The sequence below is a fragment of the Pseudomonas sp. GD03903 genome (assembly GCF_029840045.1).
GTDB classification, from domain to species: Bacteria; Pseudomonadota; Gammaproteobacteria; order Pseudomonadales; family Pseudomonadaceae; genus Pseudomonas; species Pseudomonas pseudonitroreducens.
Window position 1 is genome coordinate 111,441 of sequence record NZ_JAOCBT010000002.1, and the last position, 110,057, is coordinate 221,497.

The following is a 110,057-nucleotide window of genomic DNA, read 5'->3' on the forward strand; positions in this document are numbered from 1 at the left end:
CCGCGCGCGATCAATCCGGCCATCTGTGGGTAAGTCACCGCCGACTGGCCCAGTGGGCGGCCCCGGTGGCGGTCGCTGACCCGATGCTTCTCGCTGCGGCGGCTGTCCTGGCTGCTGGGCAGGATGAAGCGCTGGCGGGGGTTGAACTCGTGGCGGAAGCTCATGCACATCAGCGCATTCAGTTCGGCGTTCGGCGACAGGGCCAGCAGGTGGCCCAGGCCGATCAGGTCCAGGTGCGCCTCGGCGTGCTGCGAAGCCGGGTTGCCGAAGTAGGTGGGCAGGTTGTCCATCCGTGCCGCGCGAGTGTTCTCCCAGCTCGAATCGGTGAGCAATACCTCCACGCCGGCGTTCTGCAGGCCGGCGCCGATGGCGCGCGCCACCGGGTTGGCGCCGATGATCAGGAAGCCGGTGGGCACCGGCTCGGCGACTTTCAGCAGGCGCGCCAGCGGTCTCGCGGTGGCGCTCTGCAGGATCACCGTGCCGATGATCACCAGGAAGGTCAGCGGCACCAGCACGCCGGCCTGGGCGTGGCCGGCTTCCTGCAGGCGGATGGCGAAGATCGCCGAGACTGCCGCGGCGACGATTCCCCGGGGAGCAATCCAGCTCAGCAGTGCCCGTTCGCGCCAGTTGAGCGTGGAGCCGGCGGTGGCAATCATGACGTTCAGCGGTCGTGCGACGAACTGGATCAGCACCAGCACCAGCAGGGCTATCGGCCCCAGGCCGAGCAGGGCCGGCAGGTCCAGGCGCGCGGCGAGCAGTACGAACAGGCCGGAGATCAACAGGACGCTGAGGTTCTCCTTGAAGTGCAGGATGTGCCGCACGTCGACGCCCTGCATGTTGGCCATGCGCAGGCCCATCACGGTGACGGCGAGCAGCCCTGATTCGGACATCACGGTGTTCGACAGGACGAACACGCCGAGGACGACCGAGAGTGACGCCAGGTTGTGCAGGTAGTCCGGCAGCCAGTGGCGCCGCAGCGCGACGCCCAGCGCCTGTCCGCCGAACAGGCCGAAGAGGATGCCGCAGCCGATCACGCTGATGAAGGTCAGCAGGCTGTCCGTCCACCCGGAGCCTGCGTCGCTGGCGGCGATGAAGGTGTAGACCACCACGGCGAGAATGGCGCCGATGGGGTCGATGACGATGCCTTCCCAGCGCAGGATGTTGGCGATGGTGGCATTGGGGCGCACCACGCGCAGCATGGGCACTATCACCGTGGGGCCGGTGACCAGGGTGAGGGTGCCGAAGAGCAGCGCCATCTCCCAGGTGAAGTCCAGCAGGTAGTGGGTGGCCAGGGCAATCACGCCCCAGGTGACCAGGGCGCCGATGGTCACCATGCGGCGTACCACGGTGCCGATTTCCTTCCACTCGTCCAGGTGCAGCGTCAGGCTGCCCTCGAACAGCACCAGGGCTACCGCGAGGGATACCACGGGGAACAACAGCGGGCCGAACAGCGCTTCCGGCGACAGCACATGCAGGACCGGGCCCACCAGGATGCCGCTCAGCAGCAGGAAGAGAATCGCCGGCAGGCGCAGGCGCCAGGCCAGCCACTGGCTGAGGAGGGCAGCGATGCCGATACCGGCGAAGGCGTAATAGGTGCTGTGTTCGTCCATGGACCGTCCGGGGAAGTGGCAGGAGTGGTGAGGGGGATGCTGTCTATGAAAGACTACCGCCGCTGCTTTTTCCTTTTTCATGGCGCGAAATGACCCCGATTCCCCATCCCCTGATCGATCGTTTTCTGGATGCCCTGTGGCTGGAGAAAGGCCTCTCCGACAATACCCGCAGCGCCTATGGCAGCGACCTGGCCCTGTTCAATGGCTGGCTCGACAAGCGTGGGGTGCAGCTGGAGGCGGCGGGTCGCGACGTGATCCTCGATCATCTGGCCTGGCGCCTGGGCGAGGGCTACAAGGCGCGCTCCACGGCACGCTTTCTGTCGGGCGTGCGTGGCTTCTACCGCTATTGCCTGCGCGAGGGCCTGATCGGCGAAGACCCGACGCTGCTGGTGGACCTGCCGCAACTGGGCAAGCCGCTGCCCAAGTCGCTGTCCGAAGCGGATGTGGAAGCGCTGCTGGCGGCGCCGGAGACCGATGATCCGCTTGGGCTGCGCGATCGCACCATGCTGGAGGTGCTGTATGCCTGCGGCCTGCGGGTCAGTGAACTGGTCGGCCTGACCCTGGAGCAGGTGAATCTGCGCCAGGGCGTGGTGCGTGTGCTCGGCAAGGGCAGCAAGGAGCGTCTGGTGCCGCTTGGCGAGGAGGCGATCCGCTGGATCGAGCGCTACGTGCGCGAGGCGCGCGGTGATCTGCTGGCTGGCCGGCCGAGCGACGTACTGTTCCCCAGCCTGCGTGGCGAGCAGATGACCCGGCAGACCTTCTGGCACCGCATCAAGCTGCACGCGAAGGTCGCCGGCATCGGCAAAAGCCTGTCGCCGCACACCTTGCGCCACGCCTTTGCCACCCATCTGCTCAATCACGGCGCCGACCTGCGCGTGGTACAGATGCTGCTGGGGCATAGCGATCTGTCGACCACGCAGATCTACACGCATATTGCCCGTGCACGTCTGCAGGACCTGCATGCGCAGCATCATCCACGCGGGTGAGTGGGGGCTCTGGCAACGCATGCGTTGCCCCACGAACGACCGGCCATGGATGGCCGGGCCGGTGCTGAACTTGAGCAGATGGTCTCGACAGGGATGTCTACACCTTGTTCGATCTTTGCGAGCAGGACCTTAATCACCGCGCCCGCCGACGATTCTGCCTGGGGCCGCGGTGCCTGGCGGGTTCGCGAGCCGGGCCTGGACGACGAGGCATCAAGCGCTTCGCGAGCAAGCTCGCTCCTACAGAAAAGCAACGGAAGCAGGAAAATTCCTGGAAGCTTCCGGCTACAGCCTTTGGCTCGGTCTTGCCGGCCCGGTGTGATAGTCTTCGCCGACTGACATCAGGAGTTTTCCATGCGTTTGTCTCGACTTCTGGCTGGTATGGCTATCGGCCTCGCCAGCACTCTCGCCCTGGCCGCCGAACCGGACCAGGCGATCCGCACCACCCTGCAGTCCCTGCAGCCTGACCTGCCCATCGAGAACATCTCCAAGGGGCCCCTGGACGGTATCTACCAGGTGCAGCTCAAGGGCGGCCGTATCCTTTACGCCAGCGCCGACGGCCAGTTCGTCGTGCAGGGCAACATCTACCAGGTGAAGGACGGCAAGCCGACCAACCTGACCGAGAAAGCCGAAAGCGCCGGCGTGGCCAAGACCATCAATGCCATCGCCGCCAAGGACATGGTGGTGTTCCCGGCCAAGGGCGAGACCAAGGCGCACATCACCGTCTTCACCGACACTACCTGCCCGTACTGCCAGAAACTGCACGCCGAAGTGCCTGAGCTGCAGAAGCGTGGCATCGAAGTGCGCTACCTGGCCTTCCCGCGCCAGGGCCCGAACTCGCCGGGCGACGCGCAGCTGCAGGCTGTCTGGTGCTCCAAGGACCGCCAGGCGGCGATGAGCGACATGTTCCACGAGAAGGAAGTGAAGGCCGCCAAGTGCGAAAACCCGGTGGACGCGCAGTTCGCCCTGGGCCAGATGGTCGGTGTGCAGGGCACCCCGGCGATCATCCTCGCCGACGGGACCATGCTGCCGGGCTACCAGCCGGCCGGCCAGATCGCCAAGCTGGCGCTGGAAGCCAAGTAAGCCGCGGCTTGCGCTCTGATTGACTAATGCGGAACCGCTTCGTAATGTTCGGTTCCTTTTGACTAGGGAACAGGCAGCCCGCCTGTTCTGACATGGTGCCTGCCCCCATGCCCGCCTCGTTGCGGGCATCGGCGTCTCAGGCGCCCCGATGCTGTAATCATGGGGAGTTTCAGCGTGAAACCGGTGAAAGTGGGAATCTGTGGGTTGGGGACCGTCGGTGGCGGTACCTTCAATGTACTCAAACGCAACGCCGAGGAGATTGCCCGCCGTGCCGGGCGTGGTATCGAGGTTGCGCAGATTGCCGCCCGTCGCCCCAATCCGAAGTGTGAAACCGGCAGTACCCCCATTACTGCCGACATCTTCGACGTGGCGAACAACCCGGAAATCGACGTGGTCATCGAGCTGATCGGTGGCTACACCCTGGCCCACGAGCTGGTGCTCAAGGCTATCGAGAACGGCAAGCACGTGGTCACCGCGAACAAGGCGCTGATCGCCGTGCACGGCAACGAAATCTTCGCCAAGGCTCGCGAGAAGGGCGTCATCGTCGCCTTCGAAGCCGCCGTGGCCGGCGGTATCCCGGTGATCAAGGCGATCCGCGAGGGCCTGGCCGCCAACCGCATCAACTGGCTGGCCGGCATCATCAACGGCACCGGCAACTTCATTCTCACCGAAATGCGTGAGAAGGGCCGCGCCTTCGCCGATGTGCTGAAGGAAGCCCAGGCGCTGGGCTATGCCGAAGCCGACCCGACCTTCGACGTGGAAGGCATCGACGCCGCGCACAAGCTGACCATCCTGGCGTCCATCGCCTTCGGTATCCCGCTGCAGTTCGACAAGGCCTACACCGAGGGCATCACTCAGCTGACCACCGCTGATGTGAACTACGCCGAGGCGCTGGGCTACCGCATCAAGCACCTGGGCGTCGCCCGCCGTACCGACAAGGGTATCGAGCTGCGCGTGCACCCGACCCTGATCCCGGCCGACCGCCTGATCGCCAATGTGAATGGCGTGATGAACGCGGTCATGGTCAACGGCGACGCCGCTGGCTCCACGCTGTTCTACGGCGCCGGTGCCGGCATGGAGCCCACCGCTTCCTCGGTGGTCGCCGATCTGGTGGACGTGGTTCGCGCCATGACCGCCGACCCGGAGAACCGCGTGCCGCACTTGGCCTTCCAGCCGGACTCGCTCTCCGACCACCCGATCCTGCCGATTGACGCCTGCGAAAGCGCCTACTACCTGCGCATCCAGGCCAAGGACCATCCGGGCGTACTGGCCCAGGTGGCGACCATCCTCTCCGAGCGCGGCATCAACATCGAATCGATCATGCAGATGGAAGTCGAAGAGCATGACGGTCTGGTGCCGATGATCCTGGTTACCCACCGCGTGCTCGAGTCCCGCATCATCGAAGCCATCACCGCGCTGGAAGCGCTGGATGACGTCGTCGGCAATGTCGTACGCATCCGCGTCGAGCAACTGAATTAATCGGGCTGCGGGTGACAGGCGGCAGGCGGCAGGCGGAAAAGCCTGAAGCCTGAAACCTGAAGCCTGGAGCCAAAACCGAAGGTTTTGAACATGCGTTACATCAGTACCCGCGGCCAGGCGCCCGCGCTGAACTTCGAAGACGTGCTGCTGGCTGGCCTGGCCAGCGACGGCGGCCTCTACGTACCGGAAAACCTGCCACGCTTCACCGTCGAGGAGATCGCCTCCTGGGCCGGCCTGCCGTACCACGAGTTGGCCTTCCGCGTGATGCGCCCGTTCGTTGCCGGCAGTATTTCCGATGCCGACTTCAAGAAGATTCTCGAAGAGACCTACGGTGTCTTCGCCCACAACGCCGTGGCGCCGCTGCGCCAGCTCAACGGCAACGAGTGGGTGCTGGAGCTGTTCCACGGCCCGACCCTGGCCTTCAAGGACTTCGCCCTGCAACTGCTCGGCCGCCTGCTCGACCACGTGCTGACCAAGCGCGGCGAGCGCGTGGTGATCATGGGCGCCACCTCTGGCGACACCGGCTCGGCCGCCATCGAAGGCTGCAAGGCCTGCGAGAACGTCGACATCTTCATCATGCACCCGCACAACCGTGTGTCCGAGGTGCAGCGCCGGCAGATGACCACCATCCTCGGCGAGAACATCCACAACATCGCCATCGACGGCAACTTCGACGACTGCCAGGAAATGGTCAAGGCCAGCTTCGCCGACCAGGGCTTCCTCAAAGGCACTCGCCTGGTGGCGGTGAACTCGATCAACTGGGCGCGGATCATGGCCCAGATCGTCTACTACTTCCACGCTGCCCTGCAGCTCGGTGCGCCGGCCCGTTCCGTGGCCTTCTCGGTGCCCACCGGCAACTTCGGCGACATCTTCGCCGGCTACCTGGCGCGCAACATGGGCCTGCCGATCAGCCAGCTGATTGTCGCGACCAACCGCAACGACATCCTGCATCGCTTCATGTCCGGCAACCGCTACGACAAGGACACCCTGCACGCGTCGCTGTCGCCGTCCATGGACATCATGGTGTCGTCCAACTTCGAGCGCCTGCTGTTCGACCTGCACGGTCGCAACGGCAAGGCCGTCGCCGAGCTGATGGACAACTTCAAGGCCACCGGCAAGCTGGCCGTCGAGGATGACCGCTGGACCGAAGCGCGCCGCCTGTTCGATTCGCTGGCGGTAAGCGACGAGGAAACCTGCGAGACGATCGCCCAGGTCTACGCCGAGTCCGGCGAACTGCTGGACCCGCATACCGCCATCGGCGTACGTGCAGCCCGCGAATGCCGTCGCAGCCTGGCGGTGCCCATGGTTACCCTGGGCACTGCGCATCCGGTCAAGTTCCCGGAAGCCGTGGAGAAGGCCGGTATCGAGGCTGTTCCGGCACTGCCGGCGCACCTGGCCGATCTGTTCCAGCGTGAAGAGCGTTGCACCGTGCTGGCGAACGAACTGGCCAAGGTCCAGGCCTTCGTCAGCGCCCACGGCAACCGCGGCAAGCCGCTTTAAGCCGGGGTTCGCTGTCAGGAAAAGCCCGCCCCATGGCGGGCTTTTTCATGCCTGTGATACAGGTTGGTGAAACATGTGGTCATGACCAACGGTACTGAAACCCACGAACTTTATCGCCGAACGTGCTGTCTTCTTCCTGTGTTTTTTCATTTCGCAACAAGGAGATACGACATGGACCGGCTAAGCGCCCTGCTGACCGAGACCTTCGCTCCCTACGCTCCCTCCCTGGGCCCGGCACGCCCCGACGGCGGCCGTATCCTGACCCTTACCAACGACGATGGAGATGTAGTACTGCGGCGTGTCATCGAAGGCCAGCATCTGGCCGACCATGAGCAGAGTGCGGAGGCGGTGCAGACCATCCGCCGCGACCTGCTGATCTCCGAAGGTCGCATGGAGGACGATGTGGTTTCCCAGTTGCGCCAACGCGCGCAGGTGCTGAGCTACGGCACTTGAGCGCGCTGTGATGAAAACGCCGCCCACTGGGCGGCGTTTTCGTTTCTGCCCCTCAAAGCTTGCCCTCAGAGCTTGCCCAGGTACTTCAGACGCGAGCGGATGCCGCCGGTCGAGCGGCCGTGTTCCTGGGCAATCGCGGCGATGGTTTCGCCCGCTTCGAAGCGTTGCAGCAGCCGTTGTTCTTCTTCTGCCTGCCAGGGTTTGCCGGCCTGCTGTGGATGGAGGCGGGGCTTGGCCGCTGACGCTTCCAGCGCGCGGATGGCGTGGAACAGCGCGCGGATCACCGCTGGCGCCTGGCAGGCATCGTCTGCCGCCAAGGGCGCATCGTGGCGCGGGTCGATGCCGTTGGCCAGCATGCGCAGCAGCACGAGGGAGTCGGCGAGGTGGTCGGCGTTCGTGGCGGCGCTCCTGATTCTTGTCCGTCGATGCTTGGCGAGCGCATGTGCGCTGTCTGTCGGCAGAGTCGGGAGAGAATGGAGAAACGGCGGAGGAGGGCGGGGAAGCTGTAGGAGCGAGCTTGCTCGCGAACAGATTTTTCGCCAGCTCAATCGTTGTGCTGGTTCGCGAGCAAGCTCGCTCCTACAGGGATCATTCCGGCAGCCATGAAAAACGGCCCCGAAGGGCCGTTTTCGTTGCAGCGCAGAGGATCAGCCGCCGAGGTACGCGTCGCGCACCTTGGGGTTCACCAGCAGGTTGGCGCCGGTGTCCTGCATGACGATGCGACCGTTCTCCAGCACATAGCCGCGGTCGGCGAGCTTGAGCGCCTGGTTGGCGTTCTGCTCGACGAGGAAGACGGTGACGCCTTCCTGACGCAGCTGTTCGACGATGTCGAAGATCTGCTGGATGATGATCGGCGCCAGGCCCAGCGACGGCTCGTCGAGCAGCAGCAGCTTGGGCTTGCTCATCAGCGCACGGCCGATGGCGAGCATCTGCTGTTCGCCGCCGGACATGGTGCCGCCGCGCTGGTTGAAACGCTCCTTCAGGCGCGGGAACAGCGCCAGGACCTTGTCCATCTGCTCCTGGTAATCGCCCTTGCTGGTGAAGAATCCGCCCATGGCGAGGTTCTCCTCCACGGTCAGGCGGGCGAACACGCGACGGCCTTCCGGCACGACGGCGATGCTCTTGCGCATGATCACCGAGGATTCCTTGCCGACCAGCTCTTCACCCATGTAGGTGATGCTGCCCGAGGAGGCGCGCGGCGAGCCGCACAGGGTCATCAGCAGGGTCGACTTGCCGGCGCCGTTGGCACCGATCAGGGTGACGATCTCGCCCTGCTGGACTTCCATGCTGACGTCGTGCAGCGCCTGGATCTTGCCGTAGAAGGTGGAAACCTTGTCGAACTTCAGCATGACTCAGGACTCCCCCAGATAGGCTTTGATCACATCCGGGTTGCCGCGGATTTCCTCCGGGGTGCCGTCCGCCAGGGGAGTGCCCTGGTTGATCACGTAGATATGGTCGGAAATGCTCATCACCAGCTTCATGTCGTGCTCGATGAGCAGGACGGTGACGCCGTGCTCGGAGCGCAACATGGCGATCAGCGCCTTGAGGTCCTCGGTTTCCCGCGGGTTCAGGCCGGCCGCCGGCTCGTCCAGCATCAGCAGCTGCGGACGGGTCATCATGCAGCGGGCGATTTCCAGGCGGCGCTGCTGGCCGTAGGCGAGGGTGCCCGCCGGGCGGTTGGCGATGTCCTTGAGGTTGACGATTTCCAGCCAGTGCGAGGCGTAGTCCAGGGCCTCGGCTTCCGCGCGACGGAAGGCCGGGGTCTTGAGCAGGCCGGCGAGGAAGTTGGTGTTGATGTGCCGGTGTTGCGCCACCAGCAGGTTCTCCACCGCGGTCATCTCCTTGAACAGGCGCACGTTCTGGAAGGTCCGCACCACGCCCTTGTGGGCGATCTTGTGGCCCGGCAGGCCCTGGATGGGCTCGCCGCGCAGCAGGATCTCGCCGCCAGTGGGGGCGTAGAAGCCGGTCAGGCAGTTGAACACGGTGGTCTTGCCGGCGCCGTTGGGGCCGATCATCGAGATCACCTGTTTTTCCTGGACCTTCAGGGCCACGTTGTTGACGGCCAGCAGCCCGCCGAAGCGCATGGTGAGGCCGGATACTTCAAGAATCGGTCGGCTCATTTGCGCAACTCCAGGTGCGGGCGCTGCATGGGCAGAAGGCCCTGCGGACGCCAGATCATCATCAGCACCATGAGGGCGCCGAACATCAGCATGCGGTACTCGCTGAACTCACGCATCAGTTCGGGCAGCAGGATCATCACCACGGCGGCCAGGATGACGCCGAGCTGGGAACCCATGCCACCCAGCACCACGATGGCGAGGATGATGGCCGATTCGATGAAGGTGAACGACTCCGGGGTGACCAGGCCCTGGCGCGCGGCGAAGAAGCTGCCGGCGAACCCGGCGAAGCAGGCGCCGAGGGTAAAGGCGGAGAGCTTGATCAGCGTCGGGTTCAGGCCCAGTGCGCGGCAGGCGATCTCGTCTTCGCGCAGGGCTTCCCAGGCGCGGCCCAGGGGCATGCGCAGCAGGCGGTTGATGACGAACAGCACCAGCAGTACCAGCAGCAGTGCGACCAGGTAGAGGAACACGACCTTGTAGTTCGAGTTGTAGGCGATGCCGAAGAACTCGTGGAAGGTCTGCATCCCCTCGGGGGCGCGGCGCTCGAAGGTCAGGCCGAACAGGGTCGGCTTGTCGATGTTGCTGATGCCATTGGGGCCGCCGGTCAGCTCGGTCATGTTGCGCAGCAGGATGCGGATGATCTCGCCGAAGCCCAGGGTCACGATCGCCAGGTAGTCCCCGCGCAATCTCAACACCGGGAAGCCGAGGATGAAGCCGAAGAACGCGGCCATCAGGCCGGCGATCGGCAGGCACACCCAGAAGCCCAGGCCGTAGTAGTGCGACAGCAGCGCGTAGCTGTAGGCGCCCACGGCATAGAAGCCGACGTAGCCGAGGTCGAGCAGGCCGGCCAGGCCCACCACGATGTTCAGGCCCAGGCCCAGCAGCACGTAGATCAGGATCAGGGTGGCGATGTCCACCGCGCCGCGCGAGCCGAAGAACGGCCAGGCGAGGGCGACGAGTATCAGCACCATGATGATCTTGCGTTGCACGGAGGCGTGGGTCAGGCGTTCGGCCAGGCGGGTATGCGGATGCGACAGGGCTTGCTTCACGCTGCCGCCGAAGGCGAAGCGATCGCGCACCAGTTGCCAGACGAACATCAGCACGGCGCAGGCAGCGATGGTCCACAACCGGGTGGGGCTGACGTTCTCCAGTTGCAGGCCGATGCCGATCACGCTGAGCTTCAGGCCCAGCACCGGATAGGCCACGGCCATCACCAGCAGGGCGCTGAAGAAGGCGGTCTTGAGTTTCTGGCTCATACTTTTTCCACCTCCGGGCGACCGAGCAGGCCTGTGGGGCGGAAGAGCAGGACGAGCACCAGCAGGGTGAACGCCACCACGTCCTTGTACTGGTCACCGAACACGTCGGCGCCAAAGGCTTCGGCCACGCCCAGCACCAGGCCGCCGAGCATGGCGCCCGGGATGCTGCCGATGCCGCCCAGCACCGCGGCGGTGAACGCCTTGATGCCGGCGAGGAAGCCGATGTGCGGGTTGATCACGCCATACTGCAGGCCCAGCAACACCGCGGCGACGGCGGCCAGGGTGGCACCGATGACGAAGGTCAGGGCGATGATGTTGTTGGTGTTGATGCCCAGCAGGTTGGCCATCTTCAGATCCTCCGCGCAGGCGCGGCAGGCGCGGCCCAGGCGGGAGCGGGAAATGAACATGGACAGGCCGTACATGGTCAGCAGGGTGACGATGAAGATCAGCACCTGCATGTACGAAATGGTCACGCCGGTCATCTCGTCCGCGCCGATGATGAAGTTGCCCGGCAGCAGGTTGGGGATTGCCTTGTCCTTGGAATCCTGGGCGAGCAAGACCTCGTTCTGCAGGAAGATCGACATGCCGATCGCGGAGATCAGCGGAATCAGCCGGTTGCTTCCACGCAGGGGCCGATAGGCGATCCGTTCGATGCTGTAGCCGTAGGCGCTGGTGACGATGATCGCCGCGGCGAAGGTGCAGATGATAACGACAGGGAGACTCACGATCCCCATCATGGCCAGCCCCGTGATCACGATGAAGGCTACGTACGAGCCAATCATGTACACCTCGCCGTGGGCGAAGTTGATCATGCCGATGATGCCGTAGACCATGGTGTAGCCGATGGCGATCAGGGCATAGGTGCTGCCGACGGTGAGGCCGTTGATCAGCTGTTGCAGGTAGTGATAGAGCTCAGGCATTACCTAACTCCTCGGGCGTCGCGTGAAGCGGCGCTTGTGGCGCGACGGACCCCCGGAATACTCGGATAAACAAAGCCCACTGCGTGGGCAGTGGGCTTTGTGTGGAGGCGGGTGGCTTACTTGGCTTCGGTCTTGGTGCCGTCCTTGTGCCACTGATAGACCACGAAGTTGAAGTTCTTCAGGTCGCCCTTCTCGTCGAAGGCCAGGTCACCGGTCGGAGTCGCGAAGGTGTTGGAGCGCAGAGCGGCGGCTACCTTGTCGGTGTCCTCGCTGCCGGCTTTCTTGATGCCTTCGGCGATGACCTGCACCGCGGCGTAGGCCGGGAACACGAACGGACCGCTCGGGTCTTCGTTCTTGGCCTTGAAGGCGTCAACCAGAGCCTGGTTCTTCGGATCCTGGTCGAAGGACTTCGGCAGGGTCACGTACAGGCCTTCGGAAGCCGGGCCGGCGATGGCGGAGATCTCTTTGTTACCCACGCCTTCCGGGCCCATGAAGCCGACTTTCAGGCCTTTCTCGGAAGCCTGGCGCAGGATCAGGCCCAGCTCCGGGTGGTAGCCGCCGTAGTAGACGAAGTCGACCTTGGCCTGCTTGAGCTTGGCAATCATCGCGGAGAAGTCCTTGTCGCCGGCGTTGATGCCTTCGAACAGGGCGACCTTGATGCCAGCGTCTTCCAGGGTCTTCTTCACGGCAGTGGCGATGCCTTCGCCGTACTGCTGCTTGTCGTGGATCACGGCCACGGTCTTGGGCTTGATGTGCTCGGCGATGAACTTGCCGGCGGTCGGGCCCTGCAGGCTGTCCAGACCGATGGTACGGAAGATCAGCTTGTAGCCGCGGGAAGTGATGTCCGGGCTGGTGGAGGCGGCGGTGATCATCAGCACGCCTTCGTCTTCGTAGATGTCCGAAGCCGGTTGAGTGGAGCTGGAGCACAGGTGGCCAACGACGAACTTGACGCCATCGTTGACGATCTTGTTGGCAACGGCCACGGCTTGTTTCGGATCGCAAGCGTCGTCGTAGACCACGCCTTCGAGTTGCTTGCCATCAACGCCGCCAGCCTTGTTGATCTGCTCAATGGCCATCTTCGCGCCAATGAACTGCATCTCCCCATACTGGGCGACTGCGCCGGTCACCGGGCCGGCCAGAGCGATCTTGATGGTGTCCGCGGCCATGGAGAAGCTGGCAACGCCGGCCAGGGCCATGGCGGTGAACAGCTGGGAAAGACGCTGAGTACCCTTTTTCATAGTGCTCCACTCTTCTTGTGTTTTCGTTTTTGTAGTCCTGGTGGCCGAGGGGCTACCGGACCGGGATTGCCCCGGACAGGCCCACCGGCAACTGTACCGGTACAGTGTAGAGTGCCGCCTGTCCCGTTGAAAAGCGGGGGGCGGCTGGCCATCTGTGGGCATGTCGCAAGATTGAAACAAACGTACAGAAAAACGGCGCCTTCAGACTTCTCCCCGCAGGTTTTCCGTCACCATGGAAAACGCCGTCCGAACCTTGCCTGGCGCGGTCCCGGCGCTATCATGGCGCCGTTCGTTTACCAGGTGAGATCCATGACAGAAGAAGCTAGCACCCTCTATGCCAAGTTGCTTGGCGAAACCGCGAAGATTTCCTGGCAGGAGCTCGCGCCCTTTTTCGCCCGCGGCAACCTGCTCAAGGTCGCGGGTTCTGCCGATCTGGTGGAGGTCGCGATGGGCGTGGCCGAGGACGACAAGGCGAAGGTTGCCGCCTGGCTGGCCAGTGGTGACCTGAGCAAGGTCGACGAGAAGCTGGCGCAGGATTTTCTCGACCGTGATCCGGAACTCTGGGCGGTGGTGATCGCGCCCTGGGTGCTGGTACAAGAAAGAGTTCGAAAAGAATCCGTGCACTGACGCAGGGCGATTTCCAATTCGCAAAGGCCGGCTAGACTGTCGGGATTCCATAGAAGGAGATTCGCCATGTTCGAACCGGGCCATCTGCATCTCCAGTCCCTGCCGGGGCTGGGGCAGCAGGAGATCGACGCTCACATCAACTATGAAGTGCGCAAGGATGCGGAGAAGGGCACCCTCGTCCACTTCATCATGAAAGGTGAGATCGACGGCAATGCCTTCACCGAAGAATGGGATATGCCCAAGGAACAGGCCTTCAATTTCGCCAGCGATGCCACCCGCATCGCGCAGAAGCATGGCCTGCATCCGCGATTCGGCTCGATGGTGCGCAACCACAAGGAATACGACGCGATGTTCGAAGACATCCGTCAGAAGCTCGGCACCCAGCCTGGCGATCCGATCGACCTGGACAAGGTGATCCACGGCGACTCGTGACCGACGTACTCGATAAAAAGCCCGGCCTGTGTGCCGGGCTTTTTATTGCGTGCAGTTCAGCCCCGCCAGGCGACGGCGGTTTTCCCGCAGGAGCGAGCTTGCTCGCGAACGGATTCACCAACTGCTCCTGCGCTGGGGCAGTTCGCGAGCAAGCTCGCTCCTACAAGGTTACTGGCTCACCCAGCGCTGCCGTGCCCAGGCGCTCAGGCTGTCGACACAGAGCACCAGGAGCAGCATGGCGATGATCACCGTTGCCGCCTGGGCCTGCTGGAACAGGCTGAGGCTGAAATACAGCATCTGCCCCAGGCCCCCCGCGCCGACGAAGCCGAGCACGCTGGCCATGCGGATGTTGTTCTCCCAGCGGTAGAGCATGTACGCCACCAGCTGTGGCCAGACGGCCGGGAGGGTGCCGTAGCTGAAAGCCGCGATGCGCCCGCCACCAGCCAGGCGTATCGCCTCCGCCGGGGCGCTCGGCGTATTTTCCAGCGCCTCGGCGAACAGCCGGCCGAGCACGCCACCGGTGTGCAGCGCCAGGGCGAGCGTGCCGGCGTTCGGGCCCAGGCCCGCGGCCAGCACCATCAGTGCGCCCCAGACCAACTCCGGTACCGCGCGCAGGGCGTTGAGCAGTAGCCGCGACAGGCTCTGCGCGATGCGCCCGAAGCGCCCGGCCGCCGGCAGCGCGAGAAGCATGCCCAGCACTGCTGCGAGCAAGGTGCCAATGGCCGACATGGCCAGGGTTTCCAGGGCACCGCGCCCGACTGCCGCGACATGCGTTGCGCTCAGGTCCGGCGAGAGGAAGTCGCGCCCGTAATCGAGCATCTGGCCCAGGCCGCGCGCGTCGAACAGGCCGCCGCTGTCCATCTCCAGGTAAGCGAAGGACGAGCCGATGGCGAGCAGGATCAGCAGCAACCAGCCCAGGCTGCGCAGCAGGCTGCTCATTCGAGCCTCCCGCGGAGGAAGCGGCTGAGCAGATCGGCGCCCAGCACCAGGACCAGGAAGGTCAGCAGGATGCTCGCCACTTCACCACCGGCGAACATGCGCAGCGACAGGTCGATCTGCTGGCCGAGGCCTCCGGCGCCGACGAAGCCCATCACCACCGAGGCGCGGATCGCGCATTCCCAGCGGTAGACGGTGTAGGAGATCAGTTCCGATGCCGCCGAAGGCAGCACGCCGTAGGCGAAGGCCTGCAAGCGCGAGCCGCCGGCCAGCAGCAGGGCGCGGGTCGGGCGTGGGTCCACCGACTCGAAGATTTCCGCGTAGACCTTGCCGAGCATGCCGCCATAGGTGATCGCGATGGCCAGCACGCCGGCGGTGGGGCCCAGGCCCACGGCGCGGACGAACAGCAGCGCCCAGACGATCTCCGGCACGCTGCGCAGCACAATCAGCAGGCCGCGCACCGGCCAGCGCAGCGCTCGCGCCCACCAGGCCGGCAGGCCGCCGCGGGGCAGGGCGGAGATCGACAACGCGCGGGTCGCCAGCAGGGCGGCGGGGAAGGCGATCAACCAGGCCAGGGCCATGCCGGCGGTGGCGATGGCGAGGGTTTCCAGGGTCGCGCGGCCGAGCAGGGCGAGGAACTCTTCGTCATGGGCCGGTGGCCAGAAACCGCCGAGGAAGTTGGCCATGGTCCGTGCGTTGTCGCCGCTGAACAGGCCGGCGATATCCAGCTCGGATAACTGCAGGCCGGGCCATAGCAGCAGGAGCGCGAGCAGGGTGAGCAGCAGGCGCGGCAGCGCCGCCGGGTCGCGGGGCGGGCTCTTTGAGAGCGCTTGGTTCAGCATCGCGGAATCTGCACCACCACCGGTTTGCCCACCGGCGAGGAAGCATCCTGCTGGCCAAGCTGCTCGTTGGCGTAGAGGGCGCGCAGGTCTTCGGCAGTGACGCTCCCCGCCGCCTTGTCGAAGGCAATGCGGCCATCGCGCACGCCGACGATGCGCGGGAAGTGCTCCAGCGCCAGGTCCACGGCATGCAGGCTGGCGAGCAAGGTCACGCCACGATTCTGCGCCTCGCGGGTCAGTACGCCGAGGGTGTGGCTGGCGAGTACCGGGTCCATGGCCGAGACGGGTTCGTCTGCGAGCAGCACTTCGGCTTGCTGGTACAGCGCACGGGCGATGCCGACCCGTTGCAGTTGGCCACCGGACAGCTGGTCGCAGCGCTCGAAGAGCTTGTCGCCCAGGTCCAGGCGTTGCAGCTCGCTGCGGGCGCCGGCACTGTCGAGGGGGTAGAGCAGGCTCGCCAGGCTTTTCCACAGCGGCCACTGGCCGAGTCTCCCGGCGAGCACCGCGGTGACTACGCGCTGGCGCGGTGGCAGCGGGGGAGCCTGATGCACCAGGGCAACGCGCGAGCGCAGGCGCTGGCGTGCGGAACCACTCAGGGCCCAGGGTTGGAGGCCGAGCAGGTCGTAGTTGCCGGAAGCGGGTTTCAGTGCGGTGGCGAGGATGCGCAGCAGGGTGGTCTTGCCGGCGCCCGAAGGGCCGATGATCGCCACCCGTTCACCGGTTTCGACGCTGAGGTCGATACCGGCGAGCGAGCGCTGGCCGTTGGCGTGGATGTGCTCCACGCCGGTCAGTTTCAGGGTCACTTCAGCAGGCCGGCGGCGCGCGCCGATTCCTCGATGCCCTTGTAGTTGTCAGGCTGGGTCTCGATGAAGCGGCTGGCCGCCTGCAGGTCGAGGATTTCCTTGTCGCGCGGCTTGCTCGGGTCGAGAGCGAGGAAGGCCTTCTTGATCTTCTCGGCCAGGGCCGGATCGAGGTTGCCGCGCACGGTCCAGTTGTAGTCGTAGTAGGTCGGGGTGGTGGCGAAGACCTTCACCTTGTTGGTGTCGACCTTGCCGCTATCCACCAGCTTCTGCCAGACCGAGGCGTTCAGCACGCCAGCATCGACCTTGCCGGCCTGGACCCAGGCCACGGTGGCGTCGTGGGCGCCGGAGTAGGCCACGCGGGAGAAGAACTGCTCGGGCACCACGCCGTCCTTCTGCATGAAGTAGCGCGGCATCAGGCTGCCGGAGGTGGACGATACCGAGCCGAAGGCGAAGGTCTTGCCCTTGAGATCCTGGATCGATTTCACGTTCGGGTCGGCGGTGATGAATTTGCTGGTGAACTGCTGGTCCTGCTCGCGCTGTACCAGCGGAATCGCATTGCCAGTCTTCAGGCGCGCCTGGACGAAGGTGAAGCCGCCCAGCCAGGCCATGTCGAGGCGATCGGAGGCGAGTGCCTCGACCACGCCGGCATAGTCGGACACCGGGATGAACTTCACCGGCATGCCCAGTTGCTCTTCGAGGTACGCGCCCAGCGGCTTGAACTTGCGCAGCAGCTCGGTCGGGGCCTCGTCGGGAATGGCGGAGACCTTGAGTTCCTTCGGTGTATCGGCGTGGGCGAAAACAGCGGACAGGGACAGAGCGAAACCGGCGGCGAGCGCCAGGGTGCGTTTGAGCATGGGGAGAGTTCTCCGGGTCAATGGCGGAAAAAACTCCGGGAGTATAGTGGCGGCGCGCCTGTTTGGCTGCCTTCGACTTCACCACGCCGGGTTCGGCAGGGAGGTGATGGTGCCTGCTAGAATGCCGCTCCCCGTACTTTCCCGCCCTTGTACCGGAGATCGTCCATGTCGTCCGCCAGCCCCTCCCTTGCCTTCGCCGGCCTCGGCCTGATGGGTGTGCCCATGTCCCGCCGCCTGCTCGCCGCGGGTTTTCCGCTGGCCGTGTGGAACCGTTCTGCCGGCAAGCGCGAGCTGCTTGCCGGTGAAGGCGCACAGGCGGTGGAGACGCCCGCGCAGCTGTGCGCCCAGGCCGAGGTGGTGATGCTCTGCCTGGCCGATACCGCTGCCGTGCGTGATGTGGTGTTCGGCGCTGGCGGCATCGTCGAAAACGCCCGCGCCGGCCAGGTGCTGGTGGATTTCTCCAGCCTGGAACCAGCCGCCACCCGCGAGATGGCCGCCGAGCTGGAAGCGCGTACCGGCATGCGCTGGGTCGATGCGCCAGTTTCCGGCGGTACGCCGGGCGCCGAGGCTGGCACCCTGGCGATCATGGCCGGTGGCCGCGTCGAGGACATCGAGCGTGTGCGGCCGATCCTCGCCCATCTGGGCCAGCGCCTGACGCGCATGGGGGATGTGGGTGCGGGGCAGGTGACCAAGGTGTGCAACCAGATGATCGTCGCCTGCAACGCCCTGGTGATCGCCGAAGTAGTGGCGCTGGCGGAGAAATCCGGCGTCGATGCCAGCCTGATCGCTTCCGCCCTGGCCGGCGGTTTCGCCGACTCCAAGCCCTTGCAGATCCTGGCTCCGCAGATGGCGCAGAGCCAGTTCGAGCCGGTGAAGTGGCACGTGCGCACGCTGCTCAAGGACCTGGACACTGCCGTGAAGCTTTCCCGCGAGGAAGGCTCGGCCACGCCCATGAGCGGCCTTGCCGCGCAACTGATGCGCCTGCACGGCAGCCAGGGCAATCTTGAACGCGACCCGGCTACCCTGGTCGAGCAATACCGTCTTTCGAAGGAATTCCCCGCATGAAACTCTGCGCCAACCTGTCCCTGCTGTTCACCGAAGTCCCGCTGCTGCAGCGTATCGACGCCGCCGCCAAGGCCGGTTTCGAGGGCGTGGAGATCCAGTTCCCCTACGACGTCCCCGCGCAGGAGCTGAAGGCCGCGCTGGACCAGGCCGGCATGCCGCTGGTGCTGATCAACCTGCCGGCCGGGGACCTGATGCAGGGCGGGCCGGGAATTGCTGCCGTGCCCGAGCGTGCGGCGGAGTTCGAGGCGGCGCTGGCCAAGGCGCTGGACTATGCGCGCATCGCCAGGCCGCAGCACGTCAACGTGCTGGCTGGCCGGCTGGTCGAGGGGCAGGAGCGCGAGGTCGCTCTGCAGACGCTGGCCGAGCGCCTGCGCAGCACCTGCGATGCCTTCGCCGGCACGGGCACCGACGTGCTGATGGAAGCCATCAACTGCCATGACATGAAGGATTTCCTGCTCAACACCCCGGAGCACCTGCAGGACATGCTCGAGCGCGTGGCACGGGAAAACCTGCGCGCGCAACTCGACCTCTACCACATGGCACGCATGGGCCTGGAGCTGGTGGATTGCATCTATGCGCTGATGGGGCAGATCGGCCACGTGCAGTTTGCCGACTACCCCGAGCGCGGCGAACCGGGCTCGGGCGAGATGGAGTTCGAGGTGCCGCTGCAGGTACTCGACGATGTCGGCTACGACGGCTGGCTGGGCGCCGAGTACCGTCCCACCGGCACCACCGCCGACTCCCTGCGCTGGTTGCCACGCTGGCGCGCGGGCAAGTTCGACTTCTGATGCGGCGCCGGGCCTCAGGCCTGACTGCGCAGTAGCGCCGAATCGCTGTCCTCACGGTACGCCTCGAGGAACTCCACCAGCGCGCTGAGGGGCAGGGGGCGGCTGAACAAATAGCCCTGGGCCAGCTCGCAATGGTTGTCGCGCAGGAACGCCAGCTGCTGCGCATGTTCCACGCCTTCGGCGATCACCTTCAGGTGCAGCTTCTGCGCCATGGCGATGATCGCCTGGGCGATTTCGCTGTCGCGGCGTGATTGCGGCACGTCGCGGATGAAGGAGCGGTCCACCTTCAGTGCATCCAGCGGCAGCTGGCGCAGGTAGGACAATGACGAGTAGCCGGTGCCGAAATCGTCGATGGACAGGCTTACGCCGAGGTCGCGCAGGCGGTTGAGCAGCGGGATGGCCTGGCTGATGTTGGACATCACGGCGTTCTCGGTGACTTCCATTTCCAGGTAGTGCGCGGCGAGGCCCGTGTCCTCGAGGGTCTGCTGGACTTCATCGACCAGCCCTTCGCGGCCCAGGTTGCTGGCGCAGCAGTTCACTGCCACCCGCAGATCCGTGTAGCCCAGATCGTGCAGGCGGCGCAGGTCCTGGCAGGCGCGGCGCATCACCCAGGCATCCAGTGCGCCGATCAGGCCGTTGGCGGTCGCCAGGCCAATGAACCGATCCGGCGCCAGCAGGCCGTGGGTCGGGTGTTTCCAGCGCACCAGGGCTTCGAGCTGCTCCACTTCGCCGTGGCCGATGCGCAGGATCGGCTGGTAATAGAGCACCAGCTCGTCATCCCACAACGCCTTGCGCAGTTCCTCTTCCAGCTGCAGTTCCTGGGTTGCCTTGGTCTTCAGGTGCGGGCTGAAGAAGTGGGTGGCGTTGCGGCCGTTGCCCTTGGACTGGTACAGCGCCAGGTCGGCATGCTTGAGCAGCTCTTCGGGTTGCTCACCGTCGTTGGGGAACAGGCTGATGCCCACGCTCATGGTCATCACCAGGTTGCGCCCGGCGGTGCTGATCGGCTCCTTCATGCGCTGCATCAGACGCTGCGCGAGAATGCGCGCCTCATGGTCCTCACCCAGATCGGCGAGGATGCAGAATTCGTCGCCGCCAAAGCGTGCCAGCAGATCGGTGCTGCGCAGCGCGCTGCGGATTCGCTCGGAGACGATGCACAGCAACTCGTCGCCGGCGGCATGGCCGAGGGAGTCGTTGACCCGTTTGAAGTGATCCAGGTCCAGCAGGATCACCGCCATGCCCTGGCCCTTCTGGCGGTTGCGTTGCAGGCGGGCCTCGAACTCGTCGTTGAGGGCGTTGCGGTTATGCAGGCCGGTGAGGCCATCGAAGCGCGCCAGTTTCTGCAGCGAGGCGTTGGCGTTGTCCAGCTGGTTGAGCAGGGCATTGACTCGGCTCAGCTCGCTTTCCTTGCTTTCCAGGCTGTCCTCGATCCACGCCGCCCAGAGCCCGGCCAGCACCACCGCCAGCGCCAGCAGGCCGACCATCAGGCCAAGCTGGATGGCGTTGTTGCGCCCCAGGTCCGCCACCGGCGCTACCCAACTGGGCAGGGTCAGGGTCAGGGCGGCCATGCCGGTGAAGTGCATGCTGGAAATGGCACCGCCCAACAGCAGGCTTGCGAGAATCTGGTAGACCCACTGGCGCCGGGCCGGCTGGCGATTGAGTACCGGCGCCAGTACCAGTGCGACGAAGGCCACCAGCACCGCCATCAGTACCGAGAGGGCTACCAGCAGCGGGTCATAGTGCTGCATCGGCGGCGCCTCGATGGCAGCCATGCCGGTATAGTGCATGCCGGCGATGCTGGCGCCGATGCAGCAGGCGGCGAGCAGGTATTGCATCGGGCTCAGCCCGGCGTGGGCGAGCAGGCGCATGGCAATGATGCAGATGGCGATGGCAATGAGCAGCGAGAGCAGCGTCAGGCCACCGGAGAAGTGCAACGGTACCGACGAATGGAAGGCCAGCATGGCGACGAAGTGCATCGACCAGATGCCGCTGCCCAGGCAGATGCCGCCGACCCACTGCCAGCGATGAGCATGTTGCGGCGCGCGGACCATCCGTGCGGTGATGTTCAGGGCGACGAAGCTGGCGACGCAGGCGATGAGGATGGCCAGCAGGACCAGCCCGGGGTTGTGGGAACACTCCAGCAGCACAGCATCGGGTAAGGCGTCCTTCTGCCAGTCCATGGGCGGGATGCTCCGGATGTCGGGGGAGGTAGTGGGCGAATTGATATCACTTTGATGTGAGTCTAGGAAGTCGCCCGTGGCTCGCAAGGTCGCGACGGCCTTTCCGACAAACTGATTAACACCAAACGATGTACGGTAGTGCCATCTGTCCAGGCGATCGCAGATCCGACCACTGGCCGAAAGCTTGTAGCCAACTTGACACTTTTTTGACTAACTGCCCGCTAGAGTTGCGCCGCCGGCCGGCAGGGTCGGCCATCCCAATTCCTATCCGACTATCGATGTAAGGAGTGCGCTCGATGTCCGAGGGCAAGCGCCGCCTCTTCCCCCAGGTCAGCTCCACACGGCTGGTCCTGCTGTTCTCGCTGGCACTGGTGCTGTTCTACAACTTCGCCACCTGGCGGGCGTTGAACAGTCTGGTTCCCATGGAAGGCCTCTGGGGCGTGGCGTTCTTCGCGTCTTTCGCTTTCTTCCTCTGGGCAGCCTTCACCCTGCTGCTGACGCTGGTGTCCTTCCGTCCGCTGCTCAAGCCGGTGCTTACCCTGGTGGCGCTGGTCTCGGCGGCAGCGGCGTATTTCATGAACTCCTACGGTGTCGTGATCGATACCGTGATGGTGCAGAACGTCATCGAGACCAACCCCGGCGAGGCCACTGCGTTGTTCAGCGCGCGCATGGTCGGCTACCTGCTGGTGCTGGGCGTCCTGCCGGCAGCGATCATCTGGCTGACGCCGGTAAGCTATCGACCGTTCTTCCGCGGCCTGCTGAACAAGGTGCTGGTGATCCTCGGCTGCCTGGTGGTGGTCGCCGTCTGCGTGGGAGCCTTCTACTCCACCTACGCCCCGGTGTTCCGCCAGGAAGAGAAGCTGACCCACTTCATCAACCCGACCAACTACATCTATGCGGTGAGCAAGTTCACCAAGCAGCGCCTGGGCATCAAGGAAAAACTGGTGGTGCAGCCGATCGGCGAGGACGCGGTGATGCCGCGCAAGGTGAGCGCCGACGGTCGCAAGTCGCTGATGATCTTCGTGGTGGGTGAAACTGCCCGGGCGGATCACTTCTCCCTCAACGGATACGCCCGCGATACCAACCCGGAACTGAAGAAGCTGGACATCATCAACTTCACCAATGTCAGTTCCTGCGGCACTTCCACGGCGGTATCGGTGCCCTGCATGTTCTCCAAGTTCCCCCGCGAGGACTACAGCGACAAGAAGGGCAAGACCAACCAGGGGCTGCTCGACATCCTCCAGCGCGTCGGCGTTTCGGTGCTCTGGCTGGACAACAACAGCGACTGCAAGGGCACCTGCCTGCGCGTGCCCAACCGCGACATTCCCAAGACCCAGCCCGGTCCCTTCTGTGACGGCAAGAACTGCCTGGATGAGGCTCTGCTGCAGGACTTGCAGGCCTATATCGACGGTCTGAAGGACAACGCCATCATCGTCCTGCATGCCGATGGCAGCCATGGTCCGGAATACTACGACCGCTATCCCAAGACCCTGGAGCGCTTCACTCCGGTGTGCCGCACCAACCAGCTGGGCAGCTGCAGCAGTGAGGAGCTGGTGAACGTCTACGACAACACCATTCTCTACACCGACTTCTTCCTGTCCAAGGTGGTGGAACTGCTCAAGCACAACGAAGAGCGCTTCGACACCTCGATGCTCTACGTCTCCGACCATGGCGAGTCGCTGGGTGAGAACGGCGTGTATCTGCACGCCGCGCCCTATGCCATCGCACCGCAAGCGCAGACCCACGTGCCCATGGTGATGTGGTTCGGCAATGGCGCATTGGGTGGCATGGGTGTCGATCGTGGCTGCCTGGAGAAAAAAGCCGGTGGCACCGAGCTGAGCCACGACAACCTGTTCCACTCGGTACTCGGTCTGTACGGCGTGCATACCAGCCTGTACCAGCCGGACCTGGACATCTTCCACTCATGCAAGCGCGACATGACTGCCGCCCAGTGAGCCGGCGATGACCTGAACCACGGCCATGAAAAAGGCCCTGCGGCTTTCGCCGCAGGGCCTTTTGTCTTTGTGCAGCTTGTTACTTCTCGCGGACCAGCAGCACCGGGCGGTTGCTGACGCGCAGCAGGCCCTCAGCGACGCTGCCCAGCATCAGGCGGCGTACACCACGGCGACCGTGGGTGCCCATGACGATGATGTCGGCCTTGGAGGCTTCGGCCTCGATTTCGATGCGCTCGGCGATTTCCTCGCTGGCGCGTTCCTGGCAGACCCGCTCGAAACTGGACTTCACCGGGTATTCGGCAATCTTCTCCTTCGCCTTGCCGAGAATGTCATCGGCGGCCTTCAGCGCGGCTTCGCGCAGCGGTTCCGGGTTGTAGTACACGGCGTAGTCGGGCAGATGCCGCAGGGGGCTGTCGACGATGGTGACGACACGCAGCTCGCCGCCGCTGAGTTGGGCCAGCTTGGCCGCTTCGACCAGGGCACGGTCGGAAACCGGGCTGCCGTCCACCGCTACCAGAATGCGCTCGTACATGATGTGTTCCTCAATGAGTGGCTTGGTAAGAAAACTCTATCCCCCCGAGGGCGAGATTCCCTTGCGCAGCGTCAATGGTAGACGGTGTGCCCGAACGTGCCGGGAATAGAGCGGCGTAACGCGGTGTTTCAGTCTCACGGAGCGTAGGAGCGGACTTCGTCCGCGATCGTGTCATCCACGCGCCTGTCTTGCCCACGGAGCCGCCGATTCGACATCGCGGACGGAGTTCGCTCCTATGAGATACCTCTGCGCTTGGGCCGTCCCTCACCCTGGCCCTCTCCCAAGGGGAGAGGGGACCGTTCGGTGCAGGATGAATCTTGGGTGTCAGCCGGTACGGATTGCGCCCTCTCCCCCGGGAGGGGGCTGGGGTGAGGGGAAAGCATCGGCACGGGCTTCCCGAGAAAGACAGTTGCTCCCACACAGGCTGGCATGGACAGGTGCCCATGAAAAAAGCCGCCACCGGTTGCCCGGTGGCGGCTTCTTCATTTCGGGTGCGGGGTCAGCCGGCAACCAGCACGCGGATCGCCTCCAGGCGCAGCGAGGCTTTGTCCAGCATCGCCAGGCTGTCATCGCGCTGCTTGCGCAGGGCGTCCAGCTCGCTGTCACGCACACTGGGGTTGACGGCCTTGAGCGCGGTCAGGCGCGCCAGCTCTTCGTCCAGGGTCGCTTTCAGCTGCTGGCGAGCGGCTTCCACGCGTTCAGCATGGCGCGGGGTGATCTTGGTCTCGGCCACGGCGAACTGCTTGGCCAGCACATCGCGCTGGGCCTGCACGAACTTGTTGGCGCTGGCGCGCGGCACGCTTTCCAGCTGGTCGTTCAGGGTGTCGAAGGACACGCGCGAGGACAGGTCGTTGCCGTTGGCGTCCATCAGGCAGCGCAGCGCCACTGGCGGCAGGAAGCGGCCGAGCTGCAGCTTGCGCGGTGCCACGGCCTCGCTGACGAACAGCAGTTCCAGCAGCACGGTGCCGGGCTTGAGTGCCTTGTTCTTGATCAGCGCCACCGAGGTATTGCCCAGCGAGCCGGACAGCACCAGGTCCATGCCGCCCTGCACCATGGGGTGTTCCCAGGTGAGGAACTGCATGTCTTCGCGGGCCAGGGCCTGGGCGCGGTCGTAGGTGACGGTCACGCCTTCGTCGTCGCCCAGCGGGAAGCTGGCGTCGAGCATCTTCTCGCTCGGGCGCAGGATCAGCGCGTTCTCGGAATGGTCCTCGCTGTCGATGCCGTAGGTGTCGAACAGGCGCTCCATGTAGATCGGCAGGGCGAACTGGTCGTCCTGTTCCTCGATCTCTGCTACCAGCGCCTCGCCTTCGCCGGCGCCGCCGGAGTTGAGCTCCAGCAGGCGGTCGCGGCCGTTGTGCATCTCGGCTTCCAGCGCTTCGCGGGCAGCGGTGCCTTCGGCCAGCAGGGCCGCGAAGGCGTCATCGTCGCCGCCGTCCAGCAGTTCCACCAGGCGCGGGCCGAAGCGGTGCTGCAGGGCATTGCCGGTGGGGCAGGTGTTGAGGAAGGCATTCAGCGCCTGGTGGTACCACTGGAACAGACGTTCCTGCGGGCTGTTCTCCAGGTGCGGCACGTGGATCTGGATGGTGTGCTTCTGGCCGATCCGGTCCAGGCGGCCGATGCGCTGTTCCAGCTGGTCCGGGTGGGCCGGCAGGTCGAACAGCACCAGGTGGTGGGCGAACTGGAAGTTGCGGCCTTCGCTGCCGATTTCCGAGCAGACCAGCACCTGGGCGCCGAACTCTTCATCGGCGAAGTAGGCGGCGGCGCGGTCGCGTTCGAGGATGCTCATGCCTTCGTGGAACACGGTGGCCGGGATGCCGGACTTCAGGCGCAGGGCGTCGCCCAGGTCCATCGCGGTTTCGGCGTGGGCGCAGATCACCAGCACCTTGTACTGCTTGAGCATCTTCAGGGTGTCGATCAGCCACTCGACGCGCGGGTCGAAGCGCCACCAGCGGTTGTTCTCGTCGCCATCCTCGGCCTGGGCCTGGAAGCTGACTTCCGGGTAGAGGTCCGGGTGCTCGCCCAGCGGCAGCTCCATGTACTCGATGGGGTTGGCCAGCACATAGGGATGCAGTTGGCGTTCCGGGAAGCCCTGCACCGCAGCGCGGGTGTTGCGGAACAGCACGCGGCCGGTGCCGTGGCGGTCGAGCAGCTCGCGCACCAGACGTGCACGGGACTCTTCGTTGCCACCCTCGACGCTGGCCAGCAGCTCGTCGCCTTCGCTGCCGAGGAAACCGTGGATGGCCTGGCGCGCGGCAGGGGAGAGAGTGCCCTGGTCGACCAGTTCCTGCACCGCCTCGGCAACCGGGCGGTACTGGCTACTTTCGCTGCGGAAGGCTTCGAGGTCGTGGAAACGGTCCGGGTCGAGCAGGCGCAGGCGCGCGAAGTGGCTGTCCAGGCCGAGCTGTTCCGGGGTCGCGGTGAGCAGCAGCACGCCGGGGATGACCTGGGAAAGCTGTTCCACCAGCTGGTATTCCGCGCTGGCCTGCTCCGGGTGCCACACCAGGTGGTGCGCCTCGTCGACCACCAGCAGGTCCCACTCGGCAGCGAACAGGGCGTCCTGGGCCTTTTCATCCTCGCGCAGCCACTCCAGGGCCACCAGGGCCAGTTGGGTGTCTTCGAAGGGGTTGCTGGCATCGCTCTCGACGAAGCGCTCGCGATCGAACAATGCGACTTCCAGGTTGAAGCGCCGGCGCATTTCCACCAGCCACTGGTGCTGCAGGTTTTCCGGCACCAGGATCAGCACGCGGCTGGCGCGGCCGGAGAGCAGTTGGCGATGAATCACCAGGCCCGCTTCGATGGTCTTGCCCAGGCCCACTTCGTCGGCCAGCAGGACGCGCGGCGCCATGCGGTCGGCGACTTCGCGGGCGATGTGCAACTGGTGCGCGATGGGTTGCGCGCGGGCGCCGCCCAGGCCCCAGAGCGAGGACTGCAGCAGGCGGGTGCGGTGTTCCAGGGTGTGGTAGCGCAGGCCGAACCAGGACATCGGGTCGATCTGCCCGGCGAACAGGCGGTCGCTGGCCAGGCGGAACTGGATGAAGTTCGACAGCTGGGTTTCCGGGACGGTGTGCTGCTCGTTCTGCGCAGTGAGGCCGTGGTAGATCAGCAGGCCGTCGATCTCGTCCACTTCGCGGACGGTCATCTTCCAGCCTTCGAAATGGGTGATCTCGTCGCCCGGGGCGAAACGCACGCGGGTCAGCGGCGCATTGCGCTCGGCGTACTGGCGGGTATCACCGGTGGCGGGATAGAGCACTGTGAGCATGCGGCCGTCCAGCGCCAGGATGGTCCCCAGCCCGAGTTCCGCTTCACTGTCGCTGATCCAGCGTTGACCGGGTTGATACTGCGCCATGGACACCTCCCAAAAAAGCCGGCTATGGTACCGGAACGCGCAGCGTTCAGCGATGGCCGTCGGCGCCTCCGGTCGTCCGAAATTATCGGCGGGGCCTGTGGCCGAGGCGCACTCATCGCAAATCGTGGAAAGTGTAGCGAGGCGCGCTCAAGTCTGTCGCCGCTGCGCCGATAGCCTGACCAGAGGACTTCCCACAGCGCTTCCTGCAGGGGCTGATGCCCCGGACCCAGCATCATGCTGCCGCCCATTCCGCATAGTCTGGCACCTGTCACTGCGCAGCAGGACGTGCCCAAGCCGCGACCGGATGTCACCCCGGTGACACCGCCTGCGCCCAGCGCAGGCAATGCTGGCGTTGAGCTGGAGCGCCGCCCGGACGAAGAGGCCCTGCGCGAGGAGTACCAGCGCCGGCGCAAGCGCCGCCAGCTTGCCGATGGCACGCCGGAGGGCGAAGCGCTGGAAGAACTGGAGGAAGTGGAGGAGCTGGGCGCGGATGTGCAGGCTGCCCAGCGCAAAGGGCTGTGGATCGATGTCGAGGTCTGACCGCGCAGCAGCGTAGACTGACCGCACCGCTGGTTCCTGCGAGCTTTCCATGCTTTTCGACGACGCCCCGATCCTGCTTGCCGATGCCGAGTTGCGCCTGATTCCCGACTGGTGCCCACCATTACGTGCGGCTCGCTGGCTGGAGCAATTGCTCGCCGAGACGCCCTGGGAGCAGCCACAGGTGCACCTGCACGGCCGCGATTATCCGGTGCCGCGCCTGGTCAACTGGTACGGCGACGCCGAGGCTTTCTATACATACTCCGGGCTGACCCACGCACCATTACCCTGGACGCCGCTGCTGGCGCAGATTCGTGCCGCCGTGGAAGAGGCGGCCGGCCAGCGCTTCAACGGCGTGCTGCTCAACTACTACCGCGACGGCCAGGACTCCATGGGCTGGCACAGCGACGACGAGCCCGAGCTCGGGCGCAACCCGCTGGTTGCCTCGCTGAACCTGGGCGGTACGCGTCGCTTCGACCTGCGGCGCAAGGGGAGAAACACAATCGAACATTCCATTGAGCTGCCCGGTGGATCGCTGCTGGTCATGTCCGGCGCGACACAGCATTATTGGCAGCATCAGGTCGCCAAGACGCGCCGTCCGGTTGCGCCGCGCCTGAATCTGACTTTCCGCCTGGTGCATGCCCTGCCATGAGCAACGACGACAAGCTGATCGACTTCACCGCCGAGCGCGACAAGCGCATCCACGACGTGCACGAAAAGCGTCTGCAGGACGTGCGCAAGGCCTTCGAGCAGGCGTTGCCTCTGGGCAAGCCGCGCAAGAAAGGCAAGAGCAAGCCCAAGAAACGCTGATTTACCCCCTCCCAGGGCCGCAAGGCCCCGCTCTGCGCGGCTTCCCGCCGCACCCGATCGCCGTCGAAACTTGACCTGCGTCAGTGCTCCGGCCCTCCTCGGAAAGCGCCTTGTCGACCATTGATCCAGGTCAATTTGCCCCGCCCGGCCGCCGGTAATCTGCACACATCCCCAGACGATGTGAGGCAACAGGAGGCCAGCATCATGTTCATCGACGAAGTGGTTCTAGCAGGCATCCTTACCGTCGGACTGATGGTTGTTTTCTTCGGTGGGGTCGGAATTTTCATCTGGAAGGACAGCCACAAGAAGAGCTGATCCTTACAGATACACAGAGCACGCAAGGCACTTCGGGCGACTTAGGTCGCCCGTTTTTTTTGCCTCGACGAAAGTGGGGATGACATATTGTTAGCTTGCTAATAATATTATGAGCAACGATTCCGTCATTCCCTTTGCCGACTATCGTTAAGCGATAGACCCGGACCCTTTCGAGAGACCGCGTGCGACCTACGCTACAGGCATTCCTCGCGCCGGATACGCTGGCGCTGAAATTCGCGATCAAGACCCTGCTTGCCGGCGGCCTGGCGCTCTGGTGCGCCTTCCGCTTCGACCTGGAGCAGCCACAGTGGGCGTTGATGACCGTGTTCATCGTGTCCCAGCCGTTGTCGGGCATGGTGGTAGCCAAGGGCATCTTCAGGCTGATCGGCACGGTGGTCGGCACCATCATGTCGGTGGTGATGATTGCGCTGTTTGCCCAGACACCCTGGCTGTTCCTGCTGGCCATCTCGCTTTGGCTCGGCCTCTGCACGGCGGCCTCGACGACCCTGCGCAATCATGTCTCCTACGCCTTCGTGCTGTCCGGCTACACCGTGGCGATCATCGGCCTGCCGGCGATCAGCCATCCGCTGGACGTTTTCGATCAGGCCGTGGCGCGCAGTACGGAAATCTGCCTGGGGATTCTCTGCGCTTCGGCGGTCAGCGCCATCCTCTGGCCGCGGCGCGTCGAGGCCAACCTGGACAAGCAGGCCCACGCTACCTGGCTCACCGGCATGCAGGCCGCGCGCAGCGAGATCGATGCCGATGCGCGGCAGATCAAGGGCCTGCTGCAGGCGCTGGGCAAGATCGTCGAGGTCGATGTGCAACGCGACCACGCCTGGTTCGAGGGGTACCGTGGGCGGATGCGTTCGCGCGCGCTGCGGATTCTTTCCCGCGATCTGCTCAGCCTGCTGCGCACCGCGCGCGGCGTGGCTCGTCAACGCAGCGTGCTGGATGCCGAAGACCGGGCGCGCCTGCAACCCTGGTTCGAGGAGCTGCGCGCCACCCTGGAGGACCCCCAGGTCGACGCCATGCGCTCGTTGCAGGAGCGCCTGCAGGAGGCCGGCCTGGATGAAAACTACTCCAACGACCTGCGTTACTGCCTGACTCGCTGCTCCTTGCTGCTGCTCAAGGCGCTGAGCTCGGAGCAGACCATGCGTGCGGTTGCCGACGGGCGGGTGGACGATGTCGCCACTGGCACCCTGTCCTGGCACCGCGACTGGCTCATGGCGCTGTTCTATGGTCTGCGCAGTGCATTGGCGCTGCTGGGCATGTCGGCTTTCTGGATGGCTACTGCCTGGCCGGCGGCTACCGGCGGCATGCTGCTGGCGGCGGTGATCTGCAGCCTGTTCGCCAACCGCGACAATGCCGTCACCATCGGCCTGGGATTCCTGCGCGGGATTCTCTATGCGATTCCGGCGGCAGCCGTCGTCAGCCAGTGGCTGCTGCCGCAGTGGAACGGCTTCCCGTTGCTCTGCCTGGCGCTGGGCGTGCCGCTGTTCTTCGCCCTGCTGGGCATGGCCACGCCGGCGCTGGCGGGCACGGCGACGTCCTTCTCGATCCATTTCATCACCCTGGTGGCGCCGAGCAATGTGATGAAGTACGACCTGGCCAACCTGCTCAATTCCGCCCAGGGCATCGTCATCGGCGTAGGCTTCGCGGTTCTGGTGTTCCGTCTGCTCACGCTACCTGCAGATTGGCTCAACCGCCGGCTGATCCAGGCCACCTGCGAAGACCTCGGGCGCCTGACCCGGCGGCCGTTGGCCGAAGCCGAGAGCTGGTTTGGCGGGCGCATGGCCGACCGCCTGATCCGCCTGGCGCGGCACTACACCCTGTTGCCCAGGGAGGAGCAGCGGCGCTGGCAGGACGGCCTGTTCGCCCTTGACCTGGGCAACGAACTGATCCACCTGCGTGCCTGCCTCAACGGTGCGCATGGCCAGTTGCGCAAGCGTCGCGACCAGTTCCTCGGCGCCCTGGGCAGCGTGCTGGAAAAGGGCCCTGGGGCAGGGCGCGAGCAGCGTCTGGAAAGCCTGTGTCCGGCCCTGGACGAAGCCCTCACGCACGATCTGCAGGGCGACAACGAACCCAACCGTCTGGCCCGCGCCGCGCTGGCGCAGTTGCGCCATACCTGGCGCCAGTGGTGCCGTCTGGAGGACGTCAATGGGACTGCATGAGTACGGCTGGGGCGGGGTGTTCCTGAGCCCGCTGTTCATCTACGCGGTGCTTGCCCTGGGCCTGACGGTCGTGTTGCGCCTGCTGCTGCAGGCCACCCCCTTCGGGCGCTGGATCTGGCACGAGGCGCTGTTCGACTGTGCGCTGTTCGTACTGATTCTCTGCGCCATCACCTGGGCGCTCAGTACTGCGCCTTGAGAGGAGAAGCTGTATGCGCGGATACCTTCGCGTAACTGTCACCATCATTCTGGTCATCGCTGCCGTGCTCGCCGGTACCTGGCTGTGGCGCTACTACATGCTCTCGCCGTGGACCCGCGATGCGCGGGTGCGCGCCGATGTAGTGGTGATTGCTCCTGATGTGTCCGGCTGGGTCACCGACCTCGCCGTACAGGACAACCAGCAGGTCAAGGCCGGTGACCTGATCATGCGCATCGATCACGAGCGCTACGCGGCGAACCTGGAACAGGCCAAGGCCCTGTCTGAAACCCGGCACCAGCAGTACCTGCTGCGCCTGAGTGAGGCCTCGCGGCGCAGCAAGCTGGGTATTGCCGCCATCAGTGCCGAGGACAAGGAAACCTCACAGATCAACGCCGCCATCGCCAAGAGCGAATACGACGAGGCGCAGGCCCAGGTGCGCCTGGCGCAACTGAACCTGACACGCAGCGAGATGCGTGCCCCGCGTGACGGGCAGATCACCAATCTGCGCCTGGCGCAGGGCAACTATGTGCAGGCCGGTCAGGCGATGATGGCCCTGGTGGACCAGAAGTCGTTCTACGTCACCGCCTACTTCGAGGAAACCAAGCTGCCCGGCATCCGCGTCGGCCAGCCGGCCCAGGTGGTGCTGATGAGCGGCAACATTGCCATCGACGGCACTGTGGAGAGCGTCAGCAGCGGCATCACCGACCGCAACGCGATCCCCGACAGCCAACTGCTGGCCAATGTCGAGCCCACCTTCAACTGGGTGCGCCTGGCGCAGCGCATCCCGGTGCGTATTCATCTCGACAAGGTGCCCGAGGGCGTGCACCTGAGCGCCGGGATGACCGCCAGCGTCACCGTGAAGGAGCGCTGAGCCCCTCCACCTGCGGTTCACGCCCGAACCGGCAGGATAGCGCTGCGCACAGCACCGACGCGGCTACCAGGCTGACGCCGACCCAGGGCGTCCAGGCGATGCCGGCCAGGCTGATCACTGCACCTCCCAGCGCCGCGCCGAGGGCCACCCCCAGGTGCATCGCCGAGGTGTTCAGCGCCACTCCGGCGCTGCCGCTGGCCGGATCGCTGGCCAGCAGGTAGCTCTGCACCGCTGGCGAAATCATCCAGCTGATGGTGCTCCAGACCATCAGTGCACCAAGCAGCAGCCAGGGGTGGCCGAGGCTCAGTGGGATCGCCAGCATCGCCAGGCCGAACAGCACGGGGACCACCAGCAGCGTGCGGCGGTGCCCGAGGTGGTCGCTCAGCCAACCGCCCAGATAGCCGCCACCGATGGCCGCCAGGCCGATCAGCAGCAACGTGAGCGCGATACCCTGGCTGTCGGTGATCCCGGCGATCTGCTGAAACCACGGCGTGATGTAGGCGAACAGCGTGAAGTGCCCGCCCAGCAGCAGGATCGACACCAGTTGCGCCAGGTTCAGCGCTGGGCTGCGCAACTGGCGCTTGTAAGCTGCAGCGTTGGCCGGGCTCTCCAGGCGGCACCGGGGCAGGGCGAGGCGCAGCAGAACGGCCAGCGGCAGCGAGTAGAGGGCGATGGCGGCGAAGATCCAGCGCCAGCCGAACCAGTCGTTGACCAGTACGCCAGCCGGAACACCGAACACCAGCGAGCCGCTGATGCCCATGAAGATCAGGCCGATGGCCCGCCCGCGTTGAGCCGGCGGCGCCAGTTCCACCGCCAGCAGGCTGGCCTGCATGATCAGCAGCCCGCAGCAGGCGGCCATGCCGATGCGCATCAACAACAGCGTGGCGTAGCCGGGGCTAAGTGCGGCACCGGCATTGAACGCGGCGAACACCAGCAGGGTAATGACCAGCAGCCGCCGGCAATCGGCGCCGCGGGTAAGCCAGCCGAGCACAGGCGCGGCGATGGCGAAACTCAGGGAGAACAGGCTGGTGAGCTGGCCGGCGAGGCTGAGGGAAACCTGCAGGTCAGCGGCGAGCGAAGGCAGGATGCCGGTGAGGATGGCCTCGGCGAGGCCCGCGGCGAAGGTGCAGAGGGACAGCAATAGCAGTCGAAGGTCCATGGCGGCTCCGATTCCCGGTGAGGGGTTTCGGGCACGAAGCCTTCGGTTATCCCGGATGAATGTGAAGTGACGGGGGCAGGGTAGTTGAGCGGGAAACTGTATACAAGTTTCCGGGGCCGGCTGGCCGGCCCCGGAATCTGCGTCAGCCGACGGTGATCGGCGGCAGCGCGGGCAGTTCGATATTCAGTTTCTCGGTGGGCGCCAGCACTTCAGCCTCGCCTTTCACCACGGCCTTGCCGTCCTGGTTGAGTACCACGGTGCCGATGCGCACGCGGTTCTTCGGCAGCTTCTCCAGCACCTCCAGTTCTACCGTCAGCTCGTCACCGAGCTTCACCGGGCGGGTGAAACTCAGGTTCTGGCCGAGGTAGATGGTGCCCGGGCCGGGCAGGGTGGTGGCGATTGCCGCGCTGATCAGCGCGCCGGTGAGCATGCCGTGGGCGATGCGTTCCTTGAACTGGGTGGTGGCGGCGTACTCGGCGTCCAGGTGCACCGGGTTACGGTCGCCGGAGACCTCGGCGAACAGCTGGATGTCGCGCTCGGTGACGCTGCGCTGGAAGTTGGCCTTCTGACCGACTTCGAGTTCTTCATAGGGGATGTTTTGCACGGCAGTCATAGGGGCTCCTCAGTTTTCTCGACCTGCGGGACGGGGCAGTGCGCCGCCAGCCAGTCGATCAGGTTGCGGGTGACCTCGTCGCGGTTGCTCTCGTTGAACAACTCGTGACGGGCGTCGGGATAAATCTTCAGTTGGACGTCACGAACCCCGGCGCGGGTCATCGCCTGGGCGAGATCGCGCAGGCGCTTGCCCTGGCTCACCGGGTCGCGCTCGCCGCCGATCACCAGCACCGGCAGGTCGCTGCGAATGTTCGCGAGGTGTTCGGTCGGCGTGATATCGGCCAGGCCACCGAGCAGGTCCAGCCACAACTGGTTGCTGCAACGGAAGCCGCACAGCGGGTCGGCGACGTACTTGTCGACTTCGACGGGATCGCGGCTAAGCCAGTCGAAGGCGGTGCGATTGGGTTTGAAGGCCTTGTTGAACGAGCCGAAGGACAGGAAGTCGATCAGCGCGCTGTGCCCCAGCGGGCCCTGGCGCCAGTGTTCGAAGCGGGCGATGGCACGAGCGCTTTTGTAAAGTGCCACCGGCTGGTAGTTGGAGCCGGAGAGCACGGCGGCCTGCACGCTGGCGCTGTGCTGCATCAGGTAGGCAGTGCCGATGTAGCTGCCCATGCTGTGGCCGAGCAGAATGATCGGCAGGTCCGGGTGTTCCTCGCGCACATGCTGGTTGAGCGTGTGCAGGTCGCCGATCACCTTGCCCCAGCCGCCGCGGTCGGCGTAATGGCCCAGCTCGCCGTTCTCGGCGGTGCGGCCGTGGCCGCGCTGGTCGATGGCGTAGAGGTGGTAGCCGGCGGCGTTCAGTGCCAGCCCCAGGCGCTCGTAGCGGCCGGCGTGCTCGGCCATGCCGTGGGACAGCATCAGGGCTCCGCGGGACCGGCCTTCCGGCGCCCAGTGGCGGGTGTAGAGCGGTGTCTCGTCGCTGGCGGCAAGCCAGTAGGCGGCGTAGGGCATGGGGTCCATCCTGCTTCTTGTTCGTCGATTCTTATTGGAATGGGGGCCATGGAAGGGGCCGGACGGGGCGATTCTGCCACGCCGGGACATCTTCTGTATGGATTGCTGTTGGCGCCCGGTCGTCGCCCTGCAAGGCTTGCCGCAGGCGGCCGTGGGCTCTATCCCGGGCTATGCCGGGATGGTGGAGCAAGATTCACGCAGTCTATGACGCCGCCTGGAGTCTTTGCGATGACCAAAGGAACTGTTAGCTTCCGTCGAATGACCGCAATGACGGTTCGGTTTCGCTCAGGTATGAGGACAAGAATAAATGCAACCTGATTTCTGGAACGACAAACGCCCGGCCGGCGTGCCCAGCGACATTGACCTGACCGCCTACAAATCGGTGGTGGAAGTCTTCGAGCGCTCCTGCAAGAAATTCGCCGACCGTCCGGCCTTCAGCAACATGGGCGTAACCCTGACCTACGCCGAGCTGGACCGCCTGTCTGCCGCTTTCGGCGCCTACCTGCAGAAGCACACCGACCTCAAGCCCGGCGACCGTATCGCCGTGCAGATGCCGAACATCCTGCAATACCCCATCGCCGTGTTCGGCGCCCTGCGCGCCGGGCTGATCGTGGTCAACACCAACCCGCTCTACACCGCCCGCGAAATGCGCCACCAGTTCAAGGATTCCGGTGCCCGCGCGCTGGTCTACGTGAACCTGTTCGGCAAGCTGGTGCAGGAAGTGCTGCCCGATACCGGCATCGAATACCTGATCGAAGCGCAGATGGGTGACCTGCAGCCCGCGCTCAAGGGCCTGCTGGTCAACACCGTGGTCAAGCACGTGAAGAAGATGGTGCCGGAGTACAACCTGCCCCAGGCCGTCTCCTTCAAGTCGGCCTTGCGCCAGGGGCGCGGGCATGGCCTGCAGCCGGTCAAGGTCGGCCTGGAAGACATTGCAGTCCTGCAGTACACCGGCGGTACCACCGGCGTGGCCAAGGGCGCCATGCTCACCCACGGCAACCTGGTGGCGAACATGCAGCAGGTGCATGCCTGCCTGCAGCAGCACGGCCCGGACGGCAAGCCGCTGATGCAGGTCGGCAACGAGGTGATGATCGCGCCGCTGCCGCTGTACCACATCTATGCCTTCACTGCGAACTGCATGTGCATGATGGTCAACGGCAACCACAACGTACTGATCAGCAACCCGCGCGATATCCCCGGCTTTATCAAGGAGCTGAAGAAGTGGCGCTTCTCCGCGCTGCTGGGCCTGAACACCCTGTTCGTCGCCCTGATGGACCGCCCCGAATTCAAGGAGCTGGACTTCTCCAACCTGAAGGTCACCAACTCCGGCGGCACCGCGCTGGTCACCGCCACCGCCGAGCGCTGGAAAGCCATGACCGGTTGCACCGTGGTCGAAGGCTACGGCCTCACCGAGACTTCTCCGGTGGTCAGCACCAACCCCTACGGCGACCAGGCGCGACTGGGAACGGTCGGCATTCCGGTGCCGGGCACCGCGCTGAAAGTCATCGACGACGACGGCAATGACGTCGGCCTGGGCGAGCGTGGCGAGCTGTGCGTGAAGGGCCCGCAGGTGATGAAGGGGTACTGGCAGCGCGAAGAAGCCACCGCCGAGGTGCTGGACGCCGAAGGCTGGCTGCGCACCGGCGATATCGCGGTGATCGATCCGGATGGCTTCACCCGCATCGTCGACCGCAAGAAAGACCTGATCATCGTTTCCGGCTTCAATGTCTACCCCAACGAGATCGAGGACGTGGTCATGGCGCACCCGAAAGTCGCCAACTGCGCGGCTGTCGGCGTGCCGGACGAGAAATCCGGCGAAGCGGTGAAACTCTTCGTGGTGGCCCGCGAAGGCGGCGTGACCGTTGAAGAGCTCAAGGCCTACTGCAAGGAAAACTTCACCGGCTACAAGGTGCCCAAGCACATCGTGCTCAAGGACGCCCTGCCGATGACCCCGGTGGGCAAGATTCTGCGCCGGGAGCTGCGCGAAACCGCCTGAGGCAAGCGGGAATGAAAAAGGGGGCTGATCCAGGATCAGCCCCCTTTTTTATTGATTGCGAGTTGTCGGCCAGGGCTATTCAACCACCGCAGCCGCCACAGCAACCTTCCTTCTTGCGCAGGATCTCGTAGAGATCGTCCTTGAGTTGCAGCTTCTGCTTCTTCAGTGTCTCGATGGTGTCGTGCGATGCGGGGGTGATGCCGGCTTCCATGTTCTTGATCTCCTGGTCGAGATCGTTGTGGCTGTGGAAGAGCTTGGCAAAATGCGGGTCCTCGGCTTTCAGGCGAGTAATCTTTTCACGGTATTCAGGAAACATGAGGGTTCTCCAGGAGAGTGCAAAAGTACTCTGCGCGATCCGAACCCTAGAGGTGTTGAGGCAGATCATTTCCGGACGGTGATTTCCCCGGTACCGGGCAGGTGAAAACCTCATCGACCTGCAACGACGACGAAGGTCTTTGCTCTGCCTCGAAGGACAGGAACCCGACTCGGGAACGACACGAAAGCGCCGGATCGAACTCTGACGATTTGCCCCTCGTGACAGGGTTGGCCTGATGACCTGTCCCCGTTCTTTTTTCCGGTTTCATTTCCCTGAAATCCACTTTGTCGGACAATCCAACAAGGCTTCGAGCCTTCTGGGACGGGCTTTTCCGACGAGTGGATGGCTAGTGACCGGAAAGCCTGTCTCCGGTCATTTTTCTTACGGGCGAGGCTGTGTTTGGTGCTGGTCGGTGTTTCTCAAAGCTGATAATCTCGGCCCGCTTTTCGCTCCCCGAGCCATAGGGGAGAGCGACACAAACACAACAAAGAACCGCGAATGCGGTAAAGATGAGCTGTTGCTTAGGAGTGGGCTTCCATGACCGACAATTTCTGGAAGGACAAATACCCAGTGGGGATCGCTGCCGAGATCAACGCTGACCAGTACCCGAACATCCTCGCGGTACTTAAAGAATCCTGCCAACGTTTTGCAGACAAGCCTGCCTTCAGCAACCTGGGCAAGACCCTGACCTACGGCGAGATGTACAAGCTCTCCGGGGACTTCGCCGCCTACCTGCAGCAACATACCGATCTCAAGCCCGGCGACCGTATCGCCGTGCAACTGCCCAACGTGCTCCAGTACCCGGTCGTGGTCTTCGGCGCCATGCGTGCCGGCCTGGTCGTGGTCAACACCAACCCGCTGTACACCGCGCGGGAAATGGAGCACCAGTTCAACGACTCCGGCGCCAAGGCGCTGGTGTGCCTGGCGAACATGGCGCACCTGGCCGAGGAAGTGCTGCCCAAGACCGGCATCCGCAACGTCATCGTCACCGAAGTGGGTGACATGCTGCCGCCGCTCAAGCGCTTCATCGTCAATTTCGTGGTCCGCAACATCAAGAAGATGGTGCCGGCCTACAACATCCCCAACGCGCAGAAGCTCACCGACGTCCTGGCCAAGGGCCGTGGCAAAACGGTGAAGGAAGTTTCGCCGCACAACGACGACGTTGCCGTGCTGCAGTACACCGGCGGCACCACCGGGGTGGCCAAGGGTGCGATGCTGACCCACCGCAACCTGGTCGCCAACATGCTGCAGTGCAAGGCGCTGATGGGCGCCAACCTCAATGAAGGTTGTGAAATCCTCATCACCCCGCTGCCGCTGTACCACATCTACGCCTTCACCTTCCATTGCATGGCGATGATGCTCACCGGCAACCACAACATCCTGGTGACCAACCCGCGCGACCTGGCCAGCATGGTCAAGGAACTCTCGCAGTGGAAGTTCACCGGCTTCGTCGGTCTGAACACCCTGTTTGTCGGCCTGTGCAACAACGAAGGCTTCCGCAAGCTGGACTTCTCCGCCCTGAAGCTGACTCTCTCCGGCGGCATGGCCCTGCAGCAGGCGAGTGCCGAACGCTGGAAGGACGTCACTGGCTGCGCCATCTGCGAAGGCTACGGCATGACCGAAACCAGCCCGGTGGTATCGGTAAACCCGTTCCAGAACATCCAGATCGGCACTATCGGCATCCCGGTTCCGTCGACCCTGTGCAAGGTCATCAGCGATGATGGCGAAGACCTGCCGCTGGGCGAGCGTGGCGAACTGTGCGTCAAGGGCCCGCAGGTGATGAAGGGCTACTGGCAGCGCCAGGAAGCCACCGACGAGATCCTCGACAAGGACGGCTGGCTGCGTACCGGCGACATCGCGATCATCCAGGAAGACGGCTACATGCGTATCGTCGACCGCAAGAAGGACATGATCCTGGTGTCGGGCTTCAACGTGTACCCCAACGAGCTGGAAGACGTGCTCGCCACCCTGCCGGGCGTGCTGCAGTGCGCCGCCATCGGCATTCCGGACGAGAAGTCCGGCGAGGCGATCAAGGTCTTCGTGGTGTCCAAGCCGGGCGTTACCCTGACCAAGGAGCAAGTCATGCAGCACATGCACGACAACCTCACTGGCTACAAGCGTCCCAAGTCCGTGGAGTTCCGCGACAGCCTGCCGACCACCAACGTCGGCAAGATCCTGCGCCGTGAATTGCGCGACGAAGAGCTCAAGAAGATCAGGGCCTGAGCCGATATACAAGAAACCCGCCGCAAGGCGGGTTTTTTGATGCGCGCAAGGATGCGGCGCCCCCTCCCTGCCTGAGGTATCCGCCTTGAACACTGTCCTTCGTCTGCGCGCCAAGGTCCTGCTCCTGGCCATCGCTCCGATCCTGATCCTGACCGTCCTGCTGTGCGCCATCGCCACGGTCGCCCTGAGCCAACTCTCTACGCAGCAGGAAGCGCAGATTCGCGAGAACCTCACCCAGGACCGCGAAGCGCAGCTGAAGAACTTCGTCGACGTCGCCCTGGCGGCTGTCGGCCCGGCCTACCAGGCTGCCGCTGACGGCGATGCACAGGCGCGCGCGCAGGGCATTGCGATCCTCAAACGGCTCGAATACGGCAAGGGCGGCTACTTCTGGGGGTACGACACCCGCTCCATCCGCGTCTTCCAGGGCACCAGCGACGAGCGCCTGGGCGAAGACTTCAGCGCTTACCGCGATCCCAATGGCGTCTACGCCATCCGCGAACTGGTGGCGGCGGGGCAGAGCGGCCAGCACTACGTGCGCTACAGCTTCACCCTGCCGGGCGGCAATGCCATCGTGCCGAAGATCGGCTACGCGCATTACCTGCCCAAGTGGAACCTGGTGTTCGGTACCTCGCTCAACCTTGACGACGTCGAGCGTGAAGTGAAGCAGGCCGGAGCCGCCTTCGACGCCAAGATCGACAACCTGCTGCTGCTCATGGGCGGCGCCGCGCTGGCTCTGCTGGTGGTGATCGGCCTGCTCGCCGGGCTGTTCAGCCGCACCATCGTCCAGCCCATCGTCCAGGTGCGCGACAACCTCGACGACATGGCCGCCGGCGACGGCAATCTGACCCATCGCCTGAACCTGGGCCGCCATGACGAACTGGGCGAGCTGGCCGGCTCGTTCAACCGTTTCGTCGAGAAGATCCATGTACTGGTGCAGCAGGTCGCCGGCACCACGAACCAGCTGTCGGGTCTGGTGGGTGACGTGGCCCAGCAGGCGCAGCGCTCCGAGCGCGCGATGGGCGGCCAGCGCCACGAGACCGATCAGGTTGCCACCGCCATCAACGAGATGACCGCGGCTGCCCAGGAAGTCGCGCGCAGCGCGCAACAGGCCGCCGATGCGGCGCAGCAGACTGACCGCGAGGGCCAGGCCGCCAAGCGCGAAGTGGACCTGTGTGTCTCGCAGATCAACGACCTGGCCGGCGAGGTGCGCAGCAGCAGCGATTCCCTCGACACCCTGCGCCAGGACGTGCAGGGCATCGTCGGTGTGCTTGAAGTGATCCGCTCCATCGCCGAGCAGACCAATCTGCTGGCGCTCAACGCCGCCATCGAAGCGGCTCGTGCCGGCGAGGCCGGGCGTGGTTTTGCCGTGGTCGCCGATGAAGTCCGCGCCCTGGCCAGCCGCACCCAGCAGAGCACTGGGGAAATCCAGCAGATGATCGATCGCCTGCGCGGCACCACCGAAGGCTCGGTGAGCGCCATGCAACGCGCCAGCGACATGGCCGAGCGCACCCGTGGCCAGGCCAACCAGGCCGGCCAGTCGCTGGACGCCATCGCCCAGCTGATCGGGACCATCAACTCGATGAACGCGCAGATTGCCAGCGCCGCCGAGGAGCAGACCGCCGTGGCCGAGGAGATCAACCGCAGCGTGCACCAGATCGCTGGCGGCGTGGAGAGCGTGGCGGACGATGCAGCCAAGGGCGCGCGTACCGCGACCGAGCTGAATGGTGTGGGCGAGCGCCTGCGCCAGCTCGTGGGGCAGTTCCGCATCTGAGCAGCGCTGCGCGCTCGCAGCGACGCAGTGGTTTCCAATCGCAAGCCCCCATGGATGGGCGCTTGTGCCCCGTTGCTTGTGCCAAGCCGGTAGCGCAATCAGTGGCAGCCCGAGCAACCGGCTGCCTGGTCGATCGCAAGCCTGCGTCCGTCAGGGAACCTCCACCGGCGCCTCCGCGCTGGGGGATAGTCGCCATTCCCCGCGCTACTTTCGGAAATCACCGATATCTCCATGACACCGCCGCTCGTAGCCTCGGTCGGCGTTCCCACTGTCACGGAGTTCTAGCGCCATGCACCTCATCTGGACAATCTGTATCGGCTTTGTTGCGGGCCTTGTTGCGCGGTGGTTGACGCCCGGGAGCAACTCCCTGGGCTTCTTCATCACCGCAGCCCTGGGGATTGCCGGCGCGCTGCTGGCGACCTACGCCGGCCAGGCCTTGCACTTCTACGAATCTGGCGAGTCCGCAGGCTTCATTGGCGCCGTTGTCGGCGCGATCATCCTGCTCGCCCTCTACCACGTGTTGTTCGCTAAAAAGAACTGAGGGAAGTCACCATGAGTTTGATGGATTCGCTGTTGCAGCAAGTGGTTGGTGCCGTGGGTAACAACCTGGAGGAGCATCTTGAAAAGGCTCCGGCCGGCGCGCTGGGCCAAAGCATCACCGCGATGTTCCACTCTGAGCAGACGCCGCCCTTCGCCAATACGGTGGGGCAGTTGTTCGGCCAGTCCAGCGATGTGCAGCGCGCGGGCATGTTGAACCAGTTGCTGGCCGTCGCCGGCCCGGCATTGCTCACGCAGATGATGAGTGGCGGGTTGGGCAAGGTACTGCAGCCAGGCACCACGCAACTGACGCCGGAACAGGCCAGCCAACTGAGCACTGCGGACGTGGAAACCATGGCCGCCCAGGCAGAGAAGGCCAACCCCGGCGTGGTCGAGAGTATCGGCCACTTCTATGCCCAGCATCCCACGCTGATCAAGACACTGGGCGGCGCCGCCCTGGCTATCGCCCTGGCCAAGCTGCGCGAGCACCAGCAGGCCTGAGTCGAAGCGGGGCGCAACACCCCGCCAATCCGGGTCGCCAAGCAATCGGCGTGGCGGCCCTTGCCGGTCCTCTGCGACAATCCACGGATTGTCGCCACGACAGCCCATTTTTCGGGACCGGCCTCGCTCGCGTAGCGCCGCTCCCCGCGTATACGCCAGCGAAGCCGATGACCCCAGATACCACGCCGACCCCCGAACAACTCCTGCAGCGCATGGATCACGCGATGATCCGCGACCGCCATCGCCTGCGCCGGCAGCTCCATGAACTGCGCAAGCACCCCGATGAAGCCAAGCTTGCCCAGTGGGCCGAGCGCTTCCAGGCCTCATGCGCGAAGGTCGAGGCGCGCCGCGCGAGCATCCCGAAGATTCGCTACGACGACAGCCTGCCGATCGCTGCCAAGCGCGATGAGATCAAGGCTGCGCTGGAAAAGAGCCAGGTCGTGGTGATTGCCGGCGAGACCGGCTCGGGCAAGACCACCCAGCTGCCGAAGATCTGCCTGGAACTGGGCCGTGGCACCCACGGCCTGATCGGCCACACCCAGCCGCGCCGGCTGGCCGCGCGCAGTGTGGCGACCCGCGTCGCCGAGGAAATCGGCACGCCGCTGGGGTCGCTGGTCGGCTATCAGGTGCGCTTCGAGGACCAGAGTGACGAGAGCACGCTGATCAAGCTGATGACCGACGGCATCCTGCTGGCCGAGACCCAGCACGACCGCTACCTGGAACGCTACGACACGATCATCGTCGACGAAGCCCACGAACGCAGCCTGAACATCGACTTCCTGCTCGGCTTCCTCAAGACGCTGCTGCCGCGTCGGCCTGACCTGAAGCTGATCATCACCTCGGCGACCATCGACCTGGAGCGTTTCTCCAAACACTTCGGTGATGCGCCTATTGTCGAAGTCTCCGGTCGTACCTACCCGGTGGAAACCTGGTACCGCCCGCTGGCGGCGGAAGTGGACGAGGACGGCGAGGCGCTGTTCGACGATCTCTCCGTGGACCAGGGCATCCTCCGCGCGTTGGACGAGATCGCCGCCCACGAACGGGAGATCGGCAAGCGCCCTGGCGACGTGCTGGTGTTCCTCCCCGGCGAGCGCGAAATTCGCGACGCCGCCGATATGCTGCGCAAGGCCAACCTGCGCCATACCGAAGTGTTGCCGCTGTACGCGCGCCTGACGCCGGCCGAGCAGCAGAAGATTTTCGCGCCCATGCCGGGGCGCAAGATCGTGCTCGCCACCAACGTCGCCGAGACCTCGCTGACCGTGCCGGGCATCCGTTACGTGATCGACAGCGGCACCGCGCGTATCAGCCGCTACAGCTACCGCGCCAAGGTTCAGCGCCTGCCCATCGAGGCCGTCTCGCAGGCCAGTGCCAACCAGCGCAAAGGCCGCTGCGGGCGGGTCGAACCAGGCATCTGCGTGCGCCTGTACAGCGAGGAAGACTTCAACGGCCGCCCGGCCTTCACCGATCCGGAAATCCTGCGCACCAACCTGGCGGCAGTGATTCTGCAGATGCTCCATCTGCGCCTGGGCGACATCGAGGCCTTCCCCTTCATCGAGCCGCCGGATGGCAAGGCGATCAACGACGGCTTCACTCTGCTGCAGGAGCTCTCGGCAGTGAACCGCGAGGGCCAGTTGACGCCGCTGGGCCGCCAGCTCGCTCGTCTGCCCATCGACCCGCGCCTGGGCCGCATGCTGCTGGAAGCCGCGCAACTGGGCAGCCTGCCGGAAGTCCTCACCGTGGCCAGCGCGCTGTCGGTGCAGGACCCGCGCGAGCGGCCGATGGATCGCCAGCAGGCCGCCGACCAGGCCCATGCGCAGTGGAAGGACCCGGACTCGGACTTCGCCGCGCTGATCAACCTCTGGCGCGGCTTCGAGGAACAGCGCCAGGCGCTGGGCTCCAACCCGCTGCGCAACTGGTGCCGGAAGAATTTTCTGAATTACCTGCGGCTGCGCGAGTGGCGCGATGCACACCGCCAACTGACGTTGATCTGCAAGGAATTGCAGTTGCCCTTCACGAAGCCAGAGGCTTCTCGTAGGAGCGAGCTTGCTCGCGAACAGCCCAACACTGCGAAACCCCAGAGCAATAAAGGCCCTCAGCCCGCCGTCGATAAAGGCGCGAAACCGGTTCGCGAGCAAGCTCGCTCCAACAAAAGCGGCGAGCCTGACGCGAAGCAACGCGACATCGACTACGCCGCCGTGCACAAGGCGATCCTCTCCGGCCTGCTCAGCCAGATCGGCCAGAAGGCGGAGGAGGGGGACTACCTCGGCGCGCGCCAGCGGCGCTTCTGGATCCACCCCTCCAGCGTGATCGGCCGGAAGAAGCCGCAGTGGATCATGGCGGCCGAGCTGGTGGAGACCACCAAGCTGTTCGCCCGCATGGTCGCGAAGATCGAGCCGGACTGGCTGGAACCGCTGGCCGGGCACCTGGTGAAGAAGAACTACCTGGAACCGCACTGGGAGAAACGCCGCGGCCAGGTGGTGGCCTACGAGCAGGTCACTCTTTACGGTCTGATCATCATTGGCCGCCGCGCCGTGCACTACGGCCCGATCGATGCGCCGGTGTCCCGCGAGATGTTCATCCGCGAGGCGCTGGTGCGTGGCGAGATCAACAGCCGCGCCAAGTGCCTGTCGGCCAACCGCCAGTTGCTGGAGAAGCTCGACGAGCTGGAAGCCAAGGCGCGCCGGCGCGACATTCTTGCTGACGAGGAAACCCTGTTCGCCTACTACGACGAACGCCTGCCGGCGGATATCTATCAGTCCGCCAGCTTCGAGAAGTGGTACGAGCGCGAGCACAAGGCAAAACCGGACCTGCTGATCATGCGCGAGGAAGATGTCCTCGCCCGCGATGCCAGCGAAGTCACTGCCGGTCTTTACCCGGATCGCCTGCAACTGGGTGAGTTGCAGTTACCGCTCACCTACCATTTCGAGCCGGGCCACGTGCGTGACGGCGTGACCCTGCGCGTGCCGGCGCCGCTGTTGCCGCAACTGCCCGCCGAGCGCCTGGAGTGGCTGGTGCCGGGCCTGCTGGAAGCCAAATGCATCGAGCTGGTGCGCAGCCTGCCCAAGGCCATCCGCAAGAACTTCGTGCCGGTGCCGGACTTCGTCCGCGCGGCGCTGGGCAAGATGGTCTTCGCCGAGGGCGCACTGCCCGAATCCCTTGGCCGCGAGCTGCAGCGCATGACCGGCAGCCGTGTGCCGGAAGAGGCCTGGGCGGAAGCCGAGACCCAGGTGGAAAGCCACCTGCGGATGAACATCGAAGTGGTCGACGCGCGCGGCAAGTTCCTCGGCGAAGGTCGCGATCTGGCGGAGCTTACCGCGCGCTTCGCCGAGGCCAGCCAGGCTGCGCTGGCGATCCCGCAGGCGGACAAACCGCAGAAGCCGGTAGAGGCCAAGGGTTTCGCCGGAGTGGCGGAAAAGGTCCAGCAAAAGGTTGCCGGGCTGTCGATGACGGTCTATCCGGCGCTGGTGGAAGAGGCCGGCGTGGTCAAGGAAAACCGCTTCCCGACCCAGGCCGAGGCCGACTACCAGCACCGCCGCGCCCTGCAACGACTGCTATTGCAACAGCTGGCCGAGCCGGCCAGGTTCCTGCGCAGCAAGTTGCCGGGGCAGACCGACATGGGGCTGCTGTATCGCGAGATGGGGCGCGTCGAGGCGTTGGTCGAGGACATTCTGCTGGCCAGCCTGGACAGCGCCATTCTCGACGGTGAAAGCAGCCTGCCGCGCGATGGCGCCGGGCTCGCGTCCCTGGCCGAGAAAAAACGCGGTGCCTGGACCGAGCACGCCGAACGCATCGCCCGCCTGACCCTGGAAATCCTCAAGCTGTGGCACGGCCTGCAGAAGCGCTTCAAGGGCAAGGTCGACCTCGCCGTGACGGTGCCGTTGAACGACGTGAAGGGGCAGTTGGCCAATCTGGTCTACCCCGGTTTCGTGCGCGACACGCCAGCGGAGTGGCTGAAGGAAATCCCGCGTTACCTCAAGGCCGTGGAACAGCGCCTGGACAAGGTGGCCGGCCAGGTCCAGCGCGACCGCGTGTGGAGCGGCGAAATGGCCGGCTACTGGGCACAGTACTCGGCGCGCCTGGCCAAGCACGCCCAGGAAGGCAAGCGTGACCCCGAACTGGTGCTCTATCGCTGGATGCTGGAGGAGTACCGCGTGTCGCTGTTCGCCCAGCAACTGGGGACCAAGCTGCCAGTGTCGGACAAGCGCCTGTCTAAGCAGTGGAGCCAGGTCGAGGCCTGACGCTGAGGCTTTTTGTAGGAGCGAGCTTGCTCGCGAAGCGTTTCCCGGCAGTTCTGAAGCCGGGCGGGTTCGCGAGCAAGCTCGCTCCTACAGGGAGTGAACCGTCAATCCCGTTTCGGGATGTTCAGCCCGCGCTGCACTGCCGGCCGCGCGAGGAAGCGTTCCAGCACGCGCTTGACGTTGTGGAAGTTGTCGAAGCCCACCAGTTCACCCGCCTCGTAGAAGCCGATCAGGTTGCGAATCCACGGGAAGGTGGCGATGTCGGCGATGGTGTAGCGTTCGCCCATGATCCAGTCGCGGCCTTCCAGGCGCTGGTCGAGCACGGCCAGCAGGCGCTTGGCTTCGTCGACGTAGCGCTGCAGCGGGCGTTTGTCCTCGTAGTCCTTGCCGGCAAATTTGTTGAAGAAGCCGATCTGGCCGAACATCGGGCCGATCCCGCCCATCTGGAACATCAGCCACTGCAGCGTCTCATAGCGGCCGCTGGCGCCGGGGGCGAGCAGCGAGTCGGTCTTGTCGGCGAGGTAGACCAGGATCGCGCCGGACTCGAACAGCGCCAGCGGCTGGCCGTCCGGCCCGTTGGGGTCGAGGATCGCCGGAATCTTGTTATTCGGGTTCAGCGAGAGGAATTCCGGGCTCATCTGGTCGTTGCGCTCGAAGCTGACCAGGTGCGGCTCGTAGGGCAGGCCGAGCTCTTCCAGCATGATCGACACCTTCACGCCGTTGGGCGTGGGCAGCGAATACAGCTGCAGGCGGTCAGGGTGTTCGGCGGGCCATTTGCGGGTGATGGGGAACGCGGAAAGGTCTGACATGCATACTCCGGTCAGGTCACTGGGGAAAGCAACGGAAGGCCTCAGGATAGACCTCCGGAAGCGGTCGGTCATGACCCGCGCGCGACAAAAAGGTAAGGTGCGGCCCCATAGTCACCGGAGAAGGAACCCACCATGAGCCTGCACGGCACCTACGATCCGCAGAACATCTTCGCCCAGATCATTCGCGGCGACGCTCCCTGCTACAAGCTGTACGAAGACGACGACGTGCTCGCCTTCCTCGACCTGTTCCCGCAGTCCTACGGCCATGCCCTGGTGATTCCGAAGAATTCTCCGGCGCGCAATATCCTCGAAGTCGACCCCGACGCCTTGGCCAAGGTGATGCGCGTGGTGCAGCGCCTGACCGGCGTGATCGTCGACGAACTCAATCCCGATGGTGTGCAGGTCGCCCAGTTCAACGGTGCGCCGGCCGGGCAGACGGTGTTCCACATCCACGTGCACATCGTCCCGCGCTATGCCGGCGAGGGCCTGGGGATTCACGCGGCGAACAAGGCCGAGGCGGGGGAGCTGGAGAAGTTGCAGGCGCGCCTCGTTGCCCGTCTGAACGGCTGAGACGCGCCCTGGCGGTCGGGGCTTACTCGACCGCCGGCTTGATATCGAAACCGGTGCGGTTGTCGCTGACGATACGGAAGGCGTTGCTGCCGCCCGGCTCCAGCGGCACCAGCAGTTCGCGGCGCAACATGGCCTTGCTGCACAGGCCGTCGCCGTCCTTGTCGCCAATGATGCCGACCACGTGCTTGCCGGCCGGCACGTGGAAGCTGGCTGCCTCGCCCTTGCCGATGCGCGCAGCTATCTCGTGATCGATGGTGAGGGCGACGTAGCAGCCGCCGCCGATGTAGCCGACATCCCGGGTGACGTCGACCTTGACGCTGTCCTTGCCCGGTTGCTGATAGGCCAGCAGGCGGTCGGTGGGGACAGGTTGGACATCATCGCTCTGGTACGACGCACAGCCGGAAAGCGCGAGCAGGGACAGGACGGCAAGGATCGAACGCATAGACTTCCTCCATGGACACTGCAGCCTAGGCTAGCCCATCCGGGCGGATTCCGTCGGCTTGCCTACGCGCTGTAGGAAATTGGAGTAGTCTTCAGCACATGTGATTTGGGCTGGAGTGCCCGAGTGCCGCCATTGAGGCCGACCCGCCGGGCGGTCGAGCCAAGGAGCAGGGCCGATGCACCGCAACAGCGATCCCGACCACCTGTTCGAGCCCAGCGCCGGACCGACCGGCCTGGAAGAGGCTGATCATCGCCTGTTGATGCGGCTGATCTTCGGTTGCACCGGGGCGACCCTGGGGGTGTTCTCGATTCTGCAGTGCTTCGCCGGTAATTACTGGCTGGCCGGCGCCGAGCTGATCACCTGTGGCCTGTTGCTGTGGGCCGCACAGCGGCTCAAGCGGGTGACGCGCCTGGTCCCCTGGATCATTGCCTATCTGCTGCCGACGTTCTGCTTCATCCTCTACATCATCGTCATGCCCAATGCTTCGGCGTCGGCTTTCGTCTGGGTCTACCTGATGCCGGTGATGGCCTACCTGCTGCTGGGCAAGTGGCGCGGCTTCCTGCTCGCCGTGCCGTTCATGCTGGTCGCCACGCTGATGTACCTGCATGCCAACCCCCTGAGCCTGGATGCCGCGGGGCTGATCGACATCGGCAACGGCATCTTTTGCGGGGTGCTGGTGATTGCCTTCATGCATGTCTACGAGGAGCGCCGCGCCGCCGCCTACAAACAGCTGCGGCATCTGGCGCTGACCGATGCGCTGACTGGCGTGGCCAGTCGTGAGAGTTTTCAGCGTACGTTGCGGCGCTGCATTCAGGAGTCGGCGCGGTACGAGACGCGCCTGGTGCTGGTGGTGCTGGATGTCGACCACTTCAAGAACATCAACGACCAGTGGGGCCACGATGCCGGCGACAAGGCCCTGCAGCACCTGTGCAATCGCCTGCGCCACCGCCTGCGCGCCACCGACCTGATCGGCCGGCTGGGCGGCGAGGAGTTCGGCCTGCTGCTGCCCTTCACCGACCGCTTCGACGCCAAGCCGCTGGTGGAATCCCTGCGCCGCGATATCGACGAAGCGCCGCTGATCTATCACGGGGAGCGTATTCAGATTTCCGCTACCTTCGGCCTCGCCGAGTGGCCGGGCGACGGCCTGGATGCCGACGAACTCTACCGTTGCACCGACCGCCGCCTGTATCGCGGCAAGGCCGAGGGGCGCAATCGCCTGGTCTACAGCGACCCGGCCTGAGCGCGCTTCGCCGCCAGCGGCTCGGCAATTCGCGCATAGGCGCTGCGCAACTGCCGCGCCATCTTCCGTTCCACCCATTCGTAGCTCAGCCAGGACAGCAGCAGGATCGCCGGCACGCTGATGCCCAGTGTCTGGTACGGCGTCAGGCCCAGCCGTTCATGCAGCCAGTAGGCTGCCAGCCAGAGCACGATCACGTGCAGCAGGTACACCGAATAGGACCAGTCGCCGAGCGCGTGCAGCACCCGGCTGCGCTCGAACAGCGGCTCCAGGGCCACGCAGGCGGCCAGCAGCACCGCGGCGGGAAGGCCCCAGGTCAACAGGCGCCAGGGGTGGTCGGCAGGGAACAGCGCGATGGTCGTCACCGCCAGGGCGGCCAACAGCAGGGCCAGCGGCCTGGGCAGGTTCAGCCAACCGCGCCGATACAACGCGGCAAGGCCAAGGCCGAGGAGGAATTCGAAGATGATCGGGTTGCGGTAGAAGTTGCTGATCCAGGGCTCGCGCGCCAGGACCTGCGCCACCACCAGCACCAGCGCGGTCACCAGCCAGGCACGCCAGCGTTCAGCGACCAGGAAGGAGAGAGCGAACAGGGCGTAGAAGAGCATCTCGAAGTTCAGCGTCCAGCCTACCGGCAGCACCGGGTACTTGCCGAATCCGCCGGGGTTTTCGCTGGGGATGAACAGCAGCGAGAGCAGCAGCGACTTGCCACCGACGCCGTAGACCGGCATCACGTCGGCGAAGGCGTAGATGATCAATGCGGTGATCGCCGTATACAGCCAGTAAGCCGGGGCGACGCGGGCCAGGCGCTGGACCAGGAAGGTCAGCGGCGACAACGGTCGGCCGGCGCTGGAAAGGTGGATCACGAAGCCACTGAGGACGAAGAAGATGTCGACGCCGACCTGGCCACGGGTAGAGAGCAATCTGCCGCCGAGGCTGTCGGCGCGGAAGTCAAAGAACACCTGCATGAAGTGATGGAAGACCACCAGCCAGGCGGCCAGTGCCCGTAAAGCCTGAAGCGAAACCAGCATGGGGCGGCGTGCCCTCCGTCTGTGGATAAAAACAAAGGGGCGCGACAATGCGCGCCCCTTTCCTCGACAGTGCGGTTTCGCCGATCGTTCACCGGGCCTGCTGGACGGTCGCCGCCGACAGTGCCGGCCCACGCTCCAGGCGCAGGCAGATCAGCGCTGTGGCGATGGCCGCGAGCGGCAGCAGCGCGCCCACCCAGGGCAGCGCAGCGAGGCCGGGGCCGTGGTCGATGGTCATGCCGCCGAGCCAGGCGCCCAGGGCGTTGCCCAGGTTGAACGCGGCGATATTGAAGCTGGCCGCGACGCTCTGGCCGGCGCCGTGGGCCTTCTCCAGCACCCACATCTGCAGTGGCGGCACGGTGGCGAAACCGGCAGCGCCGAGCAACGCGATGAAGATGACCACGGCGACCTGGTTCTGCAGCGCGAAGCTCATCAGCCCCATGACCCCTGCCAGTGCGACCAGGCTGCCGAGCAGGGCCGGGACCAGCCTGCGGTCGGCCAGCTTGCCGCCGAGCAGGTTGCCCAGCACCAGGCCGCCGCCGAACACCAGCAGAACCGGTGACACCGCGCTCTCGGAGAAACCGGCAAGGCGAGTCAGCAGCGGCGATACGTAACTGAACACGGTGAACACACCGCCGAAGCCGAGCACGGTGGTCAGCAGGCCGAGTAGTACGGCAGGGCGTTTCAGCACGCGGAAGTCATCGCGCAGGTTACCGGCCGCCGGCGGAGCGCTGTGACGCGGCAGATAGATCGCCAGGATCGCCAGGGCCAGCACACCGATGCCGGTCACCACCCAGAAGGCCGCACGCCAGCCGTACAGCTGGCCGAGCCAGGTACCCAGCGGCACGCCGAGGATGGTGGCGACGGTGAGGCCGGTGAACATCAGGGCGATGGCCGAGGCCCGGCGCTCGGCGGGCACCAGGCTGGTGGCGACCACCGAGCCGACGCCGAAGAAGGTGCCATGGGCGAAGGAGGTCAGCACCCGCGCGGCCATCAGCGTGGCGTAGTCAGGCGCCAGAGCACAGGCCAGGTTGCCGAGGGTGAAGATCACCATCAGCCCCAGCAGTGTGCGGCGTTGCGGCCAGCGCGCGGTAAGGGCGGTGAGCAGCGGCGCGCCGAGCACTACGCCCAGTGCGTAGCCGGAGATCAGCAGGCCGGCGGCGGAGATCGACACGCCGAAGTCATGACCGACCTCCAGCAGCAATCCCATGATCACGAATTCGGTAACGCCGATGCCAAAGGCACCGGCGGTCAAGGCATACAAGGCAATGGGCACGATGGCTCTCCCAGGCTGATTTGCATAAGGAGTGAAGAATGGGCGCCACCTTATCCCCGTGCAGATTGTTGATATAGACTGCCTTTGAGCAAATCACCTGTGAATTGAATTCAATATGGCCCGGCCCGACGTCAACCGCTTCGGCGAAATGGAAGTGTTCATCCGCGTGGTGGAAACTGGCGGCTTCACTGCTGCCGCGCAGCAATGCGCAATGACGCCGTCCGCTGTGAGCAAGCTGGTGGCGCGCCTGGAGGATCGTCTCGGCGCACGGCTGTTCAACCGCTCCACCCGGCGTCAGCAGCTCACGGCCGAGGGGGCGGCCTTCTATGAACGGAGCCTGCGTATCCTCGCCGACCTGGACGAGGCCGAGCGCGAAGCTTCGGCCAGCGCGGAGCCGCAGGGGAGGGTGCGGATCAGCTGCAACCTGCCGGTCGGCAGGCAGTTCCTTATCCCGGCGCTGCCGCTGTTCTTCGAGCGCTTTCCCGGTGTCAGCCTCGACCTGCAACTGACCGATGAGGTGGTGGACCTGCTGGAGGTACGCGCGGACGTCGCCATCCGCAGCGGGCCGCTGCGCGATTCGCGGCTGGTGGCGCGCTCACTGGGTGAGTCCGGGCACAAGATCGTTGCCGCCCCCGAGTATCTGGCGCGGCACGGTACGCCGCAGCACCCCCGCGAGCTGGGCGAATACAACTGCGTCGGCTTCAGCTACCGGCGGGTCGAGCCGGACTGGCCATTCCTCGGCAAGCCGGCGGATGCCCCCGAGCCCAGCGGCAACCTGCTGGCCAGTGACGGCGACAGCGTGCGCCACCTGGCGCTGGCCGGGTTGGGGCTGGCAAGGCTGGCGGAGTTCCAGGTGCGCGAGGATATCGCCGCCGGACGGCTGGTGGCGGTGCTGGAAGAGTTCAATCCCGGCGACCGAAAACCGATGCACGCGCTCTATCTGGGCAAGCCGGGGCACCTGCCGGCGCGAGTGCGCGCGGTGCTCGACTTCCTCGCCGAGCAGGTGCGCATCGACTGACTCAGGCGGCTTCGAGCAGTGCCAGGGTGTCGGCCGCGCCCATCATCTTCGCCGCGGCCAGAGCGGTCAGGCCGCTGGCGTCGCGGGCCTCGCGGTCGGCGCCATGTTCCAGCAGGCAGCGGACGATCTCCGGGCGGTTGAACATTGCCGCCATCATCAGTGCGGTCTTTCCATCGGGGGAGGCGCCTTCCACCTGGGCGCCGTGGCTGAGCAGCAGGCGGACCATCTCCAGGTCGCCCTTGAAGGCGGCACCGGCCAGGGGCGTCTGCCCGGCGTTGTTGCGCAGGTCCGGGTCGGCGCCATGCTCGAGCAGCACGGCCACGGTGTCGTGGTGCCCGTAGTAGCTGGCCAGCATCAGCAGACTGTCGCCCTTGTGATTGCGCAGATTGGCCGGCAGGCCCTGGCCGAGCAGTTCCGTCAGGCGCTGGGTGTCACCCTGGCGGGCAAGATCAATGACCTGATTGGCAAATTCCAGGGTCTGTTCGTCCATTTCCGGGCGGTTTGCGGCACTCATCCTGAAGTCTCCTTGGCAAAGTCGGGAATGCACTGAAGGATAAGGAATCGCGCGCCTGGGCGCGCCAACACTGAACCTATGGTGCCGGTGAAAAATTTCAATCCGTTGCTTCAGGACAGGCGCGGCGTGATTTACGTCCGTAATCTTGCGTAATTGCCGCCCTCGCACGGCGGCTTTTCGGCGAAAATTGCAGCATAATCGGCGGTCAGTGGTTGCACCTGTGGTGACACCGCGAACCGCCGGGCGGCCAGAGGTGCCGCTCGTCGCAGGGGATGGCACACTGCCCGGTTGCAGGGATTGCCATCCCAGAGCCTTCGCGCAGGGCGCGAAAGGCCGAGAAATTTCAGTGCCGGCCAGTGTGCGGGCACCTTGATGCCTAACCCAGCCGCCCGGCCCGGCGGCTTTGAGAATTGAAGAGGATTGACCGTGCATAAAGTCGTGATCAGCGGAACCGGCCTGTATACCCCGCCGTTCAGCATCTCCAACGATGAACTGGTGGAATCCTTCAACAGCTACGTCCGCAGCTACAACGACCAGCACGCTGACGCTATCGCCAAGGGCGAAGTGGAAGCTCTCTCCGAGTCCAGTTCGGCATTCATCGAGAAGGCTTCCGGGATCAAGAGCCGCTTCGTGGTGAACAAGGAAGGCATCCTCGACCCGCAGCGCATGGCTCCGCGCATTCCCGAGCGTTCCAACGAAGACTGGGGCATCCTCTGCGAAATGGCTGCCGCCGCTGCCAAACAGGCCCTGGAGCGCGCCGGCCGCAAGCCCGAGGACATCGACGGGGTAATCGTCGCCTGCTCCAACCTGCAGCGCGCCTACCCGGCGGTTGCCATCGAAGTGCAGGCTGCCCTTGGCATCCAGGGCTTCGGCTATGACATGAACGTCGCCTGTTCCTCGGCCACCTTCGGTATCCAGGCGGCGGTGAACAGCGTGCAGCTGGGTCAGGCCCGCGCGATCCTGATGGTCAACCCGGAAATCTGCACTGGCCACCTGAACTTCCGCGACCGCGACAGTCACTTCATCTTCGGCGACGCGGCCACCGCCGTGGTCATCGAGCGCGCCGACCAGGCCACCAGCAAGCACCAGTTCGACGTGGTCAGCACCAAGCTGCTGACGCAGTTCTCCAACAACATCCGCAACAACTTTGGCTTCCTCAACCGCGCCGCGGAAGAGGGCATCGGCACTCGCGACAAGCTGTTCGTGCAGGAAGGCCGCAAGGTGTTCAAGGACGTCTGCCCGATGGTGGCCGAGCTGATTGGCGAGCACCTGGCGCAGAACGACATCCCGGTCAGCGACGTGAAGCGCTTCTGGCTGCACCAGGCCAACCTGAACATGAACCTGCTGATCACCCGCAAGCTGATCGGCCGCGACGCCGAGCCACACGAGGCGCCGGTGATCCTCGACACCTATGCCAACACCAGCTCGGCCGGTTCGGTGATTGCCTTCCACAAATACCAGGACGACCTGCCCGCCGGTTCCATCGGCGTGCTGAGTTCCTTCGGCGCCGGCTATTCCATCGGCAGCGTGATCCTGCGCAAGCGCTGATCGTGCAGAGCGACGACAGCGAGCTGTTGTCGCGCCTGCTGGCCGGTGACCAGCAGGCCTTCCGCACCCTGGTAGCCACCTACCAGGGTGCGATGCGTGCCGTGGCCATCGCCATCGTCGGCAGCGTCCATGCCGACGAAGTGGTGCAGGACGCCTGGCTCGCCGCCGTGCGTAATCTCGATGGTTTCCAGGGCCGCTCCAGCCTCAAGACCTGGCTGCTGACCATCACCGCCAATACCGCCAAATCCCGCCTGCGCAAGGTCCGTCGTGATGTGTCGCTAGACGATCTGCCAGCACCTCATGGCAGCATCGACGATTCCCGTTTTGCCGCCGACGGCCACTGGAACACTGCGCCCCTGGCCTGGCACGAGGACTCGCCCGAGGCGCTGCTGGCTGAGGACGAACTCCGAGAATGCCTGGAGAAGACCCTGCTCAGCCTCTCCGAACTGCAGCGCAGCGTGCTGCTGTTGCGCGAGCGCCAGGGATTGGAGTTGGAGGAGATCTGTAATCTGCTGGAGGTTTCGCTCTCCAATGCCAGGGTGCTGCTGCACCGTGCACGGCTGAAGGTGTTCGCCACCGTGGAGCACTTCGAGGAGACCGGGGAATGCTGACCTGCAAGGAACTGGTAGCGCGCTCCAGCGACCTGCTGGACGAACAACTGGGCTGGCGCGAGAAGCTCGCGTTGCGCCGGCATCTGCTGTTGTGCCGCAACTGTCGACGCTATCTGCGGCAGATGCGCCTGACCCAGGCGACCCTGCGCCTGCTGCCAGAGCCGCCTCGCCCGGACGCGGAGCGCCTGGCTGACCATCTCGCCGAACTGCGCCGGGACAGCGCGCGCCGCTGATCGTTAGCTCACTCCTACGCTGGCGATTGGCGCAGGAGCAGCTGTCTTTCTCGGGAAGCCCGTGCCGATGCTTTCCCCTCACCCCAGCCCTCTCCCGGGGGAGAGGGAGCAGTCCGTGCCGGCTGGCCCCCAAGATTCATCCTGCACCGAACGGTCCCCTCTCCCCTTGGGAGAGGGCTAGGGTGAGGGCCGACCCGAGCGCAGAACTTTCACGTAGGAGCGGACTCTGTCCGCGATGGTCTCTGGCGTAATGCGGGCCTATCGCGGACGGAGTCCGCTCCTACGCCAGGTTTCAGACCTGCGCTGGAATCTGCGCCCGCCATGCATCCAATCCGCCCGACAGTGCCCACGTACGCGGGTGTCCGAACGCCTGCAGCCGCTCCGCCAGCATGGCCGCGGAAAGTTCGTGGGGGCAGGCGCAGTAGATCACCACGTCCTTGTCCTCCAGGCTGCCGCGCAGCTCGTCCAGCGCCCCGTCCAGGCTGAAGGCGATGGAGCCGGGAATCGCCTCGTCATCGAACTGCGCGCGCACGTCGAGAATTAGCGGCGGCTCGCCAGCGTCCAGGCGTGCCCGCAGCTCGTCGACGCTGATGCGCGGGATACGCGCGGTGCGTTTGAGCAGGCTGAAGCGCTGCCAGAGCTTCCAGGCGATGAACAGCGTGAAGGCGCCCAGTAATGCCGACACGCCGACGCTGGCGTACTCGGTGAGCCAGCCCAGCACACGGTCCACGGCATCGCTGAAGATGCTCCCGAGCATCAGCGCCGAGCCGGCCCAGAGCGCTGCACCGGCACAGTCGTAGGCGAGGAAGCGTGGCAGCGGCGTGCGGGTCATGCCGGCCATGGTGGTGGTCAGCGCGCTGGCGCCGGGGAGGAAGCGCGAGATCAGCAGCGCGCGCGGGCCGATGCGCAGGTAAAGGCTCTGGCTCTGGCGGATGCAGCTGTCCGGCGACAGCGAGACTTTGCACACGCTGCGCAGCATGAAGCCACCGTAGCGTCGGCCGGCACAGAACCAGATCAGGTCGGCGATCAGGCAAGCCAATACCGCTACGGCAAGCGCCTGCCCCAGCGGCACGCCGCTGCCTTGCAGAGCAAGAGCGCCGGCGACGATCAGCGCCGGGTAGGCGGGAATCGGCAGGCCGAGCTGTTCGAGCAGCACATTGAAGAACAGCAGGGTAAGGCCGTGCTGCTGGATCAGGGGTTGCAGTTCGTGCATGGGAAAGCCTGAGCGGGGAAGGTCTTTCAGGAGAAAGTGAAAGCATACCGGTAAAGCGGACTTCAGAAAGTGCCTGCAAGCCTACTGGCGCGCGGCTTAGCACCTTTATGCCATAAAGAAATCAAAAGTTCCTTTGTAATAAAAGTTTTATCTACGAGCAACCGATCTGAAATAACCCCTCGCCAAGATTCCCAGCAACACAAACGGGGGCCGCCAGAACGGCCTGTGCGAGTCCTTGGGGGGCGCGCAGCAGCCAGGCACTCGGCGTGTTCAACGCAAATACCATTAAGGGGAATCTTCGATGATCCGTAAGCACTTCGCCGGTTACGCCGCCACTGCCCTGGCACTGGCCGTTTCCGCCCAGGCTTTCGCAGGCACAGTCACCACCGATGGCGCCGATATCGTTATCAAGACCAAAGGCGGTCTTGAAGTCGGCACCACCGACAAGGAATTCAGCTTCAAGCTCGGTGGCCGTCTGCAAGCGGATTACAGCCGCTTCGATGGTTTCTACACCAAGAACGGCAACAACGGTGACGGCGCCTACTTCCGCCGCGCCTACCTGGAACTGGGCGGCACTGTCTACAAAGACTGGAAATACCAGATCAACTACGACATGTCCCACAACTCCGGTAACGCTGACAACGGTTACTTCGACGAAGCTTCCTTCAGCTACACCGGCTTCGCCCCGGTTACCCTGAAGTTCGGCCGCTTCGATCCGGACTTCGGTCTGGAAAAAGCCACCAGCTCCAAGTGGGTGACCGCTACCGAGCGTACCACCGCCTACGAACTGGCTGACTGGATCAACACCCACCAGGACGGCATGGGTGCCCAGGTTGGCGGCGTCGTCGCCAACATGGCTTACCTGGACGCCGGCATCTACGCCAAGGATGCTGACGACACTGACGGCGACAGCGTCAAGCAGTTCAACTTCCGTGGCGTGTTCGCTCCGATGAACACCGACGGCAACGTCCTGCACATCGGTGTGGACTACGCCTACCGTGACCTGGATGACACCGCCTTCGACTCCCGCATCCGTCCGCGTCTGGGCATGCGTGGTATCGCCACCAACGGCGGTAACGACGCTGGCGACAACGGCAACCGTGCCACCTTCGGCGGCGCCACCCTGAGCCCGGCCGGTTCCTACAAGGACGACTCCACCTGGGGTGCTGAATTCGCCTACGCCATCGGCCCGTTCTCCGCTCAGGCCGAATACCTGAAGCGCAAGCTGAAGGCTGATGCCGACGCCTACGAAGACATCAAGGCTGATGGCTACTACGGCCAGCTGGCCTACACCATCACCGGTGAGTCCCGCGTGTACAAGCTCGATGGCGCCAAGTTCGACACCATCAAGCCGGCCAACAAGGAAATCGGTGCCTGGGAAGTCTTCTACCGTTACGACCACATCAAGGTTGATGACCCGAACGTGGTCGTGGCGACTGCCACCCGCGACGTGGGCGACACCAAGGCCAGCACCAACACCATCGGTGTGAACTGGTACGCCAACGAAGCCGTGAAGGTCTCTCTGGACTATGTTCACGTCAGCACCGACGGCATCCGCAATGCCAACGGCGACGACGATGGCAACGGTGTCGTGACCCGTCTGCAGTACGTGTTCTAAGAACTACAGCACTACCGTTTGACTCCTTTGTGTGAACCCCCGCCTCGGCGGGGGTTTTTTTATGGGAGTCGGAAAATTGCTTGCCTATGAACGCCGGGCTGTTGCGGGTGTAGGAGCGGATTTATCCGCGATCGGGTGAGCCCGGCACGGCGGCCAGCCATCGCGGACGGAGTCCGCTCCTACGCACAGGTCGGTTCAGCGGAGCAAGGGCCCCGCCGGGCGCCGGCGGAATTCGAACTCGAGCAACTCATCGAACGGATTGCCCATTTCCAGTCGTGTCCAGCCCAGCTTGATGAGGAAAGCCAGCGCGCCCAGGTTGTCCGGCCTGACGCTGGCACGCCACAGGGGGCTGCTCTGCAGTTCCGGCCGGCCCATGACCAGCGCCATTACTGCGCGGCCTATGCCTGAGCCACGCAACTGCGGGCGTACAGCCAAGTCGGTGACGAAATAATACGGATGCGCCGGGCTGGGCAGGCAAATCCCCACCACCGCGACCAGCAGAGCGCCACGCAGAATGCTGTACTGAGCCGTTTCCGGATTGTTCAGCACCTGCTCCAGCCAGTAACGATCCATCGGGCCCAGCTGCGCGTAGAGCACTGGATCGTCGAACCAGCTTTCGTACGGCGGGATGTCCTCTGCCTGGAAAGGGCGAATCTGCATGCGGGCGCTCTCCGGTGCAGCCTTGGAAGGTTTCACCCTCTCACCTGCTGGGCGATTGCGTCAATCGACCCTGAGCGCTCGCGTCATTGAGGCCGCGCGCAGCCAGCACCTACCCTGCGGGCACTCAACCCACCGGGAGTCGATCATGCTGCGCAATCACTTCGAGACCGAACACAACCTGTTCCGCGATGCATTCCGTTCCTTCCTCGACAAGGAAGTGGTGCCCCACCAGGAAGAATGGGAAGAGGCCGGCGTGGTCGACCGCAGCGTCTGGCGCAAGGCTGGGGAGATGGGCTTCCTGCTGCCCTGGGCGGAGGAGGAGTACGGCGGCACCGCTCTGAAGGATTTCCGCTACGAACAGATCATGTGTGAGGAACTGGCCGCCATCAACGAACCGGGCTTCATGATCCCGTTGCACTCGGCGCTGTGCGGTCCGTACATCGCCGAATACGGCAACGCCGAGCAGAAGGCTCGCTGGCTGCCGGGCATCATCCGTGGCGAGAGCATCCTGGCGGTGGCAATGACCGAGCCGTCGGCCGGCTCCGACCTCGCCGGCATGCGCACCACGGCGGTGGACAAGGGCGATCACTACGTCCTCAACGGCTCCAAGGTATTCATTTCCAACGGGCTGCTGGCGGACCTGGTGATAGTCGCGGCCAAGACCGACCCGGCGAACAAGCACGCCATGGGCCTGTTCGTGGTCGAGCGCGGCATGCAGGGTTTCGAGCGCGGACGCAACCTGAAGAAGCTGGGCATGAAGAGCCAGGACACTGCCGAGCTGTTCTTCAACGAGGTGAAAGTGCCGAAGGAAAACCTGCTCGGTGATGCCAAGGGCGGCTTCTTCTACCTGATGAACATGCTGGCGCAGGAACGCCTGACCAATGCCTGCGGCGCGGTGGCCGGCGCTGAGGCGGCGCTGAACACCACCATCGACTACGTGAAGGAGCGCAAGGCTTTCGATCGCCCCGTGGCGCACTTCCAGAACACCCGCTTCAAGCTCGCCGAGATGCGCACGCAGATCGACGTGGCGCAGGTCTTCACCGACCGCTGCGTGATGGACCACAACCAGAAGAAGCTCACCCCCGAAGTGGCCGCCGAGGCCAAGCTGTTCACCACCGAGCTGCTCTGCAAGGTGGTCGATGAAGGCGTGCAACTGCACGGTGGCTGGGGTTACATGTGGGAGTATCCGATCTGCAAGATGTACGCGAACGCGCGCATCCAGCGCATCTTCGCCGGTACTTCGGAGATCATGAAAGAGATCATCAGCCGCGGCATGAAGCTCTGAGGCGCGGCGCCTACGCATCGATTGAGCGAAACAGGAGTGCCCATGAACGGCCCGCTCGCCTCCCTGAAGATCCTCGACTTCTCCACCCTGCTGCCGGGACCGTTCGCCTCGTTGCTGCTGGCCGACATGGGCGCCCAGGTGCTGCGCGTGGAGTCGCCCACGCGCATGGACCTGGTGCGCGTGCTGCCGCCGCACGTCGACGGCACCTCGGCCAGCCACGCCTACCTCAACCGCAACAAGCGCTGCATCGCGCTGGACCTCAAGCAGGCCGAGGCGGTGGAAGTGGTGAAGCAACTGGTGCAGGAATACGACATCGTGCTGGAGCAGTTCCGCCCCGGCGTGATGGACAAGCTGGGTGTCGGCTACGAGGCGCTCAAGGCGATCAACCCGAAGCTGATCTATGTGTCGATCACCGGCTACGGCCAGACCGGGCCGTTCCGCGACCGCGCCGGGCATGACATCAACTACCTGGCCCTGGCCGGCGTTGCCAGCTACACCGGCCGTCGCGAAAGCGGCCCACTGCCCCTGGGCGTGCAACTGGCAGATATTGGCGGAGGCTCGCTGCATGGCGTCATGGGGCTGCTGGCGGCAGTCATTCATCGCCAGCAGACCGGGGAGGGGCAGCAGGTCGACGTGAGCATGACCGACTGCGCCTTCAGCCTGCACGGCATGGCCGGCGCGGGGTATCTCGCCGCCGGTGTGGAACCGCAGATGGAAGGCCTCGCGCTGAACGGCGGCAGCTTCTACGACTACTACCGTACCCGCGATGGGCGCTGGTTCTCGGTGGGCAGCCTGGAGCCGCAGTTCATGCAGCAGTTCTGCGCCGCCATTGGCAGGCCGGAGTTGGCAGCGCGTGGGCTGTCATCCAAGCCGGAGGACCAGCAAGCGCTCAAGCGCGAGATCGCCATCGAGTTCGAGAAACACGATTTTCATGAGTGGCAGGAGCGTTTCGCTGCGCTGGATGCCTGCGTCGAGCCGATGTTGTCCATGGCCGAAGCGGTGGAGCACCCGCATTTGCGCGAGCGCGGCGTGGTCACGCAAGTGCCCAACGGCAAGGGGGACACGCAGCAGCAGGCAGCGTGCCCGATTCGCTTCTCCGCCGGCCTGCCGGAGCCGCGTCATGTTGGCGCTGCACTGGGCGCGCACACGGCAGAGGTGATGGCGGAGCTGGGCTACTCGGCCGAGCAGGTCAGCGCGTTGAGGGCGGCGAAGGTGATCGCCTGAGTTGCCTCACTCGCGGCGGGTTTCGCCGGTGAATACCAGGGTCGCACGGCAGCGCCGGCAATAGTAACGGCGGCCCTGGGCGACCAGGTTGTGGCGCTGGGACGAGAAGGGGAATTCATTGCCTTCGCCGCAGTGACAGCGATACAGGTAGCGGGTGGCGCGGCGGCGCTTGATCTCGTAGGTGTGGCAGCGGTCCGGCGGCAAGCCGTAGATGCCGCGCATGATCAGTTGCCACTCCTCGCCGTGCGGGCGAATGCGCGGACCGAACATCTGATGGGCGATCAGGTGCGCCACTTCATGGGCCACGGTCTGCTGCAGGAAGTGTTCGTGGTTTTCCCGGTACAACTGCGGATTGAAACGCAGCAGGTTTTCATCCAGATGGGCGACGCCGGCCTTCTGGCCGCGTAGCCGGAAGCTCACTTCCGGGCGGGGAAAGCGCCGCTGGAAGAAGGCTTCGGCCTGCTGATAGCAGGCTTCGACGCGAGCGTTGAGCTGTTCAGGCATACAGTGGTTCTCCGACGGGGCAAGATTATGCCGCAGTCGGGGCACGGGTGGAGGATTTCTCGCGGCCGCTCGTCCGGGGTGCAGGTTCAGGCAAGTTGGGGCGAGTTTCAGGCAAGTGCCACTTTCTGCAGGAGCGAGCTTGCTCGCGAACCTCGCCAGGAGGTGAAACCGACGGCTCGCTCTCGCGAGGAACCAAAAAGAAACCGGGCCACAAGGGCCCGGTTTCTTTTGCAGAGGGTGAAATCAGGTGTATTCCGGGCCGACGCCGCTGCCCCAGAGGATGACCGACAGGGCCATCATCGCCACCAGCACCACCAGCCCTACCGCCAGCACGGAGCTGGAGAACAGGAAACCTTCATCCTTGGGAATGTTCATGAAGGTCGGGATGCCGACATAGAGCAGGTAGACCGTGTAGCAGATCGCGGCAGTGCCGATGATCATGCCCAGCCACAGATGCGGATACAGCGCCGCCAGGCCGCCGATGAACAGCGGAGTCGCGGTGTACGCAGCAAAGACGATGCATTGGGTCAGCGATGGCGACGCGTCGTACGTACGAGCCATCCAGTGGATGAAGGCGCCCATGACGGCGACGCCGGCGAGCATGGCGATATAGGTCATGATGGTCAGCTGGATGGCGCTGGCGGCCGTCAGCTTGACCGGTCCTGCATTGCCCAATACCCAGCCGACCTGCGTAGTGCCGATGTAGGCGGAAATGACCGGGATGGCAGCGAGGATCAGGACGTGGGTGAGGTACATGTGGCTGATGGATTCTTCCTCGCCACGGATGTCCTGCCATTCCTGATCGGGATGGGTGAAGAGCCCCCACACATGATGGATCATGTCAGCATTCTCCTCTTCTTATAGAAGGCCGCCCCCCAGCCAGGCGCCTGATTCGCGTAGCCAGCGACATCCGGTGCCCGGCCGACCTATGCGACCTTAAGTCGCAGTATAGGAATGGCTGGATGCCACGTCGTCCGTGGGTTTAGAGCAAATGGAAGTTTCACGGGCGGCTGTAATAGCGCTCCAGAATTTCCATCGCCTTGTTGATCGACTGCAGGCGGGTGGTGCTGCCACCCCTGTCGGGATGGTGCTGGCTGACCAGTTGGCGGTAGCGCAGCTTGATCAATGCGTAGTCCACCGGCCCTTCCTCCAGCTCGAAAAGCGCCAGCGCTGCCGCCTTTTCCTCGTTGCCCTGCATGCGCGTCCAGAAGCTTTCCAGCAGCTTCTCCACGTCGCGCTCGGAGGTTTCCTTCAGATGCTTTTCATCGAGATAGTAGGCGCGCAGGGCGTCCTGCTCACCGAGCGCCTGCACACCACTCATATAAGGAGAGAGGCGAATCTGCAGCGGACCGATCTCCAGGTGCGCCGTATTCTCCTCCCAAAGCCGGTCGCGCAGACGGTACAAGGCGTTGAATACCAGGAAGTGGGTACGGAACAGCACCAGCTTGTCGGTCAGCGGCAGGTTGGGCACATGGGTGGAATGCCGCGCCTTCAACTGCTGGATCAGCTGGAATTCGGAAATTCCTTCAGGCGCTTCCTGCAGCAGTTGCAGGAGCTGGCCCATCAGGTCGTGGGAAGGATCGAGATCGGCGGTCATGCTGCCAGATTAGCAGTAGCCCGATAGAGGGGCTGGGGTACGCGTCGCTTTGCGCGTAAAATGACCGGCTTTTCGTCTTGCCCTTCGGATCCCAGAGCACCATGGCCAGCACCCTTTCGGTCAACCAGAACAAACTGCAGAAGCGCCTGCGCCGCCAGGTTGGCGAGGCGGTCACCGACTTCAACATGATCGAGGACGGCGACAAGGTCATGGTCTGCCTGTCCGGCGGCAAGGACAGCTACACCCTGCTGGACATCCTGCTGTACCTGCAGAAGGTGGCGCCGATTCAGTTCGAGATCGTTGCAGTCAACATGGACCAGAAGCAGCCGGGCTTCCCCGAGCATGTGCTGCCGGCCTACCTGGAGTCCATTGGCGTGCAGTACCACATCATCGAGAAGGACACCTACTCGGTGGTGAAGGAGAAGATCCCGGAGGGCAAGACCACCTGCTCTCTGTGCTCGCGCCTGCGCCGCGGCACCCTCTACACCTACGCCGACGAGATTGGCGCGACCAAGATGGCGCTGGGACACCACCGCGACGACATCCTCGAGACCTTCTTCCTTAATATGTTCTACGGCGGGACCCTCAAGGCCATGCCACCCAAGTTGCTTTCCGACGACGGCCGCAACGTGGTGATCCGCCCGCTGGCGTACTGCAACGAGAAGGACATCGAGGCCTACTCGGTGCTCAAGGAGTTTCCGATCATCCCTTGCAACCTCTGCGGCTCGCAGGAAAACCTGCAGCGCCAGGTGGTCAAGGAAATGCTGCTGGACTGGGAGCGCAAGTCGCCGGGGCGCACCGAGATCATGTTCCGCGCGCTGCAGAACGTAGTGCCCTCGCAACTGGCGGACCGCAATCTGTTCGACTTCAACAGCCTGCGCATCGACGAGACTGCGACCCCGCGCTTCCTCGACGTGATGAACCTCTGATCCGCGTAAAGAAACAATCTCGCAAGGACGTCCGATGCGCGACTACCAGTGGTTGCATGAGTACTGCCTGAATCGCTTCGGCTCCATCGAAGCCCTGGAAGCCCGCCTGCCCCAGGCGAAGTCGCCGGCAGAGCTGGAGCAGGTTGGCGATGATCGATACCTGTCGCTGATCAGCCTGCGCATCTTCCGCGCGGGCCTCAAGCACAGTCTGGTGGACGCCAAGTGGCCGGCTTTCGAGGAGGTCTTTTTCGGCTTTGATCCGGAGAAGGTGGTGCTCATGGGCGGCGAACGCCTGGAAAACCTGATGCAGGACGCTCGGTTGATCCGTCACCTGGGTAAGCTCATGAGCGTGCCGCGCAATGCCCAGTTCGTTCTGGATGTCGCTCGCGAATATGGCAGTTTCGGCAAGTTGCTGGCGGGCTGGCCGTGCGGCGATATCGTTGGCCTGTGGAAGTTGCTGGCCAAGCGCGGCAGCCAGTTGGGCGGAATGTCAGCGCCGCGTTTCCTGCGTATGGCTGGCAAGGATACGTTCGTGCTCGGTGATGACGTGGTCGCCGCGCTCAAGGCTCAGGAAATCGTCGACAAGGCCCCCACCAGCCAGAAAGACCTGGCCTTGGTGCAGGCTGCTTTCAACCAATGGCAGGAACAAAGCGGTCGTCCGCTGTGCCAGATTTCCATGATGCTGGCGTTCACGGTCAACCACTGACAAGCGGCTTTGCCGCGGGGGAAGGCGCATGGATACGGCGATCGAGCGCACTGGTTTGGCGCTGTCTCGTGCAGAACGCATCCTGGTGATCACCGGTGCCGGTCTCTCCGCTGATTCCGGGATGCCGACCTATCGCGGCCTGGGCGGCCTGTACAATGGCCGCACGGAGGAAGGTCTGCCCATCGAGGTGGCGATCTCCGGCCCGATGCTGCAGAAGGATCCGGCACTGTGCTGGAAGTACCTGGCGGAACTGGGCAAGGCCTGCCTGAATGCGCAACCCAATGCCGGCCACGACGCCATTGCCGAGCTGCAACGGCGTAAGCCGGAGTGCTGGGTGCTGACGCAGAACATCGATGGCTTCCATCGGCGCGCCGGTTCGCCGCCGGAGCGGCTGATCGAGATCCATGGCGAGCTGGCACCGCTGTATTGCCAGTCGTGCGGGCTTGAAAGTACCGAGCTGGCCGGGCATCTGGAAGGTCCGTTGCCGCCGAAGTGCTCGCGCTGTGCCGGGGTATTGCGACCGCCGGTGGTGCTGTTCGAGGAGATGCTGCCGGAGGAGGCGATCGACACGCTCTACGCGCAACTGCGCAAGGGATTCGATGCCGTTCTGCTGGTGGGGACCACTGCGAGCTTCCCCTATATCATCGAGCCGGTGCTGCGCACGCGGGATGCGGGGGGCTTCACTGCCGAGGTGAATCCGGGGCTGACGGACCTGAGTTCGGTGGTCGGAGAAAGAATGGTGGGTCGAGCCTTAGACATTATGCCGCGCCTGCTGAGTCACATTCCTCGATAAAAAACTTGCATTAGCCCCATTGAGCGGGCAAATTAGCCCGCTAATAAATGGAGCTAATGAGACACGGTCGTGCCCATGCTTAAACGCTTAGCACCCCTCGTGCCCATGAGTTTCGTTCTGCTGCTGGCAGCTTGCGCCAGCCATTCGCCGGAATCGCAGCCGAACCAGGTCGCTTCAGTGCCTGCCACTCGAGCAGCGTTCCAGGTAAATCAGCACAACATAGCGCTGGTGAATGAGTCGCAGGACGAGGGGGCCAAAAACGATAACGGCAGTTCGACTGCCCATGTATCCGACATTCTGGACCGCGCGTTCTCGCTGATCGGCACTCCGTACCGCTTTGGCGGAAAATCGGAGCGGACCGGTTTCGATTGCAGCGGTTTCGTGGGCTACCTGTTCCGCGAAGAGGCGGGCATCAGCCTGCCGCGCTCCACGCGTGAGATGATCAATCTGGACGTCCCGCTGGTCTCGAAAGAAGACCTGCAGCCGGGCGACCTGATCTTCTTCAACAACCGTGGTCGCGGTCGGGTCAGCCATGCCGGCATCTATATCGGTGACGGCCAGTTCATCCACTCCGCCAGCCGTCGTGGCGGTGGTGTACGGGTGGACAGCCTGGACGAGAGCTACTGGCGCCTGAGCTACATGGAAGCCAAGCGCGTGCTCGAACCTGGCTACGAGTCGAAGACGGCGACGCGTTAAACTTAAAGTTTTACTTTAAGTATTGCGCTCAAGTCACTGTTGGTACAAAGTGATGGCACTCCTTGACGGGATGCCATCACATGCTCGTTCTTCAGCGCATCATCTTTCTTGCTGTTCTCGCCTCGCTGGCCGCCTGCGCCAGTCGCACCCCGCCGTCGCCGCCGCCCGTGGTGAACGCGCCCGCCGCTCCCGTCTACAACTCCCAGGCTGCTGACGATATCCTGATCCGTGCCATTGGCCTGGTCGGTACGCCCTATCGCTGGGGCGGCAATACGCCTGATGGCGGGTTCGATTGCAGCGGCCTGATCGGCTACGTCTACCGCGACGCCACCGGCCTGATGTTGCCGCGCTCCACTCGCGAGATGATTTCCATGCGCGCGCCCACTGTCGGCCGGGAGTCCCTGCAGAGCGGAGACCTGGTGTTCTTCGCTACCAGCGGTGGACGTGGTGTCAGTCATGCGGGTATCTATGTAGGGGAAGGGCGCTTCGTTCACGCGCCCAGAACGGGCGGTACCGTGCGCCTGGACAGCCTCGACAGCGCCTATTGGCAGAAAGCCTTCCTAGAGGCCAAGCGCGTCCTCGCCGTGCAGAGTCTCGCCCTCCACCCCTGATCCTCGGGAGGGCTCATGACTACCCGTACGCTGAATCTCGACGACGCGCTCTATCAGTACCTGATTGACGTTTCCCTGCGTGATTCTCCGGTCAAGGCACGGTTGCGCGCCGAAACCGCCAGTTTGCCCATGTCCCGCTGGCAGGTTGCTCCAGAGCAGGGGCAGTTCCTTGCGCTACTGGTCAAGCTGATGGGCGCGAAACATATCCTCGAAATCGGCACCTTTACTGGCTACAGCGCCTTGTGCATGGCAGAGGCTTTGCCTGAGGGTGGCCACATCCTCTGCTGCGACCTGGCAGGCGAATACAACGACATCGCTCGCAGCTACTGGCACGATGCCGGTGTCGACTCGCGTATCGAACTGCGCCTCGGGCCAGCCCTGGCCACGCTGGAAGGCCTGGTGGCTGGCGACCAGCAGGGCAGCTTCGACCTGGTATTCATCGATGCCGACAAGGCCAACTACCCCACGTATCTGGAGCACGCCCTGGCCTTGCTGCGCGAGGGCGGCCTGGTTGTCTTCGACAACGTGCTGTGGGGTGGGCGGGTATTGGAGGTGGACTCTCAGAGCGCGGACACACGGGCGATCCAGCAGCTCAACCTCGCGCTGAAGCGTGATGAGCGGGTGGATTATTCGCTGGTGCCGATTGGCGACGGAATGAGTCTCTGCCGCAAGCGCTAGGGCCTTGGGGGCAGAAGCCTCGCCGGGAGGCGAGGCTGTTCCGCGTCAGATATTGAGCTTGTTGAAGATCGCTGCCGGCAGGTGCCGGATGACCCACATGATCAACTGCCACTTGCGTGGCGTGTACAGCGTGGCAACGCCCTTGGCCACTGCCTGAACGATATCGCTGGCGACGTCTTCCACGGGGGCCAGGCGTGCGCCTTCTCCTTTGAGGTGTGCCGTCATGGGGGTGTCGGTGGGGCCGGGCTTGACCAGCAGCACCTTGACGTCGCTGCCGGCAAATCGATGCTGCAGGCCTTCTGCGTAGCGAGTGACCAGGCCTTTGGCAGCACCATAGACATAGTTCGACTTGCGCCCGCGGTCACCAGCTACCGAGCCGATAATGACCAGCGAGCCGCGCTTGCTGCGCTCCATCTGCGCGGCAAAGGCTTCCGCAAACAGTACGGGGGAAATGCCGTTGATCTCCAGGGCCTCCTGGGCGTGCGAAAGATCACGCTGGCAGGACTCCTGCTCGGGGAGCGAGCCGTGGGCAATCAGCACGATATCGGCGGGGCCGTTGGCCAGCAGCTCATCGACCTGTTGCTGGATGGACTGCGGGTTGATGAAGTCGGCGGTAGCGCAGCGGATTTCGCCATTCGGGCTGCGAACCTTGAGATCGGTGGCGATGCGCTCCAGTTTCGACAGGTCGCGGCCGACCAGAGTCATGTCGACATCCTGTCCCTGTGCCCAGAGGCGGGCGCAGTGCTCGGCGATGGCGGAGGTTGCTCCGATGATGATGATGCGTTTCCTGTTCACTTCAGCTTCCTAGCAAGCGGCGGGACAGACCGGAGCTGATGCCCGGGTCGCGGTAAGACAAGAATTCGTTCAGCAGGGGGTAACCGGACTCGAAGAGGTCGCGCGGCATACGTGCGTCCTTGGCAGGATACAGGCGCCCGTCTGCTTCGCGGACGATAGCGTCAAGCCGCTCGAGCAGGCGCAGGGTTCTTTCGCCTCGATTCGGGAAGTCGAGAGCCAGCGTCACACCGGGCTGTGGAAAGCCGAGCATGCCCAGCGAACTGCGGGATCCGAAGGTCTTGAGCACGGCGAGGAAGGAGCCTTCGCCCGAGGACGAGATTGCGTCCAGCATGGCCTGCACGGCGTCCTGCCCCACGTTCCGTGGCACGACACTCTGGTACTGGTAGAAGCCGCGCGGACCGTACATGCGATTCCAGTCCAGCACATTGTCCAGCGGATAGGAGAACGGCTCGTAATGGGCAATATGCCTGCCCGTCTTGCGCTGATTGAGGTGGTAATAGGCGGCGTTGAAGGGGCGCAGAGACAGGCTGTTGACCAGTGAAATCGGCGGAACCAGCGGCATGCTCAGCTTGCGCCCGCGCGGTGACTGCTGTGGGCCGCTTGCCGCCGGATTGGCGCGCATGAAGATGCCGCGGCTGCCGCCTTTCGACAGGCAGTCGATCCAGGAGACTGTCTGTTCCCACTCGGCTTCGGAGCCGTCGGCGAGGGCGAAGAATTCCGTCAGGTTGCCGTAGGGAAGGGTTTCGGTGTCAAGCCAGGGACCAGCCACTCGGCGCAGTTGCAGTTCCGCCTCGACGATGACTCCGGTCAGCCCGAGCCCGCCTACTGTTGCACGGAACCAGTCTGGTTCAGACTGGGGGCCGCAGTTGATGACCGAGCCATCGGTCCGCAGCAGTTGGATGCGCTGTACGTGGTCGCCGAAGGAGCCTTGCACGTGGTGGTTCTTGCCGTGTACGTCGTTGGCGATCGCACCGCCGACGGTAACCAGTTGGGTACCCGGGGTCACGGGCAGCATCCAGCCACGAGGGACCAGCAGTCGCTGAATGTCGCGCAGCAGGACTCCCGCTTCGCACGTCAGGCGGCCGCTCTCTTCATCGAAGTGAATCAGGTGGTCCATGCCGGTCGTCAGCCAGAGTGTGCCGCCGGGATTGAGGCAGCTATCGCCGTAGCTCCTGCCCATGCCGTGGGCGAGCCCCGGTTGCTTGCTGTTCTCTATTGCATCGGCGGCTTGGCTTGGCGAGGTGATCAATACGACATCATGCAGTGGCGCATCCAGGCGGCCCCAGGCGTTAACGGGTCTCATGCGGCCTCCATGCGGAATACATAGCGCTTGTCCAGGTGGTACTTGGTGATGTAGCCAATGGCGAGGCCGATGACTCCCCCTAGGTAGCGCATGCCGTCCGATTGGAACAGGTGTTGGAAAGTGAACTCGAATCCCCAGAAAATCACGGTCGTCGCCAAGCCCATGACGGTGTACAGCAAAAAGGTCTGTCCGTCGTGCACAGCATTGCGGGCGCGAAAACGAAAGATGTAGCGCTTGTCAAGGACGTACTTGACAACCAGGCCTATGGCGGTGCCAACCATGACGGAAATCAGCAAGGCGTAAGGTCCGGAGTAGCAGCGGAGGGTGAAATCCTGAGAGCCGATGTTTGCTACAGTGGCGATTAATGCAAGAATTGCGTAAACGAATGCCAGCTTCATCAATAAATTGTCTAATAGCAACGTGGTTAGGGAAAGGATTGCATGCAGGAGTTAGCTGTGAATCGTACTGCGCTGGGGCAGGTACGAGGCTTGGTCAAATTGATGCGCCCCAAGCAGTGGGTCAAAAACGGTTTTGTTCTCGCACCGCTCGTGTTCTCGGGGGAGTTTCTCAGCTCTTCGGCTATTAGTCACGCGCTCTTCGCTGTCCTGCTCTTCTGCATTGCGTCTTCGGCCACCTATGTCATCAACGACATGCATGACATCGAACGCGACCGCCTGCATCCGGTAAAATCGAAGTCCAGGCCTTTGGCTGCTGGCACCGTGACCCTGCCTGCCGCCTTCGCTTTGCTTGCCTGTCTGTATGCATGCCTGGTCTGGGGCTGGTTCCTAGCGCCGAAAGTGGTGATGGTTATTGTCGCCTACATGTTTTTGAATTTGGCGTATACCTTCGTTTTAAAGCATCAACCCGTCATCGATATTTTTACTATTGCGATAGGTTTTGTCCTGCGAGTGTATGCAGGTGCCATGGCGCTCAGTGTGCCTGTTTCGTCTTGGATGTTTGTAACCACGCTGTGTCTGGCCCTTTATCTCGCGGCTGTTAAACGCCGCCAGGAACTGAGTAAAAGTGGTGCTGGCGCCCGTAAGGTATTGGAAAAGTATTCCATTTCACTGGTGGACAGGTATGCGGAGATTTCTGCAACCGGTGCGTTGGTTTTCTACAGCATGTTTGTCATGTCCGCCAAGCCGGATTTGGTAATTACTGTGCCGTTGGTGCTCTTTGGGTTGTTCCGCTATTGGTTTGTGGTTGAAACGCTGGATGGGGGCGAGTCTCCCACTGACGCCCTGCTTGCTGATTGGCAGTTACTTCTGACTGTGTTGGTTTGGGGTGGTGTTTGTATGTGGGCGCTCTGGCCGGTGGTGGCATGATGGAAAAATTTAGTTACTTAATTGCCCCGTTTCTGGCTTGGCTTGTGGCGGGTTCGTTGAAGTTTCTGATTAATAGTATCAGGGCCGGGAAGCTGGCATTTGGCTTGATCGGATATGGCGGATTGCCTAGTAATCATAGCGCAATTGTTAGTAGCACGGCTGCACTAGTTGCCCTGAAGGTTGGTATCGATTCGCCGGCATTTGGAGTAGCGCTGACGCTCGCGTTTATTGTGCTTTTAGATGCGAATAGCTTGCGGCAGCAAGTAGGGAAGCACGCTGTAGCGCTGAATCGCTTAACTTCTGGTCAGGGAACATTTCCAGCTCTCAGAGAGCGCATGGGGCATACTAAATTTGAGATGCTTGCGGGGGTCTTGGTTGGGGTGTTGGTTGCGCTCTTAGTCGACGGGATGGTTTGATCGCGAAGAGGTGTTTCGCTTCTTCGAGGGTTAATTAATGTGGATGTGGAAGTGGGCAGTGTGATTGCTCGAGAATATGCTGGGGAAGATAATGGGAAATTATATCCAGGGAGAGGTTTTCTCTCAGGAGAAAGGGCGGTCGATGCACGGGGTTGTGTCACTGGCTGGGTTTTTTGCGGCGTTTTTCTTGATCTCGGCTTTTACTCTGTTTGCTTGGCAGCGCGCTGGGGTTAATACGGTAACGGGGGACGAGCCTCACTACCTACTAATGGCCAATGGGATAGTTAAGTATCGGACTTTCGAACAGACTTCCGCTTATAGGGAGGAGTTCAAAACCAGATCTATATATCAATATGGTTTGGCCCCCCAAGACGCCGAGCCAGACGGGACAAATACGCATGCATTGCCTGGAGTGCACGGGCTATACAACGTACATGGCATCGGTTTGCCGTTACTGCTGGCGGGGCCTTTCGCTGCCGGTGGTGTATTGGGAGCCAAACTGTTCTTGCTTCTCATCACCTCGATGCTGGTTATTATGCTATGGAGGTACTCTGGTCTTATAGGTCTGAGTGAGCGCAAGTCGTTGCTTATTGTTGCTCCGATAGTTTTCTCTGTTCCTTTTATTCCTGCAGCAGCACAGGTATATCCGGAGCTCACCGCTAGCGCAATTTTGGTGGCCGGTTTTGTCTGGCTGATCGGTGTGCGAGAAAAACAGCCCGGATACAGTGATTTCTGGATTTCGGGGTTGTTGGCCTTTCTACCTTGGCTGCAAATAAAGTTTTCTGTTGCGAGTTTCGTTGTTATTGTCGCAGTAATATGTAGGTTTTGGGCTGGTCGGGCTAATTTTACAAGAATTCTTGCAATTGTAATCTTGCCGGCAATTTCTTGCTGTCTTCTCGGTCTCTATAATTACTATGCATTTGGGAAAATCAGCGGCCCATATCAGGATGGGGCGATCGAGTTCAGTAAAACTTCCTTGATGGTCTTCCTGGGGTTGCACCTCGACCAGAATCAAGGCTTCCTATTTCTCAATCCTATATTGTTTTTTGGTTTGGTAGGGTTGGGGGCGTTTTATCGCTTCGATAAATATGCCTTTTGGGTGTGGTTAATTGTATATCTCTCTATTATGGTCCCGAATGCCTTGCATCCAAATTGGTACGGAGGGGGGAGTTTTTCGGGGCGCTTTGGTTGGGCTGGCACTGCGTTGTTCGCACTTCCTACGATGTTCGCGCTTTCAAAGTTCTATGAGTCAGGGAAGTATAGGTATTTCACTGTTCTCGCAGTCGTATTTCTTATTCAACTCTATTTTTTCAAGAAATACGCGGTGAAAGGGGTTTCTTTGTATAATAAAGGAGCCGAAACATGGTCGAGTTCATATTCAATATTTTACGGGCGGCTGTATGATTATCTACCAATGCTCTACAATAGTAAGTGGGCATATAGTTATGTGCAGAATTATACTTGGTTGACTCTTTCTGTTTTACTGGTCTTGCTAGGGTTTATTGGCAAGAAAATTTCCAGGGGAGCTGTGTTTGCTGCTGTTTTGCTCGCGGTTTTTGCGGTTTTTGCTGGCCATGTCTGGTCTAGGCCGGGAAATAATAGTATCGAGTTTTCCGCCAGCTCTTTGCCAGGAAAGGTTGGACAGTTCGAGCAAGGTAAAAGAATTGCAGTTGCAGGTCGGGATTCCGAGGGTTTCCTGACTTATGGTCCTTACTTTGCATTAAGTAAAGGAAGTTATAAGGTCGAGATTAATTATAGCGGCTCTGTCTCGAGTGATGTTGAGTTGGGCTGGGCCGACGTCTTCAACGCCAGTCGCAGCGAACGCCTTCAGGCACACGTTATAAATGGCACATCTGAACTTGCTGGAAAAATCGTGCTTGCCTTTGAAGTGAAGAAGAGAGATCCCGAGCTATTTGAGTTCCGTAGTTTCTGGAACGGACAGCACGATTTATCAGTCTCCTCCATCCGTTTGGAAGAAACAGACTGACTGCTCTTTTAGTGGCAGAGTTGAAAAATGGCGTGCATATGCACGCCATTTCCCCTTTTGTTCAAGCAGTTTCCACAAGAATTAGCTCACTGTCTTCCAGTGCAGTGACCTTTACCACCGCCTCGTCGGCAATGGCAGCACCGTCACGGGCGAGCAGCTCGACACCGTTGACCTCGACCTTGCCAGTTGCCGGCACCAGGTAGGCGCGGCGGCCGTTGCCCAGTTCGTACTCGGCAGTCTGGCCGGCTTTCAGGGTGGCGGCGACCAGGCGACCGTCGGCGCGAATGCGCAAGGCGTCGGTGTCGTTCTCATAGCCGCTGGCCAGGGTGACGAAGCGCCCGGCGCGGTCGCCCTTCGGGAAGGGTTTGGCGCCCCAGGACGGCGTGCCGCCGCGTACCGAGGGGATGATCCAGATCTGGAAGATCTTGGTGACATCCTTCTCCAGGTTGTACTCGGAGTGCACGATGCCCGAGCCTGCGCTCATTACCTGTACATCTCCCGCTTCGGTGCGGCCCTTGTTGCCCAGGCTGTCCTGGTGGGTGATCGCGCCCTGGCGGACGTAGGTGATGATTTCCATCTCGCGATGCGGATGGGGCGGGAAGCCGGTGCCGGCAGCGATTTCGTCATCGTTCCAGACGCGGAGGTTGCCCCAGTCCATGCGCTCGGCGTCGTAGTACTCGGCGAATGAGAAGTGGTGCTTGGCGTTGAGCCAGCCGTGGTTGGCGCCGCCGAGTTGCTGGAAGGGTCTGCGTTCGATCATGACTTAGTCCTCGTGGGGCGCGGCTGGTCGGTGGGCCAGTCCGCGCGGTTCATGGGACTATCTTCTCTCGCAGATGATCGATAAAAAAGCGCAAATATCGGCAGATATTGATCGATTAATTCGATTCTATTCGGCGGCGCGCTTGTCGCCCTGATCGAGGAACTTGCTGAGGAACTGGCGGGTGCGCTCTTCCTTCGGGTGGGCAAACAGCGCCTTGGCATCGCCCTGTTCGACGATCACGCCCTTGTCGATGAAGATCGCCCGGTTGGCGACATCGCGGGCGAAGCTCATTTCGTGGGTGACGATGACCATGGTGCGCTTTTCCTGGGCCAGGCCGCGGATGGTCGCCAGGACCTCGCCGACCAGCTCCGGGTCCAGCGCCGAGGTGGGTTCATCGAAGAGGATCACGTCCGGCTGCATGGCCAGGGCGCGGGCAATGGCGACGCGCTGTTGCTGGCCGCCGGAAAGGCGCTTCGGGTAGGCGTCCTCCTTGCCGGCCAGGCCGACCTTCGCCAGCAACTGGCGAGCGCGCTCGATGGCCTGGGCACGCGGTTCCTTCTTCACGATGATCGGGCCTTCCACCACGTTCTCCAGCGCAGTGCGGTGGGGGAACAGGTTGAAGTTCTGGAAGACGAAGCCCACGTGCTGGCGCAACTTGCGGATCAGGCCTTGCTGGCCGCTGAGCGGCCGCGAGGCGTCGATGAGGATGTCGCCGACCTGGATGGTTCCGCCGTTGGGCACTTCCAGCAGGTTGAGGCAACGCAGCAGAGTGGTCTTGCCGGAACCGCTGGGGCCGATGATCGCGACCACTTCGCCGGGCTGGACGGTCAGGTCGATGCCCTTGAGCACTTCCTGGCCGCGAAACTGCTTGGTCAGCTGGCGGACTTCGATCATGCGTCTTGCTCCCGGTCGTGGCGGTTGACCCGGTCTTCCAGGCGGTTCTGCAGGTGCGACAGGATGCTCGCGAGGATCCAGTAGATCAGTGCGGCGGCGAGGTACATGGTGAAGACCTCGAAGGTGCGCGCGGTGATCAACTGGGCCTGGCGGAACAGTTCCGGTACCTGGATGGTAGCGGCCAGGGCGGTGTCCTTGACCAGCGAAATGAAGCTGTTGCCCAGCGGCGGCAGGGCGGTGCGTGCGGCTTGCGGCAGGATCACCCGGCGCAGGGTTTCGGCGCGGGTCATGCCGATGCTGGCGGCGGCCTCCCACTGGCCCTTGTCGATGGAGCCGATGGCGGCGCGGAGGATTTCGCAGACGTAAGCGGCCATGTTCAGCGAGAAACCGATCAGCGCCGCCGGTAGCGGGTCGAGTTCGATGCCGGCCTGGGGCAGGCCGTAATAGATCATGAATAGCTGGACCAGCAGGGGCGTGCCACGGAAAAACGACACGTAGATGCGCGCCAGCCAGCGTACCGGGGTGAATCCGTACAGGCGCATCAGCGCCAGTACGAATCCGAGCAGTAGTCCGAAGAACATGCCGCCCACGCTGAGGACTACCGTGAAGATTGCGCCCTTCAACAGGAAGGGCGCGGAATCCAGCGCAAGCTGCAGGCTTTCTTCGATCATTGGGTGACGTCAGCCTGGAACCATTTCTCCGAGAGTTTCTTCAGCGTGCCGTCGGCACGGAATTTCTCGATGGCCTTGTTCAGCGCTGCGAGCAATTCGGGGTTGCCCTTGCGCAGGGCGATGCCGGCTTCCTGGCGAGCGAAGGGCGCACCGGTCAGGGCCATGGCGCCCTTGGTCTTGTTGACCATGTCGAAGGCGGCCAGGCGGTCGACCAGAATCACGTCGATGCGGCCGCTGCGCAGGTCCTGGAACTTGGTCGGGTCATCTTCGTAGGTGCGCACGTCGGCTTGCGGCACATGTTCGCGCAGCCATTGTTCGTAGTTGGTGCCCAGGCCCACGCCGACTTTCACACCGGCCAGCTTTTCCGGGGTGTCGTACTTGCTTTCCTCACCCTTGCGCACCAGCGCCTGGATGCCGGATACCGTGTACGGCTCGGAGAAGTCGTACTTCTTCTTGCGCTCCTCGGAGATGGTCACCTGGTTGATCACCAGGTCCAGTCGCTTGGACTCCAGCGCGGCAAGAATGCCGTCCCACTTGGTTGGCTGCAGCTTGGCGGTAGCGCCCAGCTCCTTGGCGATCAGTTCGGAGAAGTCCACCTCGAAACCGGCCAGCTTGCCGTTTTCGTCCTGGAAGCTGAAGGGTGGGTAGGTGCCTTCCAGGCCAACGCGGACCTGGCCTTTTTCCTTGATCTGGGCGAGCAGGTCGTCGGCGGCCTGGGCCTGGCCGAAGAGGCCGGCGCCGAGGGTGAGGGTCAGGCTGGCAAGGAGGAAATGACGTCGCAGTGCGGAGAAGGTCATGGTGGTCCCCGTTTTTGGTGTTTTAAGCAGGTTAGTCAACGCGTGGCGACTATATGGTCAGAATCGTTATGCAATAAAATAATAAAAAATTACATGCCTTGTTCTTTTGGTTCTTTTGTCAGGTCGCCGGATGATAGGCAAACAGTGCCGGCGCGCCGCCGGTATGCAGGAACAGGATCGGCCCGGGTTTCAGGAAGCGATCACGACGGATGCCATCGAGCAGTCCCGCCATGGCCTTGCCGGTATACACCGGGTCCAGCAGCAGGCCTTCGTGGCTGGCCAGCAGACGCACCGCTGCCAGCGTGCCAGCGTTGGGCTCGCCATAGCGCGGGGCGAAATACTCGTCCCACAGTTGAATGGTCGGCCGGGTCACCGAGTCGTGGCCGAGCAACTCCAGTGTGCGCTCGACCAGCCCTTCGACCTTCGGCCGCTGCGCGGCATCGGTGCGCGAGACGGTCACGCCGATGACATCCAGCTCCGGCAAGGCGTCGGCCAGCGCGATCGCCAGGCCCGCGTGGGTACCTGCGCTACCCGAGGCCAGCACCACGGCGGAGGGCTCCTGGCCGCTGGTACGCAGCTGCTCTGCCAGTTCCAGCCCGGCGCGCACATAGCCCAGAGCGCCCAGTGCGTTGGAGCCGCCGATAGGCACGATGTAGGGCTTGCGGCCTTCGCGGCGCAGGCGCTCGCCGGTGCGGGCCAGCAGCTCGTCGGCGGTATCGAGGTTGGGCACGAGCTCGACATCGGTGCCGAACAGGTCCAGCAGCAGGCGGTTGCCGTTGCTCAGGTAGTTGCGGTCGTCCGTGCCGATGGGGTTTTCCAGCAGCGCTACGCAATGCAGACCGAGCTTCGCCGCAACGGCGGCGGTCTGGCGTACGTGGTTGGACTGGATCGCACCGGCAGTGACCAGTGTATCGGCACCGGCCTTCAGGGCATCGGCGGCGAGGAATTCCAGCTTGCGCACCTTGTTGCCGCCCAGGGCGAAGGGCGTGGTGTCATCGCGCTTCACATACAGCTCGCGCCCCAGGTGGGCGGATAAACGCTCCAGCTTGTCCAGCGGTGTCGGGCCGCCGGCCAGGTCGAGGCGGGGAAAGCGGGCGAGGGCTTCACGCAGGGCGCTCATGGAGGATTCTCGGTTTGCCGGCGGATGCGTCACGATAGAGCGCGCCAAGGCCCGCTGCAATGCGGCCGGACGGCGCGTGGCGCCGACTTGCAAGGGAATGTCGCGCGATGATCCACCTTCTCGCCGTGGGAAACTCCAGAGGCTGTGAATCAATGTGCGGACAGCGGCGCGGCGAACCGCTACGCTCCACGCTCAGATCCGGAATCCATAACCGGGCGATAACGAAAACAGGAAAACCAGGGCGGGAAATCCGATGACATCAGCAGTACTTTCACGCGCTTCGCTGCAACGCCGAACGCTTCAACTGCTTGGCGTACTGGCCCTGATGCTCGGGCTGAGCACTCCGGCGCTGGCCGACCGGGTGATTCCCTCGGGGATGATGGTGGGCTTCGTCGACAGCGCGGTATATCCGGTCATTACCCTGAAGCGTCCCAAGCCCAGTCTGTTGCGCCGGGTCGTCACGCTTGGCCTCTACAACAAGACCGTGAGCTATCCGCTGTCGGTTTCGGTACGCATCCGCGACCAGCAGAATCGCTTCATGGTGTACGGACTGCTGCCGCAGATCACCGGCAAGTTTGTCGGGATCAAGGTCGGGCTCGACAGCCGCATCAGCCAGATCTGGGTGATGACGGAAGCGGAAGCGACCGAGTATGTGTCCCGTCCGGACACCAAGTTCCCGCCGAGCTGACAGCGCCGCTCGTGCGGGCGGGCAGCCGTAAGCGCGCGACTTCGGCTATCATGGGCGCCGTTTCAAACCTTTCAGAACCGGTCTACCCATGACGTCCTCTCAGCAGCCGCCCCGCGACGACAGCGCCGACAACGCGCAGGAACAACCCAAACTCTCCCTGGCCGAGCTGGCCAAGGCCGCCCTTGCCGCGCAACAGCAGGCCAATAGTGCCTACCAGCACCGCAAGCAGCACGACAAGGCCGAGTACCGTCCGCCGCACCCACGCGGCTCGCGTCGCTCCATGGGCAAGCGCTGAGACCACCTCTCGTCCGAAACACCGTCAGCCAGCGCTCTTGCGGGGGCGCTGGCTGAACTGCGGCGACCGGCATCGGTCGTATCCGCATCGGCCTTGCCATGCTGGCTGGCCATTCCCGCTCTCGCGAACCCGTCACGGATAGACACCCGCGCCGCCCGACCAATGGGCAAAGGCGTGCCTCGCGTCCAAGGAGAATTCATGAAAGTCCTCGTTCCCCTCTTCGCTCTGCTGGCGCTCGCCGGCTGCATCACCATGACCGGCAACTACGAAGTCAGCGCCCAGGACGAGTCCGGCAAGGCCCTGAGCAATGGCAAGTTCCTCGCCAGCGGCAGCGGCATCTATACCGTGCGCAACTCACTGTGCTCAGTCTATCCCAAGGCCATCATCACAATCCGGGACGTGGAGACCAACCAGGAACTGGAGGGCGAAAGTCCCTATCACTGCCGCTGAGGCTTGATCGCGAGCAAGCTCGCTCCTACAGCGGGACGTGCCACTCTGCAGACGGCGGCTCGGGATATCCCCAAGCCGCCGTTTCGCTATTGCGGCAGTTGTTCGAGTTGTCGTTGCAGGTGCGTGAGGAAGCCGATTTCGTAGGCCATGCGGTCGAGCATGTCCTTTTGCACCGTGCGGCCTTTGGCGAAGTTGCTCCAGAGTGTTCCCTGCCTGGGCGAGCAAGTTTTTCATCCTGATACGGAAGGGGCCGGAAAATGCCGGCACCTTTCCTGTGAGCGTCAGTACTCAGGATTGTTGCCGGTGATGTCGTACCGCAGTCGGTGAATTGATTAGACTGATGATCACCTCGACTCACGAGCATTTTTCTACGTCTGGTTTCAAGGACTCGTATGCCCGCTTACCAGCCACCAGTGACCTTGACGCCGACGATGCTTTCGCTGGTGGCGGAGCTTGCCGAGCGTGTCGGGCGTCTGTCGGCAGGGCAGGCGAGCGCGCTGACGCCGCAGTTGCGGCGGGGAAACCGCATTCGGACAATTCAGGCATCGCTGGCCATCGAGAACAACACGCTGAGTGTCGAGCAGGTCACGGCCGTGCTGGAAGGCAAGCGAGTACTGGGGCTGCCGCGGGAAATCCAGGAAGTGCGCAACGCCTTTCGCGTGTACGAGCAGTTGCCAGGCTGGCGAGTAGACTCCGTGCGGGATTTGCTGGCTGCCCACGGCAGCCTGATGGAGGGCCTGCTCGATGAGGCGGGCCGTTTTCGTCAGGGTGGCGTAGGCATCTATCGGGAGCAGACGCTGCTACACATGCCTCCTCCCGCCAACCGCGTACCGTTGCTTGTCGAGCAGTTGCTCAGATGGGTAGGTCGAACGGATTGGCACCCGTTGATCGCCAGTTGTGTCTTCCACTACGAATTCGAGTTCATCCACCCGTTCAGTGACGGTAATGGCCGCATGGGCCGGCTCTGGCAGACGCTTCTGCTCAGTCGCTGGAATCCGTTGCTGGCTTACTTGCCGGTGGAGACGGTGATCCATAATCGGCAGGCGGCCTACTACGCAGCGCTGGCGGAGTCGGACCGGCAAACGGACTCTGCGCCTTTCGTGCTGTTCATGCTCCAGGCTTTGCTGGCTGCTGTTGAGGAGGTCGACGCCGCGGTGGGTGGTCAGGCAAGTGACCAAGTTGGTGACTATGTAAGTGACCAAGCAGGTTCGGCTGTCGCCCCGTCGGTCCGCCGATTGTTGGCGGTACTTCGACGTGGAGAGGTGCTCAAGGCCGGGGACATGATGGAGCGCCTATCGCTCTCGCACCGCACCAGCTTCCGCAACAACTATCTCAACCCTGCGCTGAGCGCCGGCTGCGTGGAAATGACCCAGCCGGACTCCCCGCGCAGCCCGACCCAGGGCTATTGCCTGACCGCCAAGGGTGTGCGGTTGAGGCAATCCGGGTCGGTGTAGCCTTCGCTCAATTGAGCGGGTTGCTGGTGAGCTTCTGTTGCTGCCCCTGCTGCAACGTCCACTGCACTACCTGCGCGGAAAGCTGATCGGCCGCCTTGCCGAAGGCGCTGACCACTTCGGGCACCTGCTTGCCGTCTACCGGCTGGCTGACCTCGAAGCTGCGCGAGGCGACGATGCGCTGGCCGAGGGTGCGCACCAGGCGCGCGTCGTAGCGGAGGTGGATCACCGGTTTGCCGTTCTGGTACTCGCTCTGGAAGGCTCGCAGCTCGCCGGTCAGGTCGAGGTCGGCCTGCAGGCTGGCTTCGTCGCTGCTCAGGGCGCGGATGCTGCCGTTGGCGGTGAAGGCATCGAGCAGGCGATCCCGCAGCAGGCCTGGCGCACGGTTGCTCCAGCGCGCTCCCTGGTAGCTGCTCAGTTGGTTGCCCTGCGGCACTACGGCGATGCGGTTGCTGTCCAGCGCCAGGCTGGCGGTGGGGGCGCTGACCCGTAGCGACCAGCTCACCGCGGTGTTGCTGCGTGCGGGCTGTTGCGTGGCCGGCAGCAGGTAGAAGTCCGGGCTTTCGGCTTGCGGGAGGATCGAGCAGGCGCCCAGCAGACTGACCAGGGCGGCGGCGCCGAGCAGACGGGGAAGGGCGGTCATGGCTGGAACTCCTTGTTGCGCTCGCGGCCGAGCAGGTAGCCGGTGGGGTTTTCCTGCAGGCGGCGGGTGACGCCGCGCAGGTCTTCCAGGGTGGAGCGCAGTTCGCGGATCGCCGGGCCGATTTCGCCCAGGCCATTGAGGCCGCCGTTCACCGAGTCGTAGTTGCTGTTCAGCAGTTGCTCCACCCGCTCGCTGCTGGTGCGCAGGGACGCAAGGGTCTTCTGGGTATCGTCGAGAATGGTCTGGCCCTTGCCGCCCAGGGTCTGGTTGGCGCGGTCGAGCAACTGGCTGGCATTGGCCAGGGTGAGGCGTGCCTGTTCGCTGGCAGCGGCCAGCTCCTTGAAGGTCCGGCGGATATCGTCGCGCTGTTCGGCGACCACGCCGGTGGCCTGGTCGATGTGGTCAAGGGTGCGGCTGATACGGTCGACGTTCTCCTGGGAGAACATGCGGTTCACGTTGTTGATCAGGTTGTTGATGTTGGTGGCGATGTCCTCGCCGTTGGCCAGCAGCTTGGCGAAGGGCGAGGGGATGGTCTTGATCACCGGCACCTCGCCGTCCTTGCTCGCCAGCGGTGGGCTGTCCTGGGCGGCGCTGGAGAGCTGGATGATCGCCTGGCCGGTCACGCCGGTGAGCGCCAGCTTGGCGCGCGTGTCCTCGCGGATTGGCGTGCTGTCGTAGACACGGATGCGCGCGCGGACCTTGCGTGGGTCGTTCGGGTCCAGGCGCAGCGAGACCACGTCGCCGACGCGGATGCCGCTGTACTGCACGGTGCCGCCTTCGGACAGGCCGGTCACCGCCTCGTTGAAGATCACGTCGTAGACCTTGTACTTCTGGTCGTTGCTCGACTGCGCCAGCCACAGGGCGAAGAGCAGCGCGCCGATCGACACGACGAGGGTGAACAGGCCGATCAGCACGTGATGGGCACGGGTTTCCATTCAGCTTTCCTCCCGCAGGTGTTCGGTGGCCTGCAGCGCGGCACGGCCACGCGGGCCGTGGAAGTAATCCTGCACCCAGGCGTCGTCGGTCTGGGCGACCTGGTCCAGCGGCCCGACCACCAGCACGCGCTTCTGCGAGAGCACGGCGACGCGGTCGCAGATGGTGTAGAGGGTGTCCAGGTCGTGGGTGACCAGGAAAACCGTAAGGCCGAAGGCGTCGCGCAGGGTCAGGATGAGTTGGTCGAAGGCCGCGGCACCTATCGGGTCGAGGCCGGCGGTGGGTTCGTCGAGGAACAGGATATCCGGGTCCAGGGCCAGGGCGCGGGCCAGGGCGGCGCGCTTGACCATGCCGCCGGAGAGTTCGGCCGGGTACTTGGCGCCGGCGTCCGGCGGCAGGCCGGCCAGGGAGATCTTCACCTTGGCCATGAACTCGGCGTCGCTGCGCGACAGGCCGGCATGCTCGATCAGCGGCAGGCAGATGTTCTCGCTCACGGTCAGCGAGGAGAACAGCGCGCCGTTCTGGAACAGCACGCCAAAGCGCCGTTCCAGCTTCGAGCGTTCCAGCGCCGGGAGTGCCGGCAGGTTCTGCCCGAACACGTGGACGCTGCCTTCGCTGGGCTGGCGCAGGCCGATGATGCTGCGCAGCAGCACCGACTTGCCGGTGCCCGAGCCGCCGACCACACCGAGGATTTCGCCCTTCATCACGTCGAGGTCGAGGTGCTCGTGGACGGCGTGGGTGCCGAAGCGGTTGGCCAGGTCGCGGACGACGATGATCGGTTCGCTCACCAGCCCATCTCCATGAAGAACAGCGCGAACATCGCATCCAGCAGGATCACCACGAAGATCGACTGGACCACGCTGGAGGTCGTGTGCTCGCCCACCGACTGCGCGCTGCCGCTGACGCGGAAGCCTTCCAGGCAGCCGATCACGGCGATGATGAAGGCGAATACCGGGGCTTTGACGATGCCGACCAGGAAGTGCTGCACGGCGATGTCGTTCTGCAGCATGTAGAGGAACATGCGGGGCGAGATATCCAGGCTCAGCGCACAGACCACGCCGCCGCCGACGATGCCGGAAATCATCGCCAGGAAGGTCAGCATCGGCAGCGTCAGCAACAGCGCCAGCACCCGTGGCAGCACCAGCAGTTCCACCGGGTCGAGGCCCAGGGCCTGGATGGCGTCGATCTCCTGGTTGGCCTTCATCGAGCCGATCTGCGCGGTGAAGGCGCTGGCGGTGCGGCCAGCGAGCAGGATCGCGGTGAGCAGCACGCCGAATTCACGCAGGAAGGAGAAGCCCACCAGGTCGACGGTGTAGATCTGTGCGCCGAATTTCTGCAGTACCGTGGCGCCGAGGAAGGCCACCACCGCGCCGACCATGAAGGTGAGCAGGGCGACGATAGGCACGGCATCCAGGCCGGTTTCCTCCATGTGCGCGGCCAGCGAGGTCAGGCGCCAGCGCCGTGGGCGCAGGAGGTTGCGCAGCAATGTCTGCAGCGTCAGGCCGATGAAACCGAGCACGCCGACCAGGTGGTCCTTGAAGGTGACCGAGGCAATGCCGATGCGCTCCAGCACATCGACCAGTGCGTTGCCCGGCGCCGGACCTTTCTCGTCCAGCCGGCATTGGGTGATCGCGCTGCCGACGGTGCGCAGCAGTGCCTGGCGCTCGGCCGGGAGGTTGTGGGCGATCTGCCCGAGCTGGCTCATGCGTGCGCCGCCGATGATCTCGGCGAGCAGCGCGGCGCCAGCGGTATCCAGTGCTCCGAGGCCGGCGAAGTCCAGTTGGGCAGGGGATTCGCTCTGGCGCTGGGCGGCCACCTGGGCTTTCAGCGCGGCGAAGTGCGCGAGCGTCCAATCGCCGCTGATGTGCAGCAAGGGCGGGTTCGCGGCGGAATCGAGCAGGAGCTGGCCGGGCTGGGCAGTCGTCGTCATGAATCGCATTCTAGCGAAGTTACGCTGCCTGACTACTTGACTTGTGTGACCCTTTGTAGGGCTCAGCGGCGCTGGGCGCGAGTGGCAGCGACAGTCTGTTCAATTGACGCCCCAGCCCGCCAGCCACTAAGCTGCGCGCCTGCTTCAGGTGCCCTTGGTGCAAGCCGAGGGTGAAACAGGGAAGCCGGTGAATTCGATCCTTGCATCGACCATTCCGGCGCTGCCCCCGCAACGGTAAGCGAGCTTCGAACCGCACTGAGCCACTGTGCCACTGGCATGGGAAGGCGCGGTTCCTCGGGAAACGCCAGGCGTTTCCACTCGCAAGCCCGGAGACCGGCCTGCTGCATCGCATGGCATCGCGGGAGGCGCTGCCGACGCCGGCATTCATTGTGCGCCGCGCGTTGCCGTCCTCCGCCTGCCCCGACTGGTCAGTGCCGCGCGGGTGAGAGCGGCGGAGAATCCTTCAGGTGAATTCCCTGTTTCCCAAGCCGACGGCTTTCGCGCCGAGCGGCCTCTGCCGCATGGCGTTGATGCGCGCCGGCGGTTCGTTGCTGTCCCCTCCATTTTTCGTTCGCTGCCGCCCGGCCGGCGAGCTGGCGCCTGCGCGCTCCCTTTGCAGAGGCAAACCCCATGACTGAATCCCCCGAGAAGGACGAGCGCCATCGCTCGCGCATGCAGCGCAAGAAAGCAGTGGTCGACGAGAAGATCGCCCAGGCCCAGGGGGAGCGCGGTGTCTTCCTGGTCAACAGCGGCAACGGCAAGGGCAAGAGCAGCTCGGCCTTCGGCATGGTTGCCCGCGCGCTGGGCCATGGCATGCGGGTCGGCGTGGTGCAGTTCATCAAGGGCGCCGCGACCACCGGCGAGGAGGCGTTCTTCCGCCGCTTCCCCGAGGAAGTCAGCTTCCACGTGATGGGCGAGGGCTTCACCTGGGAAACCCAGGACCGCCAGCGCGATATCGCCAAGGCGCAGGCCGCCTGGGACGTGGCGCGGCAACTGCTGAGCGACCCGCAAGTCGGCCTGGTGGTGCTGGACGAGGTGAACATTGCCCTCAAGCACGGCTACCTGGAGCTGGACACCGTGCTCGCCGACATTGCCGCGCGCCCGCCGATGCAGCATGTGGTCGCCACCGGCCGCGGTGTGCAGCCGGCCATGGTCGAGGCCGCCGATACCGTGAGCGAGATGGGCCTGGTGAAACATGCCTTCAAGGCTGGAATCAAGGCGCAGAAAGGGGTGGAGTTCTGATGTTCGTGGCTTGCCCTCACCCCAGCCCTCTCCCGGGGGGAGAGGGGGCCGTTCGGCGTGCTGCCAGACCTAGGCGCTCGCCGGTTTGCGCTCTAGCAGGGTTTTTTGATGGTGGTGTAGCTGTCGCACGACGGAAACTGCGGCTGTATGTGGCACCCAACCGCCCCCTCTCCCTGCGGGAGAGGGTTGGGGTGAGGGGGCTCTTCGCCTTTTCTGCTACGACGGAGCGCGCCTGATGCTCGATGCGCGCCAATGCCCCGCCTTGCTGATCGCCGCCCCCGCCTCCGGCCAGGGCAAGACCACCGTGACCGCCGCCCTGGCGCGTCTGCACACGCGCCTCGGGCGCAAGGTGCGGGTGTTCAAGTGCGGGCCGGATTTCCTCGATCCGATGATCCTTGCCCGCGCCAGTGGCGCGCCGGTCTATCAGCTGGACCTGTGGATGGTCGGCGAGGAGGAAAGCCGTCGCCTGCTCTGGGAAGCCGCAGGCGAGGCCGACCTGATTCTTATCGAAGGGGTGATGGGCCTGTTCGACGGTTCGCCATCCGCCGCCGACCTGGCGCGGCGCTTCAACGTGCCGGTGATGGCGGTGATCAATGGCCAGTCCATGGCCCAGACCTTCGGCGCGATGGCCGTCGGCATGGCCACCTACCAGCGCGACCTGCCGTTCTCCGGCGTGCTCGCCAACCGCATCGGCAGCCAGCGCCACCGCGACCTGGTGCGCGATAGCCTGCCCGAGTGGATTCGCTGGTATGGCGCGCTGCCGCGCGATACCGAAGTGGAGTTGCCCAGTCGTCACCTCGGCCTGGTGCAGGCCGATGAGCTGGCCGACCTCGATGCCCGCCTGGACGCCGCCGCCGATGCCCTGGCGGCCAGTGCCAGCACCGAGTTGCCGGCGCCGGTGAGCTTTGCCGTGCCCGAACCGCGCCGCGAGTCTTGCCGTCTCGATGGCGTGCGCATTGGTGTGGCGCGGGACAATGCCTTCGCCTTCCTTTATCAAGCCAACCTCGACCTGCTGCGCGAGCTGGGCGCCGAGCTGGTGTTCTTCTCGCCGCTGCGCGACGAAAGGTTGCCGGAAGTGGACAGCCTCTATCTGCCCGGCGGCTACCCGGAGCTGCACCTGCGCGCCCTGGCGGAGAACCGCGGCATGGCCCAGGCGATTCACGCCCACCACGAGATGGGCAAGCCGATCCTCGCCGAGTGCGGCGGCATGCTCTATCTGCTCGATGCCCTGACCGACGTCGCCGGCGAACGCGCCGAGCTGCTGGGCCTGCTGCCGGGTGAGGCGCGCCTGCAGAAGCGTCTCGCCGCCCTGGCATTGCAGGCGGTGACGCTGCCCGAAGGCACCCTGCGCGGGCACACCTTCCATCACTCGTTGCTCGACAGCGCGGAAGTGCCCCTGGCCCTTGGCGTATGCCCGAACGACAAACCGGTGGCCGAGGCGGTGTTCCGCCGTGGTCGTCTTACCGCGTCCTATATCCATTTCTACCTGCCGTCCGATCCGGATGCGGCAGCAGCCCTGCTGAGACCATGACCGAGCACGCCTATAGCCCCGAGGAACGCGCCGCGCTTTACCGCGCCATCGCCGAACGCCGCGACATGCGCCACTTCAGTGGCGGCGAGGTGGCGCCCGAGTTGCTCGCGCGCCTGCTCGAAGCGGCGCACCAGGCGCCCAGCGTCGGCTTGATGCAGCCATGGCGGTTCATTCGCGTCACCTCGCGGGAGCTGCGCCAGTCGATCCATTGCCTGATCGAAGAGGAGCGCATTCGAACCGCCGAAGCCCTGGGTGAGCGCTCCGATGAATTCATGAAGCTGAAGGTCGAGGGCGTGCTCGATTGCGCCGAGGTGCTGGTGGCGGCCCTGATGGATGGCCGCGAGGCGCACGTCTTTGGTCGCCGCACGCTGCCGAACATGGACCTCGCTTCGCTGTCCTGTGCCATCCAGAACCTCTGGCTGGCCTCGCGCGCCGAAGGCCTGGGCATGGGCTGGGTGTCGCTGTTCGACCCTGTCGCGCTGGGCGACCTGCTCGGGCTGCCGGTGGGGGCCGAGGCCGTGGCGGTGATCTGCCTGGGCCCGGTCAGCGAGTTCTACCCGGCGCCGATGCTGGCCCTGGAAGGCTGGCGCCAGCCGCGCGCGCTCAGCGAACTGCTGTTCGAGAATCACTGGGGAGAGCAGCCATGAGCCTGGCGCTGCTGAGCGTCCTTGGCGTGGCGCTGGACGCCCTGCTGGGCGAGCCGAAACGCGGGCATCCGCTGGTGGCCTTCGGGCGCCTGGCGGATCGCCTGGAGCGACGTTTCAACCGTTCCCGCACCGATGCCGGCACGGACACCCCCGGCCTCGGCTGGCGCAGCCACGGCGTCACCGCCTGGGTCATCGCGGTCATCCCGCTGACCCTCATCGCACTGCTGCTCAGCCTGCTGCCCTACGTCGGCTGGATCGTCCAGGTGCTGGCGCTGTACGCCGCACTGGGTCTGCGCAGCCTGGGCGAGCACGCCGATCCGGTGGTGCTGGCGCTGCGCAGTGGTGACCTGAATGAGGCGCGGCTGCGCGTGGGTTACGTGGTCAGCCGCGAAACAACCGAGCTGGACGAAACTGCGGTGGCCCGGGCCGCCACCGAATCAGTGCTGGAGAATGGCAGCGATGCGGTTTTTGCGGCGCTGTTCTGGTTCGCCGTGGCGGGGGCGCCCGGCGTGGTGCTCTACCGCCTGAGCAATACCCTCGACGCCATGTGGGGCTATCGCAACGCACGCTTCGAGCGCTTTGGCTGGGCGGCGGCGAAGATTGACGATGTGCTCAACTACATTCCGGCGCGGCTGGTGGCCTTTACCTACGCGTTGCTTGGCCATACCCGGCTGGCCCTGCGTTGCTGGTGCACTCAGGCGCCAAAATGGGACAGTCCCAACGCCGGCCCGGTGATGGCTGCCGGTGCGGGAGCGCTGGGCGTTTCGCTCGGCGGCTGTGCCCGTTACCACGGTGAGCTCCACGAGCGCCCGCAACTGGGCGACGGCCCGGCGCCGACCGCCGTGGACGTCTGGCGCGCGCTGGCCCTGGTGCGTCAGGGCGTGTTGTTGTGGTTGCTGATCATCCTGATTCTGGGAGTGCTCTGATGCTCGAACATGGCGGACGGTTGCGCAAAGCGGCGCAGCAGTACGGAATTCCGCTCTCCGAGTGGCTGGACCTGTCCACCGGTATTTCGCCCTGGCCCTGGGCGCTGCCCAGCGTGCCGGCGGCCGCCTGGATGCGCCTGCCCGAAGACAGCGATGGCCTGGAAGCCGCCGCACGGCGCTACTACGGTGCCGAGAAGCTGCTGCCATTACCCGGCAGCCAGGCGGCGATCCAGTTGCTGCCGCGTTTGCGCCGGCCTGGCAAGGTCGGCGTGGTCTCGCCCTGTTACGCCGAGCACGCCGAATCCTGGCGTGCCGCCGGGCACATCCTGCGGGAAGTCAGCGACCAGGAAGTGCCCCATCACCTGGAGCGTTTCGACGTGCTGGTGGTGGTCAACCCGAACAACCCCACGGGCAAGCGCATCGAGGCCGGCGTGCTGCTGGAATGGCACGCGCGCCTGCAGGAGCGCGGCGGTTGGCTGGTGGTGGACGAAGCCTTCATGGACTGCACCCCCGAGCACAGCCTGGCGCCCAGCTGTGCCAGTCGTCCGGGGCTGATCGTGCTGCGCTCCTTCGGCAAGTTTTTCGGCCTGGCTGGTGCACGCCTGGGCTTTGCCTTCGCCGAACCGCGCCTACTGGAAAGCCTGGCGAAACTGCTCGGCCCCTGGGCGGTGAACGGCCCCACGCGCTGGGTGGCGCAGGCGGTGCTCGGCGAGTTCCAGGAACAGATCCAGCGCCGCCGTGACCTGCATGACGCCAGCCGGCGCCTGGCCGGGCTGCTCGGCGAGCACGGGTTCGCCCCGCAGGGCGGCACGGGGCTGTTCCAGTGGGTGGTGTCGATGCGCGCCCATGCGCTGCGCGACCACCTGGCGCGCCAGGGCATTCTCGTGCGCCTGTTCGAAACCCCAGGCAGCCTGCGCTTCGGCCTGCCGCCGGACGAGAACGGCTGGGAGCGCCTGGAGCACGGCCTGCGTACCTTCAACCAGATGGAGAGTCTGCGGTGAGTGCCCTGAAAAGCGCGACGCTGATGGTGCAGGGCACTACTTCGGATGCCGGCAAGAGCACGCTGGTGACGGCGCTGTGCCGCTGGCTGCGTCGCCAGGGGGTGCCGGTGGTGCCGTTCAAGCCGCAGAACATGGCGCTCAACAGCGCGGTGACCGCCGACGGCGGCGAGATCGGCCGCGCCCAGGCGGTACAGGCCCAGGCCTGCCAACTGGCGCCGCACACCGACATGAACCCGGTGCTGCTCAAGCCCAACAGCGACACTGGCGCCCAGGTGATCATCCATGGCCGCGCGGTCACCAGCATGAACGCCGTGGCCTATCACGACTACAAGCGCGTGGCGCTGCAGGCGGTGCTCGAATCCCACCAGCGCCTGAGCGCGCAGTACCCGGTAGTGATGGTGGAAGGTGCGGGCTCGCCGGCGGAGATCAACCTGCGCGCCAACGACATTGCCAACATGGGCTTCGCCGAGGCAGTGGACTGCCCGGTGATCCTGATTGCCGATATCGACCGCGGTGGAGTGTTCGCCCACCTGGTCGGCACCCTGGAGCTGCTCTCCGAGTCCGAGCGGGCGCGGGTGAAGGGCTTTGTCATCAACCGATTCCGCGGCGACATCGCACTGCTGCAAAACGGTCTCGACTGGCTGGAGGAACGCACCGGCATACCGGTGCTCGGCGTGCTGCCGTACCTGATGGATTTCCATCTGGAAGCCGAGGACGCCATCGACACCCGCCAGGCCGCCAAGACCGGCGAGCGTCTGCGCGTGGTGGTGCCGGTGCTGCCGCGCATCAGCAACCATACCGACTTCGACCCGCTGCGCCTGCACCCGCAGGTGGAGCTGACCTTCGTCGGCCCCGGGCAGCCGATTCCGCCGGCGGACCTGATCATCCTGCCCGGCTCCAAGAGCGTGCGGCCGGACCTGGCCTTCCTCCGTGAGCAGGGCTGGGACGCGGCGATCCAGCGCCATCTGCGCTATGGCGGCAAGCTGCTGGGCATCTGCGGCGGCTTGCAGATGCTCGGTCATACGCTGGCCGATCCGCATGGGCTGGAAGGTGCGGCGGGGGAGAGCGAAGGGCTCGGCCTGCTGGACCTGCGCACTGTGCTGGAGCCGGAGAAGCAACTGCGCAACGTCAGCGGCCGGCTGGCACTGGAGGACGCGCCGGTGAGCGGCTACGAGATTCATGCCGGCGTCACCGAAGGCCCTGCGCTGGCCAACCCCGCCGTGCACCTGAGTGATGGTCGTGCTGATGGTGCGTTGAGCGACGATGGCCAGGTGATGGGCACCTATCTGCACGGGCTGTTCGAGTCCTCCGCTGCCAGCGCCGCACTGCTGCGCTGGGCGGGGCTGCGCGAGGTGCAGCACATCGATTACCACGCCCTGCGCGAACGCGACATCGAGCGCCTGGCCGACCAGGTCGAGGCGCATCTGGATACCGAAAAATTGAGAGCGCTGTGCGGACTGTAGGGCGCATAACCGTTCGCGGTTATCCGCCTTCTCGCCTCGCTGCGATTTCGGCGGATAACGCCGGAGGCGTTATGCGCCCTACGGGGCACTGGCGTCTGCGTAGGATGGGTGGAGCGCAGCGATACCCATCAATCCCGCGTTGCGATGCGATGGGTATCGCAAGCTCCACCCATCCTACGGGGACGTCGTCATTGCGGAGAAACCATGCTTGAACTGATCCTCGGTGGCGCCCGTTCGGGCAAGAGCCGCCTGGCCGAGCGTCTGGCGCTGGAAAGCGGCCTGCCGGTCACCTACGTCGCCACGGCACAGGCCGGCGACGGCGAGATGTCCGCGCGCATCCTCCAGCACCGCGAACGCCGCCCGGAACACTGGGGCCTGGTGGAAGAACCGCTGGCCCTGGCCGACGCACTGGAGCGCCTGGCCGCCCCCGGCCACTGCGTGCTGGTGGACTGCCTGACCCTGTGGGTCACCAACCTGCTGATCCACGAAGACGGCTGGCGCCTGCGCGGCGAGATCGATGCGCTGCTGGAAACGCTGCCGCAACTGCCGGGGCGGATCATCCTGGTCAGCAACGAAACCGGGCTGGGCGTGGTGCCGATGGGCGAACTCAGCCGCCGTTATGTCGACGAGGCTGGCTGGCTGCACCAGTCCCTGGCCGAGGTCAGCGAGCGCGTGGTGTTCACCGTCGCCGGCCTGCCCATGGTGTTGAAGGGAGAAGCGTTATGAGTCTGCAATGGTGGCTGCAAGGCACCCAACCGATCGACCGCGTGGCGCAGGACAAGGCCGCCGCACGCCAGGACCAGTTGACCAAGCCGCGCGGCGCGCTGGGCCGGCTGGAGGAGGAAACCATCCGCCTGGCCGGCCTGCAGGGGCGCGAGCGGCCAGGCCTGGAACACATCTGGATCGCCCTGTTCGCCGGTGACCACGGTGTGGTCGCCGAGGGGGTGTCGGCCTATCCGCAGGCAGTGACCGTCGAGATGCTGCGCAACTTCGTACGCGGCGGCGCAGCGATCAGCGTGCTGGCCCGCGACCTCGATGCGCGCCTGGAGGTGATCGACCTCGGCACGGCGACGCCGCTGGAGCCGCTGCCGGGCGTGCTGCATGTGATGGTCGGCGCCGGTACGGCGAACTTCACCAGGGAGCCGGCGATGACCGCCGCGCAATGCCTGATCGCCCTGGAGGCTGGCCGCGAGTCCGTGCGCCGCGCGCAGCAGGCTGGCACGGAGTTGTTCATCGGCGGCGAGATGGGCATCGGCAACACCAGTTCGGCGGCGGCGCTCGCCTGCGCCTTGCTGGACGAGCCGGCGCGGACGCTGGTTGGCCCCGGCACCGGGCTGGATGCGCAGGGCGTGGCGCGCAAGGTCGAGGTGATCGACCGCGCGCTGGCGCTGCATCGCATGCATTGCGACGAGCCCTTCGAGGCGCTTTGCCGCCTCGGCGGCTTCGAGATCGCCGCACTGGTAGGTGCCTACCTGGCCTGTGCGCAGAAAGGTATCCCGGCGCTGGTGGACGGCTTCATCTGCAGCACCGCTGCGCTTTGTGCCACGCACCTCAATCCCGGTTGCCGTGACTGGCTGCTGTTCGCCCACGCTGGCGCGGAGCCGGGGCACAACCGTGTGCTCGCGGCACTCGACGCGCAGCCGTTGCTCGATCTCGGCCTGCGCCTGGGCGAGGGCAGTGGCGCGGCGCTGGCGGTGCCACTGCTGCGCCAGGCCTGCCGGCTGCACAGCGAGATGGCGACCTTCGCCGAGGCGGCGGTATCGGATCGCCCGGCATGACGCTGCGCCTGGAACTGTTGCGCCATGGCGAGACCGAGCGCGGCGGTGGCTTTCGCGGACGACTGGACGACGCGCTGACCGAAGCCGGTTGGGCGCAGATGCGCGCGGCGGTGGGCGAGGAGTGTCGCTGGTCGGCGCTGGTCAGTTCGCCGTTGCAGCGTTGCGCGGCGTTTGCCGAGGAACTGTCGGCGCGTCACGGCCTGCCGCTGGGCTTCGAGGCGGGCTTGCAGGAGCTGGACTTCGGTGAGTGGGAAGGCATTTCGCCAGCTAAGCTGATGGAGACCGATGCTCAGGCGCTCGGGCGCTTCTGGGACGATCCCTACGCTTTCCCTCCACCTGGTGGCGAGGCCATGGGCGATTTCGAATCCCGCGTCTTTGCGGCGCTGGAGCGGCTCTACCAGGCCTATGCCGGCTCCTCCGTATTGGTCGTCACCCATGGCGGTGTGATGCGCCTGTTCGGCGCCCTGGCCCAGGGCCTTCCGGCCAAGCGTCTGCTGGAAGTGGTGGTGGCCCACGGCGAATGCATTCTGCTGGACGTGACCCGCGAGGGCGACGGCTGGCACATCCTGAAAGCGCAACCATAAGTCGAGCCCTGATGAGCAACCTGCACCCGGAACGCGACCAGGAAAACCCCGAGCCGCCGGCTGAAGAGCGTGGTGAAGACTCGCGCGCCGCCCAGCTCAGTGACTGGTGCCTGCCGCTGGTGGCGTTGCAGTTCCTGACGCGCTTGCCGGTACGCCTGGGGCACATGCCGACGCCGCAGCAGTTCGGCCGCGCCACGCTGTATTACCCGCTGGTGGGCCTGCTGATCGGTGCGGTGCTGTTCGCCATGGGTGAATTGCTCAGCGGCGTGCACCTGCTGTTGCAGGCGGCGCTGGTGCTGCTGGTCTGGGTGGCGTTCACCGGTGCGCTGCACCTCGATGGTCTGGCTGATACCGCGGACGCCTGGATCGGCGGGCTGGGCGATCGCGAACGCACGCTGGCGATCATGAAGGACCCGCGCTGCGGCCCGGCCGCGGTGGTCGCCCTAGTGCTGTTGCTGCTGCTGAAGTTTGCGGCGATCACCGCCATTCTCGGTAATCAGCAGCATTGGGGCTTGCTGCTGGCCCCCTGGTTGGGGCGTTGTGCCTTGCCGCTGCTGTTCTTCACCACGGACTACGCGCGCAAGGGCGGGTTGGGCCAGGCGCTGGCCGATCACCTGCCGCGTGGCGCGATGCCCTGGATGCTCGCGGCCAACGCGGCGCTGATGCTGCTGGCGGGCCTGACCGGCCTGCTGGCGCTGGTGGTTGCCCTGGTGCTGTTCGTCTGGCTGCGCAGCCGCTTCATCGCCCGCCTCGGTGGCACCACCGGGGATACCGCCGGGGCGATGCTGGAGATGATCGAGTGCGCGGTGCTGGTGGCGTTGGCGCTCTGATTTCACTGCGGAGCCGCAGATATGGCCTGGACGCTTTTGTAGGATGGCGTGGAGCGCAGCGATACCCATCACGCATTGTCGCCACAGCATGGGTATCGCTTAGGCTCCACCCATCCTACGTTTACGCACAGGCTGGACCTCTCCCGCAGCAGAAAGGCAGGCGCGCTCCTGCAATCAATCGAACGCGAAATGCTCCGTCTTCAACCCCATGATCGACCGTACCGGCTTGGCCATCGCTGACGCGTGGCCCTTGGCGCGTGGCAGCAGGCGGGCGAAGTAGAAGTCACTGGTGGCGATCTTGGCCTTGTAGAAGTCGCTCGACTCGCTGCCGCCCTGGCGCAGGCGCTTGCGCGCGGCGGCTTCCTGCAGTGCCCAGGAATACGCCAGCGCGGCGTAGCCGGAGAACATCAGGTAATCGTGGCTGGCGGTGCTCACCAGGTCGCGCTGTTTGCGGGCGGTGAGGGCGATGCGCATTGTGAGGATGTTCCACTGAGCGCAGAGCTTGAGCAGCGTCAGGGCGCGGCCGCGCATGGCCGGTTCCTGCTTGAGCAGGTCGACGGCGAACTTCGCCACCTGTGCGGTGAAGTCGCGCACGGCCTTGCCCTGGGTCATCAACAACACCTTGCGGCCGAGCAGGTCCAGCGCCTGGATGCCGGTGGTGCCCTCGTACAGGGTGGCGATCCGCGCATCGCGGACGATCTGCTCCATGCCGTGTTCCTTGATGTAGCCGTGGCCGCCGAACACCTGCATGCCGAGGTTGGCGCTCTCCAGGCCCAGTTCAGTCAGGCAGCCCTTGAGGATCGGAGTGAGGAAGCCGAGCTTGTCGTCCCAGCGGTCGTACTCGGCGTTGTCGTTGGTCAGCAGGCCCTGGATCATCTTGTCGGCGTACTGGGTGGCCAGGTAGATCAGCGCGCGGCCGCCTTCGGCGACGGCCTTCTGGGTCAGCAGCATGCGGCGCACATCGCCGTGGTGCATCAGCGTGTCGGCAATCTCGCCCGGCTCCTTGGTGCCGGAGAGGGCACGCATGGAGCGACGCTCGCGGGCATAGGCCAGTGCGCCCTGGTAGGCCAGTTCGGCGGTGGCGACGCCCTGGATGGCGGTGCCGATGCGCGCGCTGTTCATGAAGGTGAACATGCATTCCAGGCCCTTGTTCGGCTCGCCGATCAGGTAGCCGGTGGCGCCGTCGAAGTTCATCACGCAGGTGGCCGAGGCCTTGATGCCCATCTTCTTTTCCAGCGCGCCGCAGGTCACGCCGTTGCGCGGGCCGAGGCTGCCCCCGTCGCCCGGCAGAAACTTCGGCACGATGAACAGCGATATGCCGCGCGTGCCCTTGGGCGCATCCGGCAGGCGGGCGAGGACGATGTGCACGATGTTCTCGGTGAGATCGTGCTCGCCCGAGGAGATGAAGATCTTGGTGCCGGTGATGGCGTAGCTGCCGTCGGCGTTGGTTTCCGCGCGGGTCTTCACCTGGCCGAGGTCGGTGCCGCACTGCGGCTCGGTGAGGCACATGGTGCCGCCCCAGCGGCCTTCGGTAAGCGGGGTGAGGTAGGTGTGTTTCTGCTCCTCGGTACCGTGCTGCATCACGGTGTTCATCGCGCCCAGCGACAGACCCGGGTACATGGAGAAGGGCCAGTTGGCGGTGCCCATCATCTCCTGCTTGAGTGCTCCCAGGCTCATCGGCAGGCCCTGGCCGCCATATTCCACCGGGTGCGACAGGCCCTGCCAGCCGCCGGCCACGTAGGCGTCGTAGGCTTCCTTGAAGCCCTTGGGCGTGCGTACCTCGCCGTTCTCCAGGTGGCAGCCTTCTTCGTCACCGCTGTGGTAGAGCGGGGCGATCACCTCTTCGCAGAGCCTGGCGCACTCGCCGAGGATCGCATCGACCATGTCCGGCGTGGCTTCGCCGCCGTTGACCAGGTTCTGGTAGTGGCGGGGGAAATCGAAGACTTCGTTGAGCAGGAAGCGGGTGTCGCGCAGCGGAGCTTTGTAGACGGGCATCGGGGACCTCGGAGCGTGATGCGCCCCGTCGAAAGCGCGGGGCTGGATGCCCGCAGTTATACGGTTGGGGCGGCGTGGTGCCCTTGGCTGCGCCAACGCGGAGTGCTGGCAGATGGGACAATCGGCCGCATCGGCCATTGCGTTCGATGGAATGCGGGTATATACACGTATCCCATGCTGACCACCCAATGCCTCTGTACCAAACTGCGCCGCTCGGCCCGTGCCGTGACCCGCGTCTACGACGATGCCTTGAAAGGCGTCGGGCTGACGACTGCGCAGTTTTCCCTGTTGCGGCATCTGTCGCGGCTGGAGCAGCCGAGCATTTCCGAGCTGGCCGAGGCCATGGGGCTGGACCGCAGTACGCTGGGGCGCAATCTCAAGCCGCTGGAAGCCGACGGCCTGGTGAAGCTGGAAGAGGGTGAGGACCTGCGCAACCGTATCGTGGCGCTGACTCCCGAGGGGCTGGAGCGCATCGTTCGCGGCGGCGAAGCCTGGGACGCCGCCCAGCATGACGTGGCTTGTCACCTGGGCGATGAAAAGCGCCGCCAGCTGGAAGCCTTACTGGATGAATTGGCCGCGCTGGAGAGCTAGTGCAGGCCTGCGTGCAACGTTGAACTATTCCCTCTGGAAGACAGATAAGAAGCGGGCATATACCCGTGCAGGAGCAAGTGATGTCGAAGCTGTCGCGTACGGGGTTCTGGATACTGCTATCCGGCGCCCTGATTCTCGCCCTGTCCCTGGGCACTCGCCACGGCTTCGGCCTGTTCCTGGCACCGATGAGTGCCGAATTCGGCTGGGGGCGCGAGACTTTCGCCTTCGCCATCGCCCTGCAGAACCTGATCTGGGGCATTGCCCAGCCGTTCACCGGCGCCATTGCCGACCGTTTCGGCGCGATGCGTACAGTGGTCGTGGGCGGCATCCTCTATGCGATCGGCCTGGTGCTGATGGGTTATGCCGATTCGGCGTTCAGCCTGTCCATGAGTGCCGGCCTGCTGATCGGCATCGGTCTGTCGGGCACCTCGTTCTCGGTGATTCTCGGTGCGGTCGGTCGCGCGGTGCCGCTGGAGCAGCGCAGCATGGCGATGGGCATTTCGGCGGCGGCGGGCTCGTTCGGTCAGTTCGCCATGCTGCCCGGCACGCTCGGGCTGATCAGCTGGCTCGGCTGGTCCGCCGCGCTGCTCGCCCTCGGCCTGATGGTCGCGCTGATCGTGCCGCTGGCTGCGCTGATGAAGGACAAGCCGCTGCCCCTGCAGGGCCATGAGCAGACCCTTGGCGAGGCGCTGCGCGAGGCGGCCGGGCATTCCGGCTTCTGGCTGCTGTCCCTGGGCTTCTTCGTCTGTGGCTTCCAGGTAGTGTTCATCGGCGTACACCTGCCGGCCTATCTGGTGGACCGCCACCTGCCGGCCACGGTTGGCACCACGGTGCTGGCGCTGGTGGGCCTGTTCAACGTGTTCGGTACCTACTTTGCCGGCTGGCTTGGTGGGCGGATGAGCAAGCCCAAGCTGCTCACCGGCCTGTACCTGCTGCGCGCGGTGGTGATCGTCGCCTTCATCTGGGCGCCACTTAGCGTCTGGACAGCCTACGCCTTCGGCATCGCCATGGGCCTGCTGTGGCTCTCCACCGTGCCGCTCACCAACGGCACGGTTGCCACGCTGTTCGGCGTGCGCAACCTGTCGATGCTCGGTGGCATCACCTTCCTGTTCCACCAGATCGGCGCCTTCCTCGGCGGCTGGCTGGGTGGCTATGTGTATGACCACACCGGCAACTACGATCTGGTCTGGCAGATTTCCATCCTCCTCAGCCTGCTGGCCGGCCTGCTCAACTGGCCGGTGCGCGAGCACCCGGTCGAGCGCCCTGCGCTGGGGGCGGCGTGAAGCGTCCGGTGCTGATCACCCTGCTGCTGGGCCTCGGCCTGGTAGTGGCCGGCCTTGCCTGGTGGGGCTGGCAGCGTGGTGGGCTGGCGCTGATGCAGTTGGGCATGGGCAGTTGCTGATGCCCGGCGTGCGGGGTAGCGTGACGGGATAACTCGAGGATCACTGCCATGCGTCTTTCCCTGCTCGCTCTCTCTCTTCTCTTGCCGCTGGCGGCCCAGGCTGCCGATTGCCCGGCGCTGCTCAAGACCCAGGGCGAGCTGCCCAAGTTGCGCTCCAAGGATGTGCTCGACCTGTGCGAGCTGTACGCCGGCAAGCCGCTGGTGATTGTGAATACCGCCAGCCATTGCGGTTTCACCCCGCAATTCAAGGGGCTCGAAGCCGTCTACCAGAAGTACAAAGGGCAGGGGCTGGAAGTGCTCGGCGTACCTTCCGACGACTTCAAGCAGGAAGATGCCGATGCCGCCGAAACCGCGAAGATCTGCTACGGCAACTACGGCGTGACCTTCAACATGACGTCGGTGCAGCACGTCAGCGGCGACGAGGCGATCCCGTTGTTCAAGGACCTCGCCCAGCAGGCCGACCAGGTGCCGCGCTGGAACTTCTTCAAGTACGTGGTGGACCGCCAGGGCAAGGTTGTGGCGGAGTTTTCCAGCCTGACCAAGCCGGATGATCCGGAGCTGCAAGCGGCAATCGAAAAGGCCATCGCCAGCCAGCCGTGAGCGTGCGAAGCAGCTCTTCGTAGGTGCGAGCTTGCTCGCGAACCGCTTGGCACCGGCGCTGCCGGCTGATTTGTTCGCGAGCAAGCTCGCTCCTGCAGAAACCTCGCTTGCGTGCGGATCGAAGCCGGGCTGATGCCCGGCTTTTTTGTGCGTGCGCTCGAAGGTTGCAGAAATTTCCTGTTACAGACCGACTGGGTCAGTGCGACAATTCGCGCCCGGCGCCACGCCAGTGGGCCGCCAATGTCACGGATTCGATTCAGGAGATTCACCCCTATGGATGGCAAAGCCCTCTTCCTCGTTGCCTTGCTCGCCCAGGCCGTCGCTGCCCCGGCGTTCGCAGCTCCCGCCACTTCCAACCAGAGCGAAGCCCCCGCGGCTGCCGCAGTTCCCGCCGCCGAGTCCGACGAGGAGATGTCGCCCGAGACTTTCGTCGCCAGCCTGCATTTCCAGAAGGGCAAGGTGGTGGTCGGCGACAACCTCGCCACCTTCGACCTGCCGGATAACTTCGTCTTCCTCGGTAGCGCCGATGCTGAGCGCGTTCTCGAAGCCTGGGGCAATCCGCCCTCCGATCCGCCGCTGGGCATGCTGATGCCGACTGGCGTCTCGCCCTTCGCTGCCGAGTCCTGGGCGGTAACCGTGCAATACGAAGAGGGCGGCTATGTGTCCGACGAGGATGCGGCGAAGATCGATTACGCCGAGATGCTCAAGGACATGCAGGACGACCTCAAGCAGGCCAACCCGCAGCGCGAGCAGCAGGGCTTCGAGGCCATCCAGCTGATCGGCTGGGCCGCGCCGCCGCGCTATGACGCCGCCGAGAAGAAGCTCTACTGGGCCAAGGAACTGCAGTTCGGTGACGCCAAGGAGCACACGCTGAACTACAACATCCGCGCGCTGGGGCGCAAAGGCGTGCTGGTGCTGAACTTCGTTGCGGGCATGGAGCAGTTGCCGGAGATAGAGAAGAACGTCGGCAAGGTGCTGGCGATGACCGAGTTCAACCCGGGCAATCGCTACGTCGACTTCAACCCCAGCGTCGACAAGGTCGCGGCCTACGGCCTGGGCGCGCTGATCGCCGGCAAGGTTGCCGCCAAGGTCGGTCTGTTCGCGACCCTGCTGGTGCTGCTGAAGAAGCTCTGGATCGTCCCGGCCCTGGCCATCGGCTGGATCGCCCGTCGCTTCAAGCGCAAGCCGTCGAACGAAGGCTGATTGGCTGTTCTGTAGGAGCGAGCTTGCTCGCGAACGGATTTATCGGCCGCATCGGTGCCATGCGGTTCGCGAGCAAGCTCGCTCCTACAGGGTCATGGCAACAGCGCAAGCGGACAAGAAAAAGCCGGGCAGATGCCCGGCTTTTTCTTGGTGCGGAAGGATCAGCCTTTCTCGCCCTGTACGGTCTTGCCGTTCACGCTGCCTTCCTTGAGCATGATCTGGTATTCCTTGCCGTCGGACTCCTGCTGGTACAGGCGCACGAGGAGGAAATCCCAATCCTTGGCGAACCAGAGGATGGTCTTGCGGTTGCTCTTGGTGGGGTCGCGCACGCGCTCCACCTTGATCGCGGTGATCAGGCCGGCCTGGGTGCGCACCTTCTCCTCGCCGAGCACGCGGAAGTCGTAGGTATCGACGTCGGTACCCTCGATCACCTGGTAGCTCATGGCCTTCTTGCCAACGGCCACGTCATGCTGCAGCGCGAGCTGGTAGGTGGACTTGTCCAGTTGGCCCTTGTTCAGCGGCTGGCGCACCTGGTCGCCACGGTCGCTGCCCAGCACCTGCTTCTCGGCCCAGTCGAAATCGAGCTCGGTCTGCTTGTTCTTGCCCAGGCCTTCGCGGGCCCAGCGGTAGGTCAGCGGCAGGTAGGTGTCGTTCTCGACCTTGAACGTGCTGTTCTCGGTCAGGCTGGCAAGCAGCATGGAGGCCTTGAAATTCAGCTCCCAGCGGCCACCGTCGCCTTGCTTGAGGCTGCGGGAGGCGGTACCGCTGATGGGCATCTGTTTCCAGTCGGCGGTGTAGCTGGCGTCGAACGGTTCCAGCTCATAAGCCTGGGCCGGCAGGGTCAGCACGGCCATCAGGAATAACAGAGCTCTACGCATCGCGAATCTCCTAGGTTCGGTACGAATAGCCGGAAGCGGGCAGAAGCTCGCCATCCAGCGTGGCGCCATGTTCGCTCAGCCTTACTCGGCCTTCGGCGAACCAGCGCATGGCCAGCGGATAGATCACATGTTCCTGCACGTGAACGCGCTGCGCCAGCGTTTCCGGCGTGTCGTCAGACTCTACCGGGATTGCCGCCTGTACGACCAGAGGACCGCCATCAAGTTCCTCGGTGACGAAGTGCACGCTGCAACCGTGCTCGGCGTCGCCGGCCTCCAGCGCACGCTGGTGGGTATGCAGGCCCTTGTACTTGGGCAGCAGGGACGGATGGATGTTCAGCAGGCGACCCTGGTAGTGACGCACGAAGTCCGCGCTGAGGATGCGCATGAAGCCGGCAAGCAGGACCAGATCAGCGTCGAAGCCGTCGATGGCCTGGATCAGCGCGGCATCGAAGCTTTCGCGATCGGCGTAGGACTTGTGGTCGAGGAAGCGCGTCTCGATGCCGGCCTGGCGCGCACGCTCCAGGCCGTAGGCGTCCGCGCGGTTGGACAGCACCGCGCGGATCACCACCGGCGTGTCAGCGCCGGCGAGACTGTCGATCAGGGCTTGCAGGTTGCTGCCGGAGCCGGAAATCAGCACCACGACATTGCAAGATTTGGACATCAGTGGCCTTTCAGGTTGTTCAGGACCACGCGCTCGGCGTCGGCGGCGCAAGCGTCGATGCGGCCGATGACCCACGGCTGCTCGCCGGCGTCACGCAGGGCTTTGAGGGAAGCCTCGACCTGATCCTGGGCGACGCAGATGACCATGCCGACGCCGCAGTTGAGTACGCGGTGCATCTCGGTCTCGTCGACGTTGCCTTTTTCCTGCAGCCAGTCGAAGACCGCCGGGCGTTGCCAACTGGCCACGTCGACCACCGCCTGGGCGTTGTCCGGCAGTACGCGCGGAATGTTGTCCAGCAGGCCGCCACCGGTGATGTGGGCCATGGCCTTCACCGCGCCGGTCTGCTTGATCAGCTGCAGCAGCGGCTTCACGTAGATGCGGGTCGGGGCCATCAGCAGGTCGGCCAGGGGCTTGCCGTTCAGCTGGGTGGACTCGATGTCGGCGCCGGAGACCTCGATAATCTTGCGGATCAGCGAGTAGCCATTGGAGTGCGGGCCGGAGGAGGGCAGGGCGATCAGGGCGTCGCCGGCGACCACTTTCGAGCCGTCGATGATCTCGGACTTTTCCACCACGCCGACGCAGAAGCCGGCCAGGTCGTAGTCTTCGCCTTCGTACATGCCCGGCATCTCGGCGGTTTCACCACCGACCAGGGAGCAGCCGGCCAGTTCGCAACCGGCGCCGATGCCGGTGACCACGGTGGCGGCCACGTCGACGTTGAGCTTGCCGGTAGCGTAGTAATCGAGGAAGAACAGCGGCTCGGCGCCGCACACGACCAGGTCGTTCACGCACATGGCGACCAGGTCCTGGCCGATGCTGTCGTGCTTGTTCAGGTTCAGCGCCAGGCGCAGCTTGGTGCCGACACCGTCGGTACCGGAGACCAGTACGGGCTGCTTGTAGCCGGCCGGGATTTCGCACAGAGCGCCAAAACCACCCAGGCCGCCCATCACTTCAGGACGTGCGGTGCGCTTGGCGACGCCTTTGATGCGTTCGACCAGGGCTTCGCCGGCGTCGATGTCCACACCGGCGTCCTTGTAGCTCAACGAGGGTTGCTTGTTGCTCATAAATCCAGGCCTATAGAAGGGATGATTCGTCTTGCCGCCGGGTGCGCCGTTCGCGCTTCCCGGCCTGCGCGGGAGGCGCGGGATTTTATCAGGCTTGCCCGGCAGCGGCCATCTCGCGCTGTTGCTGCTGGCCGGACGGCTGTTTAAGGTATAGGTCTTCCTTGCCGACTCGTAGCAGCCGGTTTTTCTGATTTTTCCGCGAGAGCCCGCCATGCGCCTGACCGCCCGCCTGTTGATCCTCTGCCTGTCGCTGTTCAGCCTGCCGTCTTTTGCTGAAACGCTGGGCAACCTGTACCAGGTGCACGAACCGGTCGCATCCCAGCAGCCGGACGAACGCAATGCCGGCCTGACCCGCGCCCTGCAGACCCTGGTGCTGCGCCTGACCGGCAATGCCGGCGCTGCGCAGAATCCCGCCCTGGCCGGCTACTTCAAGGATCCGCAGCAACTGATCAGCCAGTACGGCTTCGAGAACGGCCCGCCCATGGCGCTGGTCGTGGACTTCGACCCGACCGCCACCGACAACGCCCTGCGCCAGGCCGGCCTGCCGGTCTGGGGCGCCAGCCGTCCGAGCGTGCTGGCCTGGTGGCTGAACGAAAGCGCCAACGGCAGTGGCCTGGTGGGTGATAGCCAGGAAGCCTCCGCGCCGCTGAACCGTGCTGCCCAGCGCCGTGGCCTGCCGCTGCGTCTGCCGATGGCGGACCTCAGCGAACAGCAGGTCGGTACCGCGGAAAACCTCAACGCCGCCCAGCCCGACGCGCTGAAAGCCGCCTCCGAGCGCTATGGCGCCGATGCCCTGCTGGCGGTGGACGCCAAGGAAGCCGATGGCAAGTGGACCGCCACTTGGCGCGTGTGGATGGGTGACAGCCGTGAACAGGGCCAGGCCCAGGGCGATACCCCGGACGCGCTGGCCGATGCGGTGATGCTCGGCGTGTCCCAGCGCCTGTCGCAGCGTTTCGTCGGTTCGGCGGGCTCGGCTTCGGCCCAGGTGCTGCAGATCGAGGGCGCCGACCTGGCCCGTTACGCCGAAGTCTCGCGCCTGCTGGAGCCGATGGGCGCCAAGCTGGTGGAGGTCCAGGGCAGCAATCTCGTCTATCGCGTGACCGCCAGCCCCGAACAACTGCGTGCGCAACTGGCGCTGGCGCGCCTGCAGGAAGCCCCGGCCGAACCGGCGCAAGCGGCGGTGGACGCCAACGGCCAGCCGGTGCCGAACCCGGCCGTGCCGCAGCAGAACGCCCTGCGTTTCCACTGGTGATTGACGTTCCGGGTGCGGGCCAGGTCCCGCTTCCCGGCCTGGGTGGCTCTGAGTCGCACGTGGTAGCTGCGTTATCCTTCTGATTTGGATAAACTTTCAGTCACCAAGGCCCACCCCAAGCGATTGAAGAAACGCCCGGCCCGGCATGACTCCTATGCAGCTCCCACTCAGCGTACGTCTGCGCGATGACGCAACGTTCGCCAACTACTACCCCGGTGCCAACGCCGCGGCGCTCGGCTATGTCGAGCGTCTGTGCGAGCCCGAGGCGGGGTGGACGGAAAGCCTGATCTATCTCTGGGGCGCCGAAGGCGTGGGTCGCAGCCACCTGCTGCAGGCCGCCTGCATTCGCTCCGAGCAACTGGGTGAGCCGTCCGTCTACCTGCCGATGGCCGACCTGGTGGCCTACGGTCCGGAAATCTTCGACAACCTCGAACAGCGCGAGCTGGTCTGCCTGGACGATCTCGACGCCCTGGCCGGCAAGCGCGAATGGGAAGAGGCACTGTTCCACCTGTTCAACCGCCTGCGCGATTCCGGCCGCAAGCTGCTGCTGTCGGCCTCGGTGTCGCCGCGCGAGCTGGGGGTGAAGCTGCCGGACCTGAAATCCCGCCTGACCCTCTCGCTGATCTTCCAGCTGCACCCGCTGACTGACGATGAGAAGCTGCGCGCTCTTCAGCTGCGCGCCTCGCGCCGTGGCCTGCATCTGACCGACGAAGTCGGGCGCTTCATCCTCACCCGCGGCGCGCGCAGCATGCAGTTCCTCTTCGACCTGCTGGATGAGCTGGACAAGGCCTCGCTGCAGGCGCAGCGCAAGCTGACCATTCCCTTCCTCAAGGAAACCATGGGCTGGTAAGCCGCCCAGGTTCCCCTGATTCCATCGTCAGGCGCTTGTCGCTTCCTGCTGCGGTTCCTGGCCTTCGCCGGCCAGCTTGCGGTCGTACTGGAAGCGCCAGCGCGTGTACATCAGCGCCGAACAGAACAGCGACACGCTGAGGATGATCTCCGCCCAGCCGAAGATGGCGTGGTTGGGATCGAAGGCGTTGAGCACGCCGAGGATGAAGTACAGGTTGATCACGTAGCACGCCCAGGCATGCCCACGTGCGCTGCCGATCAGGATGCCCGGCGCCACCACCAGCAGCGGCAGCAGCTTGAAGCCCAGGAATACCCAGGGTACCCAGCGTGCGCCGCCGTGGGCATCAGCGAACAGCAGGTCCCAGACGACGATGAGCAGGATCAGCCCGATGAAGCTGCCGAGGGCTACCGCGCGGCTGGCGGCCAGCCGGGGTCTGAGCCATTCCATGGACGGCAGCGGTTTGTTCTTGCGGGCCATTCAACTCTCCAGTTTGCGGGCGACTTCGGCCAGGCGCTTGCCCAGCGCGCGGCACAGGGTGATCTCGTGTTCGTCCAGGCTGCGCTTGCCATCGGCAGTGGCGAAGTGGCTGGCGCCATAGGGTGTGCCGCCGCCGCGGGTCTCCAGCAGGGCGGGCTCGCTGTAGGGGATACCGGAGATGAGCATGCCGTGGTGCAACAGCGGCAACATCATCGACAGCTGGGTAGTCTCCTGGCCGCCGTGCAGGCTGGCGGTGGAGGTGAAGACGGCTGCAGGCTTGCCGACCAGGCCACCGGTCAGCCACAGGCTGCTGGTGCCATCGAGGAAGTACTTGAGCGGCGCAGCCATGTTGCCGAAGCGGGTCGGGCTGCCGAGGATCAGGCCGGAACAGTCCTTCAGGTCATCCAGGGTGGCGTAGAGCGCACCTTCGGCCGGGATGTCCGGGGCGACGGCTTCGCACTCGGTGGAGATCGCCGGCACCGTTCGCACGCGTGCTTCCAGGCCGCCCGCCTCGACGCCGCGGGCAATCTGCCGCGCCATTTCGGCGGTGGCGCCGTGGCGGCTGTAATACAGAACTAGGACGTATGGCGCGCTCAAGGCAGGATCTCCAGCACCTTTTCCGGCGGACGGCCGATCACCGCCTTGTCGCCGACGATGAGGATCGGCCGCTCGATCAGCTTGGGGTGGCTGGCCATGGCCTGGATCAGTTGCTCGTCGCTGAGCGCCGGGTTGGCGAGCTCCAGCTCCTTGTACTCGTCCTCGCCGGTGCGCAGCAGCTGGCGCGCACCGATGCCCAGCTTGCCGAGAAGTGCCTTGAGTTCGGCAGCGCTGGCCGGAGTTTCCAGGTAGCGTACGATGTCTGGCTGGATGCCGCGTTCTTCGAGCAGTTCGAGGGCGCCACGGGATTTGGAGCAGCGCGGATTGTGAAACAGTGAAATCTGGCTCATGTGCCGGGACTCGCAAGGCCGATGAAGTGGCGGCTATTCTAACCGCCTCCTCGGACTGGACTGAACCGCTGTCGTTCGCCGTGCTCTACGAGGACGGTTATTCAGTGCAGCCAAAGGACACTTCATGCACGATCGCTTGCAGGGCCTGGTCGAATTCGGCCGCTATCTGGTCCAGCGTTTCCTTGCCGACAAAGCGCCCAACAGCGCCGCGGCCCTGACCTACACCACGCTGTTCGCGGTCGTGCCGATGATGACCGTGACCTTCGCCATGCTCTCGGCCGTGCCGGCGTTCGAGGGCATGGGCGAGCGTATCCAGCTGTTCGTGTTCCGCAACTTCGTGCCGTCCACCGGCGAAGCGGTCGAGGCCTACCTGCGCAACTTCACCGTGCAGGCGCGCCACCTGACCTGGCTGGGCGTGGCTTTCCTGGCGGTGACCGCCTTCACCATGCTGGTGACTATCGAGAAGGCCTTCAATGCCATCTGGCGCGTGCGCCAGCCGCGCCGGGGTGTGACTCGCTTCCTGCTGTACTGGGCAATTCTCAGCCTGGGCCCTCTGCTGCTGGGCACCGGTTTCGCCGTGTCCACCTACATCACGTCACTGTCGCTGCTTTCCGGCCCGCATGCTTTGCCGGGGGCGGCGATGCTGCTGAAGTTCATGCCGCTGCTGGCCAGCGTGGCGGCCTTTACCCTGATCTACGCCGCGGTGCCCAACGCACGGGTGCCATTCCTGCATGCGCTGGCGGGCGGTGTCTTCACTTCGATCCTGTTCGAGGCGGCCAAGTCGCTGTTCGGCTTCTATGTGAGCTTCTTCCCCGGCTACAAGCTCATCTACGGCGCGTTCGCCACGGTGCCGCTGTTCCTGCTGTGGATCTACCTGTCGTGGCTGATCGTGCTGTTCGGGGCGGAGCTGGTCTGCAACCTGTCCTCGACCCGTCTCTGGCGCCGCCGTGCGATGCCGCGCCTGCTGGTGATCCTTGGCGTGCTGCGGGTGTTCTTCGACCGCCAGCGTCACGGCCTGCCGACGCGCCTGGCGCATCTGCATCGTGCCGGCTGGCTGCTGCCGGAAGACGAATGGGAAGAGGTGCTGGATTTCCTTGAAGGCGAGCAACTGGTCTGTCGCGCAGGCTCGACCACCGCGGCGTGGGTGCTGTGCCGCGACCTGGGCAGCTACAGCCTGCATCACCTGCTCAATCGCAGCCCGTGGCCACTGCCGTGTCTCGAGGCATTGCCGGCGGAGCTGGATGAGCCCTGGTACCCCGAGCTGCGTGAGACGCTGGCGCGTTATCAGTCGGATCGACAGGCGTTGTTTGGTGACAGTCTGGCGAAATGGTTGAGGCCGTCACATTCCGAGTGACGCAAAACGTCAGTTTGCGGCGATTCTGATTCTGTCTGCGCTTTGTATCACTTCAGAAATGCGCCAATTCTCGCTATTTCAGAATTGGCACAGTTCTGGCTATGGAGGTAGTAGGACACAGATGTCCTTCAGAAGTTCCTCCAGGGCCAGCGAAACCATGAAAAAAGACCAGAACAACGTAGTGCACCTGCATCAGCGCGATCTGACGAGCGCCCTGGAGCGGTTGAATAGAATTACTGGTCTGCAATTCAGCAGCTGGCCTGAATCGCTCCTGCCGTCCGTAGTGCAGGACTGCGCCCAGCCCGTTGCGGCTGAGCCGTCGGAAGAAACCCTGGTGCGTCAGCTGGGTTGATCGCTCAAAGGCTGGTGGCCAGCGGGCGCGTCGCGCCGGCTTGCTGTTCCACGGCCTGCATGAAAACTTCCTCGGCGATTACCCGCGACAGCGCAACGGCTGCGCGCAGCTTGATCTGTGCATCCTCGATACGCTGAGAAAACGCCAGTCGAGCCACGCCTGACAGCAGGATGCGGCTCTGTTTGTTGATGGTGCCGTGGTCGATCACGACTTCCCGCTGGCGCTCCCCATCGCGGTAGCTGAGCAGCAGCGTCACCGGCAGGTCCGCAATACCCGGAAGATGCAGCCAGACCGCGACATTGAAGTCCGCCAGCCGTCCTCCGTTGGCCGCATTGGCCGGCCTTGCGCTGGCGACAATATGGCTGGGAACCTTGCTGACAAGCTGGTCTGTAGGCTGCATCTGGTTGTCCTGTCGATGGTTGGCCGGCGTGCATGGCGCCGGCCGCGTTCTGAAGGCCGCTGAATGATCGGCGAGCGAGAATCGTCCCGAAAGTCAGAACGAACGTTCGAATTATAGAGAGGCGGGTACCTGGCATTCCGGGCCTACTGCCGATCTTGCCTGTGACTTCTCTCCCAAAATCGATAATCAGGCCAGGCGCAGAGGGTGGCGCGCTACCAGCGGCGTAACCAGGTTGGCGGCGGGCAGCGGCAAGATGGTCTGGTTGTCGAAGCTGGCCAGTTGCAGCCAGAGATTCTCGCCTTCGACGAAGTTCCCCTGCGGTACCCAGAGCCCGTGGTACCAGCCATTACCTGGCTCCGGGGTACTCTGCAGGACTCCAGGGTGACGTTGCGCGTCAGGTGCGCGGCGCAACCAGACCGGACGGGGCAGGCCCTTCAGGTAGCGCAGGCCCAGATGCAGCCCTTCGCTGTTGAGGTGCCGCCAGCGCACCACGGCCAGGGTCGGGGTGCCGCCGTTGCCGGGGATCAGCAGCAACTGGCCGACCGGAAGCTGCCCGGCCTGTTGACCCGGACACAGAATGCGCGCGCCACCGGCGCTGGCGTCCATCAGTGCAGCTTCCCTGCAGGGCGTGGCTAAGCTGTCCAGCAGGTGCTGTTGAATCGCCGCAAGACCGACTACCAGACGGCAGGTGCCGTTCTGTTCGGCCCGCTCGTGGCGGCGTGCCTGGTGCCCAAGCCAGTGGTGACGGACGCGCTCGAGCAACGCACCCTGCTCCAGTCGACGCAACGGTGCGGGGTCGTGCAGGGCGATCAGCAGGGCGCCCAGTTCCAGGCGGCGCAATTGCTCGGCGGGGGCATCGGCGGCCTGCTCGGCTGCGAGGCAGGGCTGGTCCGAGCCAAGGTCGACGACGAAGCCTTCCTGTTCCTCATCATCCCAGGGCAGCAGTCGACCCAGTGCGGCCAGTGGCGCCAGCGCGCTGAACAGTTGCGGCGCTTCCCCCTCGGTAAGGTGGAAAGGGTTGCTCAGGGTCAGCAACAGTATCTGCTGGTAAAGCCCACGCAGGGTGCCGGCTGGAACCGGGTCGAAAGCGGCGGCGACCGGTTCGTCCAGGCACTCCTGGTGCTCGCCGATCCAATACAGCAGGTGGCTGTCGCGCCACAGGCTGCCCGGCGGTTGCTGGTACTGCTGGTAGTGGCGCAGCAGGGCCTGGGCGAGGAAATGCTGGGCCATGTACAGGCACCAGGCCATATGCGGTCGCGAGGGCTTGTGCCCGTGCAGGATCTGCAGAAGCAGACGCTTGAAGCCGGCGGCCAACTCGCTGCAGAAGTGCACGAACAGCGCAGGCGGCGTCCGTTCCTGGCGTATCAGCCGTTCGTAATGCCGGTATTCTTCGCTGAGGCTTTGCAGGGCGCGTTGTCTTTCCAGTAAGGTCAGCGCGCATCGGTTGAGGCGGAACAGCGTGCCCAGGGCCTTCTGCAAACCTTCCTGCAGGGGCTGCTGCCGCGATTCCTGGAGCCTGACCGCCAGATTGCTCATTGCCTCGGAGTCTTCTTCGAGAATGTCCGGCACCTCCAGGCGCA

113 protein-coding genes and 1 riboswitch (2 of these 114 cut by a window edge) are annotated in these 110,057 nt (G+C 64.4%); of the genes, 64 read left to right on the forward strand and 49 right to left on the reverse strand.

Translation table 11 applies throughout. The features are described 5' to 3' along the window. Positions 1–1,610, reverse strand: the 5' portion of a protein-coding gene (locus tag N5C91_RS03045) for a sodium:proton antiporter (protein ID WP_236201454.1). It extends 235 nt beyond the left edge of the window; the window shows 1,610 of its 1,845 coding nt (coding positions 1–1,610); it begins with the start codon at positions 1,608–1,610; its stop codon lies beyond the left edge, outside the window. Positions 1,611–1,699: 89 nt separating this feature from the next. On the opposite strand from N5C91_RS03045, the gene xerD reads away from it, so the two are divergent. The 5 genes from xerD (at position 1,700) to N5C91_RS03070 (ending at position 7,108) form a co-directional block, all read left to right on the forward strand. Next, positions 1,700–2,596 carry a site-specific tyrosine recombinase XerD gene (gene xerD / locus N5C91_RS03050; protein WP_236171796.1) on the forward strand — a complete coding sequence of 299 codons (897 nt, stop codon included), beginning with the start codon at positions 1,700–1,702 and terminating at the stop codon, positions 2,594–2,596. A 351-nt stretch (positions 2,597–2,947) separates the two neighbouring features. Next, entirely contained in the window at positions 2,948–3,676 is a 729-nt protein-coding gene (locus N5C91_RS03055) for a thioredoxin fold domain-containing protein (protein WP_236171793.1), read from the forward strand. 174 nt (positions 3,677–3,850) lie between these two features. After that, the gene (locus N5C91_RS03060) at positions 3,851–5,155 is read left to right on the forward strand and encodes a homoserine dehydrogenase (protein ID WP_236171791.1); all 1,305 of its coding nucleotides are present in this window, start codon (positions 3,851–3,853) and stop codon (positions 5,153–5,155) included. Positions 5,156–5,245: 90 nt separating this feature from the next. Further along, positions 5,246–6,655 carry a threonine synthase gene (gene thrC, locus N5C91_RS03065; RefSeq protein ID WP_279827906.1) on the forward strand — a complete coding sequence of 470 codons (1,410 nt, stop codon included), beginning with the start codon at positions 5,246–5,248 and terminating at the stop codon, positions 6,653–6,655. A 171-nt stretch (positions 6,656–6,826) separates the two neighbouring features. Next, positions 6,827–7,108 carry a DUF3509 domain-containing protein gene (locus N5C91_RS03070; RefSeq protein ID WP_236171787.1) on the forward strand — a complete coding sequence of 94 codons (282 nt, stop codon included), beginning with the start codon at positions 6,827–6,829 and terminating at the stop codon, positions 7,106–7,108. Positions 7,109–7,173: 65 nt separating this feature from the next. Here the strand turns inward: N5C91_RS03070 and N5C91_RS03075 are convergent, their stop codons facing one another. From N5C91_RS03075 to N5C91_RS03100, 6 genes are all read right to left on the reverse strand, one after another. Then, entirely contained in the window at positions 7,174–7,476 is a 303-nt protein-coding gene (locus tag N5C91_RS03075; RefSeq protein ID WP_279827908.1) for a hypothetical protein, read from the reverse strand. Positions 7,477–7,755: 279 nt separating this feature from the next. Continuing rightward, positions 7,756–8,457 (reverse strand): ATP-binding cassette domain-containing protein, encoded by a 702-nt coding sequence (locus tag N5C91_RS03080; RefSeq protein WP_024766892.1) that lies wholly within the window; start codon positions 8,455–8,457, stop codon positions 7,756–7,758. Between the two features lie 3 nt (positions 8,458–8,460). After that, positions 8,461–9,228: a high-affinity branched-chain amino acid ABC transporter ATP-binding protein LivG gene (gene livG / locus N5C91_RS03085; RefSeq protein WP_054907399.1), complete on the reverse strand. Its 768-nt coding sequence runs from the start codon at positions 9,226–9,228 to the stop codon at positions 8,461–8,463. Then, positions 9,225–10,481 (reverse strand): high-affinity branched-chain amino acid ABC transporter permease LivM, encoded by a 1,257-nt coding sequence (locus N5C91_RS03090; RefSeq protein ID WP_236171783.1) that lies wholly within the window; start codon positions 10,479–10,481, stop codon positions 9,225–9,227. Before N5C91_RS03090 ends, livG begins: the two co-directional genes overlap by 4 nt. Next, on the reverse strand, positions 10,478–11,401 hold the full coding sequence (gene livH / locus N5C91_RS03095) for a high-affinity branched-chain amino acid ABC transporter permease LivH (RefSeq protein ID WP_192430664.1): 924 nt from the start codon (positions 11,399–11,401) through the stop codon (positions 10,478–10,480). Before livH ends, N5C91_RS03090 begins: the two co-directional genes overlap by 4 nt. Before the next feature lie 116 nt (positions 11,402–11,517). Further along, complete coding sequence (locus N5C91_RS03100; protein ID WP_236171781.1) at positions 11,518–12,639, reverse strand: branched-chain amino acid ABC transporter substrate-binding protein; 1,122 nt, start codon at positions 12,637–12,639, stop codon at positions 11,518–11,520. 309 nt (positions 12,640–12,948) lie between these two features. On the opposite strand from N5C91_RS03100, the gene N5C91_RS03105 reads away from it, so the two are divergent. Both N5C91_RS03105 and N5C91_RS03110 read left to right on the forward strand, forming a co-directional pair. Then, positions 12,949–13,266, forward strand: coding sequence for a DUF2288 domain-containing protein (locus tag N5C91_RS03105; RefSeq protein ID WP_236171779.1), 318 nt, complete (start codon positions 12,949–12,951; stop codon positions 13,264–13,266). 66 nt (positions 13,267–13,332) lie between these two features. Beyond that, a complete protein-coding gene (locus N5C91_RS03110; RefSeq protein WP_236171777.1) occupies positions 13,333–13,698 on the forward strand; it encodes a DUF5064 family protein in 366 nt (121 codons plus the stop codon). A gap of 168 nt (positions 13,699–13,866) precedes the next feature. Here the strand turns inward: N5C91_RS03110 and phnE are convergent, their stop codons facing one another. Genes phnE through N5C91_RS03130 form a run of 4 tightly spaced genes read right to left on the reverse strand, consistent with a single transcriptional unit; the run spans position 13,867 to position 17,130 of the window. Then, a complete protein-coding gene (gene phnE / locus N5C91_RS03115; protein ID WP_279827913.1) occupies positions 13,867–14,637 on the reverse strand; it encodes a phosphonate ABC transporter, permease protein PhnE in 771 nt (256 codons plus the stop codon). Then, positions 14,634–15,476, reverse strand: coding sequence for an ABC transporter permease (locus tag N5C91_RS03120; protein ID WP_279827915.1), 843 nt, complete (start codon positions 15,474–15,476; stop codon positions 14,634–14,636). Before N5C91_RS03120 ends, phnE begins: the two co-directional genes overlap by 4 nt. After that, complete coding sequence (locus tag N5C91_RS03125; protein ID WP_279827917.1) at positions 15,470–16,276, reverse strand: phosphonate ABC transporter ATP-binding protein; 807 nt, start codon at positions 16,274–16,276, stop codon at positions 15,470–15,472. The genes N5C91_RS03120 and N5C91_RS03125 overlap by 7 nt, the downstream gene beginning before the upstream one ends. Continuing rightward, positions 16,273–17,130, reverse strand: coding sequence for a putative selenate ABC transporter substrate-binding protein (locus N5C91_RS03130; RefSeq protein WP_054907404.1), 858 nt, complete (start codon positions 17,128–17,130; stop codon positions 16,273–16,275). Before N5C91_RS03130 ends, N5C91_RS03125 begins: the two co-directional genes overlap by 4 nt. A 165-nt stretch (positions 17,131–17,295) precedes the next feature. On the opposite strand from N5C91_RS03130, the gene N5C91_RS03135 reads away from it, so the two are divergent. Both N5C91_RS03135 and N5C91_RS03140 read left to right on the forward strand, forming a co-directional pair. Further along, the gene (locus N5C91_RS03135) at positions 17,296–18,195 is read left to right on the forward strand and encodes an NAD(P)-dependent oxidoreductase (protein WP_279827920.1); all 900 of its coding nucleotides are present in this window, start codon (positions 17,296–17,298) and stop codon (positions 18,193–18,195) included. After that, positions 18,192–18,983, forward strand: a complete 792-nt coding sequence (locus tag N5C91_RS03140; protein WP_236201462.1) for a TIM barrel protein — start codon at positions 18,192–18,194, stop codon at positions 18,981–18,983. The genes N5C91_RS03135 and N5C91_RS03140 overlap by 4 nt, the downstream gene beginning before the upstream one ends. A gap of 14 nt (positions 18,984–18,997) precedes the next feature. Here N5C91_RS03140 and N5C91_RS03145 read toward each other — a convergent pair whose 3' ends face one another. Continuing rightward, complete coding sequence (locus tag N5C91_RS03145; protein ID WP_236171764.1) at positions 18,998–21,160, reverse strand: bifunctional diguanylate cyclase/phosphodiesterase; 2,163 nt, start codon at positions 21,158–21,160, stop codon at positions 18,998–19,000. A 296-nt stretch (positions 21,161–21,456) separates the two neighbouring features. Here N5C91_RS03145 and N5C91_RS03150 point away from each other — a divergent pair, with 296 nt between their 5' ends. Continuing rightward, on the forward strand, positions 21,457–23,115 hold the full coding sequence (locus N5C91_RS03150) for a phosphoethanolamine--lipid A transferase (RefSeq protein ID WP_279827924.1): 1,659 nt from the start codon (positions 21,457–21,459) through the stop codon (positions 23,113–23,115). A gap of 79 nt (positions 23,116–23,194) precedes the next feature. On the opposite strand, the gene N5C91_RS03155 is transcribed toward N5C91_RS03150, so the two are convergent. Then, complete coding sequence (locus N5C91_RS03155) at positions 23,195–23,647, reverse strand: universal stress protein (RefSeq protein ID WP_236171760.1); 453 nt, start codon at positions 23,645–23,647, stop codon at positions 23,195–23,197. Between the two features lie 499 nt (positions 23,648–24,146). Beyond that, positions 24,147–26,999 (reverse strand): RNA polymerase-associated protein RapA, encoded by a 2,853-nt coding sequence (gene rapA / locus N5C91_RS03160; protein WP_279827927.1) that lies wholly within the window; start codon positions 26,997–26,999, stop codon positions 24,147–24,149. A 228-nt stretch (positions 27,000–27,227) separates the two neighbouring features. Here rapA and N5C91_RS03165 point away from each other — a divergent pair, with 228 nt between their 5' ends. The 7 genes from N5C91_RS03165 (at position 27,228) to N5C91_RS03195 (ending at position 31,893) form a co-directional block, all read left to right on the forward strand. Further along, entirely contained in the window at positions 27,228–27,533 is a 306-nt protein-coding gene (locus tag N5C91_RS03165) for an aspartate-semialdehyde dehydrogenase (protein WP_236171757.1), read from the forward strand. 49 nt (positions 27,534–27,582) lie between these two features. Continuing rightward, a complete protein-coding gene (locus N5C91_RS03170; protein ID WP_236171755.1) occupies positions 27,583–28,182 on the forward strand; it encodes an alpha-ketoglutarate-dependent dioxygenase AlkB in 600 nt (199 codons plus the stop codon). After that, positions 28,179–28,340, forward strand: a complete 162-nt coding sequence (locus N5C91_RS03175; protein ID WP_088419735.1) for a hypothetical protein — start codon at positions 28,179–28,181, stop codon at positions 28,338–28,340. The genes N5C91_RS03170 and N5C91_RS03175 overlap by 4 nt, the downstream gene beginning before the upstream one ends. Before the next feature lie 204 nt (positions 28,341–28,544). Further along, positions 28,545–28,655: a cytochrome c oxidase subunit CcoM gene (gene ccoM / locus N5C91_RS03180; protein ID WP_024764625.1), complete on the forward strand. Its 111-nt coding sequence runs from the start codon at positions 28,545–28,547 to the stop codon at positions 28,653–28,655. A 182-nt stretch (positions 28,656–28,837) separates the two neighbouring features. Then, positions 28,838–30,826 carry an FUSC family protein gene (locus N5C91_RS03185; RefSeq protein WP_279827932.1) on the forward strand — a complete coding sequence of 663 codons (1,989 nt, stop codon included), beginning with the start codon at positions 28,838–28,840 and terminating at the stop codon, positions 30,824–30,826. Further along, complete coding sequence (locus N5C91_RS03190; RefSeq protein ID WP_236171751.1) at positions 30,813–31,022, forward strand: DUF1656 domain-containing protein; 210 nt, start codon at positions 30,813–30,815, stop codon at positions 31,020–31,022. The genes N5C91_RS03185 and N5C91_RS03190 overlap by 14 nt, the downstream gene beginning before the upstream one ends. Positions 31,023–31,035: 13 nt before the next feature. After that, positions 31,036–31,893 carry an HlyD family secretion protein gene (locus tag N5C91_RS03195; protein ID WP_279827935.1) on the forward strand — a complete coding sequence of 286 codons (858 nt, stop codon included), beginning with the start codon at positions 31,036–31,038 and terminating at the stop codon, positions 31,891–31,893. Here the strand turns inward: N5C91_RS03195 and N5C91_RS03200 are convergent. From N5C91_RS03200 to N5C91_RS03210, 3 genes are all read right to left on the reverse strand, one after another. Continuing rightward, positions 31,874–33,052 (reverse strand): MFS transporter, encoded by a 1,179-nt coding sequence (locus tag N5C91_RS03200; RefSeq protein ID WP_279827937.1) that lies wholly within the window; start codon positions 33,050–33,052, stop codon positions 31,874–31,876. The genes N5C91_RS03195 and N5C91_RS03200 overlap by 20 nt on opposite strands. A 142-nt stretch (positions 33,053–33,194) precedes the next feature. Beyond that, positions 33,195–33,665: a MaoC family dehydratase gene (locus N5C91_RS03205; protein ID WP_236171744.1), complete on the reverse strand. Its 471-nt coding sequence runs from the start codon at positions 33,663–33,665 to the stop codon at positions 33,195–33,197. Continuing rightward, the gene (locus tag N5C91_RS03210; protein WP_236171742.1) at positions 33,662–34,615 is read right to left on the reverse strand and encodes an alpha/beta hydrolase; all 954 of its coding nucleotides are present in this window, start codon (positions 34,613–34,615) and stop codon (positions 33,662–33,664) included. Before N5C91_RS03210 ends, N5C91_RS03205 begins: the two co-directional genes overlap by 4 nt. Positions 34,616–34,922: 307 nt before the next feature. Here N5C91_RS03210 and fadD2 point away from each other — a divergent pair, with 307 nt between their 5' ends. Continuing rightward, a complete protein-coding gene (fadD2, locus tag N5C91_RS03215) occupies positions 34,923–36,611 on the forward strand; it encodes a long-chain-fatty-acid--CoA ligase FadD2 (protein WP_279827943.1) in 1,689 nt (562 codons plus the stop codon). Positions 36,612–36,690: 79 nt separating this feature from the next. Here the strand turns inward: fadD2 and N5C91_RS03220 are convergent, their stop codons facing one another. Then, a complete protein-coding gene (locus N5C91_RS03220; RefSeq protein ID WP_236171737.1) occupies positions 36,691–36,927 on the reverse strand; it encodes a YdcH family protein in 237 nt (78 codons plus the stop codon). A 537-nt stretch (positions 36,928–37,464) separates the two neighbouring features. Between N5C91_RS03220 and fadD1 the strand changes: the two genes are divergently transcribed. The 5 genes from fadD1 to hrpA all read left to right on the forward strand — a co-directional run bounded on the left by fadD1 (position 37,465) and on the right by hrpA (position 46,197). Further along, positions 37,465–39,150 (forward strand): long-chain-fatty-acid--CoA ligase FadD1, encoded by a 1,686-nt coding sequence (gene fadD1 / locus N5C91_RS03225; RefSeq protein WP_279827945.1) that lies wholly within the window; start codon positions 37,465–37,467, stop codon positions 39,148–39,150. Between the two features lie 85 nt (positions 39,151–39,235). Then, positions 39,236–40,921 (forward strand): methyl-accepting chemotaxis protein, encoded by a 1,686-nt coding sequence (locus N5C91_RS03230; RefSeq protein ID WP_279827947.1) that lies wholly within the window; start codon positions 39,236–39,238, stop codon positions 40,919–40,921. Positions 40,922–41,210: 289 nt separating this feature from the next. Continuing rightward, positions 41,211–41,462 carry a GlsB/YeaQ/YmgE family stress response membrane protein gene (locus N5C91_RS03235; protein ID WP_236201473.1) on the forward strand — a complete coding sequence of 84 codons (252 nt, stop codon included), beginning with the start codon at positions 41,211–41,213 and terminating at the stop codon, positions 41,460–41,462. 11 nt (positions 41,463–41,473) lie between these two features. Continuing rightward, positions 41,474–41,959, forward strand: coding sequence for a hypothetical protein (locus tag N5C91_RS03240; RefSeq protein ID WP_236171730.1), 486 nt, complete (start codon positions 41,474–41,476; stop codon positions 41,957–41,959). A 167-nt stretch (positions 41,960–42,126) separates the two neighbouring features. Beyond that, positions 42,127–46,197 carry an ATP-dependent RNA helicase HrpA gene (gene hrpA, locus N5C91_RS03245; RefSeq protein WP_279827951.1) on the forward strand — a complete coding sequence of 1,357 codons (4,071 nt, stop codon included), beginning with the start codon at positions 42,127–42,129 and terminating at the stop codon, positions 46,195–46,197. A gap of 104 nt (positions 46,198–46,301) precedes the next feature. On the opposite strand, the gene N5C91_RS03250 is transcribed toward hrpA, so the two are convergent. Beyond that, entirely contained in the window at positions 46,302–47,006 is a 705-nt protein-coding gene (locus N5C91_RS03250; protein ID WP_236171726.1) for a glutathione binding-like protein, read from the reverse strand. Positions 47,007–47,138: 132 nt separating this feature from the next. Between N5C91_RS03250 and N5C91_RS03255 the strand changes: the two genes are divergently transcribed. Beyond that, positions 47,139–47,576, forward strand: coding sequence for an HIT family protein (locus N5C91_RS03255; protein ID WP_279827954.1), 438 nt, complete (start codon positions 47,139–47,141; stop codon positions 47,574–47,576). A gap of 22 nt (positions 47,577–47,598) precedes the next feature. On the opposite strand, the gene N5C91_RS03260 is transcribed toward N5C91_RS03255, so the two are convergent. Beyond that, complete coding sequence (locus tag N5C91_RS03260; protein WP_279827956.1) at positions 47,599–48,018, reverse strand: 3-isopropylmalate dehydratase; 420 nt, start codon at positions 48,016–48,018, stop codon at positions 47,599–47,601. 175 nt (positions 48,019–48,193) lie between these two features. Here N5C91_RS03260 and N5C91_RS03265 point away from each other — a divergent pair, with 175 nt between their 5' ends. Further along, positions 48,194–49,258 (forward strand): GGDEF domain-containing protein, encoded by a 1,065-nt coding sequence (locus N5C91_RS03265; RefSeq protein ID WP_236171720.1) that lies wholly within the window; start codon positions 48,194–48,196, stop codon positions 49,256–49,258. Here the strand turns inward: N5C91_RS03265 and N5C91_RS03270 are convergent. Together N5C91_RS03270 and N5C91_RS03275 are read right to left on the reverse strand one after the other, a co-directional pair. Continuing rightward, the gene (locus tag N5C91_RS03270; protein ID WP_236171718.1) at positions 49,240–50,283 is read right to left on the reverse strand and encodes an acyltransferase; all 1,044 of its coding nucleotides are present in this window, start codon (positions 50,281–50,283) and stop codon (positions 49,240–49,242) included. The two genes, N5C91_RS03265 and N5C91_RS03270, sit on opposite strands and share 19 nt — an antisense overlap. An 88-nt stretch (positions 50,284–50,371) precedes the next feature. Further along, the gene (locus N5C91_RS03275; protein WP_279827959.1) at positions 50,372–51,556 is read right to left on the reverse strand and encodes an MFS transporter; all 1,185 of its coding nucleotides are present in this window, start codon (positions 51,554–51,556) and stop codon (positions 50,372–50,374) included. A gap of 115 nt (positions 51,557–51,671) precedes the next feature. Between N5C91_RS03275 and N5C91_RS03280 the strand changes: the two genes are divergently transcribed. Next, on the forward strand, positions 51,672–52,574 hold the full coding sequence (locus N5C91_RS03280) for a LysR family transcriptional regulator (RefSeq protein ID WP_236171716.1): 903 nt from the start codon (positions 51,672–51,674) through the stop codon (positions 52,572–52,574). Between the two features lies 1 nt (position 52,575). On the opposite strand, the gene N5C91_RS03285 is transcribed toward N5C91_RS03280, so the two are convergent. Continuing rightward, the gene (locus N5C91_RS03285) at positions 52,576–53,088 is read right to left on the reverse strand and encodes an ankyrin repeat domain-containing protein (RefSeq protein ID WP_236201477.1); all 513 of its coding nucleotides are present in this window, start codon (positions 53,086–53,088) and stop codon (positions 52,576–52,578) included. Between the two features lie 426 nt (positions 53,089–53,514). Between N5C91_RS03285 and N5C91_RS03290 the strand changes: the two genes are divergently transcribed. The 3 genes from N5C91_RS03290 to N5C91_RS03300 are packed head-to-tail and all read left to right on the forward strand — an operon-like array spanning position 53,515 to position 55,480. Further along, on the forward strand, positions 53,515–54,636 hold the full coding sequence (locus tag N5C91_RS03290) for a beta-ketoacyl-ACP synthase III (RefSeq protein WP_236171711.1): 1,122 nt from the start codon (positions 53,515–53,517) through the stop codon (positions 54,634–54,636). 2 nt (positions 54,637–54,638) lie between these two features. Continuing rightward, complete coding sequence (locus tag N5C91_RS03295) at positions 54,639–55,247, forward strand: RNA polymerase sigma factor (protein ID WP_279827963.1); 609 nt, start codon at positions 54,639–54,641, stop codon at positions 55,245–55,247. Next, positions 55,241–55,480, forward strand: coding sequence for a zf-HC2 domain-containing protein (locus N5C91_RS03300; protein WP_236171707.1), 240 nt, complete (start codon positions 55,241–55,243; stop codon positions 55,478–55,480). Before N5C91_RS03295 ends, N5C91_RS03300 begins: the two co-directional genes overlap by 7 nt. A 292-nt stretch (positions 55,481–55,772) precedes the next feature. Here N5C91_RS03300 and N5C91_RS03305 read toward each other — a convergent pair whose 3' ends face one another. Beyond that, the gene (locus tag N5C91_RS03305) at positions 55,773–56,693 is read right to left on the reverse strand and encodes a DedA family protein/thiosulfate sulfurtransferase GlpE (RefSeq protein ID WP_279827965.1); all 921 of its coding nucleotides are present in this window, start codon (positions 56,691–56,693) and stop codon (positions 55,773–55,775) included. Between the two features lie 301 nt (positions 56,694–56,994). Between N5C91_RS03305 and N5C91_RS03310 the strand changes: the two genes are divergently transcribed. Then, complete coding sequence (locus N5C91_RS03310; protein WP_236201479.1) at positions 56,995–58,311, forward strand: OprO/OprP family phosphate-selective porin; 1,317 nt, start codon at positions 56,995–56,997, stop codon at positions 58,309–58,311. Positions 58,312–58,506: 195 nt separating this feature from the next. Here N5C91_RS03310 and N5C91_RS03315 read toward each other — a convergent pair whose 3' ends face one another. After that, positions 58,507–58,971 carry a GNAT family N-acetyltransferase gene (locus N5C91_RS03315; protein WP_279827966.1) on the reverse strand — a complete coding sequence of 155 codons (465 nt, stop codon included), beginning with the start codon at positions 58,969–58,971 and terminating at the stop codon, positions 58,507–58,509. Positions 58,972–59,116: 145 nt separating this feature from the next. Between N5C91_RS03315 and N5C91_RS03320 the strand changes: the two genes are divergently transcribed. Both N5C91_RS03320 and N5C91_RS03325 read left to right on the forward strand, forming a co-directional pair. Next, on the forward strand, positions 59,117–60,256 hold the full coding sequence (locus N5C91_RS03320) for an acyl-CoA dehydrogenase family protein (RefSeq protein ID WP_279827967.1): 1,140 nt from the start codon (positions 59,117–59,119) through the stop codon (positions 60,254–60,256). Positions 60,257–60,298: 42 nt separating this feature from the next. Beyond that, positions 60,299–61,480 carry a CaiB/BaiF CoA-transferase family protein gene (locus N5C91_RS03325; protein WP_279827968.1) on the forward strand — a complete coding sequence of 394 codons (1,182 nt, stop codon included), beginning with the start codon at positions 60,299–60,301 and terminating at the stop codon, positions 61,478–61,480. Positions 61,481–61,486: 6 nt separating this feature from the next. Here the strand turns inward: N5C91_RS03325 and N5C91_RS03330 are convergent, their stop codons facing one another. The 3 genes from N5C91_RS03330 to N5C91_RS03340 all read right to left on the reverse strand — a co-directional run bounded on the left by N5C91_RS03330 (position 61,487) and on the right by N5C91_RS03340 (position 63,581). After that, on the reverse strand, positions 61,487–61,984 hold the full coding sequence (locus tag N5C91_RS03330) for a SprT family zinc-dependent metalloprotease (protein ID WP_236171690.1): 498 nt from the start codon (positions 61,982–61,984) through the stop codon (positions 61,487–61,489). Positions 61,985–62,227: 243 nt separating this feature from the next. Then, complete coding sequence (locus N5C91_RS03335) at positions 62,228–62,824, reverse strand: Yip1 family protein (RefSeq protein ID WP_024764594.1); 597 nt, start codon at positions 62,822–62,824, stop codon at positions 62,228–62,230. A gap of 160 nt (positions 62,825–62,984) precedes the next feature. Continuing rightward, positions 62,985–63,581 (reverse strand): DNA-J related domain-containing protein, encoded by a 597-nt coding sequence (locus tag N5C91_RS03340; protein WP_279827969.1) that lies wholly within the window; start codon positions 63,579–63,581, stop codon positions 62,985–62,987. A gap of 101 nt (positions 63,582–63,682) precedes the next feature. Here N5C91_RS03340 and ttcA point away from each other — a divergent pair, with 101 nt between their 5' ends. The 6 genes from ttcA (at position 63,683) to N5C91_RS03370 (ending at position 67,994) form a co-directional block, all read left to right on the forward strand. Further along, on the forward strand, positions 63,683–64,510 hold the full coding sequence (ttcA, locus tag N5C91_RS03345) for a tRNA 2-thiocytidine(32) synthetase TtcA (RefSeq protein ID WP_017522174.1): 828 nt from the start codon (positions 63,683–63,685) through the stop codon (positions 64,508–64,510). 34 nt (positions 64,511–64,544) lie between these two features. After that, on the forward strand, positions 64,545–65,216 hold the full coding sequence (locus N5C91_RS03350; protein WP_279827970.1) for a DNA-3-methyladenine glycosylase I: 672 nt from the start codon (positions 64,545–64,547) through the stop codon (positions 65,214–65,216). Between the two features lie 28 nt (positions 65,217–65,244). After that, positions 65,245–66,009, forward strand: coding sequence for an NAD-dependent deacylase (locus N5C91_RS03355; RefSeq protein WP_236201482.1), 765 nt, complete (start codon positions 65,245–65,247; stop codon positions 66,007–66,009). Between the two features lie 69 nt (positions 66,010–66,078). Continuing rightward, a complete protein-coding gene (locus N5C91_RS03360) occupies positions 66,079–66,705 on the forward strand; it encodes a C40 family peptidase (protein ID WP_236171684.1) in 627 nt (208 codons plus the stop codon). Positions 66,706–66,785: 80 nt separating this feature from the next. Further along, positions 66,786–67,316 (forward strand): C40 family peptidase, encoded by a 531-nt coding sequence (locus N5C91_RS03365; protein WP_236171683.1) that lies wholly within the window; start codon positions 66,786–66,788, stop codon positions 67,314–67,316. Positions 67,317–67,331: 15 nt separating this feature from the next. Beyond that, the gene (locus N5C91_RS03370) at positions 67,332–67,994 is read left to right on the forward strand and encodes a class I SAM-dependent methyltransferase (RefSeq protein WP_279827971.1); all 663 of its coding nucleotides are present in this window, start codon (positions 67,332–67,334) and stop codon (positions 67,992–67,994) included. A 45-nt stretch (positions 67,995–68,039) separates the two neighbouring features. Here the strand turns inward: N5C91_RS03370 and N5C91_RS03375 are convergent, their stop codons facing one another. Genes N5C91_RS03375 through N5C91_RS03385 form a run of 3 tightly spaced genes read right to left on the reverse strand, consistent with a single transcriptional unit; the run spans position 68,040 to position 70,490 of the window. Beyond that, a complete protein-coding gene (locus N5C91_RS03375; RefSeq protein ID WP_236171680.1) occupies positions 68,040–68,789 on the reverse strand; it encodes an SDR family NAD(P)-dependent oxidoreductase in 750 nt (249 codons plus the stop codon). 1 nt (position 68,790) lies between these two features. Then, positions 68,791–70,092 carry an FAD-binding oxidoreductase gene (locus N5C91_RS03380; RefSeq protein WP_279827972.1) on the reverse strand — a complete coding sequence of 434 codons (1,302 nt, stop codon included), beginning with the start codon at positions 70,090–70,092 and terminating at the stop codon, positions 68,791–68,793. Continuing rightward, positions 70,089–70,490, reverse strand: coding sequence for a GtrA family protein (locus tag N5C91_RS03385; protein ID WP_279827973.1), 402 nt, complete (start codon positions 70,488–70,490; stop codon positions 70,089–70,091). The genes N5C91_RS03380 and N5C91_RS03385 overlap by 4 nt, the downstream gene beginning before the upstream one ends. Before the next feature lie 57 nt (positions 70,491–70,547). Here N5C91_RS03385 and N5C91_RS03390 point away from each other — a divergent pair, with 57 nt between their 5' ends. The 3 genes from N5C91_RS03390 to N5C91_RS03400 all read left to right on the forward strand — a co-directional run bounded on the left by N5C91_RS03390 (position 70,548) and on the right by N5C91_RS03400 (position 73,820). Beyond that, positions 70,548–71,417, forward strand: coding sequence for a decaprenyl-phosphate phosphoribosyltransferase (locus N5C91_RS03390; RefSeq protein ID WP_279827974.1), 870 nt, complete (start codon positions 70,548–70,550; stop codon positions 71,415–71,417). Beyond that, positions 71,414–71,833, forward strand: coding sequence for a divergent PAP2 family protein (locus tag N5C91_RS03395; protein WP_279827975.1), 420 nt, complete (start codon positions 71,414–71,416; stop codon positions 71,831–71,833). The genes N5C91_RS03390 and N5C91_RS03395 overlap by 4 nt, the downstream gene beginning before the upstream one ends. 142 nt (positions 71,834–71,975) lie before the next feature. Continuing rightward, positions 71,976–73,820, forward strand: a complete 1,845-nt coding sequence (locus N5C91_RS03400) for a hypothetical protein (protein ID WP_279827976.1) — start codon at positions 71,976–71,978, stop codon at positions 73,818–73,820. 61 nt (positions 73,821–73,881) lie between these two features. Here the strand turns inward: N5C91_RS03400 and N5C91_RS03405 are convergent, their stop codons facing one another. From N5C91_RS03405 to N5C91_RS03425, 5 genes are all read right to left on the reverse strand, one after another. Beyond that, positions 73,882–74,580, reverse strand: a complete 699-nt coding sequence (locus N5C91_RS03405; RefSeq protein WP_279827977.1) for a pirin family protein — start codon at positions 74,578–74,580, stop codon at positions 73,882–73,884. Between the two features lie 126 nt (positions 74,581–74,706). Next, positions 74,707–75,474 (reverse strand): L-cystine ABC transporter ATP-binding protein TcyN, encoded by a 768-nt coding sequence (tcyN, locus tag N5C91_RS03410; protein ID WP_279827978.1) that lies wholly within the window; start codon positions 75,472–75,474, stop codon positions 74,707–74,709. Then, positions 75,471–76,142, reverse strand: coding sequence for a cystine ABC transporter permease (gene tcyL / locus N5C91_RS03415; protein WP_236171990.1), 672 nt, complete (start codon positions 76,140–76,142; stop codon positions 75,471–75,473). Before tcyL ends, tcyN begins: the two co-directional genes overlap by 4 nt. Next, on the reverse strand, positions 76,142–76,942 hold the full coding sequence (gene tcyJ / locus N5C91_RS03420; protein WP_236171669.1) for a cystine ABC transporter substrate-binding protein: 801 nt from the start codon (positions 76,940–76,942) through the stop codon (positions 76,142–76,144). The genes tcyL and tcyJ overlap by 1 nt, the downstream gene beginning before the upstream one ends. Positions 76,943–77,060: 118 nt before the next feature. Beyond that, positions 77,061–78,062, reverse strand: a complete 1,002-nt coding sequence (locus tag N5C91_RS03425; protein ID WP_236171668.1) for a D-cysteine desulfhydrase — start codon at positions 78,060–78,062, stop codon at positions 77,061–77,063. A 325-nt stretch (positions 78,063–78,387) separates the two neighbouring features. On the opposite strand from N5C91_RS03425, the gene N5C91_RS03430 reads away from it, so the two are divergent. From N5C91_RS03430 to N5C91_RS03445, 4 genes are all read left to right on the forward strand, one after another. Beyond that, a complete protein-coding gene (locus tag N5C91_RS03430; protein ID WP_309295670.1) occupies positions 78,388–78,750 on the forward strand; it encodes a hypothetical protein in 363 nt (120 codons plus the stop codon). Positions 78,751–78,838: 88 nt separating this feature from the next. Then, positions 78,839–79,045, forward strand: a complete 207-nt coding sequence (locus N5C91_RS03435; RefSeq protein WP_236171664.1) for a hypothetical protein — start codon at positions 78,839–78,841, stop codon at positions 79,043–79,045. Positions 79,046–79,243: 198 nt separating this feature from the next. Next, a complete protein-coding gene (locus tag N5C91_RS03440; RefSeq protein ID WP_236171661.1) occupies positions 79,244–79,495 on the forward strand; it encodes a hypothetical protein in 252 nt (83 codons plus the stop codon). 392 nt (positions 79,496–79,887) lie between these two features. Next, positions 79,888–80,949, forward strand: a complete 1,062-nt coding sequence (locus N5C91_RS03445) for a Fic family protein (protein ID WP_279827979.1) — start codon at positions 79,888–79,890, stop codon at positions 80,947–80,949. A 7-nt stretch (positions 80,950–80,956) separates the two neighbouring features. On the opposite strand, the gene N5C91_RS03450 is transcribed toward N5C91_RS03445, so the two are convergent. Genes N5C91_RS03450 through N5C91_RS03465 form a run of 4 tightly spaced genes read right to left on the reverse strand, consistent with a single transcriptional unit; the run spans position 80,957 to position 84,452 of the window. Further along, complete coding sequence (locus tag N5C91_RS03450) at positions 80,957–81,589, reverse strand: ABC-type transport auxiliary lipoprotein family protein (protein WP_279827980.1); 633 nt, start codon at positions 81,587–81,589, stop codon at positions 80,957–80,959. Continuing rightward, entirely contained in the window at positions 81,586–82,524 is a 939-nt protein-coding gene (locus N5C91_RS03455; protein WP_236171657.1) for an MlaD family protein, read from the reverse strand. Before N5C91_RS03455 ends, N5C91_RS03450 begins: the two co-directional genes overlap by 4 nt. Continuing rightward, the gene (locus tag N5C91_RS03460) at positions 82,525–83,310 is read right to left on the reverse strand and encodes an ATP-binding cassette domain-containing protein (RefSeq protein WP_236171656.1); all 786 of its coding nucleotides are present in this window, start codon (positions 83,308–83,310) and stop codon (positions 82,525–82,527) included. It abuts the gene before it with no gap. Then, a complete protein-coding gene (locus N5C91_RS03465) occupies positions 83,307–84,452 on the reverse strand; it encodes an MlaE family lipid ABC transporter permease subunit (RefSeq protein WP_279827981.1) in 1,146 nt (381 codons plus the stop codon). The genes N5C91_RS03460 and N5C91_RS03465 overlap by 4 nt, the downstream gene beginning before the upstream one ends. 129 nt (positions 84,453–84,581) lie before the next feature. Continuing rightward, positions 84,582–84,809, forward strand: a riboswitch (cobalamin riboswitch). A 273-nt stretch (positions 84,810–85,082) separates the two neighbouring features. Between N5C91_RS03465 and cobO the strand changes: the two genes are divergently transcribed. From cobO to N5C91_RS03515, 10 genes are all read left to right on the forward strand, one after another. Beyond that, a complete protein-coding gene (cobO, locus tag N5C91_RS03470; RefSeq protein WP_279827983.1) occupies positions 85,083–85,694 on the forward strand; it encodes a cob(I)yrinic acid a,c-diamide adenosyltransferase in 612 nt (203 codons plus the stop codon). 235 nt (positions 85,695–85,929) lie between these two features. After that, positions 85,930–87,225 (forward strand): cobyrinate a,c-diamide synthase, encoded by a 1,296-nt coding sequence (locus N5C91_RS03475; RefSeq protein ID WP_279827985.1) that lies wholly within the window; start codon positions 85,930–85,932, stop codon positions 87,223–87,225. Further along, positions 87,222–87,872, forward strand: coding sequence for a 5,6-dimethylbenzimidazole synthase (gene bluB, locus N5C91_RS03480; protein WP_279827987.1), 651 nt, complete (start codon positions 87,222–87,224; stop codon positions 87,870–87,872). The genes N5C91_RS03475 and bluB overlap by 4 nt, the downstream gene beginning before the upstream one ends. Continuing rightward, on the forward strand, positions 87,869–88,798 hold the full coding sequence (gene cbiB, locus N5C91_RS03485; RefSeq protein WP_279827989.1) for an adenosylcobinamide-phosphate synthase CbiB: 930 nt from the start codon (positions 87,869–87,871) through the stop codon (positions 88,796–88,798). Before bluB ends, cbiB begins: the two co-directional genes overlap by 4 nt. Further along, a complete protein-coding gene (gene cobD, locus N5C91_RS03490; protein WP_236171647.1) occupies positions 88,798–89,799 on the forward strand; it encodes a threonine-phosphate decarboxylase CobD in 1,002 nt (333 codons plus the stop codon). Before cbiB ends, cobD begins: the two co-directional genes overlap by 1 nt. A gap of 23 nt (positions 89,800–89,822) precedes the next feature. After that, a complete protein-coding gene (locus N5C91_RS03495; RefSeq protein ID WP_279828221.1) occupies positions 89,823–91,262 on the forward strand; it encodes a cobyric acid synthase in 1,440 nt (479 codons plus the stop codon). A gap of 204 nt (positions 91,263–91,466) precedes the next feature. Next, entirely contained in the window at positions 91,467–91,988 is a 522-nt protein-coding gene (gene cobU / locus N5C91_RS03500) for a bifunctional adenosylcobinamide kinase/adenosylcobinamide-phosphate guanylyltransferase (RefSeq protein WP_236201502.1), read from the forward strand. After that, the gene (gene cobT / locus N5C91_RS03505; RefSeq protein WP_279827993.1) at positions 91,985–93,040 is read left to right on the forward strand and encodes a nicotinate-nucleotide--dimethylbenzimidazole phosphoribosyltransferase; all 1,056 of its coding nucleotides are present in this window, start codon (positions 91,985–91,987) and stop codon (positions 93,038–93,040) included. Before cobU ends, cobT begins: the two co-directional genes overlap by 4 nt. Then, entirely contained in the window at positions 93,037–93,624 is a 588-nt protein-coding gene (gene cobC, locus N5C91_RS03510; protein ID WP_279827994.1) for an alpha-ribazole phosphatase family protein, read from the forward strand. Before cobT ends, cobC begins: the two co-directional genes overlap by 4 nt. A gap of 11 nt (positions 93,625–93,635) precedes the next feature. Next, on the forward strand, positions 93,636–94,454 hold the full coding sequence (locus N5C91_RS03515) for an adenosylcobinamide-GDP ribazoletransferase (RefSeq protein WP_275094687.1): 819 nt from the start codon (positions 93,636–93,638) through the stop codon (positions 94,452–94,454). 174 nt (positions 94,455–94,628) lie between these two features. On the opposite strand, the gene N5C91_RS03520 is transcribed toward N5C91_RS03515, so the two are convergent. After that, positions 94,629–96,449 (reverse strand): acyl-CoA dehydrogenase C-terminal domain-containing protein, encoded by a 1,821-nt coding sequence (locus tag N5C91_RS03520; protein ID WP_279827996.1) that lies wholly within the window; start codon positions 96,447–96,449, stop codon positions 94,629–94,631. Between the two features lie 174 nt (positions 96,450–96,623). Between N5C91_RS03520 and N5C91_RS03525 the strand changes: the two genes are divergently transcribed. From N5C91_RS03525 to N5C91_RS03545, 5 genes are all read left to right on the forward strand, one after another. Beyond that, entirely contained in the window at positions 96,624–97,040 is a 417-nt protein-coding gene (locus N5C91_RS03525) for a MarR family winged helix-turn-helix transcriptional regulator (protein ID WP_279827998.1), read from the forward strand. A gap of 89 nt (positions 97,041–97,129) precedes the next feature. Continuing rightward, complete coding sequence (locus N5C91_RS03530; RefSeq protein ID WP_236171984.1) at positions 97,130–98,323, forward strand: MFS transporter; 1,194 nt, start codon at positions 97,130–97,132, stop codon at positions 98,321–98,323. Further along, positions 98,320–98,442, forward strand: coding sequence for a hypothetical protein (locus N5C91_RS03535; protein WP_275094689.1), 123 nt, complete (start codon positions 98,320–98,322; stop codon positions 98,440–98,442). Before N5C91_RS03530 ends, N5C91_RS03535 begins: the two co-directional genes overlap by 4 nt. Positions 98,443–98,490: 48 nt before the next feature. Further along, entirely contained in the window at positions 98,491–99,042 is a 552-nt protein-coding gene (locus tag N5C91_RS03540) for a glutathione peroxidase (RefSeq protein WP_045210376.1), read from the forward strand. A gap of 273 nt (positions 99,043–99,315) precedes the next feature. After that, positions 99,316–100,245, forward strand: a complete 930-nt coding sequence (locus N5C91_RS03545) for a DUF2167 domain-containing protein (protein WP_279828002.1) — start codon at positions 99,316–99,318, stop codon at positions 100,243–100,245. Between the two features lie 161 nt (positions 100,246–100,406). Here N5C91_RS03545 and N5C91_RS03550 read toward each other — a convergent pair whose 3' ends face one another. The 3 genes from N5C91_RS03550 to purM are packed head-to-tail and all read right to left on the reverse strand — an operon-like array spanning position 100,407 to position 102,845. Beyond that, positions 100,407–101,123 carry a DUF3108 domain-containing protein gene (locus N5C91_RS03550; RefSeq protein ID WP_236171636.1) on the reverse strand — a complete coding sequence of 239 codons (717 nt, stop codon included), beginning with the start codon at positions 101,121–101,123 and terminating at the stop codon, positions 100,407–100,409. 10 nt (positions 101,124–101,133) lie between these two features. Then, the gene (purN, locus tag N5C91_RS03555; RefSeq protein ID WP_236171634.1) at positions 101,134–101,784 is read right to left on the reverse strand and encodes a phosphoribosylglycinamide formyltransferase; all 651 of its coding nucleotides are present in this window, start codon (positions 101,782–101,784) and stop codon (positions 101,134–101,136) included. Next, entirely contained in the window at positions 101,784–102,845 is a 1,062-nt protein-coding gene (gene purM / locus N5C91_RS03560) for a phosphoribosylformylglycinamidine cyclo-ligase (protein ID WP_236171633.1), read from the reverse strand. Before purM ends, purN begins: the two co-directional genes overlap by 1 nt. A 211-nt stretch (positions 102,846–103,056) precedes the next feature. On the opposite strand from purM, the gene N5C91_RS03565 reads away from it, so the two are divergent. Further along, the gene (locus N5C91_RS03565; RefSeq protein WP_279828005.1) at positions 103,057–104,097 is read left to right on the forward strand and encodes a DUF2066 domain-containing protein; all 1,041 of its coding nucleotides are present in this window, start codon (positions 103,057–103,059) and stop codon (positions 104,095–104,097) included. A 145-nt stretch (positions 104,098–104,242) separates the two neighbouring features. After that, positions 104,243–104,947 carry a DnaA regulatory inactivator Hda gene (gene hda, locus N5C91_RS03570; protein ID WP_024764559.1) on the forward strand — a complete coding sequence of 235 codons (705 nt, stop codon included), beginning with the start codon at positions 104,243–104,245 and terminating at the stop codon, positions 104,945–104,947. Between the two features lie 27 nt (positions 104,948–104,974). On the opposite strand, the gene N5C91_RS03575 is transcribed toward hda, so the two are convergent. From N5C91_RS03575 to arsC, 3 genes are read right to left on the reverse strand one after another with little or no spacing between them, the layout of a single operon-like run. Beyond that, on the reverse strand, positions 104,975–105,424 hold the full coding sequence (locus N5C91_RS03575) for a DUF2069 domain-containing protein (RefSeq protein ID WP_279828009.1): 450 nt from the start codon (positions 105,422–105,424) through the stop codon (positions 104,975–104,977). Continuing rightward, positions 105,425–106,021, reverse strand: coding sequence for an NAD(P)H:quinone oxidoreductase (gene wrbA / locus N5C91_RS03580; RefSeq protein ID WP_236171629.1), 597 nt, complete (start codon positions 106,019–106,021; stop codon positions 105,425–105,427). Further along, positions 106,018–106,371 (reverse strand): arsenate reductase (glutaredoxin), encoded by a 354-nt coding sequence (gene arsC / locus N5C91_RS03585; protein ID WP_279828012.1) that lies wholly within the window; start codon positions 106,369–106,371, stop codon positions 106,018–106,020. Before arsC ends, wrbA begins: the two co-directional genes overlap by 4 nt. Before the next feature lie 124 nt (positions 106,372–106,495). Between arsC and N5C91_RS03590 the strand changes: the two genes are divergently transcribed. Together N5C91_RS03590 and N5C91_RS03595 are read left to right on the forward strand one after the other, a co-directional pair. Next, positions 106,496–107,725, forward strand: a complete 1,230-nt coding sequence (locus tag N5C91_RS03590) for a YihY family inner membrane protein (protein ID WP_279828014.1) — start codon at positions 106,496–106,498, stop codon at positions 107,723–107,725. A 157-nt stretch (positions 107,726–107,882) separates the two neighbouring features. Next, positions 107,883–108,077, forward strand: a complete 195-nt coding sequence (locus N5C91_RS03595) for a hypothetical protein (protein WP_236201514.1) — start codon at positions 107,883–107,885, stop codon at positions 108,075–108,077. A 4-nt stretch (positions 108,078–108,081) separates the two neighbouring features. On the opposite strand, the gene N5C91_RS03600 is transcribed toward N5C91_RS03595, so the two are convergent. Beyond that, on the reverse strand, positions 108,082–108,477 hold the full coding sequence (locus N5C91_RS03600) for a hypothetical protein (RefSeq protein ID WP_236201515.1): 396 nt from the start codon (positions 108,475–108,477) through the stop codon (positions 108,082–108,084). 186 nt (positions 108,478–108,663) lie between these two features. Further along, positions 108,664–110,057, reverse strand: partial view of a PilZ domain-containing protein gene (locus tag N5C91_RS03605; RefSeq protein WP_279828017.1) — the 3' portion only. Its footprint extends 16 nt past the window's final position; the window shows 1,394 of its 1,410 coding nt (coding positions 17–1,410); its start codon lies off the right edge, out of view — the gene reads right to left on this strand; the stop codon is at positions 108,664–108,666.

Coding starts and splice junctions, on each gene's coding strand:
- N5C91_RS03445 (WP_279827979.1), top strand. CDS start 79,888: ATGCCCGCTTACCAGCCACCAGTGACCTTGACGCCGACGATGCTTTCG.
- N5C91_RS03140 (WP_236201462.1), top strand. CDS start 18,192: ATGAAACTCTGCGCCAACCTGTCCCTGCTGTTCACCGAAGTCCCGCTG.
- N5C91_RS03195 (WP_279827935.1), top strand. CDS start 31,036: ATGCGCGGATACCTTCGCGTAACTGTCACCATCATTCTGGTCATCGCT.
- N5C91_RS03440 (WP_236171661.1), top strand. CDS start 79,244: ATGAAAGTCCTCGTTCCCCTCTTCGCTCTGCTGGCGCTCGCCGGCTGC.
- N5C91_RS03395 (WP_279827975.1), top strand. CDS start 71,414: ATGATGGAAAAATTTAGTTACTTAATTGCCCCGTTTCTGGCTTGGCTT.
- N5C91_RS03055 (WP_236171793.1), top strand. CDS start 2,948: ATGCGTTTGTCTCGACTTCTGGCTGGTATGGCTATCGGCCTCGCCAGC.
- N5C91_RS03120 (WP_279827915.1), bottom strand. CDS start 15,476: ATGCTGAACCAAGCGCTCTCAAAGAGCCCGCCCCGCGACCCGGCGGCG.
- N5C91_RS03110 (WP_236171777.1), top strand. CDS start 13,333: ATGTTCGAACCGGGCCATCTGCATCTCCAGTCCCTGCCGGGGCTGGGG.
- cobD (WP_236171647.1), top strand. CDS start 88,798: ATGCTCGAACATGGCGGACGGTTGCGCAAAGCGGCGCAGCAGTACGGA.
- N5C91_RS03250 (WP_236171726.1), bottom strand. CDS start 47,006: ATGTCAGACCTTTCCGCGTTCCCCATCACCCGCAAATGGCCCGCCGAA.
- N5C91_RS03190 (WP_236171751.1), top strand. CDS start 30,813: ATGGGACTGCATGAGTACGGCTGGGGCGGGGTGTTCCTGAGCCCGCTG.
- N5C91_RS03305 (WP_279827965.1), bottom strand. CDS start 56,693: ATGCACGAACTGCAACCCCTGATCCAGCAGCACGGCCTTACCCTGCTG.
- N5C91_RS03455 (WP_236171657.1), bottom strand. CDS start 82,524: ATGGAAACCCGTGCCCATCACGTGCTGATCGGCCTGTTCACCCTCGTC.
- N5C91_RS03135 (WP_279827920.1), top strand. CDS start 17,296: ATGTCGTCCGCCAGCCCCTCCCTTGCCTTCGCCGGCCTCGGCCTGATG.
- N5C91_RS03105 (WP_236171779.1), top strand. CDS start 12,949: ATGACAGAAGAAGCTAGCACCCTCTATGCCAAGTTGCTTGGCGAAACC.
- cobO (WP_279827983.1), top strand. CDS start 85,083: ATGACTGAATCCCCCGAGAAGGACGAGCGCCATCGCTCGCGCATGCAG.
- tcyJ (WP_236171669.1), bottom strand. CDS start 76,942: ATGACCTTCTCCGCACTGCGACGTCATTTCCTCCTTGCCAGCCTGACC.
- N5C91_RS03265 (WP_236171720.1), top strand. CDS start 48,194: ATGCACCGCAACAGCGATCCCGACCACCTGTTCGAGCCCAGCGCCGGA.
- N5C91_RS03330 (WP_236171690.1), bottom strand. CDS start 61,984: ATGCCTGAACAGCTCAACGCTCGCGTCGAAGCCTGCTATCAGCAGGCC.
- N5C91_RS03545 (WP_279828002.1), top strand. CDS start 99,316: ATGGATGGCAAAGCCCTCTTCCTCGTTGCCTTGCTCGCCCAGGCCGTC.
- N5C91_RS03520 (WP_279827996.1), bottom strand. CDS start 96,449: ATGCCCGTCTACAAAGCTCCGCTGCGCGACACCCGCTTCCTGCTCAAC.
- N5C91_RS03385 (WP_279827973.1), bottom strand. CDS start 70,490: ATGAAGCTGGCATTCGTTTACGCAATTCTTGCATTAATCGCCACTGTA.
- ttcA (WP_017522174.1), top strand. CDS start 63,683: ATGGCCAGCACCCTTTCGGTCAACCAGAACAAACTGCAGAAGCGCCTG.
- N5C91_RS03525 (WP_279827998.1), top strand. CDS start 96,624: ATGCTGACCACCCAATGCCTCTGTACCAAACTGCGCCGCTCGGCCCGT.
- N5C91_RS03070 (WP_236171787.1), top strand. CDS start 6,827: ATGGACCGGCTAAGCGCCCTGCTGACCGAGACCTTCGCTCCCTACGCT.
- N5C91_RS03595 (WP_236201514.1), top strand. CDS start 107,883: ATGAAAAAAGACCAGAACAACGTAGTGCACCTGCATCAGCGCGATCTG.
- tcyN (WP_279827978.1), bottom strand. CDS start 75,474: ATGATCGAAGTCCGCCAGCTGACCAAGCAGTTTCGCGGCCAGGAAGTG.
- N5C91_RS03255 (WP_279827954.1), top strand. CDS start 47,139: ATGAGCCTGCACGGCACCTACGATCCGCAGAACATCTTCGCCCAGATC.
- fadD1 (WP_279827945.1), top strand. CDS start 37,465: ATGACCGACAATTTCTGGAAGGACAAATACCCAGTGGGGATCGCTGCC.
- livH (WP_192430664.1), bottom strand. CDS start 11,401: ATGCCTGAGCTCTATCACTACCTGCAACAGCTGATCAACGGCCTCACC.
- N5C91_RS03240 (WP_236171730.1), top strand. CDS start 41,474: ATGAGTTTGATGGATTCGCTGTTGCAGCAAGTGGTTGGTGCCGTGGGT.
- N5C91_RS03165 (WP_236171757.1), top strand. CDS start 27,228: ATGCTGCCGCCCATTCCGCATAGTCTGGCACCTGTCACTGCGCAGCAG.
- bluB (WP_279827987.1), top strand. CDS start 87,222: ATGACCGAGCACGCCTATAGCCCCGAGGAACGCGCCGCGCTTTACCGC.
- xerD (WP_236171796.1), top strand. CDS start 1,700: ATGACCCCGATTCCCCATCCCCTGATCGATCGTTTTCTGGATGCCCTG.
- N5C91_RS03335 (WP_024764594.1), bottom strand. CDS start 62,824: ATGATCCATCATGTGTGGGGGCTCTTCACCCATCCCGATCAGGAATGG.
- cobC (WP_279827994.1), top strand. CDS start 93,037: ATGACGCTGCGCCTGGAACTGTTGCGCCATGGCGAGACCGAGCGCGGC.
- hrpA (WP_279827951.1), top strand. CDS start 42,127: ATGACCCCAGATACCACGCCGACCCCCGAACAACTCCTGCAGCGCATG.
- cobU (WP_236201502.1), top strand. CDS start 91,467: ATGCTTGAACTGATCCTCGGTGGCGCCCGTTCGGGCAAGAGCCGCCTG.
- thrC (WP_279827906.1), top strand. CDS start 5,246: ATGCGTTACATCAGTACCCGCGGCCAGGCGCCCGCGCTGAACTTCGAA.
- N5C91_RS03540 (WP_045210376.1), top strand. CDS start 98,491: ATGCGTCTTTCCCTGCTCGCTCTCTCTCTTCTCTTGCCGCTGGCGGCC.
- ccoM (WP_024764625.1), top strand. CDS start 28,545: ATGTTCATCGACGAAGTGGTTCTAGCAGGCATCCTTACCGTCGGACTG.
- N5C91_RS03080 (WP_024766892.1), bottom strand. CDS start 8,457: ATGCTGAAGTTCGACAAGGTTTCCACCTTCTACGGCAAGATCCAGGCG.
- livG (WP_054907399.1), bottom strand. CDS start 9,228: ATGAGCCGACCGATTCTTGAAGTATCCGGCCTCACCATGCGCTTCGGC.
- N5C91_RS03575 (WP_279828009.1), bottom strand. CDS start 105,424: ATGGCCCGCAAGAACAAACCGCTGCCGTCCATGGAATGGCTCAGACCC.
- N5C91_RS03370 (WP_279827971.1), top strand. CDS start 67,332: ATGACTACCCGTACGCTGAATCTCGACGACGCGCTCTATCAGTACCTG.
- N5C91_RS03465 (WP_279827981.1), bottom strand. CDS start 84,452: ATGACGACGACTGCCCAGCCCGGCCAGCTCCTGCTCGATTCCGCCGCG.
- cbiB (WP_279827989.1), top strand. CDS start 87,869: ATGAGCCTGGCGCTGCTGAGCGTCCTTGGCGTGGCGCTGGACGCCCTG.
- N5C91_RS03285 (WP_236201477.1), bottom strand. CDS start 53,088: ATGAGTGCCGCAAACCGCCCGGAAATGGACGAACAGACCCTGGAATTT.
- N5C91_RS03565 (WP_279828005.1), top strand. CDS start 103,057: ATGCGCCTGACCGCCCGCCTGTTGATCCTCTGCCTGTCGCTGTTCAGC.
- N5C91_RS03175 (WP_088419735.1), top strand. CDS start 28,179: ATGAGCAACGACGACAAGCTGATCGACTTCACCGCCGAGCGCGACAAG.
- N5C91_RS03450 (WP_279827980.1), bottom strand. CDS start 81,589: ATGACCGCCCTTCCCCGTCTGCTCGGCGCCGCCGCCCTGGTCAGTCTG.
- N5C91_RS03600 (WP_236201515.1), bottom strand. CDS start 108,477: ATGCAGCCTACAGACCAGCTTGTCAGCAAGGTTCCCAGCCATATTGTC.
- N5C91_RS03315 (WP_279827966.1), bottom strand. CDS start 58,971: ATGCAGATTCGCCCTTTCCAGGCAGAGGACATCCCGCCGTACGAAAGC.
- N5C91_RS03405 (WP_279827977.1), bottom strand. CDS start 74,580: ATGATCGAACGCAGACCCTTCCAGCAACTCGGCGGCGCCAACCACGGC.
- N5C91_RS03220 (WP_236171737.1), bottom strand. CDS start 36,927: ATGTTTCCTGAATACCGTGAAAAGATTACTCGCCTGAAAGCCGAGGAC.
- N5C91_RS03150 (WP_279827924.1), top strand. CDS start 21,457: ATGTCCGAGGGCAAGCGCCGCCTCTTCCCCCAGGTCAGCTCCACACGG.
- purN (WP_236171634.1), bottom strand. CDS start 101,784: ATGTCCAAATCTTGCAATGTCGTGGTGCTGATTTCCGGCTCCGGCAGC.
- N5C91_RS03130 (WP_054907404.1), bottom strand. CDS start 17,130: ATGCTCAAACGCACCCTGGCGCTCGCCGCCGGTTTCGCTCTGTCCCTG.
- fadD2 (WP_279827943.1), top strand. CDS start 34,923: ATGCAACCTGATTTCTGGAACGACAAACGCCCGGCCGGCGTGCCCAGC.
- hda (WP_024764559.1), top strand. CDS start 104,243: ATGACTCCTATGCAGCTCCCACTCAGCGTACGTCTGCGCGATGACGCA.
- N5C91_RS03350 (WP_279827970.1), top strand. CDS start 64,545: ATGCGCGACTACCAGTGGTTGCATGAGTACTGCCTGAATCGCTTCGGC.
- N5C91_RS03425 (WP_236171668.1), bottom strand. CDS start 78,062: ATGAGCGCCCTGCGTGAAGCCCTCGCCCGCTTTCCCCGCCTCGACCTG.
- N5C91_RS03205 (WP_236171744.1), bottom strand. CDS start 33,665: ATGACTGCCGTGCAAAACATCCCCTATGAAGAACTCGAAGTCGGTCAG.
- N5C91_RS03300 (WP_236171707.1), top strand. CDS start 55,241: ATGCTGACCTGCAAGGAACTGGTAGCGCGCTCCAGCGACCTGCTGGAC.
- N5C91_RS03590 (WP_279828014.1), top strand. CDS start 106,496: ATGCACGATCGCTTGCAGGGCCTGGTCGAATTCGGCCGCTATCTGGTC.
- N5C91_RS03430 (WP_309295670.1), top strand. CDS start 78,388: ATGCTCGGGCTGAGCACTCCGGCGCTGGCCGACCGGGTGATTCCCTCG.
- N5C91_RS03320 (WP_279827967.1), top strand. CDS start 59,117: ATGCTGCGCAATCACTTCGAGACCGAACACAACCTGTTCCGCGATGCA.
- N5C91_RS03170 (WP_236171755.1), top strand. CDS start 27,583: ATGCTTTTCGACGACGCCCCGATCCTGCTTGCCGATGCCGAGTTGCGC.
- N5C91_RS03100 (WP_236171781.1), bottom strand. CDS start 12,639: ATGAAAAAGGGTACTCAGCGTCTTTCCCAGCTGTTCACCGCCATGGCC.
- N5C91_RS03495 (WP_279828221.1), top strand. CDS start 89,823: ATGGTGCAGGGCACTACTTCGGATGCCGGCAAGAGCACGCTGGTGACG.
- arsC (WP_279828012.1), bottom strand. CDS start 106,371: ATGAGCCAGATTTCACTGTTTCACAATCCGCGCTGCTCCAAATCCCGT.
- N5C91_RS03515 (WP_275094687.1), top strand. CDS start 93,636: ATGAGCAACCTGCACCCGGAACGCGACCAGGAAAACCCCGAGCCGCCG.
- N5C91_RS03435 (WP_236171664.1), top strand. CDS start 78,839: ATGACGTCCTCTCAGCAGCCGCCCCGCGACGACAGCGCCGACAACGCG.
- cobT (WP_279827993.1), top strand. CDS start 91,985: ATGAGTCTGCAATGGTGGCTGCAAGGCACCCAACCGATCGACCGCGTG.
- N5C91_RS03400 (WP_279827976.1), top strand. CDS start 71,976: ATGCACGGGGTTGTGTCACTGGCTGGGTTTTTTGCGGCGTTTTTCTTG.
- N5C91_RS03200 (WP_279827937.1), bottom strand. CDS start 33,052: ATGGACCTTCGACTGCTATTGCTGTCCCTCTGCACCTTCGCCGCGGGC.
- purM (WP_236171633.1), bottom strand. CDS start 102,845: ATGAGCAACAAGCAACCCTCGTTGAGCTACAAGGACGCCGGTGTGGAC.
- N5C91_RS03090 (WP_236171783.1), bottom strand. CDS start 10,481: ATGAGCCAGAAACTCAAGACCGCCTTCTTCAGCGCCCTGCTGGTGATG.
- N5C91_RS03325 (WP_279827968.1), top strand. CDS start 60,299: ATGAACGGCCCGCTCGCCTCCCTGAAGATCCTCGACTTCTCCACCCTG.
- N5C91_RS03145 (WP_236171764.1), bottom strand. CDS start 21,160: ATGGACTGGCAGAAGGACGCCTTACCCGATGCTGTGCTGCTGGAGTGT.
- N5C91_RS03155 (WP_236171760.1), bottom strand. CDS start 23,647: ATGTACGAGCGCATTCTGGTAGCGGTGGACGGCAGCCCGGTTTCCGAC.
- N5C91_RS03355 (WP_236201482.1), top strand. CDS start 65,245: ATGGATACGGCGATCGAGCGCACTGGTTTGGCGCTGTCTCGTGCAGAA.
- N5C91_RS03260 (WP_279827956.1), bottom strand. CDS start 48,018: ATGCGTTCGATCCTTGCCGTCCTGTCCCTGCTCGCGCTTTCCGGCTGT.
- N5C91_RS03380 (WP_279827972.1), bottom strand. CDS start 70,092: ATGAGACCCGTTAACGCCTGGGGCCGCCTGGATGCGCCACTGCATGAT.
- phnE (WP_279827913.1), bottom strand. CDS start 14,637: ATGAGCAGCCTGCTGCGCAGCCTGGGCTGGTTGCTGCTGATCCTGCTC.
- N5C91_RS03270 (WP_236171718.1), bottom strand. CDS start 50,283: ATGCTGGTTTCGCTTCAGGCTTTACGGGCACTGGCCGCCTGGCTGGTG.
- N5C91_RS03280 (WP_236171716.1), top strand. CDS start 51,672: ATGGCCCGGCCCGACGTCAACCGCTTCGGCGAAATGGAAGTGTTCATC.
- N5C91_RS03365 (WP_236171683.1), top strand. CDS start 66,786: ATGCTCGTTCTTCAGCGCATCATCTTTCTTGCTGTTCTCGCCTCGCTG.
- N5C91_RS03310 (WP_236201479.1), top strand. CDS start 56,995: ATGATCCGTAAGCACTTCGCCGGTTACGCCGCCACTGCCCTGGCACTG.
- N5C91_RS03235 (WP_236201473.1), top strand. CDS start 41,211: ATGCACCTCATCTGGACAATCTGTATCGGCTTTGTTGCGGGCCTTGTT.
- N5C91_RS03340 (WP_279827969.1), bottom strand. CDS start 63,581: ATGACCGCCGATCTCGATCCTTCCCACGACCTGATGGGCCAGCTCCTG.
- N5C91_RS03475 (WP_279827985.1), top strand. CDS start 85,930: ATGCTCGATGCGCGCCAATGCCCCGCCTTGCTGATCGCCGCCCCCGCC.
- N5C91_RS03550 (WP_236171636.1), bottom strand. CDS start 101,123: ATGCGTAGAGCTCTGTTATTCCTGATGGCCGTGCTGACCCTGCCGGCC.
- N5C91_RS03210 (WP_236171742.1), bottom strand. CDS start 34,615: ATGCCCTACGCCGCCTACTGGCTTGCCGCCAGCGACGAGACACCGCTC.